The sequence below is a fragment of the Streptomyces brevispora genome (genome assembly GCF_007829885.1).
Taxonomy (GTDB): Bacteria; Actinomycetota; Actinomycetes; order Streptomycetales; family Streptomycetaceae; genus Streptomyces; species Streptomyces brevispora.
The window spans coordinates 574268-688332 of record NZ_VIWW01000002.1; the positions used below are offsets into that span (position 1 = coordinate 574268).

A 114065-nucleotide genomic window follows, 5' to 3' on the forward strand; every position below is an offset into this window, starting at 1 on the left:
CGACCAGACCGGAGAGCGAACTCACCCCGTAGATGATGAGACTGAACAGAAGCGTGACACCGAGGCTGTAGAGCGTGACGCCCGCCCCCGCGAGCGTGACGACGATCGGCACGATGGCACCCGTGACGAGCGCGAAGAGCGGCCAGCGGAGCCGGCCGGGTACGACGAGGAGAACCGATCCGCCGAGCAGCCCGGTCATCGCACCCCAGGGCATGCCCAGCCAGGCCAGCGGCACGTAGGTGACCACGGCCTGCGCACAGAGCGTGAGGACCCGGACGCGTACGGGCCAGGTGTGCGGGCGCCGGGTCGAGCAGGCGAACTGCAGCGGTAGCAGAGCCGCCAGACTGACCGCCAGCAGCGCGAGCCGCGCGGCTCCGGGCTCCTCCCCGAGGACGTTCAGGACGGTCACGAGCGTGTGACCGCCGAGCACGCCCAGGGTGACGAGCAGGGCCATACGCGGGGCCTGGGGACCGGGCTCGTTGCCCCGTCTGTCGTCCGGGGGTGCCTCAAGCATCGGGGCGTGCCTCCTAGTCATAACCTGCGGTGACCGAGAAACACAGGCGAGCGCCCGGGCGTCCCCCCTGAGTACCGCGGGCGATTTTACAGACGAGGTATCCCGTTGTCATGGGTGTAATTCCCAATTTTTTCGGACGCGTTGGCCGGGAAGGATCGTCAATTCAGCTGATTTGCGCGGAAGTCAGAGAAAGAGCGGTATCGGGTTCAGATCCTCGTGACGCGTCGGCGCGGAAAGCCTCCCGAGCCGCACCGGCACCTCGAACAGCCGCCCGGGCGCGAACCTCGCCCAGAAGTGCCGCAGCCCCGGCACCACCACCTTCACCACCGGCAACCCCAGATCAGGCCGCGTCTGGTCCAGGACCAGCACCTCCAGACCATTGCTCCGGGCCACACCGACCAGATGCTCCAGATCCTCCCCGAGATCGGCACGCGGCACATACCCATACGATTCCGGCGTCCGCGCCGGCAGCCCCGGATCGGGCAGCAGATACGACTGGTCCGCGACCGTCGCCCCACGCAGCCAGGCGAGCAGATGAGGCGGAAGCCCCGGCGCGTACCCCCGCGTCCCCGACGGCAGCGAGGGCAGCATCTGCCCCAGCTCCGTGACCGCCCGGCTCAGCGCGACCGCCGGATCCAGGTGCGCCCCGAACCCCAGCATGATGTCCTCCGCCGGCCCCCCGGTCCGGCGCGACACCGCCGCCATCACCGGGATCCCCAGATCGGGCGTGAGGTCCAGGACCCAGATCGAACGGCCCAGCTCACGAAAGCGCTCGGGCAGCGCCGCCACCCACGGATCACCGAACGCCGTCAGATCCACCGCCGCGTGTCGGGTGCGGTTGTACCACCACAACGCCACCGCGTCCCGCTCCACCAGCTCCAGGAACCCCTGGACAATCGCGTCCTCCACGGAGCCGCCCGCAGCGTTGCCGTTCGAGTCGGCCACGATCGAGGCCACCGGGCGACCACCGAAGTACACCTGCGCCGCGGGCAACAGCCGCTGCTCCTTACCGGTGAGCGACCACATCGGCGTCCACTCGATCTCCGCCTCCTCGTCGAACCGCTCCGGCACGTACTCGAAGGGGATGCCCGAGGCGTTCCACCGCTCGCGATCCGCGTACTGCCGCTCGTCGAACAGCATGCAGTCACCCGGGTGCACGGCCCGGCCCGCCAGTTCGCGGTAACTTCCGCGCACGGTTTCCTCGTCGCCGAAGCGCGTCGCGCTGTACCGCTCGACCGCCTCGCACAGCGCACTGACCCGCGCCTCCACATCCGTCCGCCCCTTGCCGCCGCTGCGCATCCGCAGCCCCGCGCGGAGCGCGGACAGGTCACCCTCCGGCAGCGCCAGATTCGGCCCCGACCGGTAGCAGTGCAGGAACGAAGGGCTCTGCGGGTCGCGCACGACCCGCTCGGTGATCCCGGTGACCGGATCGGCCAGCCGCCCGAACCGCTCCCACATCCGCTCCGCCGAGAGCGCCCGGTGACCGTTCCCTCCCATCACACCCTTCGGCCGGGACACCGGCACCACCGGCCGTCGCGTCCGCTCCGCGACCATCCCCGCGTCCCCGCAGTCCGGGCACTGCGGCCGCGCCGCCACCGGATGATGACCGGCCGTGAGCGTCAGCGTGTCCAGCGTCCACAGCGCGCCCTGGCGCTCCTCGCGCAGCCCCGCCAGCCACTTGGCCGCCTCCAGGGCCGCCGTCTGCAGCCCCAGCTCCCGGGTCGCCGCCAGTGACGCCTCCGGCACCCGCACCGGGACCGCGAGCCCCAGTGCACGCCGCACATGCGACTCACCGCGCCGGTGGGAGCGCAGCCGCACCGCCAGACAGGACCAGCAGGCGCCCGCCGTACCCGGCCGGAACACCGGACCCACCCACAGCTGCGACCCGCACGGCTTCGCCGGCAGCCAGGGCCGGCCGTCCGCGAGCCGCACCGCGTTGAACTCGGCCAGCGCCGGGTCCAGATAGTCGTCGCACACGACCAGAGTGAAAGGCGCGTCCGGGCCGCAGGTCAGCCCTGCCGCACGGCAGGCACGCTCGGCCGCCGCCGCGTCGGCACCGCCGAGCGCCACGACGGACACCTCGCCGCCCGTCGGACCGCCGACCCCCGCCAGATCCCAGTACGCGCCGGCCGCGGCGTCCTGGGGACCCGTATGAAATCCGACCAGACCCGCAGCGGTGAGCCGGTCGAGCATGCCGTCCAGTTGCTCCGCGGGGAACTCCGAGGCCTTGCGCAGCTCGGGCAGGGTCAGCGACCCGTCGAGCAGCGGGGCCACCTTCTGGATGGCGTTGCCGCAAAGAGCGGTCGTTCCCCGGGGCGAGACGAGGTAGACGGCCTCGCCCGGGACGATCTCGGCCCGCAGATGACGCCGGAACCCGATCGGCCGTGTGTCCACACGCATGGCGCGGGGTCCGGGCTCTACTGAGCCGCGACCGCGGCCGGAGTGAGGATGGCGCACCATCCAGTGGGATCGTCGACAGCTCCGGTGGTGCCGTCCAGGTTCTCGATGGTCAGGTCGTCGGCTCTCGGGGTGATCTGCATGGCTACATCGCCTCTCTCGTCCGGTGCCGCGGCTCTCGGTGCCGCGGTGTGGCCCAACTCTCCAACTTGGGCCGTCCGGGCCGCCATGCACCGATTCACCTTCGCCGCGTGAATTCTTCACATCGGAGAGATGTGCAGCTCAGTGGGCAAGTTCCGCCTCTCTCGGCATGCTGGACACCGAGATCGATAGGTGCGATGCCTGGAGGAACGGAAATGTCCGAAGGCCCCAAGAGATACGACCCCGTCAACGTCGGGCAGCAGCCCGGACAGCTGAGCGTCAGACTGCTCGGCTCACTGTCCCTGCATCTCGACGAAACTCCGGTGACGGCAAGCGCCCCCAAACAGCGCCAGGTACTCGCCCTGCTCGCGCTCAACGCGGGCCGGATCGTCACCGTGCCCGCGCTGATCGAGGAGCTGTGGGCAGACCGCCCCCCGCGCAGCCACGCCACCACCTTGCAGACCTACGTCCTCCAGCTGCGCAACGCGCTGGCGGCCGCCGATGCCGACCGCCCCGGCGTGCGGCAGATCCTGCGCACCCGCCACGGCGGCTACCTCCTGGAAGGGGACGCCTGTACAACGGACGTCTCCGTCTTCGAGAACCGGGTACGGGCCGGGCGCGCCGCCTCCGAGGCCGGCGACCACCGCCGCGCCTCCGAGGAACTGCGCCAGGCCCTCCAGCTCTGGCGCGGCCCCGCACTCGTGGACGTCCGCAAGGGCAGCGTCCTGGAGATCGAGGCCGTCTCCCTGGAGGAGAGCCGGCTCGGCGCCCTGGAGCGGCGCATCGAGTCCGACCTCGCCCTCGGCCGCCACGCCGGCCTGCTCGGCGAACTGACCCGGGTGGTCGCCCGGAACACGATGAACGAGAACCTCTGCGCGTTCCTGATGATCGCCCTCTACCGGGCGGGCCGCGTCGGCCGCTCCCTGGAGGCCTTCCACCGGCTCAGGTCCGTCCTCAACCACGAGCTGGGCGTCGAGCCCTGCCCCCGCCTTCAGAACCTCCAGTCGGCGATCCTCTCCGGCGACCCGGACCTGGACGTCTGGACCGTTTCCTGGTCCCCGGAGGAGTTCGCGGCGCACCGTCTCGCACGGGTCTCCTGAGGCCGCACCAGCAGCCCTGCGAGCAGAGACGAGCGCTCCGCCCAGGACAGCGTGCCGAGGCCGAACCCCATGACGCCCGGGGGGACTTGGAGCGAGCAACAGCGGCCGTGCGAGGACGCCGGCAGCATCCCGGCGGTCGCCGCCCGGAAGAACAGCACGAAGGCCTGGAGGGCGGCCGCGGTACCCGGGAACCCACCGCCGCGCCGCCCGGCCGTGGCCGTCCGGCCCGGTCATGGCCGGGCCCGTCCTTCGGCACCGGGCCCGGAACTCGCGCCCGGCACACGGCAAGGAACCTCCCGGCGGCGACCGGGTCAGCTTCCGGAGCAGCGTACGCAGCAGAGGCCCGTGACGAGACCGTCCTCGACACGCAGGGCCATGACGCCTTCGAGCTCGCCCTCCGGGCCGGCGGCCGGCGCCGGCCCGCCGTTGACCACGGCGGGCTCGCAGCCCATCGTCGCCCGCACCGTGCCGGAGCCACCGAGGCAGCACCGGACACCTCCTCCGCACCGCCGGCCGGCCACCGCCCCGAACCCGGCACGAACTGGGTCCCGCTCCAGCCACGACGGCGGCACCCGGGCCGCGGCCGGGGCGCCGCAGACCTCACACACCGGCACAGCTTCCCGGCACAGCTTCCCGGAGGAGGGCGACGGATGACTTCCCCGACGGCGGTCGACGAGGTGGTGGAGCAGCGGACACGGCTCCACTGCCTCGCCCACGCAGGCGCGGGCACCTCCAGCTACCGCCGCTGGCCGGCGGCGGCCGGCCCCGCGGTCGACGTGGCGGCCCTGCCGCTGCCCGGCCGGGACAGCCGACGGCGCGAACCACGCGTCACCGACCGCACCGGACTCCTCGGCGACCTGCTCGGACCACTCCTCGAGACAGCGCGCTCCGGCCCGTACGCGCTGTACGGGCACAGCCTGGGCGCGCTCGTCGCCTACACCCTGACCCGGGCACTCGCCGACGAGGGCGCGCCGCCACCCCTGTTCCTCGCGGTCGGCGCCTGCCTGCCGCCGCACGCCACGGCCGCCCTGATGAGCGCGGCAGAGGCCCCCGACGAGCAACTGCTCCCGCTCCTGGGCGACCTCGGCTCGCTGCCGAAGGGGGCCGCAGACCCCGGGGGACTGTGGCACCGCTCCGTCCTGCCCGTGCTGCGCGACGACCTGCGGCTGGCCAAAGCCCTGCGGCGGGCGGCCCTGGACCCTGCCACCGGAGGACCCGTGAACATCCCCCTGCTCGTCTTCGCCGGCAGCGACGACCCGCTGGCCGCCCCGACCGCGCTCCAGGAATGGCGGCAGTGGACCACCGGGCCCACCACCGTGCGCACCCTGACCGGAAACCACTTCTTCGCGGGGGACGACACGCTGCCCGCCCTGATCGGCGAGGCATGCCGAGCACACATGTCCCGCACGCCGGCCGCCGGGCCGGCCGGGACCCGTACCGCCGACGGCGCGCGGTGAGACAGGACACCGTCACCGCCCCCGGGCACGGTGACCCCGCTGCCCTCGGCGCCAGCGACTTCCGGGCGCTGCCCACCTCCGGGCGCACGGCGGCACGCGCCGGCACCGTCCTGGACACCTCCGGCCACCACCCGCAGCCGGCCGCCGACGCCGGCCCCACGGCCCACGGGTTCAGCCTCACCGACACCGAAGGCCGCGACAGGACCGCACCGTTCACCCTGGTCAGCGCACACGGGACGACGGCCGACAACAGTCCGGCCGACGCCCCTTCACGACCGGCGACCCGCTGCACACCGGCGTGAGCCCGCGCTGCACCACCGGCTGCGCCGCAGGCCTGGCCACCCAGCACGCACTGCTCAGCGACCTCGGGACGACCGGAGCCGTGGACCACGCCGAGGCGGCCGACCACCTGTACGACCACTCCGCGCCGGGCTCGCCCGCGGCCGTAGTGGCCCGCGACCGCTCGACGCCTGGAGCGTGTACATGTCTCCCCGACGAATTCTTCCGGGCCTGCCTCGGGGCGACCCGCCATCCCGGATCACCGAGCGGAACCCCGCCGCGGCCCGCAGGCCGGCCGCCGGCTGCCTCCTTCGATCGGCGGACGATCTGCCGTCGAGCCGGGCCCGAGCGGATCTTGACACCGTGGGGCGACACACCGCGAAGGAGTCGCCCATGTCCGACCAGGAGTTCCGCGAGACCGAGATACCCGTTGCCGGGACGGTGCCGGTCGGGACGGCCCCGCCGCTGCGGCTGGCCGGTGCGGACCACGAGGACGATGCGGAGTTCTTCACCATCGTCCGCGGCATCGACTGACCGATGTCCTCCGGGCCCCGCCGGCCAAGACGTTCGCCGGCCACCTCGCCTTCCTGCCGGATCCGGCCTCCTCCACGGCCGTCCGGGACCCGGGACACGGCCATCAGCCCGCCCCCCACCACATGCGCCACCGACTCCATGTCCCCACGCACGGCGAGGGCTTCCCCGCCCTCCGGAACCGCGCGTACCCCGCCACCGACACCAGCAGCGAGGACGAATCGGAGCCGGACGGACTGCCCGGCGGACACACCCCGTCCGGCGTCGGCGACCACGCCTGCTACGCGACCACCGGCCACTCATCCGACCTGCTCAACGGCGGGAACACCGTCCACTTCCCGCTTGACGACCAAGCCGCCCCCGCCCCGCGGCCGCGCCCGACGGGAGACCGGCTCCGTCACCCATGACCGTCTCCGGACCCACACCACCGCCGCGCTGCGCTGAACCTCCGCCCCCCCGCACCACCCCACAGACCAAGGCCCGCGAAGCCACGGGCCGGGTGCGGCAGCCGACAGCGCCGCGATCGGCGAGTTCGCGGGAGGCGAGAAGCGGAGCCCGGCCGGCTCCGCCCGGACCGGCCCCAGAGCACCCGGACCAGGACCGCTCTTCCACTCAGAACCGAGCCCTGGTTGAGCGCCGGGACCGACCGTTGCGACACACCACCATGACCCTCGGGGAGCAGACCGGTCCGGCACACCGGCGACGCCGACGCGGCGCCGCGGCCCGGTCGCCCCCGTCTCCTGAGCGGAGTGTCCTTGTGAGCAGCGGACGTGTGACTCCACCCACCGCTGAAGCGGCGGGTTCCCCACCCGAGGAGAAAGCCGCCGGGAGACTGATGGAAGTGTGCCTGGTGGGCGCCGGACCGCGCGGGCTCTCCGTACTGGAACGGCTCTGCGCGCAGGAGCGCAAGTCCCCCCGCTGGGACCGCCTCACCGTGCACGTCGTGGAGCCGGACCCGCCGGGCGCCGGCCGCGTCTGGCGGCCCTCACAGTCCCGGCACCTGCTGATGAACACCGTCGCCTCACAGGTCACCGTCTACACGGACGCCAGCGTCAGCATCGAAGGACCGCTGGAAGAGGGCCCGAGCCTCTACGAATGGGCCAGGACGCTGGGCGCCGGCGCCCTCCCGCCCGGCGCCGGCGCACCGTACGACGACGAAACCCTCGCCGAGGCCCGCGACCTGGGCCCGGACTCATACCCCACCCGCGCCCTGTACGGCCATTACCTGACCTGGGTGTTCGGACAGATCACCTCGAACGCCGCCGCGCACACCGACATCCGCGTACACGCCTCGCGCGCCGTCACCCTCGAGGACGCCGACCCCGGCGCCGGCCCCGACGGGGCGCAGACCGTGCTCCTGGAGGACGGCACCCGGCTGACCGGCCTCGGCGCCGTGGTGCTCGCACAGGGCCACGTCCAGGTGCGCCCGACCGGCACGGAGCGGGAGTACGCCGAGTACGCGGCCCGGCACGGGCTGACCTACATCGCGCCGAGCAACCCGGCGGACGTGGACCTGTCGGCCGTGGCCCCGGGCGAGACCGTGCTGCTGCGCGGGCTCGGCCTGAACTTCTTCGACTACATGGCGCTGTTCACGCACGCCCGCGGCGGAGTGTTCGAACGCGCCGACGGCCGCCTGAAGTACCGGCCCTCCGGCCGCGAGCCCCGGCTGTACGCGGGCTCCCGGCGCGGCGTGCCGTACCAGGCGCGCGGCGACAACGAGAAGGGCGCGCACGGCCGTTACCACCCGCGGCTGCTGACCACCGGGTTCGTGGCGGAGCTGCGCGCACGGGCGAACGGCGGCGAGCCCATCCGCTTCGGCACCGAGCTGTGGCCGCTCATCTCCAAGGAGGTGCGCACCGTCTACTACGAGACCCTGCTCGCGCGGCGCGCGCAGCCGGAGGAGGCGGCCGCGTTCTCGGCCGCGTTCCTGCGGGCCGAGGAGGGCGTGGCCGAGGAACACCTGCTGGCCGCGGCCGGCATCGCCGAGGACGAGCGGTGGGACTGGGGCAGCATCGTCCGTCCGTTCGGCGAGCGTGTCTTTCCCGACCTGGCCTCCTTCCGCGCCTGGCTGCGCAGCTATCTGGACGAGGACGTGCGCAGGTCCCGCGAGGGCAACGTCAGCGGGCCGTTCAAGGCCGCTCTGGACCTGCTGCGGGATCTGCGCAACGAGCTGCGTCTGGCCATCGACCACGGCGGTCTGGACGCCGATTCCCACCGCGACGAGTTGGACGGGTGGTACACGCCGCTCAACGCATACCTGTCCATCGGCCCGCCGGCCTCCCGCATCGAGGAGATGGCCGCGCTGATCGATGCCGGGGTCCTCGACGTGACCGGTCCGGGACTGCGGGTGGCTGCCGATGAGCACGACCCCGAGGGCCCGGCCTTCGTCGGTACCTCCGCGGGTGTCACCGGCCTGCGGGTGCGGGCCACGGTACTGGTCGAGGCCCGGCTGCCGGAGATCGATGTCCGGCGTACCGCCGATCCGCTGATGAAGGAACTCCTGCGCACCGGACAGGGGCAGCCCTACCGCATCGCGGGCACGGACGGTTCGTCCTACGAGACCGGAGGCCTGGCCGTGTCCGAACGGCCCTACCATCTGCTCGATGCCCGAGGAGTGCCGCATCCGAGACGGTTCGCGTACGGGGTGCCCACCGAGTCCGTGCACTGGGTGACCGTGGCCGGCATCCGGCCGGGCGTGGGCTCGGTGACACTGGAGGACTCCGATGCGGTCGCGGTGGCGGTGCTGGCCCTGGCGGAGCTGCCGGCCGGGGCAGCCCGGCTGCTACACGTTCCGCCGGCCCCGGCCGGGCCGGCTCCTGCCCGGCCGGGCAGAAGGACAGCCGCGTGAGCCCCGCCGCCGAGCACCACCCCGCCGGAGCGGACACCGGGCTGCTGTCCCCGGTCCGGGCCGGCACCCCCGTCGAGGCCGCCGTCGCCGATACCGCCTGGGTCCAGGCGATGCTCGACGCGGAGGCCGCACTGACCCGCGCCCAGGCACGGTGCGGCACCGTCCCGCCCGCCGCGGCCGCCGCGGTCACCGCCGCGGCCCGGGCCGCCGACTTCGACGTACGGGAACTGGCGCTCGCCTCACGGGAGACCGCGAACCCGGTGGTGGGCCTGGTCAAGGCACTCACCGCGCACGTCGCGGCCCGCTCGCCGGAGGCGGCCGAGTACGTGCACCGCGGCTCCACGAGCCAGGACGTCTTCGACACCGGCGCGATGCTGGTGGCCACCCGCGCCCTGCGCCTGATCATCGCGGACCTCAGGGCCGTGGCCGCCACCCTGGAGAGCCTGGCCGCCGACCACCGGGACACCGTGATGGCGGGCCGCACCCTCGCCCTGCACGCCGTGCCCACCACCTTCGGGCTGAAGGCGGCGGGCTGGCGCCAGCTGGTCCTGGAGTCCGCCGAGCGCCTGGAACGGCTGGAACAGGGCGGACTGCCGGTGTCCCTGGGCGGCGCGGCCGGCACCCTGGCGGGCTACCTCCAGTACGCGGGTGACGAGACCGACCCGGCGACCGTCCTGACCGAACTGGTGGCCGCCTTCGCGGACGAGACAGGGCTGGCCGCACCGGTCCTGCCGTGGCACGCGCTGCGCACACCCGTCGCCGACCTCGGCGCGGCTCTCGCACACACCGCAGGGGCACTGGGGAAGATCGCCGTCGACGTGCTCGTGCTCACCCGCACCGAGACCGGGGAGGTATCCGAACCGGCGGCGGCCGGGCGGGGCGCCTCCTCGGCGATGCCGCACAAACGCAACCCCGTACTGTCGACGCTGATCCGTTCGGCCGCCCTCCAGGTCCCGGCCCTGGCCACCGTCCTCATGCAGTGCCTGCCGCACGAGGACGAGCGGTCCGCCGGAGTCTGGCACGCCGAGTGGCAGCCGCTGCGCGAGGCGCTGCGGCTGACCGGCGGGGCCGCGCACCTCGCGGTGTCGCTGGTCGGCGGGCTCACAATCCACCCCGAGCGGATGACGGCCAACGTGCAGGCCACCGGCGGGCAGATCGCCTCCGAGCGGGTCTGCGCCGTGCTCGCCCCGACGCTGGGCAGGACGGCCGCGAAGGAACTGCTGACCCGCGCGTCGCTGGAGGCGACCAGGACCGGCCGGCCACTGGCCGCGGTGCTGGCCGTACTCGACGAGGTACGGGAAGTGCTGCCCCCCGAGGAACTCGCCGCGCTGCTCGACCCGGCCCACTACACGGGCATGGCCGGCCTCCTGGTCGACCGGGCACTGACACCTCCCGGCCTCCGGACGTGACAACGTGACCGGAGGGAACCGGACCCGGCGGCCCCCACGCCATCCGGGAGCCTGAGCGGGGTCAGACCGGGTGAACGAGGCCGGTGAGCGGGTGCGAAACGGTGTCCTGGGCGGGGCGGGACAGCCGGACAGCGGTGTGGAAATGGCCGTCCGTCTCTTTCCCGCGAGGGTCCTCACCGGCCGCGGTCACCGATTCGATGGCGAACCGCTGCTCCTCGGGAACTGGTGAAGCGGCGCTGGACGAAAGTAAGGGGGGCGGCCTTCTCCGTGACCAGCCCGAAGGAGTCCAGACACTCCGCGATGGGCTGACAGGAGCCCGTACGCAGCACCAACGCCGCTACCCACACCGGTGATTCGGCCGATTCGAGAAGTGGCCGGAAGGTGCGCGACGACAAGAAGCTGGCCCCACCGGTGACAGTGATCAGACGGACGCGCCGCGCCGCGCGCAGGAGGGCGGCGGACGGCGGCGCGACCTCCAGATTCTCTACGTCGTGGGAGATCGACGACGAGCTCTCCGTCACCGTCGCCGACCTGTTCTATACCGGTCTGGGACAGGGCTCCGGGACACTGGACCCGGACCGCGCGGCACACGCGCTGCACCATGCGGTCCGTAGCATCCGTGATAGAAGCAGCCCACAAGCTGCGCAGGACCTGTGAATCGCCCCGGGTTTGATGGAGACATCGAAGACCCGGAAGGATGCCGATCATGGCTGCTCCCCGTAAAGACCCCGAAGAACTGCGTGAGCGCGCGACGCGTCTGGCGGTCGAGGCCCGCAAGGACCCGGTCGGCCGAGCCGGCGCGATCAAGCGGATCGCCGACCAGCTCGACGTGCATCCCGAGGCCCTGCGGGGGTGGGTCAAGCGGGCCGAGACCGACGAAGGCATCGTGCCCGGGACCACCAGCGCCGAGGCAGCCCGCCTCGCAGAGCTGGAACGAGAGGTGAAGGAACTGCGGCGGCCGAACGCGATCCTGAAGTCCGCCTCGGCTTTCTTCGCCGCGGAGCTGGACCGTCCACTGCGATGAAGGTCGCTTACATCGACCAGTACAAGAACCTGTTCGGCGTCCAGCCGATCTGCGACGTCCTCGCCGAGACGGACGCGCCGATCGCGCCGAGCACGTACTACGCCGCCCACAACGGGTATGCAGGCGCTTCAAAGTCAAGATCGCCCCAGAGGCCGCTCTGCGCCTCGCGCACCTCCTCGCTCCAGAGACTCGAGAGCGGCGGAACTAGGCCGAGTCCCCTTGAGGCGGAGCATGTGACATGGTCAGGCAAGAGCGTTGCACTCGTGCCATGTTGGGCTGAAGGAAATCTGTTACTCCGGCGTCGACTGGTGGCCTCTGAGGCGTCGCTTCTTATGGCGTAATCGCTCGTTGAGCTGTGCATGAAGGATCTGTTGAGCGGTTGGTGCCGGGTGGCTTGTGGGTGTTGTTCCGGCGGGTGGTGCCGCCCCCGGAGGTGAGGCGGCCGCAGGGCGGGGGCCGACGTTGGGCTGGTGACCGTGAAGTTCTGGCCGCGGTCATCTTCGTGGCCACCTCGGGCTGCACGTGGACCTTTTGCGCTCCCGGGTCGGACGGAGCACCTGGAGCGAAACAAGGACGTATGACCGGTCACCTCACCCCTTGCGCTCCCGGCCGGACGCGGGCAGCGCCGAGACCGCGAGCGTGCCGTGCTTGCGCAACTTCTCTGCGCGGCCGCGGTCCAGAAGTGCCCGTTCGACCCGGTACCGGCGGTGGCTGGTGCGCGGTGGGTGCTGCCGCACTGGCCGGCGAGGTCCGGTCAAGGATGCTCGTCCGCCCCTTCGAGGGCGAGTACCGGTTTGCCGGGACGGTGCTCGGGGTGGCTGTCCTCCGGGCGCGGCTGCCTCGGGACGGGAGTGGACGGCGCGTCAGCGGTCGGTGCGGCTACCGGATCGGCCCGCCGGAACGTGCGGCTCAGCCCCCGTCCGAGGAACCCGTAGAACCGGTCGGGAAGGAACACGGCGTCGGCGACGACCATGGCGCCGGAGAAGAGCGGCAGGCCCATGAGCACGGCGATGCCCACATGCATGCCAATGAGCAGGGGTAGCACGACGTACTTGACCCGGCTGAACAGCACGAACGGGAAGGCCACCTGAAGCAGGACGGTCAGGTAGCTGGCGACGGCGATCAGCATCGGAAGCCGGTCCACCAGGACGGAGAGCGTCGGCCACGGCCGGAACAGGTCGAGGTTGAGTACGTAGTGGATCGCGGTTCCGTTGCCCCAGAGGCTGCCCTGGACCTTGTACAGCCCGGCGGATCCGTACAGCAGGCAGACCTGGGCCGCGATGACGAACAGGGCGCAGTTGTGCAGCACCGTCGCCAACTGCCGCCGCGCGAGGTCGAGATCGCGCAGCCAGCCCGGTACGGGGCGCCGTGCCGGGACGGCAACCGCCTTCAGCGTTCCCCGCTTCCCGGCCCGGCGGGCGTCGAGGGACCAGCGGCGTCCACAGGCGGTGAAACAGAGATAGAAGGCCATGAGGAGGATGAGGTTGTCCCCGCCGTCCGTCATGAAGATCGAACGCGCATGGAAGGACGCCACCACGACCGCGAAGACCACAGACACGACCCGTGTACGCCATCCCAGCAGGAAGAGTGCGGACGTCACCACGGCGAGGAGGTAGCAGACCTCGAAGTACGGCCGGCTGTCGGACAGCGTGAGGATGCTGGACCAGCCGGTCTGGTTGAAGAGTTCACCGGCCAGCGCGGGTGTCCAGGGGGAGCCGGGCCCCCAGATCTCGTCCCGGTGCGGGAACTCCCGCAGCAGGAAGGCGAGGTAGAGGAACCCGTACCCGATGCGCAGTGCCGCGGTCGCGTGGAGCGAGTGGGGCTGCTCGGTCATGGCGGTACGCAGGGCGTTCATTGTGCGCTGGACACTCGCCTGCCCACGTACCCGCCGACCGGCGTCGACCGGTGGCGGAGAAGAAGGGTACGGATGCGGTGTACCCGGAGCCTGTAGTCCCTGTTCAGCCGGCATACGGGGCCACCTTCCACGTCACTTTCCACCACGGCAGGTACCGGGTGTTGTCCGGCGCGGAGGCGGCAGCGGGCCGGACACCCGCTCCCCCTGCGGACGCCGGTACGGGGCGCACGGTGACCCGTAGCTGGATGTCATCGAACGAGCCGTGCCGGTGCGCGGCGACGCGCTGGGCCGAGATGTTGCTCAGGTACTGCTGCATCATCCAGGCACGGCGCGAGTGGGGCTGGTCGTCCCCGCCGTGCAGTTCGAGGTACGAGGACCACGCCCGGCGCAGCATGTTCTGCTCCGTATGGCTCGGAAAGACACTGTGCCGGACGGCGGAGTCGTCCACGGCGGACAGGTCGAACCAGTCGCTGACCTGCTGCGTGCCGTCTGCGGACGTCCGCATGGTCCGTGCCGAGATCCGGTAGTTGACCGATTCGGGGTTGGGTGCGAAAAGACGCCAGTTCTGCTCGAACAAGGGGTAGACCCAGGCATTGATCTGCTTGTTGTAGCGCTGCGAGACGCTGTTGGCCGGGGCAACGTGCAGAAATACGAGAAGGACGTGGGTCAGCGAGACCGCCAGAAGAAACAGCGTGGCGACGGCGGTAATCGCCTTCAAGATTCTGGTGCGCCTTGGAGTCTCCGTGATCATCTCCGGTGTGCCGGTTTCTTCTCTCGTGATCTGCGGATCCTCTCCGCCCTTGTCACCTTTCGCACCCGGCGCTTTTCCGTAGCAGGTATCTTTGATGCTCATGTGGTTCCGTATTTCATGGTCTTAGGGACTCATGGTTTTCGGTCTTCGGGGCTGGTGAGCACGGTCGCCCGGCGCGCAGAAGGATGTACTGCGCGCCGGGCGGCTCGCGATTCAACTAGACCTTGGCGGCCTTGCAGTCATTGTCCCAGGAGCACTTCTTGTCGTGCTTCTTCGTGTGTTCTTCGGTGTGCTTCTTGTCGTGCGCCTTTTCGTGTTTGGCGGGGTGGTGCTTGACCGGCTTGGGGTGCTTCTCGCACATGCAGGGCTTGGCGTGGTGGTGCGGCTTGGGGTGCCCGGTGGGCTTGGCGTGGTGGTGCGGCTTCGGGTGCCCGGTGGGCTTCCCCGGGTGGCCGCCGTTACCGCCGCCGGTCGTGTTCCCCGCCGTGTTCCCGGAGGTGATCCCTCCCGTGTTCCCGGCGATGTTCCCCGAGGTGTTGCCCACCGTGGTGCTGCCCGTGCCGCCGGTGGTCCCGGCGATCAGGCCGCCTCCAGTGGTACCGCCGGTCAGGACTCCTCCGAGGACGCCACCCAAGGCCCCGGTCGTGGTGCCCGACGTGGTGCCGCCGGTGAGGACGCCGCCGAGGACGCCACCCAAGGCCCCGGTCGTGGTGCCCGTGGTGGTGCCGGTCGTCGTGCCGGTCGTGGTACCCGTGGTGGTGCCGGTCGTCGTGCCGGTCGTCGTGCCGGTCGTCGTGCCGGTCGTGGTGCCGCCCGTGGTGCCGTTGGCGCACGTCGAGCGGGTGATCCGGTTGGTATCCAGGGTCACCGAGCCGTTGCGGGCCAGCGCCCGGCCGTCGATCGACGCCCCGGTGTTGGCTCCGATCGATGTCAACGCCAGGATGTTGCCGACGAAGGTGGTGTCGGTCCCGAGCGTCGCGGAACTGCCGATCTGCCAGAACACGTTGCACGGCGCCGCGCCGTTGACCAGCAGCACACGGCTGGCCGAGGCCGTCGTCAGCGTCGAGCCGACCTGGAAGATCCACACCGCGTTGGGATCGCCCTGCGCGTCCAGCGTGAGCGTACCGGTGAGGCCGATCGAGCTGGAGGCCTTGTAGACACCTGGAGTCAGCGTCAGACCACCGAGGTCACCGGCGATGCTGGAGTCGGGGGCCTGTCCCGCGGCATTGTTGTACGCCGTGGTCAGGTCCGTCTGGGCCTGGAGCGCGGGTGCGTCCGCCGAGTGGATGGCTCCGTTCACGATCCCGGGCGGGAAGCCGCTGACGGCGGTTCCCGGGCTCACACCGAGGTCTCCGGTGATCACGGACGGACCGGTGTTGGTGACCGACTGGCCGGCCAGCACCGCGTAGCTGTCCGCCGTTCCCAGAGGGACGGGGCTCGCGACCGCAAGGGCCTGTGCTGGGGTGAGGGCCACGGCCGCAGCTGCCGCAACACCGGCCGCCGTGAGCCAGGTAGTGATGGCACGCCATGGAAACGCGCCACTGATGTTCGGTTTCATCGAGGGGGCCTACTCCTGTAGGGAATGATGCAGTCTCTTTTCTCGACCCTCAACTGTTCGATGAGCGCTGGACATTTGAGGGTGCATTTCTGCGTCACCGGAAGAGGGGTGCGTGAGGGCGTGGAAATGCCCGAGGCGTACGGTCGTCACATCTACGGACATCAGCGGAATTCGCGCACGCCCTCAAGAGGAGCCGCTACCTCAGGCGCCGCAGGAACGGACCCTACCGGTTCGTGTTTTGCGACACGGGTGCGGAGCGGGAATACCAGAGTGCCCTCACGCCGGGAGCCGGTACCGCCTCCCGGCGTGAGACTGTGAGAAGAAAGGGAAGAATCCTTTCGCCTTGATCATCCGGCCACCGCCGAACGGGTGCTTCGAAGCGTCGGCGAAAGGCAGAATTCCGGGCGTGGCGAAGATGGTGCGACCCGTATCGTCAGGGCTTCGGTGGAGTCGGATAACCCTCTGTTCATGGCGGCCCGTCAGGTAACAGCGGCGAGGCCCGGAACGTGACAGGCGGCGTCCAAGATCATGGAGCTCTCTGGCCTCGCCGTTCCACTTGGGTACGGCCGGCTGGGGGCGGAACACGGAAGTGCCTTCCTGACCTGGGACGATGAACCTGGCCGAGGGGTTCTGTCGGTCCAGGGGGAGGGCACCTTCCAAGGAGGCCTGACCGCTCGGCGGGCCACCGGAGCGCCTGGCCGAACTGAGCCCTGGCCTCATTCTGATGGAGGGCACCTCAATAGGGGCCCTCCATCGCTTCTGCGATCAGCGTCAAATCGGGTTCTGCTCGATATCGATCCGCCCGTAATCGGAATACCTGCTCTTCCTCACAGCCTCTTTAATCGTCACCGCGGCGAACAAGAACCGCATCACAGCATTCATGTGCTGATATTTTTTCCTGGGTTTGACCTGGTCAGCGGGCCCCGGGATCGCAGCAGGTTCAGCTGTGCCGGGGTGTCTACGACGGTTGAAAGCCGGCGGACACCCGTACAGGGCACGGTCTTTCGGGGTGGGCAGTACAGGGCCGGGCCGACGTCTACAGCCCGGTCGTGGACCTCGGGACCATGGTCAGCAAGGCCCTGGGCAGCCTGGACAAGAACAAGAAGGGCTTCTTCCTCGTGGTCGAGGAAGGAGGGCACCGACGAGTTCGCGCACTCCAACGACGGCACGCGCGTCCTCCAGTCCATGCAGCAGCTGGAGAAGGCCGTCGCGGTCGCCCGCGCCTACGTGGCGACGCACCCCGACACCCTGCTCGTTGTGACGGGCGACCACGAGACCGGCGGTCTCGCGGTCGAGGAGAACGACGCCACCGACGAGTCCGGGGACGCGATCTCGGCCGAGGACGGCCCGTTCAGCATCCGCGGCAGCGACCGTACGTTCACCATCGACTGGACCACGTCGGGCCACACCAGCGTGGACGTCCCGGTGACGGTGAGCGGCCCTCTCCCGGACCGCTTCTCGGGCAAGCACCCGAACCACGTACGTGCACGACGTGCTGCGGCAGGTGCTGGCGCCGCGCCGCCGACCAGGCGGAAGCGAAGCCACTGACCAGGCCGAAGCGAAGCAGTACGAACCGCGGGTCCCGGGAACGATTCCCGGGGCCCGCGGCCGTTCCTGGCGCCAGGCCACCGCGAATCCAGGTCGTCGGGAGAAACCGTTGATCGGTCAATTGCCTTGCCTTAAAGTCGCGTTCATCGAACGACCGCCCCCGGTCGGGAGTGCACCACCAGGAGCCCAGCCGTCCCCGGGCGGCGCGAAACAAGGGAGATCCATCATGGTCAAGCACTACGTCAAGTACGCGTTCAGCACGCTCACCGCGGCCATGTTCGCCAGCATGGTCTGACGCTCGGCCCCGGCCTGGACCGGGAAGAAGACCCGGTCCAGGCATCAGGAGGCCCCTTGTTCGGCACCGCCCTCAGTCAGCTCCGGTACGGCATGGCGATCCTCCGCAACCGCCGCATCCGCCCGCAGGACCTGGAACGCATAGCCCGCGACCTGATCGCGACCCTGGCCGAGTTCGGCGAGCCGGGGGCGGACTCGGCTCTGCTCCCCGGCCAGGCAGGGGCTGTCGACCCCGCCGTACGACGGACCGTCACGGAGCGCAGCCTGCGGGCCACCGCGGTGGCCGCCGCCCGGCACACCGCCCACTACCGGCGGACCTTCGACGTCCTTGGACTCGACCCGGGCACCCTCACCCCGGAGACATGGAACCGCGTACCGGTCACGCCCAAAGAAGCCCTGCGCGGTCTGCCGGCCGCCTTCGTGTCCGCCGCCTCCACTCCCGCGCTGATGGCGCTCACCACCGGGACCAGCGGCACCCCCACCGCCGTCTGGTTCTCCCGGGACGAGGTGGAGATCTCGGTTGCCATGAGTACCGTCTCGGCCGTGCTCGGCATGGGCCTGCGGCCCCGCCACACCATGGCGTACGCGGGCTGCTCCCGGGCGACCCTGCCGCTGCTCAACGTGGAGGAGTCGGTGACCCGCATCGGCGCCTCCTTCATCCAGATCGGCACCGTGGACCCGGCCGTGGCGCTCGACCGGCTGGCCACCCCGCTCGGCCTGCGGGGCAAGGCCCCCCAGATCACGCATCTGACGGTTTCCGCGTCCTATCTCTCCGCCCTCGTCCAGGAAGCGGAGAGGAACGGCTGGCACGCGTCGGACTTCGGCCTGGAATCCATCGGCGTCGGCGGTGAGGTGCTCTCCGACCCGCTGCGGGAGCGGGCCGCGGCCGCCCTGGGCGCCCGGATCGCCACGGCGTACATGATGACCGAGAGCGTCCCCTCGGGCGGTACGCCGTGCGCCGAGGGACATCTTCACCACACCACCGAGTTCGGGCACCTGGAGATACTCGACCCCGTGACACACGAGCCGACGCCGCCGGGCTCCGTCGGCATCATCGTGCAGACGCCGTACGTCCCCTACCGGGACTGCACCCTGCTGCTGCGCTACGCGACCGGCGACCTGGTCGGGCGCCCCAAGGTCGAGCCCACCTGCGAGCTGGCCCACCTGCCCGCGACCTCGCCCGTACTCGGCCGCTGGTCGGGTCCGCGAAGCATCGCCGTACCCACCCGGTCGGTGCTGAACCTGCTGGAGTCCGAGCCGGACGTCCCGCTGCCCGCGCGCTACGCCCTGGCCGACCGCCCGGGGGGCTCCGTCCTCCATGTCCTGGTCCGCCAACTGCCCGCCGCCGCCCTCCTCGGCAGACTGGAGGAGCGGGCCACAGCGGCGGGCCTCGCGCTGGAGGGCATCGTGCTCCACGACGATCCGGCCACGCTGCCGCCGACCGGCCCGGTCCGCGCCGACCTGCGCGAGCACACCTTCGAGTCGGCCCGCCCCGCCGCCGTACGCGTCGCGAGCCCCGCGTGAGCACCGCCGTCGCCCTCGTGGGCCTCAACGGCGCGGTCGCCGCGATCACGGCGGCGGGTGCCGTCTACTTCGCGCGCGTCCGGATGCCCCGGCCCCCGGTCGGCAAGTACGAACTGCCCGACGTCGCCGTGATGACCGCCGTCGTGGTGGCGGCTCCCCTGGCGTATCTGGCCATGCCCCGGACCCTGGTGGCCGTCGTCTTCGGCCTGACCTTCTGCGCGGCGCTCCAGTTCACCCTCGCGCCGCTGATCGGCGGCGGGCGGGCCTGGCTCGCCTCGACGGTCTCCGTGGCCGCCACCGCCGCGTGCGCGCTCGCGGACCTGCCGGTCGCCGTGACGGCCCTGACCGACGTCCTGCTCGCCGTCGCCGTGGTGGGAGTGGCCAACATGTGGGCGCAGAGCGGGATGCGCTCTGTCCACGCGACGTGGTTTGCGGGGGTGCTCTGCTGCTACGACATGGTGGCGACCGGACTCACCTCCGTCATGGACCGGTTCGCGGCCCAGGTCATGGGACTGCCGTTCGCCCCGCTGCTGGCGGTCACCCAGGGCAGACCACCGGTGGCGCTCGGACTGGGCGACCTGCTGCTCCTGGTGCTCTTCCCGCTGGTGGCGCTCAAGGCCTTCGGGCGGGCCGCGGGTCTTCTCGCGGCCGGAGTCGGAGTGGCGGTGTCGGCGAGCGTCAGCCTGCTGTTCGGCCTGGGAGTGCTGACGGGGGCGTTCCCGCTCCTCACGGCACTGGGACCACTGATCGTGCTCCAGCACGTGCTGTGGTCACGCGCCAGGTCGGGCGAGCGGACCACCGCCGAGTGGCGAGCGGGAACACCGCGCCCGGCGGCGGCAGACACCCCCACGGCCCCCGACCCGGTTCTGCTCCAGGCCCTCGAACCGACCGGTCTGGACGCGCTGCGGGCGGACCTGTCCCAGGACGACTGGCTCGCGGTCGTCGACGGCCGGGCGGTGGGCAGCGGGAAGTCGCCGGGTCAGGCACGCAAGGACGCCCGGCTGCGCGGCTGTGAATCGGTGCCTGTGGTACGCCAGAACTGAGTCGTGCTGCGGTGCGGTTCTGAGCCAAGGAGATCCGAACTTCACACACGCCCTAGCCGCCTTCCAGCAGTGAGCTCATGTCCGATCTGCCGCTCGGGCGGTCCGCGAAACCCCGTGAGATCGCCGACATGCTGGCCTTTCTCGCCTCGGACCGCTCCGCCTACACCACCGGAGTCATCGTCACCATCGATGGCGGCATGTCCGCCACAGCCGCCTGAACCCCTGACCGAGCAGTGATCCAATCGGTTTTCGCCTCTCAATCGAGAATTCTCATGTCAAGGTCTGATTCGTCACCGGAAGCTCCTGCGGGGCGGAGCACCTCCTCGACAACCGCCTCCACGCACTCACCGCCGACGTGCGGGGCATCGCCATCGCGGTGTGGGTGAACGCCCTGCCCCGGCTCCAGCGCGGCGAGCCCTGGTACGAGATCGGCGTCGACGACCCGGACCGGCGCCGTCGGCGCTACCCCGAGCCCGCCGGCCGCTGACGTCCGGGCCGGGCAAGCCCTTCCGCGCGAGGGGGCTTGCCCGGGGCCCGGCGACCCGGCTACGCCGTGGCGGCGGCCACGGTCTCCAGCACGGCACGCTGCTGCGAGCCGACCGGGGACCGCCGACGGGCGGAAGTGGGAGCGGTAGGTGTCCAGCGCGAGCAGCAGCTGGTCGGGCGCGAAGTGCGAGGCGAACACCTCTCCGTCGTCGACCTCATGCCGTTCCGCAAGGGTGACGAGTGTCGCTCATGGTCCGGGAGGCGTTCGCGGACGAGGCGAGCGCGTTCGCGTTGCGGTGTTCGGCGATCCAGTAGCGGTGGTAGCCGGCGGCGTCGGCGGCCCGCGCCACGGCGAGGGCTCCGTCGAGCGCGTCGAGCAGATCCGCGCCCTGCTCAAGGCGGGCCTGGGCACCGAGGTGATCCGGGAGATCGTGCCCTGCTTCCAGGGGGCGGGCAGTGAGGTGCGCCCCATCGTCGACGCCGAGCTCGTCACCAAGCTCACCCGGGAACTCGCCGACATCGAGGAGCGCATTGACACCCTGGCCCGCAACCGCGACGCCATCCGCTGCTACCTCGCCGAGGCGGCCGGCGGTGAAGGCCGTCACTCCTGCCACCCCGAGGACGAGCAGGCCCGGATGCTGTCCGCGCCCCGACGGCTCGCCGGAACCATGACGGCATGACGCGGCCACCGGACTCCCGGCCCATGCGGGCCGAAGCGCACGCGAACACGCCGAAGTGACCCACCTCAATCCCGCTCGGCTTGACCTTCACATCGATGTCAATTCCTAGCGTGAGTGCCATGAACCAGACAGCAGCCATCGACGTCCAGGGCGACCACCAGCCGCCCTTCTCGAACCACCCCGGTCTGCGCCAGGCCTTCAGCCAGGGGCGCATGACCCTCGGCGTGATCACCCCGCTGGAGGGGTTCAGCGGCCCGGTCCCGGCCCTCGACGACCACGTCGGCCTGATCCAGCAGGCGGAGCGAGCGGGCTTCGCCTCCGTGTGGGTCCGGGACGTTCCCCTGCTCGACCCGACCTTCGGCGACACCGGCCAGGTCTTCGACACCTGGGCGTACCTCGGCTACCTCGCCGCCACGACCGAGCGCATCAGCCTGGGCACCTCCAGCGTCGTGCTGCCGCTGCGCCACCCACTGGACACCGCCAAGGCCGCGTCCAGCATCGACCACCTCTCGGGGGGCCGCTTCCTGCTGGGCGTGGCCACCGGGGACCGTCCGGCCGAGTTCCCCGCATATGGCAGCTGGAGTGCCTGCTCGATCTCCTCATCACCCACCTCAACGGCTCTGGGCGCCAGCTCCTGCGGGTTGCGGACCTCGTCGGGCCACTTCATGGAATGCAGCATGATCGCGCCCTCCCGGATCCGGAGCAGGCCAAGTCGCTCGCGGCCGTGCCAGGCGAACTTCGCGACGGCCACCTTCGAGGACCGCTCCAGGGCTTTACGCAGGAGGGTGTAGGGCTTGGCAGCGACCTGTCCGTCGGCCGCGAGGTAGTAGCTGTCGCTGATGCGGACCGGATCGATGATGCCGGCGTCAACGAACGCGACAATCTCGATCGCCTTCGCCGTCGGCAGCGGCATCTGCTCCAGTTCCTCGTCCGTCACCGTGACGGTTTCGCCCGTGGAGACCTCGTAGCCCTTGCCGATCTCGTCCTGGGAGACGACCTGGTCGTCGAGCTCGCACACCTTCCGCGTCCGCACCCGGCCCATGTCCGCGAGATGGACCCGGTGGAAGTGGACGTCGTGGTCCTCGGCACGGACACGATCTTCACCGGGAATCGTGACCAGCCCGAAGCTGATCGCACCGGCCCACAACGGCCTCGGCATCACGTACCTCCATGCCCAGCGGTTTCGAACCAAGCGGGCCGGACCGCTCGGCGGGGGTGGACCCGGAGCTGCCGTCCGCACTCTCGATCCTCGCCCCCGCTTCGACAGCCCGCACCTCCGCCCGGCTATGCCGGTCCCGGAGGCCGCCTCTGGTCACCGGGGGACCGCCGTGGGCCCTACTGCGGAAGGGTGGAGTGGGTCAGTGGGTGATGGGGTGGAGGAGGTCGTGGTCGCGTTCGTAGTTCGCCAGGGCCAGGCCGAGGGCGAAGAAGGTGGGTGCCCATTCGCCGACGAAGATGCCCCACCGGTCGGCCCGCGCGGTGCCGGCCGGCTCGACCTTCATCGATCCGCACCAGGACACGACGGACAGGCCGATCGAGGCGAACGCCGCCGTGTAGGCGTGCTCGGCCTTCAGACCCTTCTCATGCAACATCTTGACGATCATGACGCTCCAAGGAGACGTAGGGATTGGTCTCCCCCCACCGTCGCCTCCGGACACCGGCCCCGCATCTCGGCCGGGTGCGCAGTTGATCGCGTCCACAACCTCGACGTCCCATCGCCCAAACGTCCGTAGCCCTTCCGCCCACCACGGGACCGCTCCGCAACATAGGTGGGGAAACTCTGCCCGGCGGGGCGTGCCGGGCCGGACTGAATCCGTCGGTGTCCCAGTGTGCTGCTGCAGCCCCCGACCGATCGGTTGTCCAGTCCCTCCCGCCCGATATCCCGTCAACGCCTTGTCGGGGGGTGCTCAGCTCGACCTTCGACATTTGCGGCATGACCAGGGCCTTTCACCAGGAGCATCCCGATGCTGTAAGGACGCCAACACGGCCCGGTCATCGCCATTACGACGCGTTGCTACGTCCCGTCGACGTTGGGGGCTCCACACCCAGACCCCCGCCAGGAGCGTCACGGTCAGTAGTGATTTTCCGGAGCCAGATTGATCAACTGGCGACAGTTGAATATGCGAGCCCACCAGTCAAGCGCCGCGTGACCAGCGGTCTGGCTTCGGCCGGTCACGGACCCGCGGCGATCACGCGCTGGACCGGGCCGCTGCGCATCACCCAGTCCGGCTTCGGCGGGCAGAGTGATAAAGACGCGAGAACTGCTGAGTCCAGTCGGGCAGTTGACGGGTTGAGATGGATGCCTGGACATAACTCGCAGGTGCGCGGCAACGGCAAGGACCTATTCTGCCCGCCATGACCGACTGGAAGAGCGTCGAGGCCGCCGACTGTGCCGTGCCCGCTGACCGGCCCATGGATGACCTCGTCCGCGAGCTGTCCCGTGCCCTGGCAGATCCCGATCCACTGGTCCGGGACGGCGCGCCCTACGCCGTCCTCGCGACCTGGATCGCCCGCGGGGCGATCGGGACGTCCCGGCGGCTGGAGCTGGGGAACGAGATGGCCACCCGGTTCACCGACCCCCGGGTCGAGGCCCGCACCTTCGCGCCCCTCGTGCTCGACATGCTGGTGGCCGCGGGGGACTTCAAGGCCAGCTGGGTGGACGCGTTCGAGCACTGGTACCCGGCGGAGCAGGATCTGCGCGGCCACGACGAGACGCTCGGCTGGCTTCACGCGGTGGCGCACGGCGCGGACCTGCTTGCCACCTTCGGTCGCCACCCCGAGGTGGCGCCGGTGCGGATGCTGGACCTTGCCGCCGCTCGGCTGACGGCGCCCACCGACCACGTCTACGACCAGATGGAGGACGACCGCCTGGCCCGGGCGATCGCCCGGGTCCTCACCCGCACCGACCTGAGCGAACGCGACGCCGTCGGCTGGCTGGATCCGATCGCCGACGGCTTCGGAGCCGACCGCATCAGCACCCCCGTGCCCGCTCACATCAGCAACTGCCTGCGCACCCTGCGCCTGCTCTACATCCTCGCCGACCGGGGCGTGCGCCCCACCAGCGAACTGCCCGCGGAACCCCTCCACCACCGCGACGCGGTCAAGTCCGGCATCGCCACCGTCCTCGACCGGATCGTCAGACGCTGACCGACGGCACCCGGTTCGACCGGGCAGACCGGTGGGCATGCCCTCCAGGGACGACGGGGATGGAGCTGATCGCGGACACCGGCCTCGTCCTCCTCTCCGCTCAACCCTCGCCCGCATCGTCCAGTTGACGCTCGACGACGTGTTCAGCGACGGAGAAGCAACGCTTCTACGGCTCGGGGAACCCGCCTCACCCGCCCCCGCACCAGTCGTCCCTGCTGCTGGAGTACATCGCAAGTCGCGACAACATGGACGCCGCCACCAATCAGGCACCCCGCTGGATCTTCCCCAGCCGGCCCGCCCCGACCACCTCCCCGCGCTCATGGGCGGGATCGGCGTCCCGGTCGCAGCCGCCCGCGGTGCCGCCATCCGACAGCAGCTCCTCGAACTGCCCGCCCCGTCGGCGCGGACGCTCTCGGCTACCACGACAGGGGCACCAGCCGCCTTCTCAAGGAGACCGGCGGGACACGGAGCCGTATGCCGCTGGCGATCACACAAGGTCACCAGTCGGTTGGACTCCTCGGAGAACTGGCGACAGTAACTCTCAACAACCCGAGTTACACCGCTCGTTTGACAGACCCTCACATGATGAGTACGGCCGTGACGGCGAAACCAACGAGGAGGAGCAGGACGGGCCCCAGCGGCAGGCCGCGGTCGCGCCGGGGGCTCGCTTCAGTAGGCCGCAGTTCCGGGTGGGCGTGCAGAGCTGAGACCTCCTCGGTCATGTGGACATATGACGGGCGCAGTCGCAGTCGTCGTTCGAGGCGCGGCTCTCCAAGCCCGGCCAGGTGCCAGGTGCTGCCGTCCGTCCGGTGTATCTCGATGCTGCCCTGGTCGGTGTACTCGGCCCTCCGCAGCCGTTCCCACGGGATGTGCCGTACGGTCCAGGCTCCGGTCAGCCACAGACCGGTGCTGTCCGCGGTGGCGCGCCAGTTGAAGAGGAGGGCCGCGAAGTGGATCCATACCGGCAGCGTGAGCAGGGGCAGGAGCAGGTGCCAGTCGAAGCCGTCCGTGGCGAGCAGATGCACGGTGAAGAAGGCCCCGGTCATCACGGCCGCGGTGAAGGCCACCCCGGCGGTGCGGGCCGCAGGGCCCGGTCCCCAGCGCATCGGGCGGCCGGCGGGTGTCAGGGTGGCGGCGATGCGGTCGATTCGATCCCGCCGTTGCGGGTCTGAGGTATCGGGGTCGGTGTCCGAGGGGGACTTCAGGAGGGGTTTCTTGCCGGTTCGGGGGAGTCGGACCGGGCTGGCGGTGCGTATCACGACCGGGTCCCCTGCCCGGTCCGTCGTGACGAGGACCAGTTCGCCGCCTTCGTAGGGGGCACCGAGTATGACGGCTTCGTGCAACCGCGTGTCGACGCGCGATCCCTCCTCGTCCCCGTCCCCGTCCTCGTTCTCGGCTTCGATGCGACCCATCAGCTTGTCGTCATCAGGGAGCGTCGCCGTCCACAGGCAGCTGAAGAGCGGGGTCCGGCCGGTTGTGTCGTCTGCCGCGTAGACCCAGGTGCGTCCTTCGTAGTCCATGCGGTCCAGGACGCGCAGGGTCGGTACCGGTGCGCGGCGCAGCGCCGCGGCACGGCGGCGGGCGAGGACGCCCACTGTGAGGAAGGAGAGTCCAGGCAGCGCGGCCGCCAGGGCCAGCAGCTGCCAGCCGAAGGCGTCGTACGGTTCCGCCGCCAGGCGCCGCCACGAGCCGTCCTCCAGTACGGTCACCGTGCTGCCGACGCGGTACTCCTCGGGGTAGGACGCGTCGATAGTGAGGCGCCGTTGGTCGGCGGTGCGGACGCGCACCGTCTCCTCGCCGCGGTGGGTCACGGTCGCCGTGATGTGCATGGCCCAGTCCGCGTGCCGTTCGTCTGCGCGGATGCCGTTCAGACCCAGGAGGACCGCACCGGCGGCAACAGCGCACAGGACCAGCCCGGCGGCGAGCGGGAACGTGCCTCGTACGAGTGGGCCGGCGGGCTGCGGCACCCGGTGCCGCACTCCGGCGGCGCGTTCCACGAGCCGCCGCTGCCTGGACCGGGCCGCCAGCCGCTCGATGGCCGCAGCCCAGCTGAAGCCCAGTGCCCCGAGCACGGCGAAGTTCGCGACCTGGGACATCCGGTCGGCGCCCGGAACCTCTCCCCACTCCACCATGGCCGCCACCGCGGGCACCGTGACCAGCGTGAGTTCCGGAAGCCGAGCGAACCAGTACAACAGACCGGCGGCCAGACCCACTTGCGCCATGCTGCCCCAGTCCGGTCCGCAGGGGGCGGCATCGCTGCACGATGGCACCGGTTCCACTGCCCCCGCCCAGATGACGGTGATCACCAGCGCCAGCATGGACCACACGGGCCTGGCCCACGATGCGGGGCGGGCGCTGGCCCATAGGGCGGCATCAGTGGAAGACCAGACGGGCGTTCCATCCGGAACGGAACCGGACGGTATCGGTACGGGGTATTCGGACACGCGAGGATTATGCGGCAAGAGACTGCCCCCACCGGACCGGCTCCGCACCCTACCGCCGTCCGGTGACGCAGTGGTAAGCACCGGCTCAGGAAGAACCACCACTCCACAACAGAGAGTCAACGTCACCCTCTATAAGCCTTCGTGTCCCGTCGCATTCCAGTTGGCAGCCAGCAGGTCTCCAACCTGTCGGGCTGCCAGGTGGTTTGGGAACGGAGTCGCAAGTCATTCTCAAACGAGTTGGGGTGTGACCCAGATACGCGTCAAAGGGGCAATGAGTTGATCTTGAAGCCCTGAAGGGCCGGGCCCGTCACCCGTTCGGCTCAGTGTCGTTGGTGGTGATGTTGAGCTGTCGTCTGGCCCGAGGCGGGATTGTGACCTCGATCGAGCGGACCGCGTATCCGCGGTTCAAGCGGCTGATCACCGCGCACGAGCTGCATCTGTTCTTCTCGCCGACTCGCGATGAGCTGGAGTAGGCGGCCGGGGCGACGGACAGCGACGAGCATCTGTTAGCCCTGCTTCTGAAGCTGAAGTCCTACCAGCGCATGGGGTGTTTCCCGGCGCTGGAGGATGTGCCGGAGCAGGTGGTGGAGTTCGTCCGGCGGCAGGTGGAGCTGCCGGAGGGCATGCTGCCGGTGTACCGGGCGGAGCGGACCGTGAAGCACCACCGGGGCCTGGTGCGCAAGCGGGTCGGCGTGGCGTACGACCAGGCGGAGGCCCGGCGGATCGCCGAGCAGGCGATCCGCAAGGAGGCCGTGGCGAAGAACCGGCCGGCGGACCTGATCAACATCGCGCTGGAGAAGGTGGTGGAGGCCGGGCTGGAGCTGCCGGGGTTCTCCACCTTCGACAAGATGGCCTCGAAGATCCGCGCCGAGGTGAACGCCTCGATCTGCGCGGGCATCCACGACCGCATGAGCCCCCTGCAGCACACCGAGCTGCTGCGGCTGCTGGAGGAGCGCGACAACGACGGCACGACGCTGTTCAACCGGCTGAAGAAGCCCGCCAAGGGGCCGAGCTGGTCACACTTCAAGAACCTGACCCGGCGCATGGAGTGGCTGGACGGCCTCGGTGATAGCGCGGTGTGGATGGACGGCGTTGCCGCACGGAAGATCACCGACTTCGCCGGGGAGGCGGATGCCGGGGACGCGCCGGCGCTTCGGGACTACACGCCCGTCAAGCGCCTCGCGCTGATCGCGTGCCTGGTCCACAAGGCCAGGATGCGCGTCCGTGACGACCTGGCGACGATGTTCTGCAAGCGCGTCGCCACGAAGATCAAGAAGGCCAGGACGGAGCTGGAGGAGATCCGGTCTCGCCGAGCGGGAGATCACCGAGGCCCTGATCGGGAACTACCGCGTCGTGCTCAAGGACATCGACGCCGACGGCCCGGCCCAGCTGGCGCTCGCAAAGGCCGTGGAGATGACCGCCGAGACCAGGGCGGCCCTTGAGGGGCTGGACGAGGAGGCGTCGGCCGACGAGGTGGTCCGGCGGCTGGGCGGGAAGGTCTCCCCGGCCCTGCTCGCCTTCATCAAGGCCCTGGTCGTGCAGGCCGGGGGCCTGGCCACGGTGACGAAAACGGTGGAGGGTTTCGGCGGGTTCGCCCAGCAGTACGAGCAGATCGAGAAGGTCTCCGCCCACCACGGCAACCTGTGGGAGACCTCCGAGGTCAAGCCCACCACCGTGCACGCCGACACCCAGGGCCATTTAGTTACATGGACACCTTGCCCCTCGTTGAGGGTCGGGGGCGGCCGTCCGGGCTGTCGGGTGCGACGGCTCAGGGAGTGTCTGTGCGGGTACAACAGCGGCTGCAGGAGGACGGCTCGACCCTGGTCGAGCTGCTTGACGAGGACGGGACGCCGGTCGAGGTCGTTGCCGGATTCCTGCGTTTTCTCGGCGCGCGGGACTGCTCGCCGAACACGCTCATCGCGTACGCCTACGACCTTCGGCATCTGTGGCGCTTCTTCGCAAGCAGGGGTCTGAGCTGGGAGCGGTTCGGGCCACCGGACGCGATCGCGTTGCTGGAGTACTTGCGCTCGGTGCCGTCCCGCCGCCCGCGTCGGCGGATGACGCTGTCGGTGGTGACGATGGCCGCTGACGGTCCGGCGACCAAGCTCGCGGGCAGCACGGTGAACCGGATTCTGGCCGCAGTGTCCTCGTTCTACGAGTACGCGATCTTGTCCGGGCTACTGGAGCGGGCCAACCCCATCGAGAAGCGTCCGGACCCTGCACTTCTGTACGTCTCCGAGCGGCATCGCCCGTTTATGGGACGGGCCAGCCGTCAGCGCCCGGTCCGCCGGGCCGTGCGCGTCAAGACCGTCCAGCGGGTGCCACGTCCGCTGGACGACGGCCAGGTTGAGTTGCTGCTCGGTCAGCTTCGCGGGCTGCGGGACCGGGCGATCGTGTTGCTGATGCTCCACGGCGGGCTGCGGCCCGGCGAAGTGCTCGGCCTGCACCTGGATGACCTGGCCTACGGACGGCGGCGCGTCGTGGTCCGGCATCGCGACGACCACCCCAAGGGCGTCCGGTCGAAGTCCCGGGTCGAGCGGGTCGTCGACCTGCACGAGACCGCGACCCTGGCGGCGGTCAGCGCCTACGTGATGAACGAACGTCCCGACGACGCCGACACCCGGCTGGTGTTCCTGATCGGCGGCCGCGGAACCAGACGCCTGGAGGCGCTGGGCTACGACGGCCTGGTGCGGATGTTCTCCCGGGCCTGCACCCGGGCCGGCATCCGCGAGCCCTGGGTAACGCCCCACGCGCTGCGTCATACGCACGCAACCGCGATGTGGGAGGGCGGCATGCGCGAACTGACCTTGCAAAAGCGCCTCGGTCACGCCTCGCCCGAGTCCACTCGTCTTTACACCCAGGTCTCCGATCCGGCAGTCGTCGCCGACTACCACCGGGCCCTGGACGCGCTGGGCAAGCCGGTGGAGGGACGTTCATGAGGGGCGTCATGGCTTCGACCGCCGCGCTGGTCGCCGCCCCGGATCCGGTCCGCCGTCAGCGCCCCAGGCACTGCCCCGAGGGGCAGTACGTAGCGGCCGTCCGCGGCCAGGACAGCTTCAATCGCCAGTACCTCAACGCGAAACTGCGCTACTACCGCGACTTCCGGACCCGCTGGCCGGACCTGGAAGCCTGGTTCGCCGAACCCTTGGCGGAGCGGGCGGGCCGGCTGCCTGGGGAGTCTTTCCACCGCCCGTCGTTCCCCACCTCCCATCGGGCCCGGACCTACCTGACCTATCTGGGCCTGCACGGGTACGCGACATTCGACTACCGGTGGATGTTCGCCGTCGGCCAGCTGCGCGTTCACGACCAGGCCGCCCTGCTGGGGATCGATCCGGGCACCATGGTGCTGGTCGAGGAAGCTGTCGCGCTCGGCTACAACCGGATGTCGGCGAAGCAGGCGATGCACTGGTCGGTGGCCCGGATCGTGTTGCGCAACGGCCTGACCGACGTCGCCGACATCACTGGCGACCACGTCGCCGAGGTCCTGGAAGCCATCCGTCTGTTCCCCGAGGACCCGGAGTTCGCGTCCTTTTACCCGTCGGCGCAACAGTTCTACGAGGGCCCGGCGAAGAGCTGGATCACGCACCTGCACCAGCTTGAGGTGGTGCTCTTCCATCGCGGCCAGGTCGCCAAGCAGCCACGCAAGCTCATGCCGTCGTGGAAGCCGCCGCTGACGCTGCCTCCCCGGATGCTGGCCGTCGCAAAGAAGTGGCTGGCGGCCCGCAAACTGACCGACGCTCCCTCGACAGTGGACAAGCTGGAGCTCGCGGTGCGCACGTTCTGCCGGTGGCTGGAGGCCAACCACCCCGGTATCACGACCTTCGCCGACGTCACACGCGACCACTGTCTGGGCTGGATCGGGCACATCGCCGAAGCGCCGACCGAGAAGACCGGCAAGCCGCTCGGTGTCATGTCACGGATTCAGCGGATCTCCGGGCTGTCGCAGTTCTTCCGGGACACCGCGCTCTGGCAGTACCCCGACGTGCCCGGCCACACTCTCATCGGCGCCGGTGACGCGCCCAAGTTCCCCCTGAAAGTGCCCCGCTTCATCCCCGACGACGAACTCGACCAGTTGATGCCGGCCATCGACGCGATCGCCTGCCCGTTCCAACGCGCCGCACTGCTCGTGGCCCACTGGTCCGGCGCCCGACGCACCGAGATCCAACGGCTGCCCATGGACTGTCTGGACCGCTACCCCGATGGCACCGCACGACTGCGTCTCTCCGGTCGCAAGACCTACAAAGAACGCGTCGTTCCCCTGCACGAGGACGCCGCGACGGCCCTGCAGCAGGCGATCGACCTGCGCCGGAACGCACCCGAGAGACCGTTCACCGACGAACGCACCGGGGAGGAGATCCGCTACCTGTTCATGAGCCACGGCAAGCTCCTGTCAACCTTCTACCTGTTCGAGACGCCGATCCAGGGCGCCTGCAAGGCGGCCGGACTGGTCCGCCCGGGCGGTCGCGCTGGCACCGGACGCGGCACCGTCTCGGCCCACCGGTTCCGGCACACCGTCGGCACCCAGCTCGCTGAGCGCGGCGCGAAGCTCCACACCATCATGAAGGTGCTCGGCCACACCTCCGTCAGCATGGCCCTGGTCTATGCGCAGATCAGCGACCAGGAAGTACTACGCGACTACAAGGCCGTGCTCGGCCCCGGCGCCACGATCGCCGGGCCGGCCGCCGACGAACTACGCAACGGCTCACTGCCGGACACCGCGGTCGACTGGCTCACGACGAACTTCTTCAAGACCGAACTCGAACTCGGCCGCTGCCTCCGTCTCCCCGCCGAAGGCACCTGCGAGTGCGACCTCTACCTGACCTGCGCGAAGTTCGTCACCACGCCCGAGTACGCACCACGTCTGCGGGCCCGACGTGAAGTCGAGCAGACTCTCGCTCTCGACGCCGCCCAACGCGGCTGGGACCGCGAGGTCGAACGACACCGCTGCACCAGCGACCGCATCGACAAACTTCTCGCGGACCTCGGGCAACCCGCCCACCACGAAGAGAAAGTCGAAAACACCAGTCCGTGACCGCTACCCGGTGGGTTACCGGACCGGTCCTCGCTCATCGACGAGCACCGTGGGCGGAGACAAGAACACGTCAGCTTCCACCGGGCCGTAAGCGATGTTGAAGGTGTCGAGCCAGTACGACCAGCCCCGCACCCCCGCCACGCTGCTGAAACGGTAGTTGAGCTGCCAGCGGACCCACTGTCCGGGAACAAGCCGTACGGCCGGGGGCCGTCGTGGCCGAGGAGGTATGGCAAAGAGGGGCTGGACCCGGGGCAGGACTCGCAACCGACCCTTGTCTTCGCGGAGCTGGACGTCGACCTTGCGCAGGTCCTCCTGGCCGTCGAAGGGGTCGAAGTCATCGCTCTCATGCATGCGGACCACGTGCGCGACCGCGGGCGACATAGGCGGGACACGAAAGCCGACCGGGACGGCGTTCCTGCGAGCCGCGGCCTCCCCTCCACGAGACTGCTTCGTCCAGGACGTCCGTATCCATTGAGCGGTGACCTCCACAACGCTTCCCCCTGCCACCTCGTCGAAAGCCTCACCCTATGTCCGCACGGCCTGACAACACCTCAGAGGAAGATCAACTTGAACTGTCCACATAAAGTCCCAGCCGGTGTTCGCGCTCGCGCACCTGCTGGGCTTCGACCTGATGCCCAGGATCAGGAACTGGAAGGGCCTGACCTTCTACCGGCCGTCGAAGCAGACCGAGTACGTGCACATCGACGCCCTGTTCGGCGAGCCGGGCAAGACTCAATTGACTGGGACCTGATCGAGTCCCAGTTCCGGCACCTGATGCGGGTGGCCATCTCAGTACGCGAGGGGGCGATCTCCTCCTCCACGCTGCTCAAGCGGCTGCGCTCCGGGTCGCGGAAGAACGCCACCTACACCGCGTTCCGCGAGGTCGGCCGCGTCATCCGCACCGCGGCTCTGCTGCGCTACCTCTCCGACGCCCCGCTGCGGCGGCGGGTGACCGCGGCGACGAACAAGGTGGAGGCGTTCAACGGCTTCTGCCAGTGGCTCGGGTTCGGCGACGGTGGCGTCATCGCCGACAACGACCCGGTCGAGCAGGAGAAGGCGATGAAATTCAACGCGCTCCTCACGAACGCGGTGGTCTTCCACAACGCCCTGGACATCGCGGAGATCGTCCGGCAACTGCTGGAAGAGGGCTGGGAGATCGACCCGGAGGAGCTGGCCCACATCTCGCCGTACCTGACCGAGCACATCAACCGCTTCGGCGAGCACCCCACGCACGAGCTCGGCATCCAGCCCGAGGCGTACGACCCGAAGCTGGACGTCGACTTCACCCCGCTGCGCGACCAGGACCTGACCGCCGCCGGCTTCGGCCAGACCGCCTGAAATCAGTTGGGCGCTGTGTCGGCGAGTGCAGGCCCTGCGGCAAGCCCCTCGAAGTTGCGGGGTGTCTGGGTGCGGTAGGAGTGGCCGAGTTCCGGGCCGAGTCCGAAGTAGTGGCGGAAGTTGTAAATGAGGGGGCTCCAGGCGGCGGGGTCGATGTGGTCGGTGCCCGGAACGACGATGCGAGAGTCGGCGTGCACCTTGCACACGACGGCCTCGACGATGACGAAGTCCCCGGAGACATCCGGCTGCACCCGCTCGGCGCGGGCCTCCAGTTGGATCGGGCATCCGGCCACGCGAGGCGGCCGGACCAGATGGGAGGGCTCGCTGGTCATGCCGGCTGCGGCGAACTTGTCCGGCTCGAAGCGGCAGCCCTTGGGCTTGGTCGTGGGCACTGGATTCCGGCCGGTCAGCGGCGCCAGCCGCTCCACCGCCGGCCACTGGGCGGGGGCCGGCAGGCTGATGGCCAGGTCGGGGCGGCTGCCGAGGTTGTACGCGGTCTGCCCCTCACGGCCCAGTCCGATCACAACCGTCCGCCCGAGGGCCCATGCGGAGGATATCGGGGCGAGGTTGAACGAGCCGTCCTGATTCTCTGTCGACAGGAGCACCACTGGCGTCCCGAAGTACAGGATGCTCGGCTCGATCTCCAGGTGGGTGGCGACTGTCTGTGCGGGCAGGGTGCTGGGAGGTGCCGTGTTCATGGCGAGCAGCCTAGGGTCCGGTTATTTCGGCCGGGGCCGAAGTGTCCCAGGTGACAATGGACCGCATGGACATGCAGCGCGCACATGTAGCCGGTCCCGACCTGGCTACCGTGGCGAAGCTTCTGGCCGACGGTACGCGGGCAGGCTTCTGCCTGGCCCTGCTCGACGGCCGGGCTTGGACAGCGACGGAATTGGCACGTCATGTGGGGGTGGCGCCCTCGACCGCGACTGAGCACTTGCACGCGCTCGTCCGCGGAAACCTGCTGGCCGAGGAACGGCAGGGCCGCCACCGCTACGTGCGTCTGGCCGGTCCGCACGTCGCCGAGCTGGTCGAGAGCCTCGCCGCGATGGCGCCCGAGCGCACCCCAGCACCCCGTTCCCTGTCGGCGGCTGGCCGCCGACAGGCCCTCGCCCACGCCCGCACCTGCTACGACCACCTTGCCGGGACCGTCGGGGTCGCCATCACCGATGCGATGCTCGAGCGGAGGCTGCTGGACCTGGAGCATGGACTCGGGCTCACCAGCGCCGGAGCGACCTGGCTCGAAGATCTCGGCATCACCGTCCCGACCGGCACGCGCCGACCGTCGGTACGGTCATGCCTGGACTGGACCGAACGCCGCCCCCACCTGGCCGGCGCCGTCGGTGCCGCCCTGTGCCGTCACGCGTTCGACACAGGCTGGATCACTCCCGTCGGTACCACGCGCGCCGTCGCAGTCACAACCCTCGGCCGACAGACACTCCGCCGCCATCTCGGCTTGTCCGATGAACTCCTTTCGCAGAAATGAGTAGTTCTGAGAGACCGCGGACCCCCGCCGGACCGTGCCCGGTTTGCCCCTGATCTTCGTTCTCACAACCTCTCGCAAAACAGCTTTCGCACAATGCCCCTCGCGATAGGTTCTGCGACATGTCCCAGCTCGCCGAACCGGCCGCCGCCGTCGAACAGTTCGACTGCCCCACCTGTGAGGTGCCCCGCCGGAAGTACCTGTCGCACCCGCGGCGGCAAGGTCGCCCCGAAGTACCACACCCCCCGCTTCATGCTCGTCCCTCAGCTCCGCGCCGAGCTCGAAGTCCGCACCCCGGCCGACCGCGGTCCGGGCCGCGCGTGGGAGAGAGGCCCTGCGATCGACGCCGCCGTGCCCGAGGCAGCGACGAAGCCCACGAGGGTGGGATACGCGAGGTGCAGTACCGCCCAGCAAGAGCTCCAGAGCCAGCTCGACGCGCTCCAGGAAGCCGGATGCGATCCGGTCTTCTCGGAGAAGATCAGCACCCGCATCAAGGTGCGGCCGGAGTTCGTCAAGGCGATGGACTTCGCTCGCGCCATCAAGAAGGCCGTCCCGCACCAACGGGTGATCTTCACCGTGCACGAGATGAAGCGCCTGGGCCGCGGTGCCGCCGAGCTACTGGCCATCGCCGAGGACCTGCGGCACCACGACATCCAGCTCGAACTCCTCACCGGCCCCCTCCAGGGGGTGTACGACCCGTCCGGGCACGGCGCCGCCCTGTTCGCCTTCTTCGCCGGCATGGCCGAGTCCGAGCGCGAATACATCCGGGAGAAGTCCCTCGAAGGCCAGGCGTCCGCCCGCGAACGCGGCCGGCACGGCGGGCGCCCCAAGGTCATCGACGACGACATGGCCGCCTACGCCCGGTCCTTGCGGGCCAACGGGGTGCCCGTACCGCAGATCGCGCAGAAGCTTGTCATCACCTCGGGCAAGAACAAGGGCGAACACCCCTCGGTCGCCACCGTCTACCGCATCCTCGCCGAGGAAGCCGACAGCACCGCGTGAGACCGGACGCCCGCCAGGTCTTCAAGATCAGCTCGTTGCCCCTTTGACGCGTATCTGGGTCACACCCTGAGTTGGCTCCTGCGGAACCGGAGTTCGTGCTGAGACCCCATCCGGGACTGGTTCACTGCTCGTCGGCAGCCTCCAGGATCGCGCGGAGGCGCGACAGGCATTCGCTGACGAAGGCGGGATAAGTGCCCCAGTAGTACGACACCCCGCTGACTCCGACGGCGATGGCCCACGCCCGGGCACGCAGCCACGTCACGTCGCCGAGGCTCATGGCGTCCCAGTACGCCTGTCGAGCCCCGGGCGGAAGGTCCCACAGAGGCGAGTGCTCGGCGTCGGGAAAGCCGACTGAGAGGCCTCCGAAGTCGATGACCGCCTGCAACTTTCCCTGCTGAACCAGAAGGTTGGTGGGTTTGAGATCTCCGTGGAGCCACACCTGCCGGCCGGATGGCTCGGGCAAAGCGAGCGCACTGCGCCACAGGTGTCGCAGGTGCGCGATGTCGAGGTCGAGGCCCTGGATCGTTCGACAGTCGTCGAAGCACCCACTGATCCACCGGTCACATGCTTGCAAGCCACCTCCGCGGTACCAGCTGAGCTCGCCCTGACGATCGGCTCCCATCAGGGGAATGGAATGCAGCCCCTGCACAATCGCTGCCAGGTCGGCCCCGAAGGCGGGCCAATCGGCGACCGATCCCAGGCCGGCTTCATCTCCATCGATCCAGCGGTACACCGACCAGACGAGCGGGAAGGCGGAACTCGGGGTACCCGCGTGCACCGGCTCCGGGATGCGACAGGGAAGATATGGCGCCAACCGCGGCAGCCACGTCTGCTCCTTCCGTACGGCCTTCGCGTTGTCCGGGGTGCGCGGCAGCCGCATGAGCAGCTGGTCGCCGAGCCGGTACATCCTGTTGTCGGTACCCTCACCGGCCGGCGAGATGGGGAGGGCGGCCCAATCCGGTCGCTGCTCCCGCAACAGCGACCGGACGACCGCCTCATCCACACGGACCTCGTTCTCATGAAGTGTCACGGTGAGAGCCTTCGGCCTGGACCTCGCCGCCGCCAGTGATTTTCCCAAGGCGGTCGCCGCTCAGAACACGATCCGCTGAGAAGCTGCCAGGTCAGGTGAGACCGAGTGAGAATCTGCCGGCTTCAGTGCGACAGGACACTTCGGAGTCACAACGGCAACGGCAGGCGACCGCAGCGGTGACAACAAACCTGCCGATGTGACAACTACCGTGTTTCGGCTCAGGCGCACCCGCACACCGCCCCCGGCAGCCCTCTCGCCTACAGCCTGAACTGGAGGTCGAGGACGTCGGTGAGTTCGACTTCGAGGCCGTGGGCGCGGCGCCCGTTGTCGCGGAAGTAGGTCTCGCCGAGGGCTTCGGCGGTGAGCTGGAGCAGCTGGTCCTCGTCCAGGCCGGAGGCCTGGGCGTCGGGGAGGCGGGTGGCGTGGTGGGGTGGGAGGGCGAGGGTGAGGTGGCGGATGCGGGACTGGTCGGTGGAGCCCGCGGTGGCGGTGTAGCCGAACCGGGCCTGGACGTCGATCATGATGCCGTCGGTCGTGGCCGCTTTCTGCCGGGCCCGGGCCCGGGCCCTGCCCTGCGGCTGCCACCGTGTGCGGACCTCATTCTCCAGCCGGGTGGCCAGCTGCGGGCGGGGCTGTTTGACTCCCATAGCTTGATCAGCAGGGCGATGAGGGAGCGTCCGGACAGGACGGTCTGGACGCGTCCTTCCTTGATGTCCTCGACCGAGGGCGGGGTACGGAAGTGGCTGTGGTCGACGGCCAGGGCGGTGAGCCACTCCCAGGTGTCACGGTGCGCGACCAGGTCCACGGAGGCCACCCCGGCGCGCCTTCAGCAGCAGGACACCGTGGGCGATCCGCGGGTCCTGCGCGTCGGCGACAGCCTGCGGGGTGGTGGCGAGAGGCTGTGCGGTGGGGGTGCTGGTGCCCTGGTAGGCAGCCTCAATTGCGTGCTTGAGAGTGAGTTCCTGATCCCGGCTTTCGGGCTCCGGCTGCGGCTGGTGCTCGCTGTCCTCCATGGTTCCCCCCTGGGAGTCGGTGTCGGATGAGGTGGTCGGCTTTGCCGCTACGGAGGCGGTGGGGCCATAGTCGGGTTGGGTTTCGGGGTCCGGCGGCGCTGTCTCGGTACACGTCTGCGTACCGTCACCGGGCTCCTCGCCCGGCCTCTGAAGCGTCGCAAGGGGGCGGAGGATGTCGAGGAGGTCCAGCAGCTGCGGAGTTCACCCCGGGTTTCGCTCAGGTCGCTGATCATCCGGTCCTGGCGGTCGGCGTACCTCCCGGTTCTCCTCGCGCAGTCCGGTGACGACTCCCTGGACGACCTCCAGGATCTTCAGGCGGCTCTGTGCGAGCTCTCCGTGCAGGGCGGTCAGCCCGACCGTCGGGTCATCAAGACGCGCAAGTTGGCTCCGTATCGCCTCCAGTTCTTTCATCGCGTCATCGAACGCGTCTTTCCACTTCACGTGACCCCCTGGTTACTCAGAGCGTGGAGCCGGCCGTATCTCCCCATAAACACTCCGCTTGACGCGACGGTTTCCAGCCCTTCCCTGGCCAGGGCTGCATCCTTCACCACCGAACGCATGTCGTACGCGATTCGTACGCCAAACGTACGCATATTGTACGTTTCGTGGGGTAAGATGTTGGTCAGGAGGTAACCCATGTCCGAGTTGTTCGACGCGGTCGACGCCCTGCTCGCGTCCCGCGCCACGCTCCCGCCGCCTGCGGAGCGCAAGCGGCTGCGCGCCGCCCACGGCCTGACGATCGACGAAGTGGCCACCGCGCTGAAGGTGCGCCGGGCCACGGTGTCCGGCTGGGAGTCCGGCAAGACCGAGCCCCGCCCGCCGGAGCGCGACGCCTACGCCCGGCTGCTGGACAAGCTCGCGGAGCTCTACCCCGCCCCGGCCGCCGTAGCCGACGCGGTCGTGCCTGTCCCCGACGCTGCGGTGCCGGCCACGTTCGCCGCCGTTCCCGCCCCGGCGGAAGCGCCACCTCTGTCCACAGGACCGGCGCCCGAGGCTGCGGTCATGACCCCAACCGAGAACACCCAGACCCCCGCCCCTGCTCCCGTCGCCGCGCGCCGCCCGGCGAGCACCACCAGGCCGACGTCGTCGACGTCGCGTCGTCCGGGTGCGAAGAAGGCGGCCCCGGCCGGAACCCCGGCGGGCGAGAGCGATCCGCGGTTCGAGAACGGCCCGTTGGCCGTCGTCGATGTCGAGGACGGGAAGGTGCTGGCGTACTGCGTCGGCGGCCTGGTCCTGGACGTGCCCGCCAAGTCCCACCCGTCCCTGGTGGACTGGACGCTCAAGGAGGCGAAGCTCGGTCAGCCGAAGCTGTCCGGCCCGGGACGGCCGGCCGACCCGCTGATCGTGCTCACCGAGGCCGCGTGCGAGCGCTACGGCCTGCCTGTCTCGCTCACGGAGGAGGAGAAGCACGCCGGGCGGATCCCGGAGGGCCACAAGGTCATCAAGCAGCTGACCCGCGCGGAGTGGAAGCTGACCAAGCGCGGGTTCGGGCCGTGGGCGCGGATCTACCGCCCGGCCCAGGGTTCGGACCGGCAGTGCGTGCAGCTGTGCATCCCGTCGTGGAACGCGCTGGACGCCCGGTTCTGGGGCGACGCCGCGCAGCTGCCGCCGGCGGAGCTCGCCCGCGTCCTGGGCGTGTACGCGTCCCGGGTGATGACGCCGCGCGGCTCCACCGCCGTCACCGGCCTGGAGCTGATGACTGCGCTGCACCCGCCGACCCACGCCGTGCGGGATGAGGAGACCGGCGTCCTGCGGCAGGCCGAGACCAAAACACCCGGGTCGCTGGGCACGGACCCGGTGGACTGCGCGCCGTGCGAGGCCCCGGACGGACACCCGCTGCTTAAGGATCTGCCACGCTTCCATGTGCGCGGCCCGGCGGAGAAGCTGTTCGAGGAGGCGTACGACTGGGCGCGGCCGATGACCGATGCCGAGTGCACCCTGCGCTACCTGGTCGGCCTGGACGTGAACATGGCCTTCGCCGCCGGTGCGAACGGGCTGAACGTCGGCCTTGGTGAGCCGACGCACGTCAAGAACCCGGTGTTCGACCCGAAGCTGCCCGGCTCGTGGCTGGTCGACCTGTCCCACGTCGACCTGTCCCGCGTGAAGGTCGGCAAGGAGTGGGTGGAGCTGGACGGAAGCCTGCTGCCTTCCCCGTTCACGCCGAAGGGCGACCGCCCCACGGGCCCGGCCTGGTACGCGACGCCCACCGTCGCCTATGCCCAGGAGCTCGGCTACGACGTCGCGCCGGTCGAGGCGTGGGTCCGGTACGAGAACGGCCGCTATCTGGACGGCTGGTACGGGCGGCTGCGTGACGCCTATCTCGCCACGATGGCCGACCTCGGCGTCGACGCCGACCTGTCGCCGGAGGACTTCCTCGCCGCGATGGACGGCTACAAGGAGCGCGACCCGGAGCTGACGATCGTCGTCTCGGCGATCAAAGCGACGGTCAAGGGCGGCCTGGGCAAGCTGCGCGAACGGCCCCGCGGCGAGGGCTGGCGGCCGGGCGAACGGTGGCGGGCCCTGGAGCGCCCGACGTGGCGGCCGGACATCCGGGCGGCGGTCATCTCCCGCACCCGGATCAACCTCCACCGCAAGATCGTCAAGCACGCGGCGTTCACCGGGCAGTACCCGATCGCGATCCTGTCCGACTGCGTCGTCTACGCCGCGAACGGGCCCTCGCCGCTGGACTTCCTGCCCTACCGGGAGGGCAAGCCGCTGCCCGGCGGCTTCAAGCTCGGCATCAACCCCGGCCTGGTCAAGCACGAGGGCACCCAGCCCGTCCTGTGGGGCGAGGAAGTCCGCGAGCGGTTCAACGCCCCGGAGCTCAACCTCGCCCGGTCCATCAAGGACGGCACCGTCACCGACACCGACAACGGCGAGTAGGGGAGAGAGCAGGCGATGAGCATGTTCGGGGACGGCCTGGACAAGGCGGTGCAGAAGGCGTTCACCCGCCCGGCACCCAAGTCCGCGGGCCCGCAGATGCGGTACATGGTCAAGCAGCTCGGCGGCACGAAGGCCGTCGCCGAACTGCTCGGCATGTCCCAGCGGCAGGTGGAGCGGTACGTGGCGGGCAAGGCCAAGAAGCCGCGCGCCGACCTCGCCGCCCGCCTGGAGCGCGAGGTGAGCAAGCGGTGGCAGCCGCAGATCCGGGCCAAGGCCCGTAAGAAGGCGGCGACGACCGGCGGCATCGTCATCGACACCCGCGCCCGCATGGGCTACACCGCACCCATCGGATCGACGGACCAGGACCGCATCCGGCACCTGACCGTCGCCCTGCCACCCCTCTTCGCCGCCCGCCTCTTCGAGGCCCAGGAAGCCGGCGCCAGTGACGACCGCCTGCGGGAGATCGCGGCCGAAGCGCTCAAGGAGGTGTACTTCCAGGACGGCGGCCGCCGCGCCGGGAGCCTGGACGAGGTCCGCATGCTCGATGTCGAGCACCTGGAGTTCGACCTGTAGCAGCCGGCCCCGAACAGCCCGCGAGCCCGGACCAGTTGGTCCGGGCTCGCTCGCGTATCCAACGTTAAAGGGGAGGAGGATTATGGCGTCTGACCGTGTTCGAAGCGGGCAGCGCGGGCAGCGCGGTAGGCCGCGTGAACGGTTTCATCGCAATCCTCGCTGAGGAAGGAGCCCCCGCCGACCCAGTTGCCGGCGTAGCTTCCGCAGATGCCCGGTGAGACGCCAGCGACCGTCACGTCGCTGCACGGGTGGCGCCTCGCGCACCTTCCCCCGGACACCCGGCCGTTGCCGTCGGTGACCCCGACGACCAACTGCTACGACGTCGTCGCACCAGCGGCGCCGGCGATCATGAGGGAGAAGCTCAGTGACCCTGCCCCGCCAGCGAGGCTTGACCGAGCAGGCCGCCGACGCGGCGATCGACACAGCCTGCCGTCTGCTGCGGCTTCCGTCGATCCGCAACGAGTTCAACGAGATCGCCGACCGGGCGATCAAGGACCAGATGACCTACCGCGGCTTCCTCGCCGAGCTGCTGATGACCGAGTGCGACGACCGGGCCAGGCGCCGTTCGGAACGACGGATCAAGGCCGCGGGCTTCCCACGGGAGAAGTCCCTGCGGGCCTTCGACTTCGACGCCAACCCAAACATCGACGCCGGCACCGTTCATACCCTCGCAAGCTGCGAGTGGATCAAGAAGAGTCAGCCGCTCTGCCTGATCGGCGACTCCGGCACCGGCAAGTCCCACATGCTCATCGCCTTGGGCACCGAGGCCGCCATGAAGGGCTACCGAGTCCGCTACACCCTCGCTACGAAGCTGGTGAACGAGCTGGTCGAGGCCGCCGACGAGAAGCAGCTCAACAAGACCATCGCCCGCTACGGCCGCGTCGACCTGCTCTGCATCGACGAACTCGGCTACATGGAGCTCGACCGACGCGGCGAGCCGAACTGCTCTTCCAGGTGCTGACCGAACGCGAGGAGAAGAACAGCGTCGCCATCGCCTCCAACGAGTCCTTCGGCGGCTGGACCAAGACCTTCACCGACCCACGCCTCTGCGCGGCCATCGTCGACCGCCTCACTTTCAACGGCACCATTATCGAGACCGGCACCGACTCCTACCGCCTCGCCACCACCCGAGCACGAGCCGAAGAGCAAGCCAAAGCCAGCTGACACCCAATGCCCCTGCCTCAACGTTCGCCGCCCTCACGTGGGCGGCGAACTGACACGCTGGTGCATCCGCAGACATCCCGGTAATTACCTGCTGCCGGAGGAAAGGGATAGAAGTACAGCGGCAAGTGCCTGCAGTCATCAACAATGTTCGTATGACGATCACTTCGCAGGCACTCTCATTCGACACGGCTGCCGCCAGCTACGCTGCGAACCGTCCCTCATACCCGTCCGAGCTGCTTGACGCGGTCGAGGAACTCGCCGGCTGCTCGTTGGAGGGCGCTCGCGTCGCCGACATCGGGGCTGGCACCGGACTGGCGACGGCGCTTCTCCGGGCCCGCGGCGCAAACGTCATCGCGGTCGAGCCCGGCCCCGGGATGGCCTCTCAGTTCCGTCTCAGCCTGCCCGAAGTCCCCCTTGTGATCGGGGACGGCAACAACCTGCCTCTGGCTTCCGCCTCCGTCGACGTCCTCACCTATGCCCAAGCCTGGCACTGGACTGATCAGCGAAAATCCGTCCCAGAAGCTCTCCGAGTCCTGCGAACCGGTGGTGCTCTCGTCCTCTGGTGGAACGACTCAGACAGCACCATTCCGTGGATTGCCGACCAGGACGCGCGCCTGCGCCGACTCTTCGGTGCCGACGACAGTCCTCACGACCCCATGGCCCGGTTCCGCAGACTGCCGACCGAACTCGGCTTCGTCCACCGCCACGTGCCGTGGACCCGGAGCGTTCCTCTCGACATGCACCTCGCCAACGTCGCCAGCTACTCCGACTTCCTTGTCCTCGGCAAGGAGGCGACGAACGCCTTTATCGCCAAGGAACGCGACCTCCTGACCAAGGTCTTCCCGAACCGGATGGTCGAGGAGCACTACATGGTCAGCTTGGCTGTCGCCACCTGTTGACACAGCGCTGCGACACGATCGCGAACAGAGGCGCTGCCAATTCGCATGAACAAACATGGCGAGGCCGGGCGCTCCTCGCTGCTCAAACAGATCGACAAACGCTGTCGCTGGAAGTGAACGAAGCCAGTCCTGCAGGTCCGGTACGTTCAGCAGCAGCTCGGCGAGCTCTCTGATCTTGCCGGCGTTGCTGACCGCCCAAGCCCGCTCGGCGCGCCGGTCGCGTTGGTCGCGGGCGTACTCGATGCGCTCCTGCTGGGTCAGCGCAGAGCCTTTAAGTTCGTCAATATCTGTGCGTAGTTGGAGATAACGGCGCTCGGCGGCCTGCCGGCTCCCCAGTTCCAGAGCGTCCGCCAGACGCGCCCAAGTGACCTTCTTGCGCCGCGCTGCGGCGATGAAGCGGTCCTCGTCCTCGAGCAGTCATTCGCGCAGTGCTCGGATCACGAGGGTGCCCGCGAGCAGGTCGGTCTCGGCGAGGTCATCGGTCGCGTCGAGCCACGCCCGTTGCAAGCGTGAACCGGCCCGGCGCGGGCTCGGCCATCCAGCCGCGGGCGACCAGGCGTTTGACCTTCGACCGCAATCGCCAAAGAGCGGCTACCGACCGCCAGTGGCACATGCCGATCGCTTGACCGACCCTTGATGTGCAGGCAGAGCCTCCTACCGGAAACGGTAGGAGGCTCGCATGAGGCGGCGGCCTCAATCGTTGCAGGGGCAACGCTGAAAAATCTCATTACGGAACAAGATTTATCCGCAGTTGGTGCCGTACACGATCACATCGTTAGCCAGGTTGTTGTTAATGACCCCACCTCGCCAAGTCACGCACTTACCGCCAGCAGACAGATAAACGGGACCGGCGTAGGTAGTGTAGTCACCAAAGTCAACGATGTAGCTCAAAGGTTCGCCGGTTCGCTCTATCCCTGCCCACATCGTCTTGACGGTTCCCGGGGTGTCCCTAATGGTCACCACACAGTTCTTTTTCGTCGAAGCGCTATAGGTCAAGAAAACTGTGGCAGCATAACCATTGACTCTCGCGGAATTAACGACGCTATAGCCAGAACCGCAAGCGCCATTATACGCTGCGGCGGCCGAAGCGGGCGAGGCCACCAGAAGGCTCGCGCCCAACGCTGCAGAAGCGAGGCAGGCCATTACAGAAAAGCGTCGCCTAAGGGTGCTCATGAATTCCTCCGGAGTGGAATGGGGCTGCGGTCTGTCCGGAAAGCAGCATAGCGATCAACATCACGATGATCAATGGATTTTTTTATTCGCCGAATTGTCTAGGATGGGCGATTTCGCCATTGATATCTGCGGTGCGGAGAAGTGAGGTGTTGCTAGCGTTCCATGGCCCGTTCGTGCGGTTTGCGTATCCCAGGTGACGCTAACCCTTCAGCTGTAGATCGGTATCGCCGCTGTAGTTTGCCTGGTCCTGTTCGGTGGAGGTCGTGGGGTGCCGGGTGCGGCTGAGCGGCTGTGGTTACGTCGTCGGTGACAGACACGGGCGAGGGCCTGGTGGCGGCGGCGCCAGCGCGACCAGTGCAGTCCGTGCCTGATCCGCTCCTTCGGCGCGGGCTGAGGGGCCATCACTTCAAGGAGTCGGCGGACCTCGTAGGCGGTGTAGGCGGTCGGAGCGGTGTCATCGAGGCTGGTGAGGCCACGGAAGTCCCCCTCTCTGCCCCAGCGGCCCGTCGGGCCGGGGAGTGGCCTGGCATCGGCCGGCTTGCCGCTCCCCTCCCCGTCGCCTTTCTTCTCGCCCTCCTCGAGTGTGAACAGGCACGCCCATGGCGGCCGGCCATCTTCGGGATTGGCGCCTGACGGCAGCAGCTCGGTCACCCGTGACAGCCATGATCACTATTGCTGCACGCCGTGAGCGGGGACAGCCGTCCCGTCCTGGCTGACGCCCATCCAGTGCCAACACCCCACCCATTCACACTGGCATCTGTTCATTCCTTCGTGTGATGTCGGATCGTAGGGTCTCACTGTGTCTCTAGGTGAAGCGCAGCTTGCAGTGCGTTGGTGCAATAGGCGCGCCACTTGGTGGCTGTTCATGCACTGAGATGGTCGAGATGGCGACGCCACCACCAGGCCGTCGCCCGCCACTGCCATTACCGGAGCAGAACCCAGGCACCACACCGATCCACCGATCCCGCACCCGGCGGAACACCACCCCGCTACACTCACAATCAGGCGCCCAGCAGAAATAGCGAAGTGCTGCTGGAGTATTAGAACCCAAAAAATAGAATTCTTAGATTCATCAAAGCAACAATGAATCCAAATATCGCAAAGAATCCCGCCGGGAACCTCAAGAAGAGCTCATTGCGATGATAGGCCGAGAATGCTCTATTTCCCAAAAAATCTGCAGCCACCTCGGCGCACCCTCGCACATTCAGTGCCAACACAGACCCGCAAATCGCAACCAATGCCCCGATAGCGAGTTCTCCATAATTCACGGAATGCGAGGTTCGCGCCGCAAGTATCATTTCATGCATTCTTACCTCCGGTACGGTGTGGCGTCTTCGTAGCAGCGAGCCAGAGTGAGCAGCCGCCCCAATGACAGCTGACCAGTCACTTCTTCCCTGCGACTACGAGCAGATCGCCCTCCAGCTCACCGGCCACGCCCGCGTCGTCGCCGCCGACGTCCGCCGCCACGCCGCCGCCCTGCCCAAGCACGACGGCCGCGGCGCCCTCGCCGAAGTCGTCCTCCGCGAAGCCGGCAACCTCCTGGCCGCCCCGCTGGAGGGCACCGTCAGCTGCGCCCAGAACCGCGCCCGGCTCGTACGGTCCCTCTACCGCGGCTGAACCGCCTCACCGACCCCCTCCCAGCCGCCACGTAGCCCGACAGCCTCGATGTGCCGGTCACGCCATTAGCCGGCGGTGTAGTTGAGGAAGTCGGCGACGATGGGTACGCCGCGGCGACGACCGAGTTTTTGCCGGAGGTCGTTCAGGGTGCTGGTGCTGCGTGCGGAGGTGACGCGCCCATGCGGGCCACGGCGGTGTGGGCGGTGTCGACGGCGGCATTGATGTCGCCCAGGTCGAGATGGACTTCGGCGAGGCGTGCGAGGTAGGTGGCGTGCCCGCAGGGGAAGGCGTCGCCGTCATACGCCTCGCCCTCGCTGTGATGTGCGGTGGAGGCGTCCTGGAAATGACGGAGGGGTTGCCGAGGTTGAGGGCGGAGCTGCCCAGAAGCTGGTGGGTTTCGCTGAGGTTGAACCAGTAGACGCAGGCCGGGTCCGCGACCCGCGCGTAGGTATCCATGGCGGCGTTGGCGGATCGGTCGGCGGCACGGGTGTCACCGGCGTGTGCGTGAGCCCGGCAGGCACGGGCGTGGAGCATGGCGGTCATGCGCGCTGAGCCGATGCGCGGGGCCTGGCTGAGTGCTGCTTCGGGGCTGGCGCACAACAGTAATTCGAGCTCCTTGATGAACAGTGCGATATCCGGCACGAGTGTCGACGCTCCGATTGGAGATGACCGAAATGGCATCAACTACCTCTACTGAACGGTCAGATTCCCGCCGCGTCGGTCTTGCCTTCCTGTCGGCCGGCCTCCTGCTGCCACTCGCCCTGTCGGCATGCTCCAGCGGGGCCGGGGCCCATACAGTGAAGGACTCCGCGCGCGCACCGCAGTCGGCACTGAGCCAGGGGACAGCGACCGGGTCAAGTGACGCCGCTGACCACAAGGTCCTCCTCGACGGCGCTCTCAACCGTACCTACGCCGCCCCGGACCTCGCTGCCTTTGCCGAGCAGTCCGGGGCCGTTAACGTGATCAGCGGCACGGTCACTGCCACCCGTCCGCTGGTAACCGAGCCGGCTACCACCGTCGAGACGATCCTGACGGTCTCGGTGGAGGAGCAACGGGAAGCCGGCGCTCCCACCACCGTCGAGGTGCGGGAGCAGGGGGGCATCGTCACGGTCGCGCAGGTGCGTACCGACTTCGAGGACAAGCTCAAGCGTAAGTTGACCGCCAAGGAGCTGGCCGAGACGGTTGACTACCAGTTCAACGGGGTCGAGCACGCGCGCGTGGGCGACCGAGTCCTCGTCGTGGTGGGCGACGACACTTCCGTACAGAAGGAAGGCGCTTACGTCAGTCTGGCCCGGCTGGTGCAGAAGGACGTTGCGGGCCCCACGTCCCGGTCGGCCGCCACGAAGTTCACCTGGCCCGGGGAGGCCCCGAACCCGGCCTGGGAGAAATCGGTCGACGCGAACTCGCTGATGGAGTGAGAAGGGCCGGCAGGCCGTCCAGGAGCGTACTGGGCGGCCTGCCGGCAGGTGGCGTCGCGTCGCCAGGGTCCTGTTGTATGCCTCGCTGTCGGCACGCTGTCCCATAGCCCCCTCTCCGGAGGGAACCGCCAGCCCGGCCCGGCCGTCGAAGGGCCATGACTGACAAACTCAGGTACGTCGTCGCCTTGTTGGCTGCCGGAGCACTCACCGGCTGCGCCGCGGCGGGCGAAGTCGGCCCGGCCGCGCAGGCGACCCGGTCCGCGCAGGGGGCCCCGGCCGCCCGGACGATTCCCTTCGACCTCCTGACCCATTGCGGAATTGACGAGGCCCGTATCGGCAAAACGTACTTTGAGGCGAGCATCCCGCTCTCCGACGGTTCGGGAAATCCGCCCAGGGGATGGGGCAACCCCACTCAGCACGGCACGATGACAATGACGTCCGGGACGGAAGCCGTATTCACCGATGACGCCGGACACGAGGTCCACTTCCGGGCCCGGCCGGCTGCGAACACCTTCAAACGCCTGTGCGCCTGAGTCTAAGTGGTTGACGCTGTCGGGGATCTTGGTGACCATCACCGGCCAACACTTCAAGAACGGCCAGAGCGCACCCGAGATGTTCTCCCCGGCCGTGGACAAGGCATGGAACGAGCAGCTCGGCACCCCCGCCTACGAGGCCCTGTGCCTGGAGACCGTTGGCCAGCCCATCCGGCACGTCGCGAACAACGGCCACGGCCCGATCGCCTGGGTCACCGCCTCCGGGGCGGTTCACCCAACCGAGGTCGCACAGGTACTTCAGAAACCATTGGGCTGGCTCATCGACGGCTCCGGGCTTGCACGGAACGTCGCACCAGACCCATATCAGCCGGCTGTTGGCCGCGTAGTCGGCAAGCCACAGGGTCAGCATCCGTCCGACCTGGCTTGACTTTGTTGTCACAGGGTCAAGGGAGACGAGAAGTCCCGGATCGCGGCCGTCGGCGCCCCAGTGCCGCATATCCGGATCTCTGTGCAGGACGAATGCGCCGACGAGGATGCCGCCCTCGTAGAACCCAAGGACGCCGGCTTCCCGGAGAAGGGCCGTGGCGCGCTCGGCGGAGATGGTTATGCCCTGTCCAGCAAGCAGCGTACGCATCGAGGTCCACGCCCGACACCGCTGCCAGCGCCCGCTCGACAGCCCGCGGCCCGTGTCCGACCGGAGCGGGCCTGCGGCCGCGGTTCGGCGGAACGCGAGTCATGTGGAACGCGGCGACGGCGATGGCAATGACCGGCCGGACGGCGACATGTACAAGACGGGCTCCGTCTACGGCTTCGACCGGGTGGGGCTCGGCGGCGCCGGGGTCACCCCCAAGGGCACCTGGAACGGCTACGAGATCCGGGTGGTGGGCCAGCACTACTCCGTCTACCGCAACGGTGTCCTGCTCAACGAGTTCGACAACAACCGGGGCCAGGTCTTCGAGCCGCCGCGGGGCGACGACCCGGGCACCGACGGCCGGCGGTTCGCCACCGGTCACATCGGGCTCCAGGTCCACAGCGCCACCGATGTGATCTCCTTCCGCGACATCCGGATCAAGGAGCTCTGAACCCCGGCGACCCGCTGACCGGGAGGCCGCGACCGTGTGTTCCCTCGCACGGTCGCGGCCTTCCGCGCGCGTGCCCGGGGGGGATCGGCGAGGTCTTCGCGCAGCCGGCCGGGGACGAACGCGTGTGAGCCGGCACACAAATTTGACATTAGCCAGACTTATGGCTCATATAGACGATGCTTTGGGCATTGATTCACGTTCCGTGAGATTCGGCGTGATGCCTCCGATCCCTACGTGAATGAGTCAGACCGTGCCTCACCCCGCTGTGCCCGCCCCGCCCGCCTCCGCCTCCGGCTCCGCGACGGAGTGGGATTCCTGGCGTGCCGAACGCCGTCGCGCGCTCACCTCACCGACCGGGAACCTCGCCCTCGTCGAGACCCGCTGGCTGCCGGCCGGCGAGCGCCCCGACGCCGAGGCGGCCCGTGCGGGGCAGCCGGACACGGTGACGGTGACCACCCTGACGCGGACCGACCTCGTCACCGGCGAGCCCGAGTACGGACTCCGGTTCTGGGACTCCGCGTCACCGGCCCTCCTCCGCTTCGAGGGGACCGAAGCCTTCCCGTACGACCCCGCGTGGGTCCTGGAAGCCTCCTACACTCCCGTGCCGGGTGCCCGGCAGACCCCCTTCGAGCACATCCGCGACAACGGGGGCACCCGTGACCTGGTGGTCCCCGGGGACATCGTCCTCACGCTGGACGGACACACCTACACGCTCAGCGCCTTCGACGACGACGGCACCCTGCTGCTCGTCTTCGGCGACCCGACCAACGGCTCCACCACCTATGGAGCCGGACGTTTCCTGTTCGTACGGCGGACGGCGGACGACGACCGCCGGGTCGTGCTCGACTTCAACCGCGCCTTCGTCCCGCCGTGCGGGTTCTCCGATCAGTACAACTGCCCGATGCCGCCACGGCAGAACCGCTTCCACCTGCCCGTCGAGGCCGGCGAGAAGCTCCCCCTCTTCGGCGGCCTCCCCGCGCAGCACTGACCACCTCCGCTTCCCCTCCCCTCCCTCCCCGCAGCACAAAGGCGCACATCCCCTCATGAACATCAAGAAGACCTCCCTGTACGGCACCGCCACTGCGGTCACCCTCGCCCTGGCCCTCTCCGCGTGCGGCGGGTCGGGGGGCGGCGGCGCCGCAGGCGGTACGTACGACAAGAACGCCACCGTCAACATCGGCTCCCTCTACGAGCCGCAGAACCTGGACAACACCGCGGGCGGCGGCCAGGGCGTCACCGAGGCTCTCAACGGCAACGTCTACGAAGGGCTCTTCAAGCTCACCGACGACGGCGAGGTCGAGCCGCTGCTCGCCCGGGACCACGAGGTCAGCAAGGACGGGCTCACCTACACCTTCACCCTGCGCGACGGTGTGGCGTTCCACAGCGGCAAGCAGCTCAGCAGCCAGGACGTCAAGTACAGCCTGGAGAGGGTGCTCGCCAAGGACTCGCAGTCCGCCCGCAAGGGCAACCTCGAAGTGATCAAGGACATCGCCACGCCCGATGCGCGGACCGTGAAGGTGACGCTCTCGAAGAGGTCGATCTCCTTCGTCTACAACCTCTCCTACGTCTGGATCGTCAACTCCGAGGCGACGGGCCTGAAGACGAGCGAGGACGGCACGGGGCCGTTCCGGCTGAAGAAGTGGACGCGCGGCTCGGCCCTGAGCCTCGACCGGTTCGCCGACTACTGGGGGAAGGCGGCGGCCAGCCGGCAGGCCGTCTTCCACTACTACAAGGACGCGACCGCGCTGAACAACGCGCTCCTGACCAACGCCGTCGACATCGTCACGAGCGAGCAGTCGCCCGACGCCCTCGGCCAGTTCAAGTCGAACCCGGACTACAAGGTCAACGACGGCGACTCCACCACCAAGCTGCTGCTCGCCTTCAACGACAAGGCCAAGCCCTTCACCGACGTCAAGGTGCGGCAGGCCGTCTCCGCCGCGATCGACGACAAGAAGTTGCTGGAGTCCGTCTGGGGCGGCTACGGCAAGCTCATCGGTTCGATGGTGCCGCCCACCGACCCGTGGTACGAGGACCTCACCGAGGTCGACACCCACGACCCCGCACGGGCCAAGGAGCTGCTGAAGGAGGCCGGTTACGCCAACGGCTTCAGCTTCACCCTCGACACCCCCAACTACGATCCGCACCCCACCGCCGCGACCTTCATCAAGTCGGAGCTGGCCAAGATCGGCGTCACCGTCACGATCAACACGATCACGCCGGACGAGTGGTACACGAAGATCTACCAGAACCACGACTTCACGGCCACCCTCCAGGAGCACGTCAACGACCGCGACCTGGTCTGGTACGGCAACCCCGACTTCTACTGGGGCTACGACGACCGGCAGGTCACGCGCTGGGTCGAGCAGGCCGAGGCGGCCACCACGGAGGCCGAGCAGACCGCGCTCCTGAAGAAGGTCAACCGCAAGACCGCCGAGGACGCGGCCAGCGACTGGCTCTACCTCTACCCGCAGATCGTGGTGGCGAACACCAAGCTGTCCGGCTACCCGCTCAACGGTCTCAACTCCCAGTTCTTCGCCTATGACATCAAGAAGAAGAGCTGATGACGCGGTACCTCCTGCGCCGCTCGCTCTTCCTCGCGGTGTCGCTGGTGCTTGCGAGCATCGTGCTGTTCGCGCTGCTGCGCCTGCTGCCCGGCGACCCCGCCAACGCCCTCACCGCGGTGGGCGCGAGTCCCGAGCAGATCGCGGCGGCGCGGAGTTCCATCGGCTCCGACAAGCCGCTGCCCGAGCAGTTCACGCACTGGCTCGGGCAGCTGGCGAGCGGGGACCTGGGGAGTTCGTTCATCAGCGCGCTGCCGGTGGGGCCCGAGGTGGTCTCCCGGCTCGACCTGACAATCCCCCTGACCCTGGCCGCGTTCGTCCTCGCGGTCCTGATCGCGCTGCCGGCCGGATTCGTGGCCGCGTACAAGCGGCACACCTGGTACGGCGGTCTACTCAGCGGGGTCTCGCAGCTGGGCATCGCCATACCGGTGTTCTGGCTCGGGATGATCCTCATCGCCGTCTTCGCGCTGAACGCGGGGTGGCTGCCGGCCGGCGGCTTCCCGCTGGACGGCTGGTCGCTGCCCGGCGAGGCGATCCGGTCGCTGGTGCTGCCCGTGGTGACCATCGCGCTGGTGATGAGCGCGTCGCTGATCCGGTACGTCCGCTCGGCGACCCTGGACGTCCTGGGCAGCGACTACCTGCGCACGGCGCGCTCGCTGGGCTCCTCGTTCGGGCAGGCCATGTGGCGGCACGGACTCCGCAACGCCTCCGTGCCGGTGGTCTCCGTCCTCGGCATCGAGCTGGCCTCCACCCTGCTCGGCGCGGTGGTCGTGGAGTCGGTGTTCGCGCTGCCCGGCCTCGGCTCGATGCTGGTCACCGGCATCGCCCAGCACGACTACCCGGTCGTGCAGGGCGTGCTGTTCGTCTCCACCCTGGCCGTGCTGCTCATCGGCTTCCTCGCCGACCTCGTGCAGCGGATCGTCGACCCGCGGCTGCGCGGCAGCCTCTCGGGAGGCCTGCGATGACCGAAGCCCTCGTCGCGCGACGCCGCGCGGTGCGCTCGTACACCCTGCTCACCGGGTGCGTGCTCGCCGGCTCCATCGCGCTGCTCGCGCTCCTCTCGCTGGTGTGGACCCCGTACGACGTCGACGACACCTCCGGCGGACGGCTCACCGGCCCCGGGGCCGGCCATCTGCTGGGCACCGACAAACTCGGACGCGATCTGTTCACCCAGGTGATGATCGGATCGCGGATCGCCGTCGAAGCGGGGCTGGGCTCCGTCCTGATCGCCGCGACCCTCGGAGGGCTGCTGGGAATGCTCGCGGCCTTCGCCCAGGGCTGGCTCGACGACACCGTCTCCGCGTTCCTCGACATCCTGATCGCCTTCCCGACACTGCTGCTGGCGATGCTCATCGTCGCGGCCCACTCGGCCACCCTCGGCGCCGCCGTGCTGGCCATCGGACTCGCCCAGAGCGCGGTTGTGGCCCGGCTGACCCGCATCCTGGTCAAACGGGTCCTCACGCAGGACTACATCACCGCGGCCCGCACCTCCGGCACGTCCTGGCCACGCACGGTGGCCCAGCACGTGCTGCCCAACATCTGGCCCACCCTCGTGGTCAACCTGGCCCTGCAGTTCGGGCTGGCCGTGCTGGCCGAGGCCGGCCTCTCCTACCTGGGCCTGGGAGCACCACCGCCGCACGCCTCATGGGGCCGCATGCTCCAGGAGGCGCAGGCCACCTTCACCACCGCACCGGCCGGCGCGCTCGCCCCCGGCGTCCTGCTCGTTCTGCTGGTCGTGGGCGTCAACCTCGTCGCGGACGGCCTGCGCGACACCCTCGACCCGACGACCCGGCGAAGGCGCGCATGACCCTCCTCGACATACGCGGCCTCACCCTCCGCACCACGGACGGCACCACGCTGGTGGACGACCTCTCGCTGAGCCTCGCGCGCGGCGAACGGCTCGGCCTCATCGGCGAATCGGGCTCCGGGAAATCGCTGACCGCGCTGGCGATCCTCGGCCTCCTGCCGGAGGGCATCACGGCCACCGGCAGTATCGAACTCGCCGGGACGCAGATCGTCGGCGCGCGTGAGAAGCACCTCACGCGCGTGCGCGGACGAGACGCCGCCGTCGTCTTCCAGGAGCCGCTCACCGCCCTGGACCCGCTGATGCGAGCCGGCCGCCAGGTCGCCGAACCCCTGCGCAGACGGCGCGGGCTCAAGGGTGCCGCACTGCGTCGGGCCGTCGTCGACGCCCTGGAGCAGGTGCGGCTGACGGAACCCGACCGCATCGCCCGGTCCTTCCCGCACGAGATGTCCGGTGGCCAGCGCCAGCGGGTCGCGCTCGCCATGGCTCTGGCCTGCGACCCGAAGCTGCTCATCGCGGACGAGCCGACCACGGCGCTCGACGTGTCCGTGCAGGCCGAGATGCTCGGCCTGCTCGACACGCTCGTCCGGGAGCGCGACATGGCCGTCCTCTTCGTCAGCCACGATCTCGCCGTCGTCGCCAGAATCACCGACCGCGCTCTGGTCATGCGCAGCGGCCGCGCCGTGGAGGAGGGCGCCCTTCTCGACCTCGTCCGCTCACCGGGCCACGCCTACACCAAGGCGCTGGTGGGCAGTGCCCGGCGGCTGGAGTCCGCCCTGAACCTGGGAGAGGCCCGATGACACCTCCGTCGGTACTGGAACTGAAGGATGTCCGGCTGCACCACCGGGGAAGTGCCACCCCCGCCGTGCAGGACGTCTCCCTCACCGTCGAGGCCGGCCACAGCCTCGCCCTCGTCGGCGAGTCCGGCGCGGGCAAGACGACTCTGCTGCGGCTGCTCCTGGGCCTGGACCGGCCGACCCGGGGAACCGTCGGCTTCGACGGAGCCGAGCTCGACGTGCGCGACCGCGGGCAGATGCGGCGCTTCCGGCGCAGCGTGCAGTGTGTCTTCCAGGACCCGTACTCCTCGCTCGACCCCCGCAGACGCGTCGGCGGCATCGTCGCCGAGCCGTTGCGCTCCCTGGGCCTCGACTCGAAGGCCACGGCGGCCCCGAAGGTGGCCGAGGCGCTGGAGCGGGTGGGCCTCCCGGCGGACGCGGCGCGGCGCTATCCGCACGAGTTCTCCGGCGGTCAGCGGCAACGCATCGCGATCGCCCGTGCGACGGTGTGCCATCCACGTGTGCTCCTGGCCGACGAGCCCGTCAGCGCGCTGGACGTCACGACGCGCGTCGCCGTGGTCGATCTGCTCGCCGAGCTGAAGCAGGAACGGGGGCTGACCGTCGTCATGGTCTCCCACGACCTGTCGGTCGTGGCGTCCCTGTGCGAACGCACCGCCGTCCTGGAACACGGCCGCGTGGTCGAGCAGGGAGAGACGGCGCAGGTGCTCAGCGCCCCCGCGCACCCGTACACCCGCCGTCTCCTCGACAGCGTGCCGCGGCTTCCCGTGTGAGCACCGAACGCCCTGGGCAGCCCGCCGGTGCTCATGAGGCGTCGTCGGCCCCCCGGCTGTCCGCGCCGTCCTCGCGCCGGGCCCTGCTGGGCTGCACCCGCTTCGGCTCGCCCGGCATCTTCGGATACTCCGGCGGGTACGGCAGGTCCCCCAGCTCGTGTTCCCGCTCGTCGCGGGCCGCCAGCTCCAGCAGGCCGTCCAGCCGGAAGGCGTGCTCGTCCATGTCGGCGTGGAGGTCGCCCACCTCCGCGTACCGGGCGGGCATCGTCCTGATGTCGAAGTCGCACGGCTCGGCGTCGTCGATCTCCTCCCAGCGCAGCGGCGCGGAGACCGGGGCGTGCGGGCGGGGGCGCACCCAGTAGGCGGAGGCGATGGTGCGGTCGCGGGCCGTCTGGTTGTAGTCGACGAAGATGCGCTCGCCGCGTTCCTCCTTCCACCAGGCGGTGGTCACCCGCTCCGGTATCCGGCGCTCCAGCTCCCGTCCCACCGCGATGGCGGTGCGGACGCGGTCGATGCCGGCGCCGTGGGCTTTCGTGGCGTGCTCCACCGGGCGGTCCAGGGCGGTGGCGGCGTTGCGCAGGAAGGTTCCGACATCGGCGCGGCTGCCGGTACGGACGGTCTTCACGGACCGATAGACGGTGCCCTTGATGCTGCTGTCGCGGCACTCGGGCTTGTCGCAGCGGTCGCCGTGCGCGGGAGAACCAGCCCCGTACGGACCTGGAGGAGGAGATCCGCCGTACCTGGCCTCCGGTGGGCCCGGACAGTGAGGACAGGCAGCACCAGCTCGAGGAGGAGGGCCGGCTCCTGGCGGAGCGTCGCAACGAACTCGTTCACCGCCGCGGCGAGCTGACTGCCGAGCTGGACGACTGCCGTACGCGTCTGGCCGTACTCGAGGAAGCCGGCGGGTCGGGCGTCCTGGTCCCGGTGTCATCCGGGAGTGGTGCCGCTCTGCACCACGTGACACCGCCCCCCATGCCGTCCGGCCCACCCGGACTTCCCCCGGGGGCGAGGCCGGGCCGCCGGCGTGCTGTTGTGCTGCTGGCTGGCGGGGGCGCTGCGATCGGGGTCTGGGCGACCAACGGGCGCGACACGGCCGGCGGGGCCGCGTCACCCTCCGGGACACCCGCTTCTTTGCCGTCGTCCGCTGCCTCCTCTCCGACGCCGACGCCGACGGACACGGTGCAGACGCCCTCGGCCTCCGTTGACCCCGAGCCGTCGTTCTCACCGCCCTCGGGGCGGACCGGGTCTCTCGCTCGTGACCTCGCGCCGCTGGACGACGGCTATCCCTGGAAGTACAAAACCGGCAAGGTGCGGGTCAACGCCCGGGGCTATCCCACGACCCTGCAGGGATACAAGGCGAACAGCACCTGGCAACTCGACTACAAGTACACCTCGCTCGTCACCCGCCTTGGGGTGTCCGACGAGACCGTCTCCGGGGACTCCGTCGTTTTCACCATCATGGTCGATATGCCGCGGATGAACTCGACCGTAGAGCGCTGGATACAGACCTGCCGCCGCGAACTGCTGGACCGCACCCTCATATGGGACCAGCGCCATCTACTCCACGCGCTGCGCGAGTTCGAGTCCTTCTACAACGAGCATCGCCCGTACCGGACACTGGGGCAAGCGGCTCCGCTCCGTCCGCTACCCGAACCGATCACCGAACCAGGACAGATCGCGCACCTGAAGGTTCACCGACGAGATCGACTCGGCGGAATCCTTCACGAGTACCAACATGCCGCTTGATCAGGGCGGATGATTAATCGGCACCCACAGTGTCCTCCATTCCGAGGTGGAGTGGGTCTGACGCGCGGCAAGGGGTCTGTCGCCCGGCGGTGATGTCAGCTGGTTTCGGGCGACAGGGCTGGGTCGACGGAGTAGCCGATGGCCATGGCCTCCTGGACGACGTCCTTGACGGAGGCCGTGGGGTTGAGGCTGGTGATCAAGGCCCGGTCGAGGGGGCGCAGGCTGTAGACGTGACGTACGGCCTCGAGGTCGGCCGCGGTCTCGTAGTAGTCCTCGGCGAATGCCTGAAAGGCTTCGTGAGCCGGGTCTGTCAGGAGCTCGAACAGCCAGGCCGCGCCGTCGGGATCGGGATGCCCTTCGGGGAAGTCGCCCGTCGCCGGCTGGTCGGTCCGGCTTTGGTCGGTGTGACACCAAGAGCGTCAGCCGTCACGGCGGCCCGGCGCAACGCCGGACGTCCGTCCGGCGAGGGTGGAACCAACCCAGCCCATCTGACGTGCAGTTACATGGACCGCCTGGGATAGGGGGACATGTGGGAGGACGGGGGACGGTGTCGACCGGGGATGACGTCGAGCAGTTCGCGGCGCTGCTGCGCCGACTGAAGGACCGCACGGACCGGAGCTACGGCTCCCTGGCCCGGCGCCTCAACATGAACACCTCCACGCTGCACCGCTACTGCGCGGGCGAGGCGGTCCCGCAGGTCTACGCCCCGGTGGAGCGTCTGGCCGCCTTCTGCGGGGCGACACCGGAGGAACGCCTCGAACTGCACCGCCTGTGGCTGCTCGCGGTGGCGGTACGACAGCGGTCTCGGGCGGGTGAGGGGGCGACGGAGCCGACACGGGTCGAGGAGACAGCGGAGCCGACAAAGGCCGAGGGGGCGCTGGAGCAGGCAGGGGGCGAGCGGGCTTCGGGTCCGGACATCCGGACGGTGCAGGGCGTGGGTGACGGCGCGGACGGCATCGGTGGTGACGGGGGCAGCACGAGCGGTGCACCGCCACCACTCGACACGGGCGCACCCGATGCCTGGCCGCCCATTCCCGGCGCTCCCGGACCGGGAAGTCCCGAGCCGACGGCCCAGTGGGATGCGGCCCGCTCGACCGGACGGCCCTGGTACCGCCGTCGCCGCACCGCCGTCGGTGCCGCCGCGGTGACCGTGTTGCTGGTGACGCTGGGCAGTCTGCCGGCGCTGTCGGCCGGTCGGTCTCACGACAACTCCGCCAAGGCCCCCGGTCGGTCCCGTACAACAGGAACCGGTACGTCACACCGCCCCTCTGCCACTGCAACCAGCCCCTCCTCCAGTCGTTCATCGGCCTCGCCCTCCGCAGGAGTACGGGCTTCGGGGAGCCCCGAGTCGAAGGGCGGACCGTCGGCGGACACGAAGAGCGACGCCCCGGTGTCGACCGGTGTGCCGCTCGCCTGGACCGCCGACTCGCAGATCTGGCAGGGCGGTTGCGGGCACGACTACGTCATCGCGAAGAAGCCGGCCCAGGTGCCCCCGCCGCCGGTGCAGCAGGACGCCGGGGTGTGGGCGGCGACGCAGGGGGCGGTGCCCGGGCGGCAAACGAGGGTGCAGATCTCGGTGCAGGGGAAGTCGTCCACGGCCGTGGTCCTGGAGGCTCTCGAGGTCCGTATCGTCAGCCGCGGCACCCCGGTCACCGGCAATGTGTACGCCATGGGCCAGGGTTGCGGCAGCGACCTGGCGCCCCGTGAGTTCTCCGTTGACCTGGACGTCAACCGCCCGATCGCCCACGCGGGCCCCGGCAATGACAGCGGAAAGCCCGTCCCTGCGGTGCAGTTCCCCTACCGCGTCTCCGCCGAGGATCCGGAGGTGCTGCTGGTCACCGCGACGACCGAGGCTTACGACTGCGACTGGTACCTGGAACTCGACTGGTCCTCCCAGGGCCGCACCGGCACGGTCCGCATCGACGACCACGGCCGCCCGTTCCGCACCAACAGCATCAAGGGCCTGCCCCACTACTGGTACGGCACGAACGGCGACGGTGTGCGTCAATGGGTGCCCGTCGACTCTTAGAAGCCCTGACAGAGCCGTTTCACGTGGCGGTGAGTGATCAGGTAGACGGCAAGGCCGAGGAATGCTTCGTGGTTGTCGTCGCGTCTCTCCCAGCGGATGCGCAGGCATCGGAAGCCGTGGAACCAGGTTTGGTGCGTTCGACGGCCCCGCGGAAGGCGCCCGGGCCAGAGCCGTGCGGCCGGCCCGGTCATGACACAACGCGTCCGGGCAGGCGGCGGGTCCTGCGTGAGCAACGGTCGGCTGCCCAGACTTCCGGCAGAGGGCACCGCTCCGCCGTCAGCGGGCGCTCGTGGTGGCGATGTCGCTGATGTGGTTGTACCGCTCCACCAGCACGAAAAGCTTGGTCTTCTGCGTCGTCTCCCCACTGCCGAAGGCCAGGGTGACGATGACCTCATGGCCGTTACCCACGGCGCCGTTGTCGCTCACCGTCCACTGCGCCGGGACATTCTGGGCACGCAGGACGCCGTCCGCCCCATTCTTCTTCTCCCACGCCGCCAGCCGCTTGGCGAAGTCGGGCGTCAGGTAGTGCTTGCGGAGCGCCGTGGCCAGCGTGACGTCCGGGTCCGCGTAGTCGCCCTTCGCGTCGATGTACGCGCCGTAGAAGTCGGCGACCCGGGTCACCGCCTGGCCGAACGTGCCGCTGACCGACTGCGATGCGGCGGCGGACGCCTTTGCGGGGGCATGGACGGACGCCTGTGCCGACACCTGTGTCGACACACCGAGTCCGACAGCCAAGACGAGGCCGGCGGCGACGGCCGCGCGGCGGCCCGGACGACGGTGTGCGGAGGACTTCCTGTTCATGTGCGTCTTCCTTCTCTGGTCCGTATGTGGTTACTCTCGGCCGATTCCGGCTTTCGTGCCGAAGGCGCCTGCCGACTTGTCGCCATCTCGTCCGCGTCCGATTCGAGAGACAGGACGGCCCGACTGCCCCATCGGACAGGAGTCGGCCCGGTGTCTTCGCCCCGGGGCCGGCGTGTGGCGGCGGGCGCCGTGGGGAGCCGAACGCCGCGCCTTGAGTACTCGGGCACACAGGTGTCCTGGTACGCAGGCGCAGGGTAGGTGTCGTTGCCGTGCTGCTGCCGGGGCGGTCGTTCTGCCTCGGCCGGTGCGACACCCACAGCTTCGAGGACGGCGGGGATCCACACAACGCCTGCCGCCACACCTGCGACGATGGAACGATCCCACCCCTGTTGAACTGCGGAAACAGAGGTCCCTGGGATGCCCTGAGATGCCGTCCTGGGACGCGGAGACGACTCATGGCGGTCGGCCGACCACCGGGTGCGGCCGACACGGCACAGGGCCGCGGTCTATCGGCCGCGGCTTGCAGCCGTTCGTGCCGCGGTTACTGACTTCGGCGTCTTGAGGTCTCTTCGTCGAACCCGGTGACGGAGTCCACCGTGACTGGTACGCCGGAGACATGCGGTATCCAGACGGGGGCGGGCTGACCGCCGGGCAGCGCAAGCGCCACGAAGAGGTACGAATATGTCTCGTTTGACGCAGTAGTGCGCATCGGTGTCATAGGGGGAGTCGAACCGCAGCGAGGCGGGCGGCAGGGCGTGGCCGTCCCGCCAGCGCAGGGATCCGTCCACGTCCCAGAAGTAGTGGTGGAACCAGGCCTGGCGAAGGATCTCCACTTGAGGAAGAAGCCGCAGGTGGGGTGGGGCGCTGGCGGCCCAGGCGGCGGCGAGGATCTTCTGTCCGTCCCGGCCGAACTCCTCGGCCCGGGCGGTCACGGCCGCTTTCCCGCCCGGTAGTTTGCCGATCTCCACCCGGCGTCCGTACCGCTTGGCCCACTCGGGCTCGATCAGCGGAGTCAGCCGGGCGGGGGCGGCCTCGGCCAGTTCCTCCAAAGCGGCCCGCAGCGTCTCCCCGACCAGCTCCAGGCGGCTGAGGCTGCGAACCGCGGCCAGCACATGGGTGGCGTCGGTACGCTGCCGGCCCCCGGCCTTGAGCAGGCCGGCCTCCACCAGGCGGTCCAGCATCAGCCCGAGCAACTGGCCGGCGGCGCCCTGCTCACCGAGGTCCTCTATCTGTCGCTGCCGCTGCTGCTCCTCTGGGCGGCGGCGACCGCGACCGTCGTCAGCCGCAGGGCACGATGACGGCATGCCGGCGTACGACAAGGACCCCCGGATTTTGCCTTGATCTGGGGGCTGTTGTCGTACGCCGGCGGTCCGGTTCACAGGCGCGTGGCCACCGTGCGGGCCAGGTCCGTCAGCGGCTGATCGTTCTCCGCCGCCGGGTTGCCGCGTACGAGTCGGATCGATACCCACTCCTCGGCCACCCGTAGGAAGACCGAACCGTCCTCCAGATACGCCTCGTCACCGATGCCGTCGAGCGGCTTCAGTTCGTGACCGAGCTGGCGTTCGGCGTCGTAGTAGTTCTGCCCCGACTCTCCGGCGAAGATCTCCACCTGGGCGGTCGGCCCGGACTCGGGTGCGACGTAGGTGCAGGTCTCGTCGACTACGTTGCCGGGCTTCACCGGTGTGCCGGCGAGCCGTTCGGCCTCCTGCTGGGTCACCAGCGCGCACGGGTCCCCCACCGAGGTGGGACTGGTGGGACTGGGCGCTTGCGACGGCTCCTCCGCGTTCGGCTCGGCCGGTGCCGACGTGGCCGAGGCGGTCGGGCTCGGCTTGTTCGTGGCGTCGGAGTCTGCGTCCTGGCACCCCTGAAGGGTCAGCATCAGCAGCGCCCCCAGGGCCACCCCCGCCAGGGACAACGGGCGGTTGCGGCCACGGTCTCGGCTACGGGATCTGGTGCGGGTACGGGTGTGCGTCATCGGTTCGGTCCCCCCTCGTAACTGGCTCCGGAACTCCCCACAGGGGCAGGATGCCCGGCGCAGGTGAACCAACAGACGTTCCGGAGTCAGGACTTGGTTTCAGCATGAAGACCTCGAGTCCCTCAATGAAGCCAGGGCACTCGAACGTCTCGTCCAGGTCCATGGGGCACAAAGAGCCGTGGCCCGAGCGCTAGCTAGGGCCTGTTCTGAGTTCAGATCATGGGAGGGTCGGCAGGCTGCGTAGCCAGAGGACGGCTCCCCGCAGGTGGAGTCCTGCGGCGTAGCTCTCGGGTGTCTTGTCGTAGCGGGTGGCCAGCCCCCGCCATTCCTTGAACCTGTTGATGGCACGCTCGACGGTGTTGCGGTCTTGGTAGAGCGTGGTGTCGTGGCTGACCGGGCGGCCGCCGGAGCGTCCCTTCTTCCTGCGGTTCGCCACCTGGTCCTTCTTCTCCGGGATCACCGCCTTGATCCCTCGTTTGCGCAGGTGGGCGCGGTTGGCGCGGGAGGAGTACGCCTTATCCCCGGCGACCGCGTCCGGCCGGGTCCTCGGGCGGCCGACCGGGACTGAACCGCCCCGAGTTCCCAGGAGGCCGGTCCTGGCCGGGCCGGCGGCTGCGGGGCTGTCCCCACGTCCGTCAGAAGTCGCGTCACACTCGGCGGATCATCTGCGAAAACAAGGACCGACGATACCTCGGTCCCGACACCATGCCCCGGCCGATCCATCGGCAGAGGCATGGTGCCGGAGACGACGACTCAAGGAACTTCCATGCTCAGGCCGTTCTGTCGGCGTCGGCTTCCGGGCTGATCAGGTCCGCGACCAGATCCGTGACGTCGTCGAGTTCCTCCAGGGCCTTCAAGGACTCCATGAGCTTCTCGATCCGACTGTCCGGGAGCGGGTATGCCGTGGCCGCCAGGCAGTCTCGCAACCTGCGGTCGTGATAGCCCTGGGAGAGGGCGTTCCCCGGGAAGCCCGGCGCAATGTCGAGCCCGAAACGCTGCTCGGAACCCTGGCTGACGACGATGAGGTCAGCCGCGCTGTGGCCTCGGGTGTCAAGCGCAGGGTCTGCGGTGACGTGCACCCGAGCGGCCAGGTCACCGACCTCCTTCCCGGTCACGGCCGTCGGAGTGAAGTGCTCCAACCTGGAGGAGCCGCGGAGGAACGCATTGGCGACGCAGAACCGAGCACTGAACTGGCCGTCGACCCTCGGGTTGGTGCCGGGTGCGAACGGATGCCCCACCAGCCGGTAGGCGTACGGCGGGAGCACTACTTCGACCCGGTCGATCCGATCGGCGAGGATTCCCGACCGGCGAGCCTGCAGGGCCAGCTCGGTCACCCCTTGTGTGAGGCCGCAACTGGGGTATTTCTTGAACATCGTCCCCGTCAGCGCATAGTGATCGCCCAGCTCCTCGACGAAGGTGGTTGCGTCGACCTGGCCCCGCCCGTACAGGTGGGTGTACCCGTAGACGCCGTCCAGGAAGTTGTGGGGGCCGGTGAGCCCTCGCAGGGCCCAGAGCGCGCAGGTCACGCCTGCCTCGGCGGCCCAGCCCTGGATGAGTCGCACGGCGAGGGAGCCGTCCACGTTGCTCTGGAAGCTCCCGCCGGCGCGATTGAAGGCCAGGCCGAGGGCCGCCAGTAGCTGGTCTCCCGACAGTCCGAGGATGCGGCCGACCGTTGCGGTGGCGGCGAGCGGGGCGACGACGCCGGTCGGGTCCAAACCGTCGTACAGGGCCTCGGTCAGGTTGAGCCGCGATCCCAGTTCGGCGCCGACCGCGACGGCTGTGACGAACTCCTCGCCGCTGACCCCGCCGCGGAACTCGGCGGCGGCCAAGGCGGCGGGGACCAGCGAGGAGCCGAGGTGGAGGCCGGGTTCCATGGCGTCGCAGTAGTCGAGCGCACGAGCCATGACTCCGTTGAGCAGCGCAGCCGAGGCGGCCGGCAGGCGGTCTCCGTGGACGAGTGAGGTGGCCTGTGGGGCACCACCGTTCTCGAGCAGGAGTCCTCTCAGCTCTCGGCACCCGTCTTCACCGGCTCCGGCCACCGTGGTGCCGAGCACAGTGGTGATCATGGTGCGGACGATGCGTCGGGCTTCGAGGTCGATCTCGTCAAGTCGCGTCGACCGCACGAAGTCGATCAGCTGTTCCGTAGGGGACACCAGGGCTCCTCGCTGTGGAGAGTTTGTCGGGCGGTCAGGCCACCGTCGCGACGGACGGCGAACTCGGCCTGTGTTCCTCGGTGATCTCCTCCAGGGACTTGCCTGTGGTCTTGGGGCCGAAGATCCAGACCAGGACGGCCGTGACGACGTAGAGGGTGACGGACAGCAGGACGACGGCTGTGCCTCCGAAGTTGTCCAGGATCGCGATGCCGAGGAAGGGGATCGCGACGGCGCAGAGGCGTCCGGTGCCGTAGCAGAGCCCGATCGCGGTGGTGCGCAGTCTGGTGGGGAAGACCTCCGAGCCGTACATGTTGATGGAACTGGTCTGCACGTTGGAGAGGAACCCGATCGCGAAGCCCGCGGCCATGATCATCAGGCTGCCGATCCCGAAGCCGAAGAAGAGGCCGGCTGCGGCTGTGCCCAGACCGGTGGCGATGCAGACGGTCCGCCTTTCGTACCGTTCGGCGATGAGTGCGGCGGTGAACGCTCCGAGCGGGTATCCGATCGCCATGACAGCCGTGTAGAGCAGGGAGCTCTTCAGGTCGTAGCCCTTGTCGGCCAGCAGGAGCGGGGTGAGCGAGCTGAAGCCGTAGTAGGCGAGAACGTTGAGCGTCCACAGTGCGCCGACGGCGATCATGGCTCTGCGAGCACCGCGTTTGAAGAGGTCGGAGACCCGTGCTCGGTCCTCGCCGTGGTGCGCGGCTGCCTGGGACACGGTGACCGGCACGGGCGGAAGCGGCTTTCCGGTACTGGCGGCGATCTCCTTCTCGATCTTGGTCACCAAGGCGTCGGCCTCGTCGAGGCGACCGACCGAGGCGAGCCAGCGCGGCGACTCGGGCAGACCACGACGGAACCAGAGCAGGGCGATGATGCCGCTGGCACCGATGACCAACAGCCAGCGCCACCCCTCGATGAGGAAGTGGCTCTCCGCGAGGGGCGCTCCGATCAGGGCGATCACCGGGTAGGCGATGAAGGCCATGGTGAACGCGTAGCCGATGTGACGGCCTCGGCGCTGCGGCGGGATGAACTCCGCGAGGTACGCCGGGATGAGGGCTGCCTCCGCGCCGGCGCCGATGCCGGCGATGAAGCGGCAGGCGACCAGCACCCAGAGGTTGGGGGAGATAGCGGCGACCAGGCTGAAGATCAGGTAGATGGTCAGGTTGATGAGGAACATGCGCCGTCGGCCGATTCGGTCGGCGAGGCGCCCCAGGGTCAGGGCGCCGAAGAACATGCCCAGGAACACCGAAGCGATGAGGCTGGCGGTTTCGAAGCTGTTGAGCTGCCACATCGGGCCGAGGACCGCGGCGAGCACTCCGCCGAGGAAGACCTCGTAGTACTCGTAGAAGGCGCCGATCCCGACCAGCACGGTGAGTTTCCAGTGCCACCGGCCGACCGGCAGTCGGTCGAGCCGCGCGGCCGGCGACGGTGCATCGGGAGCACCCGTGGCATGTGGGGTAGCAGTCACTGTGCGGCCTTTCAGGAGGAGGGGGACGCCGGTCTGCTTGACCGAGGGGTGGTGGGTGACGCAATGCCCCACCACCCTTCGACGTGATCGTCGTCACCGATGGGCATCACTGTGACCCGGAATGCATTTCAGTGACATGTCGATTGCAGGTGACGTTCAACAGCTCGGTGTCAGGCCCGGAATGAGGTCGGCCGGGGCGGCTGCGCAAGCGCGGTGACAGCGGCTCTGAGGCCCCGGGTGAGGGCGGCGTTCACCTCGACCGCGGTGGGACCGGTGAGTGTGGCGGCCAGGTGGGCGTCGGGGCGGATCACCCACACCTCGTCGGGCTTGATGCCCAGCCTCGCGGCGCCGCCCTCGGCCAGGTCCGCGCTGCGGTGCACGGGCACGGCACGGCCCAGGTCGAGCAGCTCCCGGTGCAGCGTGTCACGACAAGCCGCTGGCCGGCGATCCGCTCGTCGAGCACCTGCTCGGTGCGGGTCTGGGAGAGGTTGACGAACGGCGGAAAGACGCTGCCGTCGTCGGTGTACTTGGTGCAGAAGAGCCGTGCTCGCGGTAGAACGTGCGAGCACGGCTCCAGGTCAGCCCCTCCTGCGCGATCTGCCGTCCGGCTCCGTCGAGGGTGTCCCAGATGTCGAGGATGTCGCGCTGCTGGGTGATCGCCTTGGAGCCGACCGGATTGCGCTCGGGACGCAGGTCCAACCCGATGGTGGACAGATCCGTTTGCTGTGCAGACCCCTTTGCCGCTGCCGACACCGAGCAGAAGGGCGCGATCGTCACGGCAGCGGTCTCGGCCGGGCTGATGTGGCGCTGCCCGAAGTGTCGGCGGACGAACCCCCGTGCCGCGACGAGCTGAGAGGGCCCCTGACGGCTGCCGCACCGCCGGTCGGCCAGCCAGCCGGAAAGCATGCAGGTGGCCGCTTTGCTCCCAGGGCAGTTCCCCGCGTTGGAGGGACCGCGATGATCAGCACGTACCCTCCCGCACCCCAGCACCTTCGGGCTGCGTGCCTGCATCCCGACGGCCATCTCATAGGAAACGTCAGCGCCGCGACGCTCCAGGTCTACCTGGACGACGACCTGGTCTACCGCAACGACGGCGACCGCTACCGGCTGCCTCCGGGGACCGCCCAGAAGAAGTGGCGTCGGACCGTACTTCATCACCGGCGCGGGATCCTGAGCGACGCCCAGCGGGCCGCCGTCGGCTGGCCGACCAGCGCCTCCCTGGCCCGGCTCAGCCTCGTCGAGTACCGGGATGCCGCCGGCAATCCCCGTACCATCAACGGCGACGACGGCCGCACCGGCCCCAGCATCGCCCCCACCTCACCACCGCTGGCAGCTCATAGGCACCCTCATGACTTCGCTCATCCTGTTTGACCACCACCTCGACGAGACCCCGCACCCACCTCGCCGACGCCCTCCCGCACCCCGGCGGACGTGGTAGCCGCGGACACGTTGGCAGCCTTCCGCGCAGCTTCGCACAAGTCGCTCTCCTACGGCCTCGGCCTCGACTCGACAGCCCTACTTCTGGCAATCCTCGACGATCCCGCCAGCTTCGGCATCGCCGAGGACTTCTCCAGCTGTCCGCGGTGACCGGTTTGACCGCTTCGAGATTCCCGACATGATCGCCGATGTCCAGGACCACGTGCTGCCCCGGCTCCGGCAGAGGGGTCGTCCGGTACGCGCAGGTCGTCCGCGCCGGGCGTCGGGAGGGAATCGGCGTCGAGGTCGTGTCCGACACCACGAATCCCGGGAAGGTGTTCAGCCGCGGCCAATGGACGCTCATGGGCGAGCTGGAGGCCAACGGCACGGTCCCCCAATACGCCGACGGTCACCGGTGCAGCTTAAAATTCAAGGCCTCCCATATTGATCGCTTCCAGCTCGACCAGGCCGGCGGCCAGACGGCCGGCAAGCTCTTCGGCTGCAATGCCGACGAGTACAAGCGGACGGCCGAAGCCGATAAGCACCAGACCCGCCGCGCCAAGAAGGCCGGCACCCGGACCTCGGCGGTCGTTCGCAAGGTGACCGTCCCGCCAGGTGCAGCACGGCGTTCGCCGCAGTGGAGACAACGGGGCCCGCGACCGAGACGGGGCTCGTGATGGCTCGTCCTACGAGCACACGGGCGGAAACAACGCCGCACCACCTTCACTGACCAACAGCAACGGGAGTCCCTGAGCGGTGCGGCCGCGGGCGTTGGCCAGTCGTCCCATCTCACTGTGGTGAAACACGAGGGGCAGCCGTGCACGGTCCGCCCGCAGCGCCTCGATTTTGAGCAAGACAATCACGTGGTCGCCGGCGTCGATCTCCTGGTAGACCGAGCAGTCGAACACGGCTGCGGCACCGTCGATGAATATCGCACCTTCGACGGTCCTCTTCCACCCAACATCGCGGAACCTGTCGCCCCGTCCCGCGAGGGCTCGGCAGGCCGCCGCCTGGTCCTCGGCGAAAATACTGATGCCCAACCGGGGCAGGTCCCGCAGGAAGGGCCACGTCGACGACGTCTTCTGCACGCAGACCGACACCAGGGCGGGGTCGAGGGAGACCGAGGTGAAGGAGCTCACGGCCATGCCAGCAGGCTCGTCCTCGATGCAGCCGCACACAGCCACGACACCGCTGGGGAAGCAGGCGAAGGCATGTCGCAGTTCGGTCGGGTCGGCCGACAACGGGCGCAAGTTCATAGGGATGTGTCCTTCATGGATTCACGGTCCGGCGTGACGGCGTCACGCCGGACGGGACGGTCGACGCGTGGTCGAGGAAGGCCTAGGGCGTGAGAACGACGTGCTCGCTGACCCACGCGATGACGGCGTCAAGCACCTGGTCGTTGTTGCGTTCAAGCATCATGAGATGGCCGTTGCCGTGGATCCCGAGGTCACCAAGTTGAAGGTGGTCGACGTTCTCGCACCCGGCTTGGCGCAGGAAGGCGACAGTGCCGGCGTCCATGGGCCCGGCCAAGGACTGCTCGCCGGTGACGATCGCGATCGGCGTGTCGGTGAGGCCCGGCAGGCGACGGGGTGGGGCGGCTTGCAGTCGCATCGGAGGCTCCGAGTCGGTGGCCTGGACGTTGATCAGGTCGATTGCGGCGGCCAACGGTGCCGGGTCGTAGTTCATCCGGCAGGCGGCGAGCCCCCACGGGAGCGGGAACGGCCCGCTCGGACCCAGCGGCTCCAGTGCCACAATGGCCCGCACAAGGTCGGGCCGTTCGTCGGCCATCAGCCATCCAGCCGGGCCGCCGGCGGAGTTGGTGATGATGATGGCCGGACCGATCCGATCCAGGAGCTCCGCTCCTCGCCTCCGCATCAGCTCGTGGTCGTGCGCAAGGTCGGGCATTGGTCCTTGGGAGGCCAGGAGCTGGGCGAGTGCGGGGTCGTCCGCAAGGCCGGTGCCTGGCCATTGGGTGTGCTCGGGGTTGTTCGCTCCGGCGAACATGACGCCGAGCGTCTCCACCGAGGAGGGCATCGGCGAGGGGCCGGTGATAGCGGGACGGACCGGGGAACGGCCCTGTCCCGGGCGGTCGAGGGTGTAGACGGAGAAGCCGCGCTGGAGCAGGAGCGTCCGCCAGCCGGGTCGGCCATCGGGAGTCGACATCCAGTCCAGGCCCTGGCCCCCACCACCGTGGATCAGGACGACCGGGTAAGCCTGCGTCTGCTCCTCCGGCACCTGGAAGTCGACAAAGAGTTGTGTGCCGTCGACAAGCGTCTGACCCTCGCTCTCCTGGTACGTGACGCCGACCCAGAAATACCCCTGCTGGGCGAGGCGCACAGCGCTCGTCACGGGCTTGGACTCAGCCTGCATTGCGCGCTCGCAGGACAGGCATGACCTCCCGCGCGAACAGGCGGGTCTGGTCGGGGGTGAAGGTCTCGACGAGCAGGCGGCGCGCGCCGGTTGCGTCGAGTGCCTCCTGGAGCTGGTCGATGATCTGGTCCGGCGTGCCGACTACCGTGAGTGCAGGGCGGTCCTTCTTCTTGTCAATCGCGAACTCGCCGTCGCTCTTGGGGACCGAGCGGCCGTTGGAGGCGTAGTGCGCCATGAACTGATTGAACGTGTTGGCGAAGACGTCACAGTTGGCTTCAGCCTCGGCCTCGGTCTCGCCGATCGCGATGAAGCGCTCCACCATCATGTTGGCCGCTGACCGATCGTGACCGTGCTCGTTGGAGACCTGGAGGTAGTAGTCAAGCGCCTCCTTGTGGGACTGGTCGGTGCCGAAGTTGCGCATCACGCTCCAGCCGTACCCGCCGGCGACCGCCATGCTTTCGAGGCTGCCGGATGCCAGCCAGATCGGGAACTCCTCCTGGAGCGGGCGGGTGGCGATCGAGGTCGGCCTCGTGACCTTGAAGTACTTGCCATCGAAGGTGACGTCGTGCTCGCTGAGCAGGAGTCGGACGAGCTCGAGGGACTCCAGCCATGCCTCCTTGAGATCCGCTTCGCTGAGGTCGCGCCCCAGCGCGATGCGTGCCTCGCCCGGCGCGCCTCGTCCTATGCCCAGCTCGAACCGACCGCCGCTGAGCAGGTCGAGGGTGCCGGCCTCCTCGGCCACCCGAATGGGGTTGTACAGCGGCAGGATCGTGACTGCCGTGCCGAGGCGGATCGTGCTGGTCTTCACGGCCGCCGCCGCGATCAGCAGGTGCGGCGAGGGACAGGTCATCAGTGGCGCGTGGTGCTCGGTGACGGTCAGACCATCGAATCCGAGCTCTTCGGCGAGCTGGGCGAACTCGACGAAGTCGTCGATCTGCCGCTTCTGCCAGGTGGGGTTGTGCACATCCGGCACCCGGTCGGTGGTGTGCAGACCTAGACCGTACTGGTGTACGAACTTGATGCCGTTCGTGTCGTCGCTGATGGCGCCCATCGAGTGTGCTCCATTATTTCTGGGATGTGTTGGGTGTCTCACGCTAGGAGGGTCTGGATGAACCTCCGATCCGCGTTGCGACGTGCCGATCCGTAATGCGACCCCAGTTGTGTGTGGGGGGGCGATGACACTGCCCGTGGGCCGGAACGCAGTGGACTTGCCAGGGACAAGACCGCAGGACCTGCCCTGGTCAGGGCAGGTCCTGCGGTCTTGTCCCTACGACTTGCTGCCTGCTGATCAGCAGAGCGGCTCCGCGGTCCCCCATGCGACTCACCCGCTCAGTACGCACTGCCGCGCATGCGCGGGGGCTGTCCTACCGGGTCGCAGACTCACGCAGAGTCACCAACGGCGGGACGCCATAGCGCTCCCGGTATGCGCCGGCGAAGCGAGGCACGTGGGTGAAACCCGAGCGGTAAGCGATCTCGGCGACCGTCTTCCCCGCCCCCGCAGCCAGGTCGTTGTGCGCATGCTCCAACCGAACCCGTTGCACGTATTCTCGCGGTGACAGGCCGACGTACTCGCGGAAATGTCGCTGCAGAGCCCGCGCGCTAACCCCCGCCACCGAGCAGAGCCGACTCAACGACAGATCGCCGGCAGGCTCTTGCTCGATGAGTTCGACCGCGCGCTTCAGTGACTGGGGGCGAAATCCATTGACCTGTCCTTGGTTGAGCCACTCCGAGTAGTTGTTCGGCTGGGCCAACAGCAGCCCCGTCATGAGGAAGTCTGGCCACGGGTTGGCCTCTGCTCCTACGGCGCTGAGGCCTGAGGCTTCATCCAAATCCTCCAGCAGCACCTTGACCCCCCTGACCCAGGATGCGAGGGCGGGTCGGGTCAGGTCCATGTCTATCTGGAACCGGATCGGCTTGGTGACCGGCCTGTCGAGCATCCGCTCGAGGTTCCGGTCCAGGGCGAAACGCTCGATGCCGACGTGCACTTGCGCGTACCCGTCGCTGAGGTGCATGCCGGCGACCATCTGCGGCGACAGAATCACCGCTCGCGTGGCCGAGCAGAGCGCCTGCTCATTGGCTACAGTCACCTGGTTGGTGCCTGCAAGCGCGAAGCTCACGACGTAGTTGGACTCTTGTCGAGTGAAATCGACGGCCAACTCGCTGCCGACGGTGTGGGCGTAGACGAGCTTCACTGGTCCGAGCGTGGTCGCCGAAAGCGACGCTCGCGTGATGGCGGCAAGTTGACGGCGAGGCGTCTTGAACTTGCATTCGGTGAGCCAAGCCGGGGCGCTCGCCTCGAGGGCCTCCAACTCGGCGTCTTCCATCACGCTGAATCGGCGTAGCGGTGTCCTTGTCAGCAATCCTGCCCTGGTCGCCATTGGCAATGCTCACCTCTTCCGCCAACGCTCGGAACCCGATCGTCAACGCTTGTATGACATGCATCGTAGAATAGCAAGGGCTTGTGGTCGTGTCGCGGGATCAAGGGTGCCTCGTGTGCCGAGGGCCTGGAGGCGCGAGGCGCTCAAACAACGGCCTACATCCTTCATCCACGCTGTGACGCACGCGTTGTAGATCGGACGCTGGCCGACCAGTGCAGAGACACGGGCGTTGACGTGGACCCACAGGAATACCACGTCGCCAACCGAACTGGCACCGACCTCCGTCGAGGACATGTCGAGGTATTCCATCGCTCAGTTTGACAAGGCATTCGGTTTTGGTGTCCCACAAGCCTCTGGTGAGTCTGTAGCGCAGGCTGGTGTGAAGGAAGTAGGTCTGTCAGCGCATAGATGTCGCCCGCAGCCATTGCGGCACAAAGAGCGGCTTCGGCGATTTGGACCTCGGTGAGGGAAGGAGCGTTCACGACCCAGTGGGGGCAAGGACGATGTCGAACCGGGTGCGGGTCCAGGTGCCCTCGACAACCCGTCCGTCAGGTGTGGGCGTGCCGGCCGACTGCTCGACGAAGTCCTTGATGAGGGACTCCTTGACCCCGAAGACGCTGTCCTTGTCGAGCAGATCGTCACCGGCGACGAAGATGTGGGTGACCAGACGGCGGCACCCAGGTGCGGTGACCATGAAGTGGAGGTGGCTCGCCCGGTACGGCGAGCGACCGACGGCCTGCAACATCTTGCCCACCGGGCCGTCATACGGGATCGGGTACGGCGTCGGCGTGCCGCCCCAGAAGCGATAGGCGCCGTTCTCGTCGGCGAACAGGTGGGCGCGGGCGGCGACCCGGCCGTCCGCATACTGGACGTCATACAGGCCGTCCGCGTCGGCCTCCCACACTTCGATCCGAGCGCCGGGGAGGCGGTTGCCCTCGGTGTCGGTGACGGTGCCCTCAACCCAGCACGGCTGGCCGGCGGCTCCGAAGGACATGTCCTCGCCGTTCTGAATTTCCGGGGAACCCTCGACGAAGAACGGGCCCCACACGGTTGACTCGGTGGCGTCCTTGTACGCCTCGTTGTTGATCGCGATGGTCTGCATCGAGGCGCCCAAGGTGTCGGAGAGCAGAATGAACTCCTGGCGCTTGTCGTCAGTGATGTGCCCGACCGCGGTGAGGAACTTGATCGCTTCGCCCCACTCCTCCTCGGTCAACCGCACGTCGCGCAGGAACGCATGCAGGTGCTCTACCAGCGAAACCATGACTCGCTTCAGGCGCGGATCGGCACAGCCGTCGAAGGAGCGGATCACACGCTGAAGTACGTCCTCCTCAATCTCCGCCTGGCGCGCTTTGACTGGCCGGCACGGGGTCTGTTGTTCGGCCTCGGCGTATTCGATCCGCTGGACAGCAAGGTTTTGGGCGTCGGTCGGGCTCATGCGGGTTCGCTTCCTTCCCAAGCCGCCCGCAGAAGGGCGGTGACGTTCTCGTGAGTGACTGGGGTCGGGTTGTTGACCGGGATCGCTCTGAGGAGCGGCGCAACCGCCTTCTCGATCCCGCTCTCCGGCATGCCGAAGTCCTTGAGCGCCCTTGGTGCGTCGAGGGTCTTGCGCAACGCGGCGAGGCCCGCAGTGGCGGTCGGCGACCCAAATGCGGTCGCGATCCGGACATCAGCGTCAGCTGCGTTGGGTGAGTTGAAGGCCAGGACATACGGGAGTACGACAGCGTGCGTCTGTGCGTGCGGCAGGTTGAACATCCCACCCAGCACATGACAGATCTTGTGATGCATCCCCGACCCCGCGGAGGCGAAGGCGACCGCGGCCAGGTAGGCGCCGTAGAGCGTCTGCTCGATCCCCGCCATGTTCGCCGGGTCAGCTGCCACCACCGGCAGCCCCTCCGCCAGGCCGCGAATGCCCTCCTGCGCCAACGCCCGATCGATCGGGTCCGACCGCGGCCCCCACATCGAGTCCACACAATGCGCCATCGCGTTGAGCCCACTGGCCACAGTCATCTTTCCCGGCAGGCTGGTCAACAGCGAGGCGTCGTAGACGATCGAGGCCGGCAAAACCTTGTTGTCCACACCGGTGGTCTTCGTCTCACCCTCGGTCAGGCCCCACACGCTGGTCGCCTCACTCCCGGCGTACGTCGTGGGAACGGCAATGATCGGCAGACCGGTTGTCATGGCCACCGCTTTCGCCAAGCCCGTTGTCGATCCGCCGCCAACCGACACCAGGACATCAGCTCCCGAGGTCTCTGCGGCCTCGCGCGCCCGGACAGCTACCTCGACAGGCACATGCATCACGACGTCCTCGTGCCGGAGCACGACCGGGAGCTTCTTCGCGATCGGGTCGACCAAGCTGGCTTCCCGCCCGGAGGCGATGAGCATGACCCTGCTGCATTTCAGTGCCGCCACCTCCGCCGCTACGGCCTCTGCGGCCGAGCTGGCGGCGAAGACGACACGCTGCGGCAGCGTCTCGTGAGTGAAGTTCATCAGTTTCTTTGGCTTCCTTCTTGTTTTGCGTCGTCCTTATGGCGTTCAACAGCTCGGTGTCAGGCCCGGGAGGATGTCGGCCGGGGCGGCTGCGCAAGCGCGGTGACAGCGGCTCCGAGGCCCCGGGTGAGGGCGGCGTTCACCTCGACCGCGGTGGGACTGGTGAGTGTGGCGGCCAGGTGGGCGTCGGGGCGGATCACCCACACCTCGTCGGGCTTGATGCCCAGCCTCGCGGCGCCGCCCTCGGCCAGGTCCGTGCTGCGGTGCACGGGTACGGCACGGCCCAGGTCGAGCAGCTCCCGGTGCAGCGCGGCGGCGTTCACCCCGTCGCCGGTGACCACCGTGAAACGCCTGCGCGCCAGCAGTCGCAGGCGCGTAGCCCTGGCCGTGGCGGGATCGGTGACCGGGATGTCAGGTACCAGTACGCCAGGTCCGGGTGCCGGCACGGATCCCTTCGGCGGGCGACCGGCGAAGGGGTGCGCCGGGTCGGTGGTGGTCAGTGGCGAGTCGACGTACCAGAACGGCTCTGCCAGTCGCCCCGAGTCCACCTGCGCCCGGGCGGCCGGTTCGGCCACGGCACGCTCCAGCACGTCGAGCCGCCGGGCCTGTTCCGTGGGGGTCTGGGGCACCAGGAACTCCATCGTGGCTCCCGTGATCGCGAGGTTCTCCAGGGCCGCGGCGTGCCGCTCGTGGTGATAGCTGTCCAGCAGGCCCTCCCCAGCCATGCCGTGCAGGACCGCGGCGACCTTCCACGCGGCGTTCTCGGCGTCCTGCACCCCTGAGTTCAGGCCCCGGCCGCCGAACGGGGAGACCAGATGGGCGGCGTCGCCCACCAGGAGCACCCGACCCACCCGGAACCGGTCGGCGACCCGGGAGTGGAACCGGTAGACCGACTTCCAGACGATCCGATACGCATGGTCGCCGATCACAGCCCGGATCCGGCGGTCGAGCCGGCCGTCGCTCTCCTCGGCCGCCATGTCGAACTCTTCGGGCACCTGCCAGTCGATCCGGTACGTCGAATCGGGGCAGGGGTGGATCAGCACCTGGCGCCCGGGGTTCCACTCCGGGTCGAAGTAGAAGCGCCGCTCCCGTTCCCAGCCGGGCAGATCGGCTTGGATGTCGCAGATGAGGAACTGGTCGCCGAACGTACGGCCGCCGAACTCCACTCCGAGGCGCTCGCGCAGGCCATGCCCTCTAGCGCCCACGCAGGCCAGCACGTAGGCCGCGCGGACCGTGACGTTCCCGTCGGCGGTCTCACAGAGCAGCTCGACGTGATCCTGATGCTGGATCAGGTCGGTGACCCGATGCCCCCAACGCGCCTCGACGAGCGGCTGGCCGGCGATCCGCTCGTCGAGCACCTGCTCGGTGCGGGTCTGGGAGAGGTTGACGAACGGCGGAAAGACGCTGCCGTCGTCGGTGTACTCGGTGCAGAAGAGTTCGTGCTCGCGGTAGAACGTGCGAGCACGGCTCCAGGTCAGCCCCTCCTGCGCGATCTGCCGTCCGGCTCCGTCGAGGGTGTCCCAGATGTCGAGGATGTCGCGCTGCTGGGCGATCGCCTTGGAGCCGACCGGATCGCGCTCGGGACGTTGGTCCAACACGATGGTGGACAGACCCCAGTGGGCCAGGAGCAGGGCGGCGGTCTGGCCGACCGGGCCGTTGCCGATGACGACGACGGGGGCGTCGATCCGGTTTCTGTCGGTGGTGGTCATGGTGTCGTCCCGTCCTCAGTGCTGCAGCTGGGCCCAGACCTGACGGTCGCGCTCCGCTGTCCAGACGCTCGGGTGCTCGCCACCGGAGAGCTCCTCCCAGAGCCGGGCGACGTCGAAGGGCAGGCAGTGCTCGAAGATCGGCCAGCTGCCGTACTGCGGCTCGAGTGCGCCGTGGGCGGCTTCGAAGGCCTCCCTGAGGTCGCCTCCCCGGGCGTGCACGCTCTGAACGGTGTTGATCAACGTGGTGAGGAAGCCTCGCGTCTGGGCGATCGCCGCGGAGACCTCGTCCCGGCCTCGGGCGATGACGCCCCGGCCGCCCACCAGCACCTCGGCGCCCAGGGCCGCGACCCGGTCGAGGGTCTCGGTGGCCCATTCCCGGTGGTAGGCGTCACCGGTGTACAGCGCGGCCTGGGTCTCGACCAGGTCGCCCGCGAACAGCACCTTGTGGCGCGGGAGCCAGGCGACGATGTCACCGGACGTGTGCCCCCGGCCGAGGAAGAGGAGTTGCAGCTCGCCCCGGTCGCCGCCGAGGTCGATGGACAGCCCGTCGGTGAAGGTGACATCCGGCCGGGTGAGTCCGGGGACGGAGTCGGGGTCCTCGAAGAGCACCGGGAAACGCCCCTGCTCGGAGTCCCAGTCCTGCTTGCCGCGCTCCTCGATCAACGCCTTGGTCTGGGCGTGGGCGATGATCACGTCGGGCTCGAAGGCGCTCGCTCCGAGGACGCGGGCCGCGTGGTAGTGCGACAGGACCAGGTGGCGCACAGGCTTGTCGGTGTGCTCACGCACCATCGCCAGGGTCCTGCGGGCGACGGTCGGTGTGGCGAGTGCCTCGAAGCAGACGAGGAAGTCCTCTCCCTCGACCGCGCCGAAGTTGGGATCGCCCTCGGCGGTGACGGCGTAGACGCCGTCGGCCAGTACCTCCAGGGTCTGCTGCTTGACCCTGGTCTCACCGGTGGAAGCGAACGGCTTGGACATGGCGGCTCCATCACGTAGAGGTCATGAGGTCCGGAAGGTCATAAAACCTTTGATGACCTTGGATGGGAAGACCGTAGGGGGAAGCGTCACGTCCGGCAAGGGGATCCGGAGAGCTTTTCGCCGGCGCCCGTCACCGGGACGGGTCGCGGCAGGGCGGTCAGTCGGCGCGGCGACGTACTTCGAGGTCGTCGGCGGCTGCGAGCAGCTTGCCGAGAGCGCTCACGACCGCGGCACGCTCATCGGAGGTCAGGAGCCGCGCCCACAGCCGTTCGCGGTCGTTGTGGGCGCGGTAGACCTCCCGGACCCGCTGTTCGCCCTCGGCGGTGAGCGCATAGGTGATCAACCGGCCGTCGTCGGGCCGGGGGGCACGGGTGAGCAGTCCATGGCGTTCGAGGGTCTTGGACAGCGTCGAGGTGCTCTGCCGGCTCATGCCGGAGAGGCGGGCCGCGTGCCGGGCTTCGAGCGGCCCCGAGACCCAGAGCACGTACAGCAGGCGGAAGCCCGACCAGCTCCACCCGGCGGGCCGATGGACGGTCGACTCCAGGTCGTAGACGACTGTGCCCGCCGCGCGGTGGAGAGTGAGCACCAGCGATGCGGCCTCGAGATCGGCGTCGTCGACGAGCTCGCTGGTGCGCCCGTGGGCGTACTCGGCGAAGGACTGGAAGTCCAGGTCGGTGACGTCGGGCTCCGGCTTCTGGGGCATCATGTGCCCAGCATCGCAGAGCCCACGACCGCGCCCGGGTGCGGCCAGGTGGGATCTCGGCCTCGCCGGCTCTCCGGCAAGGGCGGATCGGGAAGGGTGAGCCGGTATCAGGTGGAAGTGGTACGCCAGCGTGCGCTCAGGCACACACCGCACAGAGCCGCCACCGCCTTGAGGTAGGTGATGCTCAACGGGCCGAAGGGCTCGGAGGAGTGACGGTGCAGGCCCATCGCCCCGACCACCGAGGAACCGCTGCGCAGCGGGACGAAGAGGTAGGTGCCGGGCAACTCCACGTGAGCCAGCGCCGCCGTGCGGGCATACCCCGCCTTGGTCGAGAAGCGGCGCAACTGCACCGGTTCCTCCGCCGTGAGCGTGCGGACGGCGGCGAATCCGGAGTCGGCAAGACGCAGTTCCTGGGCAGCCTCCTGCCAGGCGGCGCTGAACCCGTGATGGGCGACCAACTGCAGTCGATCACCGTCCAACAGGTGCAGGCCGATCGCATCGACCGTCCCTTCCTGGACGAGGGAACGGGCGACCAGGCTCGCCGCGGACCTGGCGTCGGGTGCGCTGGCGAGCTCCTCGCAACGCCGGGCCAGTCGCTCGGCCAGGAGCAGGTCGCTGCCCGTCTCGGACGTGCGCCGCTCCTCCTCCCGGGCCCCCACCTCGGTGACCTGACCACCGAACCGATAGCCGGAGCCTCGCACCGAGAGGACGAAGCGCGGCTCATGGACGGTGTCGCCCAGCTTGCGCCGCAGACGCCCGACTCCGATACGGAGTGTGTTGAGTCCGTCGTCACCGCCGGCCCACCCCCACACACGGGAGGTGAGACGACTGGCCGGGACCACCTGTCCTCCGGCCTCCATCAGACAGACGAGCAGCTTGAACTCCGTGTTGGTCAGCCGTACCGGCTCGGTGTCGAGGGTGGCTTCTCGCTGCCACAGGTCGACGCGCAGCGGCCCGGACAGAAGGTAGCGGGCACCCGCGTCGGAGCCTTCGGCCGCCCGACGCACCAACGCCAGTACCCGAGCGCCCATCTCCTCCTCCCGGGTGCTGGTGGACAGCACGGTGTCCGCTCCGGCAGAGATCAGCGCGACGCTCTGGGGCCCGGTGACGTCGGCGAGTACGGCGATGGGTGCACGCGTGGCCCGGCGCACCCGTGCGACGGTCGTGGGGTCGGGCGGCAGGTCCGCGGGGATGATGACGAGCACGGCAGCCGGGCGGTTGACCGTGAGCGCCCAGCCCAGTTCCTCGGCCTCGTGCAGGTGCAGCACGCTCCAGTTCAGTCTCTCGGACATCGCCCCGACGTGGGGCCTGGTGTGCAGCTCGTTCCCCAGGTCGACCACTGCCAGCCGCTGGGCCGGCACCGGGAAGACCGAGGCGGCGCCGGTCCGTGCACGGCGCGTCCGGGGATCGTCGCCGATGTCACGTGTCCTCACGGAATCGGCCTCCTCTCCTGGCATTGCGGCAGCGATGAGCGCTGCGGCCCTGGTCACGAGGGCCCAACGTCGACTCTGGCACGCCGAACATTTCATTTCCATGTCAACGTGGAAGCATCTTGCCCGGCCGGATCGGGATTCTCGCCGACGCGGCATCCCGCGCCTCACCCGCTCGGAGAGCGGGAAACCGGCTCGAAGAGTGCGTCGCGACCAAGGCGTCCAAGGGGCCCGGGCAGGCTTTGCGTCTCGAGGAGACCCCTTCACAAGATCGGGGCACATCACAGCTCGACGATCACCAAGGAGCGCCTGATGGCGTACTACCGCTCACTGGGCGAGGTGCCGCCGGTCCGGCACACCGTGTTCCGGTCGGACACCGGGGACCTGTACTACGAGGAACTCATGGGTGAGGAAGGCTTCTCTTCCGACTCCTCCCTCCTGTACCACCGTCATATCCCGTCAGCGGTCGTGGGCGCCCGACGCTGGGAGCTTCCCGACCAGACGCTCACCCCCAACGCTCCCTTGCTGCCCCGGCACCTGAGGCTGCACGACCTCGCGGATGCCACGACCCTCGCCGAGACCGACGCCGTCAGGGGGCGTCGTCTCGTTCTGGGTAACGAGGACGTGCGCATCTCCTACGTCGTCGCGGGCGGCACCTCACCGCTTTACCGCAACGCGCTCGGCGACGAGTGCGTCTACGTGGAGGCCGGCGAGGCCGTCGTCGAGACCGTCTTCGGTGCCCTGCCGGCACGCCAGGGCGACTACGTCGTCATCCCCCGCGCCACCACGCACCGATGGGTCGTGGAGGAAGGCCGGGAGGTCCGGCTCTACGCCATCGAGGCGAACAGCCACATCGCGCCGCCCAAGCGCTACCTGTCGCAGTACGGGCAGCTGCTCGAGCACGCTCCGTACTGCGAGCGCGACCTGGTGGGCCCGTCCGAGCCGCTGCACGTCGAAGAGACGGACGTCGACGTCTACATCAAGCACCGGAGCCCGGCGGGGGTCACCGGCACCATCCACACGCTGCCCCACCATCCGTTCGACGTCGTGGGCTGGGACGGCTGCCTCTACCCCTACACGTTCAACATCGCCGACTTCATGCCGATCACCGGAAAGGTGCACCAGCCGCCGCCGGTCCACCAGGTCTTCGAGGGTGACAACTTCGTGATCTGCAACTTCGTGCCGCGCAAGGTGGACTACCACGAGAAGTCGGTGCCGGTGCCTTACTACCACTCCAACGTCGACTCCGACGAGGTCATGTTCTACGTCGGAGGCGACTACGAGGCCCGCAAGGGCTCCGCCATCGGACTCGGCTCGATCTCCTTCCACCCGGGCGGCCACCCCCACGGGCCACAGCCCGGCGCGATCGAGGCCAGCCTCGGCAAGGACTACTTCGACGAAACCGGCGTCATGGTCGACACCTTCCGGCCGCTGCAGCTGGGCGAGGCCGGCCTCGCGACCGAGGACAAGGCCTACGCGTCCTCCTGGAGCGGCGGGCGGTGGCTCGCGTGACGACGACCGCCCCGGCATTCTCCGGCTTCTTCGACGACGCCGCGATCTTCCCGCCGGGATCCGCCACCCTGCCGGACGCCGTACGCGCGCACCTGGCCCGCCGTTCCACGCCCCTCCTTCCGCTGGTCGGACCGCTCCTGCTGACGGTCGACCGGGTCCCCGAGGCCGCACGAATCGCCCGGGCCACGAGCACCGAGCTCGGCCACGACCTCGGAAGTGAACCGCTTCGGACCGGACTGGTCGTGGCCCCCGGCGCACTGGACACGGCGCGCCGCATCGCCGACGACCCCGCGGAAGGGCTCGTGGTCTGCGGCCTGGAGGTGAAGACCGACGAGCGATGGCCTGAGCAACTGCGTGCGGCGGTGGACCTGGCGGCGACGTCCCCCTACACCGTGCATGTCGAGCTCTCCGGTGACGCTGTCGGAGAGGGAGGGGTCGCGTCCCTCGGCGGAACACCGGCCCGGCTGAAGTTCCGGACCGGTGGCCTCGACGCCGCGCTGTTTCCCACTGCCGAGCAGCTCGCCGCGGTCATCGACGCGGCCGTCGCGGCTCGGGTGCCGTACAAGCTGACGGCCGGACTGCACAGGGCCATCCGGTACGTCGGGCTGGAAACGGGCTATCCGCATCACGGCTTCCTCAACATCGCCCTCGCTACCGCCGCAGCGCAGCAGGGCGCGCCCCTGGCAGAGGTCGTACGGATGCTGTCCCTCAAGGACCGTGGCGAGGTCCGCCGCGCCTACCTGGAGGCCGGCGCCGGATGGCGCGGCACGTTCGAGTCCTTCGGCACCTGCAGCATTCTCGAGCCGGTCGAATCCCTCATCGATCTCGGCCTTCTGGACCCAGCCCTTCTCCCCGCCCCTGATGGAGGCACCGCATGAGCACCCCGTCCCCCACCAGCGCCGCCGCGGCACTGGGCACCGTCGGCAACGGCGTCGAGCACCTTCCCTACGGATCGTTCACGGCCGGGGACGCGGCACCTCGGCTCGGCGTACGGCTCGGAGATCACGTCCTCGATGTGGCGGCCGTGCTCGACCTCGCCGGAGGGAACGTCAGCGCCGCTGCCCGGGAAGCCGCCGACTCCCCCTCCCTGGACGGGCTGCTGGCCTGCTCCAAGGCGGTGTGGGACGAGGTGCGCGGCGCGCTGCAGGCAGCGTTCCTGGACCCCGCCCGTACCGACGCGATCCTCGCGACGGCGGTGCCCCTGAGCGACGTGACGCTCGGCCTGCCGTTCACCGTCGCCGACTACGTGGATTTCTACGGCAACGAGTTCCACGCCCGCAACGTCGGCAAGATCTTCCGCCCGCACATGGAGCCGCTCACCGCGAACTGGAAGCACCTGCCGATCGGCTATCACGGCCGCGCCGGCACCATCGTCCCCAGCGGGACGGACTTCCCCCGTCCGCAAGGGATGCGGCCCGAGCCCGAGGGGCCGCCCAGCTTCGGCCCCAGCCGGCGCCTTGACATCGAGGCCGAGGTCGGCTTCGTGCTCGGCTCCCCGGTGCCGCAGGGCCGAGTACCGCTCCACGAGGCCGAACAGCACGTCTTCGGCCTCACCCTCGCCAACGACTGGTCGGCGCGGGACATCCAGAGCTTCGAGTACGTTCCTCTCGGCCCCAACCTCGGCAAGTCCTTCTGCACCACCATCTCGCCGTGGGTCACCCCGCTCGCCGCCCTGGCGGGATCCCGTGTCGCGCCGCCGCCCCGGGACACCCCGCTCGCCTCGTACCTCGACGACAGCGATGCCGACCCGTGGTGCTTCGATCTGCAGATCGAGATCTCGCTCAACGGTGAGGTGATCTCGGTGGCGCCCTTCGCCGAGACGTACTGGACCGCCGCCCAGATGCTGGCCCACATGACCGTCAACGGGGCGGGCCTGCGCGCGGGCGACTTCTTCGCCGGCGGCACCGTCTCCGGGCCGGAGCGCAACCAGCGCGGATCGTTCCTGGAGATCTGCTGGGGAGGCTCGGAGCCGCTCACCCTCAAGGACGGCAGCGAGTTCACCTTCCTCCGGGACGGCGACGAGGTCAGCATGCGGGCCACCGCCCCCGGCCCCGACGGCAGCATCATCGCGCTCGGGGAGTGCACGGGCCGAGTCCTCCCTCCCGCCAACAACTGACGCCAACGGCGTCGGGCCTGTCGGCCCCCGCCGCGGCCGTAGTTGCTGCATGCCAAGACCAGATGCTTCATGCGCGGCCCCGCCGCGCCCCTCGAAGGATGGGAAACATCATGTCAAAACTCTGGACGAGCGCCGCGGAAGCGCTCCAGGACGTGCTGCACGACGGAATGACGTTGGCAGTGGGCGGGTTCGGGCTCAGCGGAGTTCCCGTCGATCTGGTCGACGCCGTCCGGGACTCCGGAGTCAAGAACCTGACGATCGTCTCGAACAACATGGGTGTCGACGGCAAGGGCCTGGGCGTTCTGATCGAAGCCGGGCAGGTCGCCAAGGTCGTGGCCTCGTACGTGGGCGAGAACAAACTCTTCGCCGCTCAGTTCCTCTCCGGGAAGCTGGAGGTCGAGTTCAATCCGCAAGGGACGCTCGCCGAGCGTCTGCGCGCCGGGGGCGCCGGCATTCCCGCCTTTTACACCAAGACCGGTGTAGGGACACCCGTGGCTGAAGGGAAACCGCACGCCGAGTTCGACGGCGAAACCTACGTCCAGGAGCGCTCCATCGTCGCCGACGTCTCTCTGGTCAGGGCGCACCTGTCCGACACGGACGGCAACCTCGTCTACCGCTGGACCGCCCGGAACTTCAACCCCGTCGTGGCCACCGCCGGAAGGACGACCATCGCCGAGGTGGAGCAGGTCGTCGACACCGGTGCGATCGACCCGAACCACATCGTGACCCCCGGGGTCTACGTCCAGCGTGTCGTGCGGGCGGACGACCGGCTCAAGGATATCGAGCAGCGCACCGTCAGGCCCCGGCCGATGGCGGCGGCCGCAGCCAAGTAAAGAAGGACGAAGGAGCAGCACACCATGCCATGGACCCGCGCCGAGATGGCCGCGATCGCGGCCAGTGAGCTCAACGACGGCGACTACGTCAACCTGGGCATCGGTATCCCCACTCTGGTGGCCAACAACCTGCCCGAGGGGGTGCGAGTGACCCTGCACAGCGAGAACGGCCTGCTGGGCATGGGACCTTTCCCCTACGACGGCGACGAGGACGCCGACCTGATCAACGCCGGCAAGCAGACCGTCACCATCCTGCCCGGCGGAAGCATCTTCGATTCCTCGGAGTCGTTCGCCATGATCCGGGGCGGCCACGTGAAGATCGCCGTCCTCGGCGCCCTGCAGGTCTCCGGTTTCGGTGACCTCGCCAACTGGAGCATCCCGGGGAAGCTGGTCAAGGGGATGGGAGGAGCCATGGACCTGGTCGCCGGAACCCCCCGCGTGGTGGTGCTCACCGACCACGTCGCCAAGGACGGCACTCCCAAGATCGTCAAGGAGTGCACCCTTCCCTTGACGGGCCGCAAGGTGGTGGACCGGATCATCAGCGACCGTGCCGTTTTCGACGTGACCGAACGCGGCCTGTTGCTGCGGCGCATTGCCCCCGGCGTCACGATGCGCGAGCTTCGGGACCACACCGACGCCGAATTCGATGTGAGTGACGAGGTCGAGGAGACGTTGGCGGCATGAGCCTGACAGAACAGTTCGGCAAGGACGTACTGATCACCGGATGGGGGCACTCCAGGTTCGGCAAGCACTCCGACGAGACCCTTGAATCCCTGATCGTCCAGGTGGCCGCGGAGGCCATCCGCAACGCCGGTGTGGAACCCGGCCAGATCGACGAGGTCTTTCTGGGCCAGTTCAACTCCGGTATGGTCCCGCTCGGTTTCGCCTCGTCCCTGGCGCTCCAGGCCTCCGACGAGCTGGCGGGCGTCCCGGCCACCCGGGTGGAGAACGCCTGCGCCTCAGGCTCCGCCGCGTTCCACCAGGGCGTCAAGTCCCTGCTGGCCGGGACCGCGCGCACCGTACTGGTCATCGGCGCCGAAAAGATGACCCACGCGACAGCCGACGTGGTCGGCGCGGCCCTCCTGGGGGCCGACTACGAAATGGCCGGGCAGCACTCCACGACAGGGTTCGCCGGACTCTTCGCCGACGTGGCCAACCACTACGAGAAGCGATACGGCGCGGTCGGTGACGTCCTCGGATCCATAGCGGCCAAGAACCACCGCAACGGCATGCTCAACCCATACGCCCAACTCCGCAAGGACCTCGGCGAGGACTTCTGCCAGACCGTCTCCGACCGTAACCCCGTGGTGGCCGCACCGCTACGCCGCACCGACTGCTCGCCCATATCCGACGGAGCCGCGGCCCTGGTCCTCACCACCGCCTCGTCGCTGTCCGCCGCAACAATTCCGGTCCGACTTGTCGGCTTCGGCCAGGCCAACGACTTCCTGCCCGCCGGCAAACGCGATCCGGTGGCCTTCGCCGGAAGCGTCACCGCCTGGCAGCGGGCCACGGCGATGGCCGGCGTATCCCTGGACGATCTCGACTTCGCCGAGGTGCACGACTGCTTCACCATCGCCGAGCTCGTGCTCTACGAGGTCATCGGCCTGACCGAGCGGGGTGCGGGCCGCCGAGCGGTCGAGGAGGGGTGGGTGTACCGGGGAGGCAAGCTGCCGGTCAACCTCTCCGGAGGTCTCAAGGCCAAGGGCCATCCCGTCGGGGCCACCGGGGTCTCCCAGATCGCCCTCGCAGCCATGCAACTGTCCGGCGCTGCGGGCGGCATGCAGCTGCCCGGTGCCCGGCGCGCCGCTGTACACAACATGGGCGGTCTGGCAGTGGCCAACTACGTCAGCGTCCTGGAAGCCGTCTGAGTGGACGTTAAGTCCGTTTCTGGTAGCGGCCTCGTCCGGGTTGGGTGAGGAAGCCTTGGCGGAGGAGGCGTGCGAGGCGGCTTCGGGTGATGTTGACGGATGCCTCGTCGGTGGGCATGTCGAGGAGTTCGTGCAGTTCACGGGCGCGGAATGCCTGGACGGGGTGTTGGTTGAAGGCGTTCACGATGGCTTGGTAGGCGGTGCTCATCTCGGTCTGGGGTGGGTCGGGTTCGGTTACTGCCGGTGCGGTTTGCTCGATGACCTTCCGGGCGATGTCCAGCTCCGCGAGTCGGGCCGCGGTCTCGGCCAGGGCGGCGGTGAGGTGTTCGATCTGCCCCTGGAGTTCACCGGCGCGGGCGGTGGCCGCCTCGTGCTGGGCCTGGAGGCCGGCGAGGAGTTCGGTGACGTTCACGCGGCGAGCCCGAGGTCGTCGCGCCAGGCAGGGCTCGGTGTGGTCAGGCGGCGGGCCATGTTCGAGGTGGAGGCCCAGTAGACGCGTGAGGCGGAGGTGTCGGGGCGGTGGTCGTACTCGCGGGTCAGGCGCCGGTGCAGCAGCAGGGTCCCGTTGACCTGCTCCACGATCCAGCGCTTGGGCTGCGGGACGAAGCCCTTGCCCTTGTCGTCCGGGTTGCGGCGGACGATCTCGACGTCGATGTCCTGCATCCCCGGTCGCCGACCGCGCCACCCGGTCCTGCTTCCAGCCCGTGATCACCGGCTCGATCAACGACCACTGCTCGTCCGATAAGTCACTCGGGTACGGCTCTCTGTCCATGCCCTGTATCCCAGCATGTCCATGCCCAACGCCCATCCCGCGTGGCGATCAGTCATACGATCGAGCGATCACGAACCGAGAAAGATCGGACTTAACGTCCACTGAGAGTGACCGCGGGTCGGCCTGTGCGCGCTGACGATCGATGCGCAGTGGCGATGGTGGTTGTCACATTCGCGGGCCCGGTGGTGTCTTCATGCCAAACAGGCAAACGTCCAAGGAGAACACCATGGCGCTACGCGTCCCGAAGGCCGAGCTCCCCGCCGAGCTCCGCGAAAACCTGATCAAGCAGCTCGGTTCCGTGCCCGAGCCCAACGAGGTGCTGTGGAACAACCCCAAGCTCGCCGAGGCCAACCAGGAGTTCTCAGCCAAGGTGGGCACCTGGGACGCGGCCGACGCGAGCCTCAAGACGTTCGCGCACATGGCCGTCGCGGCACAGGTCGGCTGCAGCTGGTGCCTCGACATCAACTACTTCGCGGCACTGAACCAGAACCTGGACCTGGCCAAGGCGAGCCAAGTGCCGCGCTGGCGGGAGTCGGAGGTGTTCACGTCGTTGGAGCGGGAGGCGATGGAGTACGCCGAGGCCATGACGAACACGCCGACGACCGTCACCGATGAGCTGTCGGCGAGTCTGCTCGGCCGGCTCGGCCCGGCGGCGCTGGTCGAGCTCACCGTGTTCATCGGCTTCGCCAACCTGGCGGCCAGGTGCAACACGGCGCATGGGATCACCTCGCAGGGCTACTCCGATGCCTGCGAGATCCCGCTGGCCGCGCGTCCTGAGACGTCCGGCGTAGCGTCGACGGCATGACCGAGGACCCGTTCGTCGCCCATCGCAGCCTGCTGTTCACGGTCGCCTACGAGATGCTCGGCTCCGCGGCAGACGCGGAGGACGTGCTGCAGGAGTCCTGGCTGCGGTGGGCCGAGGTCGACCAGTCGCGGGTGAGCGACGCGCGGGCGTACCTCGTCAGGACCGTCACGCGGCAGGCGCTCAACCGGCTGCGGACGTTGGCACGCAGCCGCGAGGACTATGTCGGCGAGTGGCTACCAGAACCGTTGCTGACCAGCCCTGATGTCGCCGAGGACGTAGAGCTTGCGGAGAGCGTCTCGATCGCGATGCTGACCGTCCTTGAAACGCTCGGGCCGACGGAGCGGGCGGTGTTCGTGCTCCGCGAGGTCTTCGAGCTGCCGTACGGTGAGATCGCCGAGGCCATCGGGAAGTCCGCGGCCGCGGTGCGGCAGATCGCGCGGCGAGCCCGCGAGCATGTGGCGGCCCGGCGTCCGCGGGTGCAGGTGAGCCGGTCGGAGCAGCAGGCCGTGGTGGAGCGGTTCCTGCTCGCGTTGCGCACCGGGCAGTTGCAGGAGCTGGTGGAGGTCATGGCGCCGGACGTGGTCTTGATCGCCGATGGTGGCGGGCTGGCGGCCGCCGCTCTGGCTCCGATCCACGGGGTCGAGCTCGTGGCGAAGGTGCTCGCGCGCACGAACCGGGTGGAAGTGGCCGCGCTCGTGACGACGGCCGTGTGGCTCAACGGCGCACCTGCCGGCCGGATCGAGATCGACGGCGAGCTGGCCACAGCGGTGAGCCTTGTGGTGGAGAACGGGCAGGTCACCCGGGTCTACTTGGTGAGAAACCCGCGGAAGCTGACCAGACTGGACGAACCGGCTGAACTCGCCAGGTAAGCCGGCTGCTGCTCTGGTGTCGTGAGTGTTCCGGGCGAAACTGCCCGGAACACTCACCACCGTAAGCCGGGCCAGAACCCGACGGCGCCAGGACCAAGGATCCAGGACGGACGCGGATTGGCGCCCGATCCGACATGGATGTTCCCTGACCCCCCAAAAGCCCGACTACCACCTGAGAAGCCGTTGCCATACCGATCATGGAGTCTGTCGATCGAACGGGAGTCTCGATCGGGTGATCGCGGGCACTGTCCGGCATGAGAGCAGGGCCTGGCGGTATACGGGGAAAATCCAGGGGAGCGGACGGCCGCGCGCTGCTACGGTCGGGCGCTATGAGCTGGCTCCCCGATGACTTCGTCCATCCCGTCCTGGTACCGCTGCCGGGCAGTGGTCATCACCTGCGGCCGATCCGGGAGGCGGACACCCGGCTCGACTATCCGGCTGTGATGGGTTCGCGCGAGCGGCTGTGGACCATCTTCGGCCCAGCCTGGGGCTGGCCCGCGGCCACCATGACCTACGAGGCCGACCAGGCCGACCTGTTGCGGCACGAGAAGGAGATCGCCGCACACCAGTCTTTCAACTACGCGCTGTTCGACGCGGCGGAGACAGCTCTGCTCGGCTGCGTCTACATCGACCCACCGGAGAGGGCCGGCGCGGACGGCGAGATCTCCTGGTGGGTGGTGGACGAGCTGGTGGGCAGCAAGGTCGAGCAGGCCCTCGACGAGCTGGTGCCGCAGTGGATCGCCACCGACTGGCCGTTCGAGCAGCCGCGCTTCCTCGGTCGCGAGATCTTCTGGTCGGACTGGCTCGCCCTGCCGGAGCACCCCGACGCGTAAGTAGCTTTTGTCGTAATGCTCTGGGGACTTGGTGCTCGACCGGCCGTCCCGATTGGGTGGTCGTCGGGTGCTCGGCGCATGCGAGGAGGGCCTCCTGAACAGCTTTTGCTGGTGTCGAATCACCGAGCATCAGGAGGCCCTGGTGTCGCAGTCTTGCGTGCCGATGCCCGTGCAGTCCACCGCGGGTACTCGGGAGTGCGACTGTCTGGCTCACCGGTTCGGAAACGCTGCCGACAATCGCCTGCGAGAGCGTCGGTATCCGAGCGACATGACGGACGCGGAGTGGGTGGTGGTGCGGCCGCTGCTGCCGGTGCCGGGTTGGATGCAGGGCCAGGGCGGGCAGCCGGAAGCGTACTGCCACCGGGCGATGCTGGACGCGATCGGCTATCTCGTGGATAACGGCATCAAGTGGCGGGCGATGCCGGCCGACTTCCCGCCGTGGGACCGGGTCTATGCGTTCTTCCGCCGCTGGCGCGACCACGACCTGGTCCGGGAGTTCCATGACCGGCTGCGCGGGCAGGTCCGCGAGAGGGCAAGGCGCGATGCCCGGCCGACGGCTGGGGTGATTGATTCGCAGTCGGTCAAGGCGGACGCCGTGGTCGGCGCCGGCAGCCGTGGCTTCGACGGCGGCAAGCTGGTCAACGGACGCAAGCGGCACGTCGTGGTCGACACCCTCGGCCTGCTGCTGGGCGTGATGGTCACCGCTGCGGATGTGGGCGATCGCGCCGCCGCCTACGTCCTGCTGGAACAGGTGGCCACCGCCCACCACCGTCTGGCCCTGGTCTGGGCCGACGGCGGCTACACCGGCAGTCTGATCGAGCACTGCCTGGCCGCGTTCGCCCTGGTCCTGGCGATCGTCAAGCGCAGCGACAACGTGAAGGGGTTCGTGGTGCTGCCCAAGCGGTGGATCGTCGAGCGCCTTTTCGCGCACCTGATGCGAAGCCGCCGCCTGGTCCGCGACTTCGAGCGTCGTATCGCCAGTGCCGAGGCGATGATCTACTGGTCGATGGTCGCTCTCATGACCCGTCGCCTGGCCCGGCCACACCGGGGGCGAGGGTGAACCGGCCGGGTGTGGGCTCGGCCAGCCAGCCTCGGGCGACCAGGCGTTTCGCCTTCGACCGCAATGACTCCACCCGCGCCGGCACCAGGTCCATGCCGAACACCGCGGCCATTTCCTGGCAGGTCAGCGGCCCCTGCCCGAGACGGACACGGTCCGCGACTGCGCGAAGGATGCGCTGGTAGTCGACCGACAGCACCGACGAGGCCATCCCCTCACGCCACACCGGCACCTGCGATTTCGGTCTGGCCGCGTCACGGGACACCGGCTGCCTGTCCGCATCCCGCGGACCGGCGGCGGCCCGAGGCCCGGCGTCAGCGGCGCTGTCCGGAGCCAGAACCGTGTCGACCCGCCGCCGGGCGATCACCCACTCCTGCCATTCCTCCTCGGCTGCGGCCAACTCGGCCTGGATACGGTCGGCCTCCTCACGCAGGCCGTCGACCCGACGCCGAGCAGCGAGCTCGTGCTGTTCCAGTAGTCCAACGACTGACGGCATTCGAGACCTCCCGGGGAGTGACGACCTGACAGGCCACTACTCCCACGGGTCTACCGCACCTATCCGTGACCAGCGGAATCCTGTCGATCACACCCGGAAAGACAACAGCTTCTCAGAACCGAGGAGTTGTTGGGTCGCCGGGGTTAAGCGGTGGTGAGCCAGTCCCGGTAGGCACTGGCGAGGTCGTCGTCGCGGCGTGTGCCGCGTTCGATGCAGGAGATCACTGCCGGCCAGACGCCGAAGTGCTCGGCTACGGTGGTGAGGGTGATGTTCTTGGCCTGGCGTGCGGGCCGGAGGTCGGAGACGTCCGGGACTGTGACGGGTGTGGTGAGGTAGCGGAAGATCTCCCGGGCGATCGCCCGCTTGAGCAGGCGGATGATCTCCTTCTTCGTGCGTCCGGCGGCGGTCTGTCGGGCGACATACTCCCGGGTGCGGGCGTCGCTGGACATGCGGACGAGAGCGATCCGGTAGAGAGCGGCGTTGGCCCTGCGGTCTCCGCCTCGGGAGAGGCGGTGGCGGTTGGTCCTGCCGCTGGAGGCGGGGACGGGCGCGACGCCGCAGAGCGCCGCGAAGGATGCCTCGGTGCGCAGGCGGTCGGGGTTTCCTCCGGCGGTCACCAGGAGCTGGGCCGCGGTGTCGGGGCCGACACCGAACGCGGCGCGAAGACCGGGGTTGTGCTCGGTGGCGGCGGTGTCCAGGGCGGCGGTGAGGGCATCGTGTTCCGTGGTCAGGGCCTGGACCCGGCGGGCGAGGGTCTTCAGAGCGGTCAGAAGGGCGACGCGCGGTCCGTCGCCGGTGGGACGAAGCCGGGAGATGGCGTCGACCTGTGTCTTGCCGCGCAGGGCGGTGTACTTGACGCGGATGTCGTCCGGGGCAGTGATGAGGATGTGCACGATCTGGTTCAGGGTGGCGGTGCGGGCCTTGACGGCGGACCGGGCGGCGTTGTGGAGGGTGCGTATGCCGCTGACGGTGTCGTCCTTGGGGATGACCGATGCCCGGCCGGACAGCGCGGCGCGGGCTGCTGAGTAGGCGTCGATGGGATCGGACTGCCGATCCGGCGCCGTTCGGCCTTGTCCGGCCGGTTGACCTCGATCACGGTGAGGCCCGCGTGGCGGGCGGCACGGGTGAACCCGAGGCCGTAGGAGGAGGTTCCCTCGACCCCGACGGCGGTCACTGTGCCGTGGGCGTTCAGGAACGCGATTGCCGCAGCGTAACCGGCCGCCGTGGTCGGGAACTCGGCGTCGGCGACGTGGCCGCCCCGGTCGGTGATGACAGCGACGTGAATCGTGTCCGCATGGGAGTCCACTCCGCCGAACACCGCATCCTGTCCTGTGGCGGACGTGGTCGTCGTTGTCATCCTGTGAGCTGCCTTCCTGGCCGGCGGTGACACCGGCCAGGTGAGTCAGACAGGACATTGAGGGGGCCTCTGGCCAAGCTCCTATCAGGTCATGCTCCACCTGGCCGAAGCCATGAGAACGGGTCCCGGCAGCCGGACAGAACAACTGCAGGACAGCCCAGCAGGGCGTCAGTCAGACCCTGAGCCACGACCACCGGAACCCGCTACGAGTATCAATGTCAGACCCCGCTCGTACCGTCGTAAGCAGGTACCCGATGAGGACGGGACCGCAGGACGAAGGAGCGGATCATGGGCGAGATCGAAATGAAGGGCCAGCACCTGGACCGGCTGCTGGCAGACAGCACCAGCCCTCATGGCGCCTCCTACCAGAACGCCTTCGAGCAACTCGCCGAAAGCCACCGCGGCAAACCCGCCACCGACATTCTGCCGCTGCTGCGCCGGGCAGCCGAAGAGTCGCTGCTGGAGTTCACCGGCGCGGATCTGCGTGAGCAGGCCGAGGCCCCGGCCTGTGCGGCGTCCTGGTCGATGCTCAGCCCCGTGTACGCGCCCAGCGCGGTGAACACCAGGGTGGGCAGGCGCGCGCCGTGCTGTTCGTAGTAGGCGGTCACCTCGTTGGCGGTGGCGTCGGGGATGGAGGGGAAGACGGCACCGGCGGCGGTGAGCGCCGCGTCCAACGCCGACTCGTGGCCGGTGGTGGTGCCGAACTCTGCGCGCCGTGGCGTGGTCGTTCTCCAGCACGTACGTCCACTCACCCTCGCTGCCGTACATCGCGTAGGCGTAGCGGGTGGGGTCGTGGCCGGGATCAGCGAGTCCACGGCCCATGCCTACACCAGCGCGGTCGTGGACCTGCTCGCCGAAAGAGCACCGGGCCTGCTGAAGACGGACGGCCGGACCGGCGAGGAGTGATCGCCGGTCCGGCCGCGTGAATGATCGCAGGCATTGAGCCTCTTCGAGTTGGCCACCGATCGGGTGATGGGGCGTGAAGCGCAACGAGCGGGACCGCCGCCCGAACCCACCGGATCATCCGGATCTGCGAGCGCCAGGGCGTCCCGATCGTGGCCGATCTCGCCTACCAGGGTGCCAGCCCCTGGCTGACCACCGGCATCAAACGTCGCCCCCTGCAGGAACTCACCACCACCGAGAAGACCCGCAACCGAGCCCTGGCCACAGCGCGGGCACCCGTCGAACGCGGCGTCGCCCGCCTGAAGTCCTGGCGGATCTTCCGCAGATCCCGCTGCAGCCCCAACCGCATGATGTTAATCGCCAAGGCCATCCTCACCCTGGAGCGGCAACGCTGAAGAAGCTCAGTGGACCACCCACGATGCGGACGGCCCGCGCTGGGAGCAAGCGTTCTCCTACGACGGCGGAGCCACCTGGCGAACCAACTGGATCATGGATCTCACCCGTACCGCATAGACAACCCCGCACGCTGCGCGATCGTCGCCGGCCAGATAGCTCCCCTATCTGGCCGCCGGTGGGGAATTCCAACTGGCCGCTGTCACTCATGATCGTGTTACGAGCTCTATGCCTTCACTTCGATGTCCTCGACGTCGCCGTGTGGCGGCGCTTCCGGGCCCCGACTGGCTGGGGCCACCCTGAGGAATGCAATGAGCACGCATGGGGCCACGGCCAGGGCTGATACCAGGAAGATTCCTCGCGGACTCCACCACAGGACGGCCAACGAGGCAGCGATGAAGCCGAGTACATTGGCAAAGTTGTCGACCATCGTGTCGATGCCTTCAACCCGCCCAAGGTATGCGGTCGGGATTCTGCTCATGTAGAGCGAGCTGACTGCGACGTTGTATGGCGCGTTGGACAGGGCGCTGATCGCAACGCCAACACCCAGCACGTAGACGTTCGGCGCGATGCCGATGACCACCTGGGCGACACATAGCCCCAGCATGGACAGGGCCATGATCCTGCCGAGGTAGGTGGATTTTGCCAGGGCGGTCACCGCTACGGCTGCCATCACGGCGAAAGCGCCGTTGAGGGAGTAGATGTAGCCGAGCGAGGATGGGCCCAACGCCAACGTCCGGGCAATGAGGAAGATGAGCCCGTAGTTGGTGCAAGCAGTCAGGAAGGCCACCCCGTACGAGGCGAGCAGTAGTGAGCGGATTGGCTGGCTTTGCAGGATGATCCGGATGCCGTCGACGAAGTCCGCCCAGGGCTTCGCGTCCTTGGCGCCTTCTGAGTCGGCTGCCTCGGGTACGTCGTCCCTATCGGTGCCCATATTGACCGTGGCCGGGGCTGCGGTCAGTTCTCGTCGCAGGACCCACAGGATGACTGCCGAGACGGCGAAGGTGGCACTGTCGAAGAGGAAGGCGCGGCCGGCGCCGCCGAAGGCGAGTGTCACCGCGGCCAGCGATGGCCCGACGATCTGCATTACCCATTGGCCGGTTTCCATCATGCCGTTGGCACGCGGCAGCCGGTCTGCGGGCACGAGTCTGGGCAGGAGGGCGAACGAGGACGAGGAGAAGAATACCGCGATGCCGTTTCCTACTGCGACCAGTACGAGCGCCCCTGCTGCGTTCTCCGTGACGGCGCACCAGGCAAGGCCGAGGCCAACGGCGAAGCGGACGAGATCCGCCACCACGAGCACGGTGTACTTGTCGTAGCGGTCGGCGATGACACCGGAGATCCCGCCGAGCAGCATGCCCGGCAGTGTGGCGAGCAGTACGACGAGCAGCCGGGCACCGATCGAACCGGAGGTGGTTTCGAACAACCAGACGTTGACAGCCAGAAGACGGAATGAATCGCCGATCATCGAGATGGCGAAGGACGCGTAGAACAGCCCGAAGACGCGCGGCATCCGTATCGCGCCGGGGACTTTCATCTTCATGTTCTCTCTCGCCGTCTTTGGCCGTTCATCTTCTCCGCCAATGCCCGCCGAGTGCTGCGAATCCGGCGAGCAAGGGCTCGGGGTCGGTTGTCTCGGCGGTCTTCTTGCCATCGGTCGGCTGGACCATCGGCGGGATCGTAACTCGGTTCGCAACGACAGAGATCACGGCACGGTACATCCGTTGATCACCATGTTGCGAGCACTCGGTTACCAAGTTCTGCACCATGTCTGCCAGTTCCGTTTTCTCGCGGTCACAGGCGACGGCGTGGAACAGTGTGAAGTTCCCCCCGCGAGCTGGACAGCGGATGCTTACGCTGCCGGGGCGAGGTCCTGCCTGAGCAGGGATCTCGTTTCGAGCGGGGTGACGTACCCATAGTCAGGGTGCCGACGGAGCCGGCTGCGGTTGTACTCGACCTCGACGTAGCGGAAAACGTCGGCCCGGGCAGCCTCGCGGGTCTCCCACACGGTCGTCCCGATCTCCGCTTTCAGGATGGCGAACCAGCTTTCCGCGGCGGCATTATCGTAACAAGAGCCGACATGCCCCATCGACTGCCGCATGCGCAACTTGCGTATTTCGGTGCGGATGCCATCGGTCGGTATGTAGTTGGTGTGGTGAGGGCTGCTTGAGCTGGGGAGTTGGTGGTTCCCTGAGAACGATTCCGGTGTTTACGGGAAGCTGGCGGCAGTGGTGATGGGGCGTCTGGCCTGCGGTCGTTGGGAGTTCGTTGATAACGGTGGTGGGGTGTTGGTGATGGGCTCCGGTATCTAAAGGATAGGAGCGGGTTTGTGCTGGTCAGCGGCTTGCTGCATGGTCGGGGTCTGCTGGTGGGCTATGCCGTTGCTGTCAGGTGGGGGTTGGCGCCGGTCCAGTACAGGGCGGTGTCGATGTCGCGTGCTGTCCAGCCGGCAGCGTGCGCTGCGCCGTGCTCGATGAGGTCGTCGAGGAGTTGGAGGTAGCGGCCGTAGCGTCCCGGTGTGGGGGTGAGGGTGAGGCCGAGGGTGTCGAGGGCGTGTTGGACGCGGCGGTCGTAGACGGCCATCCGGTGCGGTGCTGCTGCGGTGAGGATGGCTGAGGCGAGGGCGTCGCCGGTGCGGAAGCCGGGCAGTTCCCAGATGATGCCGCGCCCCGTGCGGGCGGCCTCGCTGCGCGGGACTGTGTGGTCGCGGACGGCGGTGACGGCCCGTTCGGTGACAGCTCGGACCTGGGTGTCGGGCAGGGACATCAGTTCTGTCACCCAGCGGGTTTGTGCGGAGAGCCGTTTCCAGACGACCAGGGCTGCGATGTCCGTCTTGCCGAGGCTGCCGATGTGCTCGGTTCGCTGCGCGACGTCGTGGAAGACCTCGTCGTAGTGGGGTGAGACGCCTGCCAGGTAGCCGGCGCGGGCGGGGACCAGGATGTTCCCATGTTCGGCCGCAGAGAGCAGCGAAGGCCTCGTCAGCGGGCGTGTCAGCACTCTTCTTCACCTCCGCATCATGCCGTTCTGGCTGGTTGGCGGGTGCGGGGGCGGCTGGCTTCTTCGGCGAGGTGGTCGAGTTGCATGGCGTCGAGGGTTTTCTTGGTGATGCGTTCGGTGCCGTCGCAGATGGCGGTGATGGCGGCTTGGCGGATGAGGCGGGAGAGGCTGCCGATGCGGCCGGCGGTGCGCTGGTGGAGGTAGGCGGCGTGGCGGGGGAGTGCGCCGGGTGTGTGCTGGGTGAGGTCGAGGGCGTTCTCCATGTCGGTGATGAGGTCGGTGAAGGGGCGGGTGTTTCCGTGGCGGGCAGGGAGGGGGCCGCAGGTGATGAGGCTGGCGCGGCCAGCGAGTTGGGCGCCGCGTACTCCGGCGAACAGCGTGGTTGAGGCGACGTCGATGCCGGTGTAGACGAAGGTCGCTCGGATGCGTTCGGTCAGGTCTTTGAGCAGGTCGGCGGCTTCCGCGCCGGTGGTCGTGCGCGGGTTGAGGCGGTGGATCTCGTCGATGAGGACCAGGCGGACGCCGGCGGCGGTGTAGGTGTGGCAGACGGCCTCGGTGATCTGGGTCTGGGTCATGCGGGTGGTGACGGGGATGCCGAGATAGCGGGCGAATTCGGTGGCCAGGGTTTTCGCGGTGGCGCCGGGCGGCACCAGCAGGTACGCGACCGGTATCTGCTGGTGGGTGCGTCCGGGCGGGGCGGGGTGTTTGCGGGTGTGGGCGAGGTGGCAGGTGCGTCCGACTTCGAGGAGGGCGGTCGTTTTCCCGGCCGCGGCGGGGCCGGTGACGATCAGTGAGGGCCGGGCGGTGGTCTGCTGGTGGCGGCCGAGGAGCATGAGGGTGCGGACCTGGGTGGCGAGGGTGTTGATGGCGGGGGTGCGGACGGTGACGAACGCGGAGTGGTAGGCGAGGCGTTCTTCCGTGCTGCGTGGGGTGTCGCCTTGCTGTGGCGGGGTGAGGGGTGGGGTGGTGGCGAAGTGCTGCCAGCCCTGCCAGGTGGTGATCGGCCACTCCGGCTCGACTGTGTGCGTGCCGGGCAGCGGTGCCTCGGTGTCGGCGGGGGCGTGGTGGTTGCGTGCGGGGCTGGTCACCAGTTGAGGGCTTCCTGGGCGGGGTCGTAGAGGCCGAGTCCGGTGTACGGGACGGGCACGTCGCTGGTGTCGCCGGGTCCGAGTTCGTCTTCGCTGTCGGCCTGTTCTGGTTCGTCGGGCTGGTCGTCGAGGTCGTCGATGCTGTCGTCGTCCCAGGCGTCGGCCTGCGGGGCCGGATCGTGGGGAGGGCGGGTGCCGGCTGCGGGCGGGGGTGTTTTCAGTGGTGCGGCGCGGGTGATCAGGCGCTGTTCGCCGGGGGTGGCGGTGCCGGTGTGGGCGCGGCGCATGAGCTGGTCGAGGGCGTCGGCGAGGTCGGCTTCGTGGGTGTCGCGGTCGCTGTGGCGGGTGGTGATCGTTTTGATGTGCTGCCAGGTGGCGCTGTTGAACGGCTGGTGGATGTGGTCGCGGTGGATCCACGGGATCTCTGTCAGGTGTCCGTCGGGCAGGCGGATCCAGACCTGGCGGGCGTCGTGGGGGTTGGTGTGGACTTCCCATTTGCCGCCGCGCGCGGTGACGGGGGAGGGCTGGCCGCGGTAGGGGGCGAGGACATCGTGGTCGTAGGTGCGGTGGTCGATGCGGATGCCGCGTTCGGTGATGGCCTGCCAGCGCACCGGCAGCAGTTCGAGGTAGTCGCTGCCGCTCAAGGGGAGGGGCACGTAGCCGGTCACGGCGATGAGCGCGGCCCACATCTGGTTCGGGGTGAGAGCCTTCTTCGGCAGGGTGGGGTGGCGCAGGCCTTCGTGGGGGCGGTGGTGGTAGTGGATCAGCCATTCGTCCAGCAGGTCCTGCAGTTGGGCGACGCTGAAGCAGGCCTCGTGTTCGGCGTCCGGTCCGCGGCGGGTGACGTTGGAGCCGGTGTAGCCGGGCAGGTGCTGGCACAGCAGGGCGTTGATGGTGCCGAAGGTGCGTTCGACGATGCCTTTGGCGGCGGGGGCGTGGGGCGGGGTGGGCTGGACGCTGATGCCGAGGGTTTCGCAGGCGGCGCTGAACGCCGTGGACAGGTAGATCTTGCCCCGGTCCACGACGATCGTCTCGGGCACCACGACCGGCCGGGCGGCTGCGCCCTGAAGGCGTTCGTCCAGGTCCATTAGCCGCTGTAGCTGGGGGAGTTGGGTGTGGGCGAGGCGCAGGGCGTCGGGCCAGGTGGGGCGGGCCGGGTGCGGGACGGCCATCTCGGCGAGCAGCAGGGCCGCGTCGACGGCCTTGGTGCCGGCCGGGCGCAGGACCGCGGCGAGGATGGCGCGGGTGGCGACATCTATGGCGATCGTGAGTTCGGGTCGGCCGGTGGTGCCGTCGTCGAAGACGGCCAGGACGTCCAGCCGTGTGGTGTCGACCTGCACCTGCTCGCCCGGCCGCAGCGCCACGGTCGGAGTGAACGCCCGTCTGCCGGCCGGGGAGGGCAGAGTACGGGCGGGGCGGTGGGGGTGTTCGGAGGGGTCGGCGAGCTGGTGGACGAGCCGGTAGAAGGTGGCCTGGGAGGGGGCGGGCACTGTGCCGCGGCCGTGCCGGTCGGTAAGGATCTGTGTGACCAGGGGCATCAGGCCCTTGACGGTGCCCTTGGAACGGCCGCGCTGGCGGCGCAGCGCTTCCTCGATGGCGGCGATGACGCGTTCGTCGGTGCGCCCGGTAGGCACGGGCCGACGGGTGGTGCGGTGGTCGACCAGCCCCCACAGTCCCTGCTTGCGGTAGGCCAGGCGCATGCGCTGCACCGTGGTCCGGGAGACAGGGCCGAAGCCGATCGCGGTCAGCTCCGCGGCCTTGGCCTCCTCGCGCTGTGCGAGGGTGAACCGGTCGGGGTCGTACTCGGCCCGGGGCATCTCGTCGCTGTCCGTCCCGCCAGGCAGGCCGGTCTCCACTTCGCGGATGTGCCGCTGCCAGGCCAGTGCCTTGCGCCGCGCGTCCTCGGGCGCGGTTTCGAACAGACCCCACTGCGTTACGGCCTGGGGCATCTCGGCGCCCACGATGGTGAAGGACGGGTCGGCGAACAGGTGTCCGGCCACGACCGTCTCGTCTTCGCCTGTTTCACCGGCGAGGTGGACCTGCTGCCCCGCCACCGCGATGACCTGCCAGGTGCGGTCACGGAAGCGGACGTGCGCTCCGACCTGCAGCACCGTCCGGCCGCCACGCCGCACGCTCACTGCCCCTCCCCGCTGCCCGGGCCGCCGTGGCCGTTCGCACCGCCGGCGCCGGTGCTGACGAGGACCCGCTCGTTAAGCGGTACGTCCAGGGGCGCGGTGAGGTGTCCGTGCCACAGGGCGTGGAAGACGGCGGGCAGGACTTCGATCGGGTCGCCCACCGCTTCGACGCCCTCGATCAGCGGCTGCGGCTGTGCGAACACCTCACGCAGGGCGGCCGCGAGACGGGGATGGCCGGCGTTGCGGGGGTGGCGGTACCCGGCCAGCCATTTCAGGTTCGCCGAAAGCGTCTTCTCCAGCGGCTCAAGGCGCCGGTAGCTCCAGCCGGCCTGCGCGCACGCCGCCTCAAGGACCGTCGCAGCACGCTGCGCCCGCTCGCCGCCGGCCTCCAGGTGGTTGGGGCAGTCGGCCAGCAGGGCGGTGCCGTCGCGGTGGCGGGCGAAGAGCTGCGGCACCCACGAGCGGACCTGGCCGCGCGCGTCCCGCCACAGCAGACGCACCGGCCGCCCGGCCAGGCCGACCACCTCGGGGTCGCGGTCCAGCACCGTCAGCTGCGCCCGCATCGCGGCCGACCCGCAGGCCACATGCCGGCCGGTCGTGGCCGACCACCACTGCCCAGGACCCCACCGCCGCCCCGGCACCACCGGGAACGCCGACACCGGCTCCAACTCCTCGAAGGCCACCGCGAGAACCGCGTCCGCCCACCGCTGCTGCACCACCTGCCCGAGAGGATCGACGAAGACCGCCTCCCACTCGGATCCGGTATCCGTCTGCATGCGCTGTGAGCGGCCACCTGCTGCGACCGCTGCGTCCTTGCTGCCCACGCGCCCCAGTCAAGCCCGTCCTGCCGGTGCGGCGGGCGGCTTCACGGATTTTGATCACGAGTGCCGGGCCATGAGGTAGTGCCCTGCGGATCGCGGCCCGTGCAGAGCCTGCCTGCCTCCTGACACTTGCTCACCGCTCCTTTCCTGGCCGCTCGTTGCGGCTGGTCCGCGAGTGCCTCGGCCAGGACATCGGCCGGCAGACGGGCCCAGCGCGCCAGATCCTCCAGCGCCATCCCCGCCGCGAGGGCTGCTGCTGCGCTCTCCCGTACGGCCTGCTCGATCAGTGTGGCGGCATGGCCGAGGTTGCCCAGCAACTGCTGCGCGGCGTCGGCGGTCTTGCCGTACTGGGCGCCGCGCAGCTGGGTCAGCTGTTCTTCGGCGTCGTTGACCAGGCTGCTGATCAGCGCCCGCTGCTCGGCCGGCACCGCGGAGCGCCACGTGGTGCCCGAGCCGGGCACGCTGCGTTCCTTGGACAGGACGCGCAACTGTCCGGCCATGGTCGCGGGCTGGTGTTCCTGGCGCAGCCACCACGGATCGTTGTCGTAGCCGGGCGGGCCGCCGGCGCCACGACGGATGCGGATGACGGCGCCCATCCACGAGGTCAGCGGGCCGCCGTAGTCGGTCGCCGCCAGCGGCCCCAGCCACCCCCGCCCGACGCGCTCACCGAGTCGGCGGCAGAACGCCCCGTTGGAGGGCAGCGCCCGCGGCCGCCCGGCACCGCTGTCCCTCCACACCAGCTCGGCCATCGCCGGGTCAAGGAGCGCGTCGGCCACGGCCACCACCTCGGGGAAGACGGCCGCGTCCCGGCCCACGATCCGCCACCGCTCCAGCTCCGTCCCGGCGTTGCCGCCCGCGACCTGGTGCAGCCGCTGAGGCCAGACCGCCTCGCGCTCCCAGTGCAGGGCCTGCTCCCACCACCGGGCCACCACCGCATAAGCCAGAGCGAACACCCTCTCCGGCTCCGCTCCAGCCCGTACCGCCCGCCGCGCCACACCAGTCCACCGCCGCTGCGCCGCGGCCACTTCCGGCACACCCTGTACGTCCAGATACTCAAGAGGCTGGTCGGCGTCGGCGTCCAGGAGCCACCGCCCGTGCCGGACACACACCCGCTCCCATCGCGGCGCGTACCGCACCACCCGCACGGCCGTCCCCGTGCGCCGGGCCGCGCACAGACGGCAGCCGAAGGCGACCGGCCCGGCGACCGCGCCCCCGGTCCGCCACGCGGCCGCCGGCACGCCGTTCTTTCCGGCCGACAGCTTGGCGTCCTGCTGTCCCCAGGACGGCAACGCCCGCGCCAGCACGTCTTCCTCGACGCCGCACATGCCTGCCAGGAGCTGCCGTCCGGGCGTGTTCAGCAGCACCTCGGCGTCGGCCCGCGTGCCCCCGCCGTCGTGCCCCGGCGGGTAGTTGCGCCAATGCCAGCACGACCGCAACACCTTCGCTTCCATCCCGTAACGGCCCGCGATGCGGCAGATCAGCGACGAGGTCGTCTCCCCCTGAAGGGGAACTGTCCGCAGCAGGCCGGGATGATGGGTCACTTCACCACGGTCTCGTGTCCGCCGTCCCGGCGGGCGCTTTTGCAGCGGATGCCCAGGCGCCCCGTCCTCCCGGGGCCGTCACTTCCACTCGACGGGGCCACCTTCAGCCCGTTTTTCCTGTCACCTCCTGCTACCCCTGTGACCTGCGAAGACGATGCGACAGGTCGGGGGGCAGGGGGAGTTGGGAAAAGATCTTGGCCATCGGCATCCGGATCTGGCCTCCGGCGGCGTGTAAGGGAGTGAAGGCCCTTGGGCCTTCATCAACGAGTTCGTTTCTACTGGGAGGCCTGGTCGATGACTTGGTCGTACTGGGCAGGAGCGGGCGGGGTTCCCCTGCTGCTCCTGCTGTTCTTCGCGATGCGCCGCGCCAAGGGCGTCGTGGAGATGCTTGTGAAGGCGTACATCGAGACCCGGACGGAGCGCGAGCAGCGCGCCACCATGGTCGCGATGGCGCAGTCCCTGCCCGACGGCGGCGCCGCGGCCCGCTTCGAGGAGGGGCGGCCGGCTTGGCTGTTCCGCAAGGACGCAGCTGACCCGGCAGGCCATCGGGCCATCGCCACGCGGGAGGCTGCGTGAGCGAGGCCGCTCCGGGAGCGGACTTCGAGTCCTTCGTCCTCGAGACCATTGAGGCGTTCTCCCGACTGGCCCGGGTCGAGGCGGGCGACCTGCACAGCGCAGAAGACGCTGTGCAGGACGTCTACCTGAACATGTACCGGCGGTGGGCGACGATCTCTGCGCAAGAGGGGTCGCTCACCGCCTACGGCCGCACCGCGGTGAAACGGGCGGTCATCGACCAGTTTCGTCGGAACAAGCGGATGGTCGCGGTACCGGTTCATGAACTGCCCGAAACGGAATCAGGCATCGGCATCCCCGAGGCCGCCTACGAAATGATTAAGGAAGGCATCGACGAACTCGTCGCCAGCCTTCCTGAACGGCAGCGCGAGGTCATCACCCTGTGTGTTCTGCAGGACCTCAGCCCTGCCGTGGTTGCACAGCGCCTCCAGATAAAGGAGGAGTCGGTGAAGCGCTACATCAAAGCCGCCGCCAACAACCTGAAGAAGTCCATCAACGAACACAGCGAGGAGGCCACCGCATGACATACCTGTCCGCTTGGACGCACCAGCCCGAGGAGCGGGGAGCCATCCGGCTCCTCGCCCTGTGGCTCCTGCTTGAAGGCTCCGAGCAGGCGGTTTCCAGGAGTTCTCGGATCGGTGAGGACTCTGTCCAGGCGGAGGGGGGCCGGCCTTCGGGCTGGCCCCCGGCCTCCGCCGCCGACCTGGAAAACGGAGGCGGAAACCATCGAATTGGCGTGGTCCGTGAACTGCGTACTCTCCTGAAAAAGGAAATCGATGATTCCGCGACACCACAGGAAACACGACGCGTAGCAGAAATCCTTGAGTTCCTGGACAGGGATGATGTGGCGCGAATCTGGTGGGAAAGGGCAGCACTCAAGGGTGACGAGGATGCGCGGGACTATCTTCATATCCTTGACGCCGAGAGGCAAGAAAGCCTATCGGCATGCTGCGGACACGGGAAAGAACAGGCTGAGGAGTCTTTCAGATCATTCGTGAGTGGCTTTGCGTGCCGGTCGGCCGGTACTCGCGTTGCTGCAGACAGGGTCGGCTGGGCATTGGGGGAAGCCGGATCCGGCCTGTCTGAAGCAACACAAGCTCTCGTGCGTGAGATTGAGGACTTCCTGGCGCACCTGGACCACACCACCGGCGGCCCATGGTGCTGACACGACAGCGCGTCACGCGCCCACAGACGGGAGAGTCTTTGTAGACCAGCCTCCATGAGGCCTTCACGCGAGAAGGCCGGACGACTCGTTGAAGTGGCGGCCCATCCCCGCGCCCACGGGGATGGGCCGCCACTGCATTACCCATGGCTCCGTAAGTCGACTCACGGAGCCCTCCGTCAGTCGCGGCTGGATCGAGTACTTGTCACTGAATATGGGACCGCTGACTCAGTCCCCGGTTGGTGCGACGTCAGCTGGGAGGCGCTGCTGCGGGCGCGGTACGACTTACACCCACCAGCATCGAAGCGTCCTGGCCAACTGTGCGAGCCTCGCCCAACTCTGGTTTCTACGCTGTTGCCAAGCCAGGGGCTCACCAAACAACAACCACCGCCGGGTTCTTGGCGAGCTCTTGCTAGTCCTAGCCGCTGCCCCGCTACACGGGATCAAGATGTGAACGCTATCCGTACGCGTTTCGTACGCGCTATGTGCGCTTCACGCTAGGGTCGGGGGCAGGAGGTTCTGTATGTCCGAGCTGTTCGACGCGGTTGACGCGCTCATTGCGTCCCGTTCCCCACTCCCGCCCCCGGCAGAGCGCAGGCGGCTGCGCCAGGCACATGGCCTGACGCTGGACGAGGTGGCCACTGCACTGCAGGTGCGGCGGGCGACGGCCAGCGGCTGGGAATCCGGCAAGACCGAGCCGCGGCCGCCGGAGCGTGACGCCTACGCCCGCATGCTCAAGCAACTTGCCCAGCTCTACCCCGCCGACCCCAACGTCGCGACGGACACGGCGGTACCCGAGTCGCTTGCCGTCCCAGCCGTTCCAGCGTCAACGCGAGCGGAACCGGCCAAAGCCCGCACCGAACCCACAGGCCCGATCCTGGAGCCTGCTTCCGAGAACATCGCACTGCGCCCTGCCGCGGTACCGCGTTCGGCGGCCACGACCAGGCCGACATCGCGCCGCCCGCCCGCGCGGACGGCTGCCCCCGCCGGTAGCACCGACCCGCGGTTCGAGAACGGACCGCTCGCCGTCATTGACGTTGACGCCGACGGCCAGGCACACGCGTACTGCGTCGGCGGGCTGGTCCTGGACGTGCCCGCCAAGTCGGTCCCGGCCCTGGTGGACTGGACGCTGCGCGAGGCGAAGCTGGGGCAGCCGAAGCTGTCTGGGCCGGGCAAGGATGCCGACCCGTTGCTCGTGCTCACCGAATCGGCGCTGGAGCGCTACGGCCTGCCCGTCGCCCTTACCGACGAAGAGCGGCTCGCCGGACGGATTTCGGAGGGCCACAAGGTAATAAGGCAACTGGTGCGAGCGGAATGGAAGCTCACAAAGCGGGGGTTCGGGCCGTGGGCGAGGATCTACCGTCCCGCGACCGGTTCGGAGCGGGCCTGCGTCCAGCTGTGCATCCCGTCGTGGAACGCGCTGGACATCCGGCACTGGGGCGAGGCAGCTCAGCTCCCTCCTGCGGAACTTGCCAGTGTGCTGGGTGTGTACGCGTCCCGCGTGATGACGCCGCGCGGGTCGACCGCAGTGACCGGTCTGGAGCTGATGACCGCGCTGCATCCGCCCACCCGCGCCTCCGAGCCGGACATTGAGGGCAAGCGGCACTCTGAGCACAACCCCGGCTCGCTGGGTAAGGATCCGGTGGACTGTGCGCCGTGCGAGGCCCCAGACGGGCACCCGCTGCTGAAGGACCTGCCGCGCTTCCACGTCCGCGGCCCGGTGGAGAAGCTGTTCGAGGAGGCGTACGACTGGGCGCGGCCGATGACGGATGCCGAGTGCACCCTGCGGCACTTGGTCGGCATCGACGTGAACATGGCCTTCGCCGCCGGCGCCAACGGTCTGATCGTCGGCCTGGGCGAGTCGACGCACGTGAAGGCGCCGGTGTTCGACCCGAAGCTGCCTGGCTCCTGGCTGGTTGACCTGTCCCATGTGGACCTGTCGCGGGTGAAGGTCGGCAAGGACAAGTGGGTGGAGTTGGACGCGAGTCTGCTGCCCAGCCCGTTCACGCCGAAGGGTGAGCGCCCCGAGGGTCCGGCCTGGTATGCGACGCCGACCGTGGCGTACGCGGTGGAGCTCGGCTACGACGTTGCGCCGGTCGAGGCGTACGTCCGGTACGAGAACGGACGCTACCTGGACGGCTGGTACCAGCGGCTGCGCGACGCGTACCTCGCCACGATGGCCGACCTCGGTGTCGACGCCGACCTGGCGCCGGCCGACTTCATTGCCGCGATGGACGGCTACCGCGGCCGTGACCCGGAGCTGGCGATCGTCGTCTCGGCGGTCAAGGCGACGGTGAAGGGCGGCCTGGGCAAGCTGCGCGAGCGCCCGCGCGGTGAGGGCTGGCGGTCGGGCGAGCCGTGGCGGGCGCTGTCCCGCCCGACGTGGCGCCCCGACATCCGCGCGGCGGTCATCTCCCGCACCCGGATCAACCTGCACCGCAAGATCGTCAAGCACGCCGCCTTCACGGGCCAATACCCGATCGCGGTCCTGTCCGACTGCGTCGTCTACGCGGCGGACGGCACCAGCCCGCTGGACTTCCTGCCCTACCGCGACGGCAAGCCGCTACCCGGCGGCTTCAAGCTCGGCATCAACCCCGGCCTGGTCAAGCACGAGGGAACCCAGAGCGTCCTTTGGGGCGAAGAGGTCCGCGAGCGGTTCAACGCCCCGGACCTCAACCTCGCCCGGTACATCAAGGACGGCACTGTCACCGACGTCGACAACGGAGAGTAGGAGAAGGCGACGATGAGCCTGTTCGGGGACGGCCTGGACGCCGCGGTGCAGAAGGCGTTCACCCGCCCGGCGCCCAAGAACGCGGGCCCGCAGATGCGGTACCTGGTCAAGCAGCTGGGCGGCACGAAGGCGGTCGCCCAGATGCTGCGGATCTCGCAGCGCACCGTCGAACGCTACGTGAAGGACCAGATCAAGAAGCCCCGACCGGACCTCGCCGCGCGCCTGGAGCGCGAGGTGAAGGCCCGGTGGCAGCCGCAGATCCGGGCCAAGGCCCGGCAGAAGGCGGCGACGACCGGCGGCATCGTTGTCGACACCCGCGCCCGCCTCGGCTACACCGCGCCGATCGGGTCGACGGACCAGGACCGTATCCGGCACCTGACCGTCGCCCTGCCGCCCCGCTACGCCGCGCGCCTCTTCGACGCCCAGGAGGCCGGCGCCACCGACCAGGAGCTCCAGGAGATCGCAGCCGAAGCGCTCAAGGAGGTGTACTTCCAGGACGGCGGCCGCCGCGCCGGAAGCCTGGAAGAGGTCCGGTTCACGGACATCGAGCACCTCGAGTTCGACCTGTAGACCCCGAACAGCGAGTCCCGTCAGTCACGAGGTGTGACTGAGCACTTCATCTGGCGAGTAGCGCTCCAGTTGGCGGCCGGAGCGGCCGGTGTTCACGACTGGGCCGTATCGGTCCCCTGCTCAACTCGCCAGACGAAGTGCTTACGCGGAAGGTAAAACCCTGGGGTCAGTTCCGGTCTGGCGCGTACTGAGCTGCGTACCAACTGGAGTCGATGGCGGGGTTGCTCAAAGCTCCCCAGAATCGGTCGTCAGGTATCGGTGGCAGTGGCGGATTGCCCAGGTCCGCATGGAGATCCGCACGCCAGTCGAGGGTGAAGTGGTTCCGGATCTCCGCGCTCTCGTACACGGACCTGTAGGGGGACCCCCAGATTCCAAGAGCTATCTTCTCCGCGGCCCACCTGAGAGTGCGGTCTCGGCTGGTGTCAGCCTGCGCGAGTACCGCGCGCAGGCGCAGGGCGAGCGGATCGGTCTGGTCTGGCCGTGGCGGGGCCTCACCGCGCTCCCATGCGTTCAGGGCAGCCTCGACCTCCGGGTAGTGGTTCAGGCCCGTTTCGACCGCCAGTCTGCGCAGTTGCTTTTGCGCGGCCTCAACCACCCGCTCATAGGGCAGGGTCGCGATCAGCGCACCGAGTTCCTCATGCCCGTCCAGGTAGCTCATGTGGAGGAGGTCGGAGGGGCTGTACGACAGGTCCAGCTCTGGCAGCGGCTCATCCGGGGCGGGAAGGAGCTCGTCGGCACTGTACTTCGGCCTGGCAGGCAGAGGGGCTTCCCGGAACAGCCGACCGTTGAACGTGACGATACCGGCGTCTTGGCCTCGCTCAAGTTGGTCGGCCTCTTCGGCCAGATACTCGCCCAACGAATCGGCCTCCCCGAAACGGGTGCCGGTCTCGTCGAAGAACCGCCCGACCGCGCCGAAGGAGTCCCGCCCGGTACAGCAGTCCACCAGAAGGCCGTCCGACGTCACGTCGTATGAACCGAACTTCACGTAGTCGTGAAGCCAGTAGCCCTCGGTCTCCCCGTCGGCGCCTTGGTCGATGCCGCGCATGAACCTGGTGTCCCCGAGGATTCCGCTCAATCCGAGCGGCCGGTCGCCCGAGTCGAACTGGAAAGCCTCAGGTCCCTCCAGCGCCCCGTTGTGCCGGAGAAGGGAAGCGACCAGGTCCGGAGGAAAGGTGACGCCGAGTTGCTCTTGCGCTGCCGCGATCTCGGCGTCCCCTGCGGGCGGCCGTAGCGTGGCGAAAGTGCGGGGCGCGTGCTCGCGCAGCCACGCGTCGATGCGAGTCCATGAGGCCTGGACCAGGTCTGCTGTCATAGGGCTGACCCTAAAGTCCGCCACTGACAGCTTGATCGTCGCTCACCGGTCCTGTCCGCCGTGCTGGCGTCCAGGCCAGTAAATTCGAGCGGTCCCTTGTCCCGGCTCACCAAGCCATGGGCACCGGATGTTCGGTCACCGACTCACGCGCTCACTCGCCAAGTGAAACGCTCAGTCACAGAGGCTCCGCCGGGACTGGGTAACGGCGGTTTACCTCTTGCCCGCCGTTTTGAAGCGGAATCCGAAGAGACCGCCGTCTCCGTGTTCGTCGGTGAGACGGGGGCTGCGGATGTAAGGCTCGGGATCGAAGCCGCGCTGCGCGGCCATACCGAGGCTGTCGGTGTTGATCGTGACGATGTACTGCAGGTTCTCCTCCACGGTGACTTCGGCGGCGAGCTTCAGGGCAGCGGCGACTTGCCGGTCGTCGACGCCGTCGTAGAGGTGGCTGTCGTGGATGAGGAAGTCGGGGCCACGGCCGTGGCGGTGTGCCAGGACTGCGAGGGTCAGGTCGAAACAGAAGATGACCATGTTGCTGATTCCGCGGCTGCCGTCGCTGTCGATGCGCGGGGTGATGGTCAGGCTGTTGCGGCCGGCTTCGATGGCGAGGTATGCCTCGCGCCCTTCCCCATAGAGGCGCTGGGCGTAGTGGGAGAACAGCAGGATGGCTTCGTCGGTCTGCCGACGGCGCTCCTGGAGATCGGTGTCGACCGCCTGCTGCAGTTCCACGCTCTTCGCGGTGATCTGCCGGGCGCTCGCTTCGAGGGTCTGAGCCGCTTCGAAGCGGTGATGCAGAGCCTGGAGTGCGGCCTCTTCACGCCCGAGGGCGGTCTGCAGGGTCGTCAGGGCCTCCAGCGCTCCTCCCTCGGCAAGGTCTCGAAGGAGGCGGGCCTGGTCCTCGCCCAAGCGTGCCCGCTCCGAGCGGCGTGACTGAAGCCGCTCGGTGAGTTCGGCGATTTCTTCTTCCAGGAAGCGTCGGCGGTTGCGGACCACTGAGTGGTGGAACGTCTTCACGTCTTCGAACCGCCGGCGGACCTGATCGTTGAGGATTACGCCGAGTTCTCGGTAGACGGGCTCGAGGTAGTCGACTTCGACGTCGGTGGTCTCGGTGACGGCTGCCTGGAGCTCTTCGAGGTTGTGCTGGTCGATCACATCGTCCTGTGCCAGTTGCTTGATACGTCGGCTGACCTGGTCCGCTCTGTCCTTGAGGCGTTCGTATTCGGGGACGACCTGAAAGGCCGCAACTTGTGCACGGAGCCGGTCCACCTGCGCCTTGGCCAGCGTGATCTGGCCTCTGAGGTCTGCGGTGGAACCCACGATGCGCCCCCACACGGGGTCATCGACCGCCTTCTTCAGCTGGGCACGTGTTGCCTTGCGGGCGGCCAGCTGTCTGTACTCGTCGACGAGCTGCCAGTCCAGGCCCAGCAGGTAGGCGAGGTTGGAGGCGGCTTCCGGGGCGGACTGCCGGGAGAACGTACGGGTCGGCTCGTTGAAGCCGTGCGACGAAATGCGCCGGGCGAGGAAGGAGAGCAGCACCCTTCCGCTGACGCCCGGATGGTCACCGCGCAGACCGAAGAGGTCCCGCTCGATCAGCTGTGTCCACCGCTCCACGGGCAGCTCTACGGCGCCAGTGCGGGGAAACATGGCACCGTCGTCCGTCCCGGTCACGTCCTCGTCGAGCGTCACGAAGCCGGCACGCTGGCCGCTGCGGCGGACCTTGAGCGGACCGCTCGGGCCCGGCCAGTCCAATTCAAGGGTGAACGTGATGTGCCGCAGCGCCTTGTTCATGGCGAGTGTGGTGTTTGTGGCCCGGGCCCCGAGCAGGAAGTGGATCAGCTCGATCAGGCTGGACTTGCCAGCGCTGTTGCGGCTGTCAGTGTCTGCGGAGGAGGCTGTGGTGGAGGCGACGATCAGGTTCAGGCCCTCGACGAAGGACACCTCTTTGAAGCGCTCGTCGTCAGCGCTCAAGCGGCGCAGCATGCATGCTCCTTGCAACGAGGATGTCCTGGTCCAGCTCTATGGCTCCCATGCTGTAGAGCACGTCCAGTGCCAGGACGAACCAGCCGAACGATACGGGCGAGGCATGGCCGTGACTGGCCCGCCAGGTCTTCAGCCGGGCCCATGTCTGACTGACAGACCGCGGTTCGTCCAGCTGCAACAGGACCTGGGCACCGACGGCGAGTAGGCACCGGTCAGGCGCAATGCCCTTCGTAGGAGTGATCACGCCGATATGCCGATCCCGGGCTGCCAGCCAGATGGAGGCGCTTCGAAAATGTCGCACCGCCCGAAGAAGTGCGCGAGTACAACGAGGGCGGCACGTAGCACCTTCGGCTGCGGCTGCGCGTTGCCCAGTACGTACATCTGGAGCTGCCACAGCACGTCTTCTGGATCGGCCCAGTGTCTGCGAACCTGCTCGTAGTACACGCGGAAGCCCCGCGCGACCTCATCGTGTTCCAGCTCCCGCATACTGCCCGCGTAGAAGGCGTCCACGAGGTGGGCCTGCCGCATCCCGCGGAGCAGGTCCTCGCGTGCTTCGCCTTCGAGCCGGTTGAAGTCCAGTTTCTCGATGCGCACGTCTGGCAGAGGCATGAGCGGGTCAGAGGAAGTCCGGAGTTCCTGAAGCTGTTTCAGGAGAGGCTCAAGATCATCCATCCCGATTCCGAACGTCATCTCCTTGATCGGGATCTCGCACCGGAGGACGTCTTCCGCTATCACTTGGTCCAGTTGCATGCACTCGTGCCATAAGCGCCGGCTACCCATTTGCTCAAACAGCAGGGCCGGCGTGCTGGTCGTCGCCTCGGACAGCATCGCCGTCACTTCAGGGTGAACACCGCGTCGATCGTTGTGCACGAACACGAACGTGTCGAACTGCCCGCTGCGCTTGGCGAGCGCACCGGCCAGGTCGCCGTTGAACTTCTTGCGGATTTTGCTCGGCTTCACCGTCTGCGGGGCGTAGCAGGCATACAACTTGCGGGAATGCAGCGTGAGACCGTCTGCCGACATATCGCCCAGGCTGCCGGCGGTGCGCACATCCAGGAAGTCTGGGTATCTCGAGCACATGAGCCGGTGGAAGAAGTCTTCGAACTCGTTCTCGTACAACTCCGCCATGAGCTCAAGGAACTTCACCCGCGCATAGGCACGCTGCTCGTACCGCATATACCCCCCTCACCTACAAGGAGGAAAGAGTAGCCCTACGTGATCACTCTCGGAAGTCTTACCGTCACGCTCCAGACAAGGTGCCGTGCCGACTCGGAGCCTCAGGGCGGATATCGATGGTGCTCAGCAGCGCCTGTTGGTGGGGGTGGAGTTGGTGCCAGAGGACGGTTTGTTTGCGGGCCCAGCGCTGAAGTTCGGGAGGGAGGGGCTGGCCTGTGGTGTGGAGGGTGCGGTGCTGGTGGTACTTGCGTTGCCAGGCGAAGGGCCAGGGCGGGTTCCACCACGGGTCGAGGATGGTGAGTTCTTGCAGGGTGAGGGCGGACAGGAGGCCGGCGCGGGCTTTGCGCCGCTGCTGGATGAGCCAGTGCCCGAGGGCGAAGCCGTGGTGCTGGGTGTGTTTGAACACGGCGAGGTGGCCGTGGGCGGCGGCGTAGGCACGGGCGTGGGGGAGGCCTTCGCCCGGTGGGCACCGGCGTGTCGTCGTGGGAGTCGGCACGGGTTCGGTGGCGGGCGCGGCGCCGAGGTCGGCCAGGAGCTCTTGCTGGGTGGGATGGAGGCTGTCCCACAGCCTTGTCTGGGCGGTGATCCAGCGACGGTGGTCCGCGGTCAGGTTGCTGCTGGCCGGGGCGGCGTGTGCCCGGTGGTAGGCGCGCTGCCACGTCAGGGGCCAGGGCGGATTCCAGTGCGGGTCGAGGGCGTTCAGCGCACCGATCCGGGTCGGATCGGTGCGCCCGTCAGCCATGCGGTGTCGCTGGCGTAGGAGCCAGCTACCGAGGGGATAGCCGTTGTGGCGGGTCCGTTCGGCCACGGCCAGATGCCCGTGTTCGGCGGCATAGCTACGTGCGTGGGCGAGCCCTGTGTCTACGCGGGCGGGGCTTCGATCGGCTTCGGTCAATGCGCGGGCGACGGCAGAGGTGATGCCGATGTCCGCGAGGAGACTCTGCTGATCGAGTTGCAGAACGTCGTGCCGGACGCACTGACGGTGCAGCCACACTGTGACCTCGTCCTCGTCCCTGCCGCGATGCGGGCCGGGCACTTTCAGCTGGCCTTTCCGCCATCGCTTACGGGCCCGCTGGTAACTCCGCTGCCAGGGATAGGGCCAGGGCGGGTTCCACCAGGGATCCAGTTCGGCCAGCAGTCGGCCACGTAGCCACATGCCTTCGGTGGCCTGAGCGTGCCGACGGTCCTGGCGGCGCTGCTCCACCAGCCAGCGGCCCAGGGCAAACCCGTCGTGCACGTACTCGGAGGCAACCGCAAGGTGCCCGTGTACCGCGGCGAAGGAACGAGCACTGGTCATGCCGTCCAAAGCCCACAGACCGGCAGCAGCAACCTGCTCGTTCCCAGCCTGGGATGCCCCGGACCCGCCCTGCACTTTCGCGGCTTCCTCGGCTGTGATGCCGATGTCTGCCAGCAGGCGCTGCTGATCGGGGTCCAGACGCCGATACGCGGCGCACTGCCGCGACAACCACAGGGCGAGATCTGCTTCGACTCCAGGAAAGCCGCTCCCCACATCGAGCCCGCCCCGGCTCTCCGCCAGCCGCCGGGCCTGTGCGTAGGAGCGCTGCCATGTCAGCACCCAGGGCGGATTCCACCAGGGATCGACGGCGTCGAGTGCGCGGGAGTGCTCCGTGGCTTCCCGGTTCCCGCGGGCCCTGCGGCGCTGGTGCACGAGCCACGACCTCAGCGGATACCCCTGGTACATCGCGTCCTTGCCCGAGACAGCCAGATGACCGTGCTCGGCGACGTAGGACCTGGCGTGCGTCAGCCCCGTTTCGAAGCCGGCTTGGATGGGCATCCGCCGCGGCAGAGCGGTGCGGGCCGCCTCGGCCGTGATCCCGATGTCCGCCAGCAGACGCTGCTGCTCAGGATGGAGAGTGCTGTAGTGGGTGCACTGTAGATACAGCCACTCGCCGTTGAGGATCTGCGTGCCGGGGAATCCCGCGGCCGCATTGGGCGGGCCGGCGACTGCGGCGTGATCGCGCGCCCGGTAGTACGAGCGCTGCCACTGCACCGACCAGGGGATGTTCCACCACGGGTCCAAAACCGCGAGAGCCTGTGCACGGTCCGGCGCTATCGCCCACGCTCTGGTCTGGACGTTGCTCAGCCATTCCCCAAGCCGATAGGAATCGATCACGGTGTCCTGCGGGACTGCGAGATTGCCATGTTCGCGCACGTAGCGGCTGGCATGCACCAGGCCGGCCGCGAAGGCTTCATCAGCCTGCCGGCTGTGTCCGCGCCGCCGCTTACCCTCCGCACTACGGCCGCCGGACCCCACACGCGCCCGTGCCGCGAGCTCGTCCACCAGAGGGAGCTGACGGTGCGCCGGAGCCACCGCCCACATCGCCTGCTCCGCAGCCCTTGTCCCGCCCTGCGCCCGCACGCACTGATACGCCCACGCAAAGAGAGGACCTGACGTCTCCCGCGCCAGCTGCTCCACGTACCAGGGCCTCCGCACACAGCCCGCAACGGCAGTCAAAAGCGACGGCAGATCAGCCAGGCGAAAAGGAAGATGGCCCTGCGCATCGGCCACCACACGGTGCCGGAAGCCGTCACTGGCAAGCAGAGTGGCCAGAGCAACGGTCTCCGGATAGATCACCAGTTCCCGAGCCACAACCCGCCACGCATCCTGGTCCAAGCCGGCACTGTCCTGGCTCCGCAGCCGCGCCGACCACATATGCTCCTGCGGCCACGTCTGCCACCACCATGACGACGTCACCGCTCGCGCCACCTCAAAAGCATCCGACGCCAGCGCGGAACGACGCAGCAGCCTCACGTGACGGCGCTGGGCGTCCAGTACCTGCCCGCACTCGGCCAGGTCCATCACTCGGCCCGCCGTGCCCGGTATATGCATCAGCCACCGGCGATGAGACAGGCATACCCGCTGCTGCGGCTCCAGATACAGGCGAGCGGTCTCCCTCCTTCCGGTACGCCGCGCCGTGCATTCAGGGCAAGCCGGCCCCCAGCACCGCACTTTCTCCGCGGTGTGGTGAAACTGCGCTGCAGGCCCTGTCGCGAACCGTCGACGGGGCTCCTCCTGCGCCCAGGCAGGCAGCGCCCGCAGCAGACGATCCTGCGGGACGCGACACAGCTGCGCTACCCGGTCCCGGGCCTCCTGGTTCAGGTAGATCTCGCTGTCCAGCTGCGCCCTGCCCATCGCGTTCGGCAGCCCGTCCACATCGACGACCGCCGCCAGCAGGTCCCTGAACGCCATGCCGTAGCGCGCCGCCAGCCGCGTCAGGAACGACTGCGTCATCTCGCCCTGCAGCGGTCCCACGCGCAGCACACCGCTCGGCAGCGCGAGCCCCCCAACTGCCGCCGGTGTCTGACTCTCGCCGCTCATGCCACCCCAGTTCGTCGGCCCCGCTTCTCGT

The 114065-nt window shown here is 68.8% G+C and carries 103 protein-coding genes, 12 pseudogenes and 1 other annotated feature (1 of these 116 cut by a window edge); of the genes and pseudogenes, 62 read left to right on the forward strand and 53 right to left on the reverse strand.

From position 1 onward, the window contains the following. The 3 genes from FHX80_RS32055 to FHX80_RS36470 all read right to left on the reverse strand — a co-directional run. Nucleotides 1–514, reverse strand: the beginning of a protein-coding gene (locus FHX80_RS32055; protein ID WP_167523785.1) for a sensor histidine kinase. The gene continues 1553 nt to the left of window position 1, outside the view; 514 of the gene's 2067 nt are visible here — the first part of the coding sequence; the start codon lies at nucleotides 512–514; its stop codon lies off the left edge, out of view. Between the two features lie 183 nt (nucleotides 515–697). Beyond that, the gene (locus FHX80_RS32060) at nucleotides 698–2914 is read right to left on the reverse strand and encodes a TOMM precursor leader peptide-binding protein (protein ID WP_145767985.1); all 2217 of its coding nucleotides are present in this window, start codon (nucleotides 2912–2914) and stop codon (nucleotides 698–700) included. Between the two features lie 17 nt (nucleotides 2915–2931). After that, a complete protein-coding gene (locus FHX80_RS36470) occupies nucleotides 2932–3054 on the reverse strand; it encodes a hypothetical protein (RefSeq protein ID WP_280118788.1) in 123 nt (40 codons plus the stop codon). Between the two features lie 213 nt (nucleotides 3055–3267). Here FHX80_RS36470 and FHX80_RS32065 point away from each other — a divergent pair, with 213 nt between their 5' ends. Beyond that, nucleotides 3268–4152: an AfsR/SARP family transcriptional regulator gene (locus FHX80_RS32065; protein ID WP_145767986.1), complete on the forward strand. Its 885-nt coding sequence runs from the start codon at nucleotides 3268–3270 to the stop codon at nucleotides 4150–4152. Between the two features lie 311 nt (nucleotides 4153–4463). Here the strand turns inward: FHX80_RS32065 and FHX80_RS34960 are convergent, their stop codons facing one another. After that, nucleotides 4464–4604: a hypothetical protein gene (locus tag FHX80_RS34960; RefSeq protein WP_167523786.1), complete on the reverse strand. Its 141-nt coding sequence runs from the start codon at nucleotides 4602–4604 to the stop codon at nucleotides 4464–4466. A 198-nt stretch (nucleotides 4605–4802) separates the two neighbouring features. On the opposite strand from FHX80_RS34960, the gene FHX80_RS32070 reads away from it, so the two are divergent. From FHX80_RS32070 to FHX80_RS32105, 9 genes and pseudogenes are all read left to right on the forward strand, one after another. Then, nucleotides 4803–5609, forward strand: coding sequence for a thioesterase II family protein (locus FHX80_RS32070; RefSeq protein WP_145767987.1), 807 nt, complete (start codon nucleotides 4803–4805; stop codon nucleotides 5607–5609). Beyond that, entirely contained in the window at nucleotides 5606–5911 is a 306-nt protein-coding gene (locus tag FHX80_RS32075; RefSeq protein WP_145767988.1) for a hypothetical protein, read from the forward strand. Before FHX80_RS32070 ends, FHX80_RS32075 begins: the two co-directional genes overlap by 4 nt. A 370-nt stretch (nucleotides 5912–6281) precedes the next feature. Continuing rightward, nucleotides 6282–6422, forward strand: a complete 141-nt coding sequence (locus FHX80_RS34965; protein WP_167523787.1) for a hypothetical protein — start codon at nucleotides 6282–6284, stop codon at nucleotides 6420–6422. A 122-nt stretch (nucleotides 6423–6544) separates the two neighbouring features. Beyond that, nucleotides 6545–6826, forward strand: coding sequence for a hypothetical protein (locus FHX80_RS32080; RefSeq protein ID WP_145767989.1), 282 nt, complete (start codon nucleotides 6545–6547; stop codon nucleotides 6824–6826). Between the two features lie 428 nt (nucleotides 6827–7254). After that, nucleotides 7255–9267, forward strand: a complete 2013-nt coding sequence (locus FHX80_RS32085) for an FAD/NAD(P)-binding protein (protein WP_145768158.1) — start codon at nucleotides 7255–7257, stop codon at nucleotides 9265–9267. After that, a complete protein-coding gene (locus FHX80_RS32090; RefSeq protein ID WP_145767990.1) occupies nucleotides 9264–10676 on the forward strand; it encodes a nitrosuccinate lyase in 1413 nt (470 codons plus the stop codon). Before FHX80_RS32085 ends, FHX80_RS32090 begins: the two co-directional genes overlap by 4 nt. Nucleotides 10677–11057: 381 nt before the next feature. Next, nucleotides 11058–11333: a hypothetical protein gene (locus FHX80_RS34970; RefSeq protein ID WP_167523788.1), complete on the forward strand. Its 276-nt coding sequence runs from the start codon at nucleotides 11058–11060 to the stop codon at nucleotides 11331–11333. 49 nt (nucleotides 11334–11382) lie between these two features. Further along, on the forward strand, nucleotides 11383–11700 hold the full coding sequence (locus tag FHX80_RS32100; protein WP_167523789.1) for a transposase: 318 nt from the start codon (nucleotides 11383–11385) through the stop codon (nucleotides 11698–11700). Further along, nucleotides 11661–11789, forward strand: a sequence feature (AL1L pseudoknot). (Overlaps the previous gene by 40 nt.) A gap of 266 nt (nucleotides 11790–12055) precedes the next feature. Continuing rightward, nucleotides 12056–12244, forward strand: a pseudogene (locus tag FHX80_RS32105) (IS5/IS1182 family transposase); the annotation flags it as partial. 46 nt (nucleotides 12245–12290) lie between these two features. Here FHX80_RS32105 and FHX80_RS36905 read toward each other — a convergent pair. The 4 genes from FHX80_RS36905 to FHX80_RS32125 form a co-directional block, all read right to left on the reverse strand. Beyond that, complete coding sequence (locus FHX80_RS36905) at nucleotides 12291–12437, reverse strand: hypothetical protein (protein ID WP_167523790.1); 147 nt, start codon at nucleotides 12435–12437, stop codon at nucleotides 12291–12293. Between the two features lie 17 nt (nucleotides 12438–12454). Then, nucleotides 12455–13534 carry an HTTM domain-containing protein gene (locus FHX80_RS32115; protein ID WP_425281709.1) on the reverse strand — a complete coding sequence of 360 codons (1080 nt, stop codon included), beginning with the start codon at nucleotides 13532–13534 and terminating at the stop codon, nucleotides 12455–12457. 124 nt (nucleotides 13535–13658) lie between these two features. Further along, nucleotides 13659–14273, reverse strand: a complete 615-nt coding sequence (locus FHX80_RS32120; protein WP_326589376.1) for a DUF5819 family protein — start codon at nucleotides 14271–14273, stop codon at nucleotides 13659–13661. Nucleotides 14274–14523: 250 nt separating this feature from the next. Continuing rightward, the gene (locus tag FHX80_RS32125) at nucleotides 14524–15780 is read right to left on the reverse strand and encodes an ice-binding family protein (RefSeq protein WP_425281710.1); all 1257 of its coding nucleotides are present in this window, start codon (nucleotides 15778–15780) and stop codon (nucleotides 14524–14526) included. A gap of 1269 nt (nucleotides 15781–17049) precedes the next feature. On the opposite strand from FHX80_RS32125, the gene FHX80_RS32135 reads away from it, so the two are divergent. The 7 genes and pseudogenes from FHX80_RS32135 to FHX80_RS32165 form a co-directional block, all read left to right on the forward strand. Further along, on the forward strand, nucleotides 17050–17412 hold the full coding sequence (locus tag FHX80_RS32135) for a hypothetical protein (RefSeq protein ID WP_244318716.1): 363 nt from the start codon (nucleotides 17050–17052) through the stop codon (nucleotides 17410–17412). Nucleotides 17413–17763: 351 nt separating this feature from the next. Continuing rightward, the gene (locus FHX80_RS32140; RefSeq protein WP_145767994.1) at nucleotides 17764–19230 is read left to right on the forward strand and encodes a phenylacetate--CoA ligase family protein; all 1467 of its coding nucleotides are present in this window, start codon (nucleotides 17764–17766) and stop codon (nucleotides 19228–19230) included. Beyond that, nucleotides 19227–20273, forward strand: a complete 1047-nt coding sequence (locus FHX80_RS32145; RefSeq protein WP_145767995.1) for a hypothetical protein — start codon at nucleotides 19227–19229, stop codon at nucleotides 20271–20273. The genes FHX80_RS32140 and FHX80_RS32145 overlap by 4 nt, the downstream gene beginning before the upstream one ends. 77 nt (nucleotides 20274–20350) lie before the next feature. Next, a complete protein-coding gene (locus FHX80_RS32150) occupies nucleotides 20351–20491 on the forward strand; it encodes an SDR family oxidoreductase (RefSeq protein ID WP_145767996.1) in 141 nt (46 codons plus the stop codon). A gap of 137 nt (nucleotides 20492–20628) precedes the next feature. Next, the gene (locus FHX80_RS36475; RefSeq protein WP_280118789.1) at nucleotides 20629–20760 is read left to right on the forward strand and encodes a hypothetical protein; all 132 of its coding nucleotides are present in this window, start codon (nucleotides 20629–20631) and stop codon (nucleotides 20758–20760) included. 316 nt (nucleotides 20761–21076) lie between these two features. Next, nucleotides 21077–21439 (forward strand): MerR family transcriptional regulator, encoded by a 363-nt coding sequence (locus FHX80_RS32160; protein ID WP_244318717.1) that lies wholly within the window; start codon nucleotides 21077–21079, stop codon nucleotides 21437–21439. Between the two features lie 212 nt (nucleotides 21440–21651). Further along, nucleotides 21652–21954: pseudogene (locus FHX80_RS32165) on the forward strand (LLM class flavin-dependent oxidoreductase); the annotation flags it as partial. Nucleotides 21955–22013: 59 nt separating this feature from the next. On the opposite strand, the pseudogene ku reads toward FHX80_RS32165, so the two are convergent. Beyond that, nucleotides 22014–22598: pseudogene (gene ku / locus FHX80_RS32170) on the reverse strand (non-homologous end joining protein Ku); the annotation flags it as partial. Nucleotides 22599–22797: 199 nt separating this feature from the next. Further along, nucleotides 22798–23043 carry a hypothetical protein gene (locus tag FHX80_RS32175; protein ID WP_030815810.1) on the reverse strand — a complete coding sequence of 82 codons (246 nt, stop codon included), beginning with the start codon at nucleotides 23041–23043 and terminating at the stop codon, nucleotides 22798–22800. 751 nt (nucleotides 23044–23794) lie between these two features. Here FHX80_RS32175 and FHX80_RS32180 point away from each other — a divergent pair. Beyond that, the gene (locus FHX80_RS32180; protein ID WP_145767999.1) at nucleotides 23795–24586 is read left to right on the forward strand and encodes a DUF2785 domain-containing protein; all 792 of its coding nucleotides are present in this window, start codon (nucleotides 23795–23797) and stop codon (nucleotides 24584–24586) included. A 578-nt stretch (nucleotides 24587–25164) separates the two neighbouring features. On the opposite strand, the gene FHX80_RS35285 is transcribed toward FHX80_RS32180, so the two are convergent. Beyond that, the gene (locus FHX80_RS35285) at nucleotides 25165–26808 is read right to left on the reverse strand and encodes a hypothetical protein (protein ID WP_208764843.1); all 1644 of its coding nucleotides are present in this window, start codon (nucleotides 26806–26808) and stop codon (nucleotides 25165–25167) included. A 722-nt stretch (nucleotides 26809–27530) separates the two neighbouring features. Between FHX80_RS35285 and FHX80_RS32195 the strand changes: the two are divergent. The 3 genes and pseudogenes from FHX80_RS32195 to FHX80_RS32205 all read left to right on the forward strand — a co-directional run. After that, nucleotides 27531–28472: pseudogene (locus FHX80_RS32195) on the forward strand (DUF4158 domain-containing protein); the annotation flags it as partial. 339 nt (nucleotides 28473–28811) lie between these two features. Continuing rightward, entirely contained in the window at nucleotides 28812–29969 is a 1158-nt protein-coding gene (locus FHX80_RS32200; RefSeq protein WP_244318719.1) for a tyrosine-type recombinase/integrase, read from the forward strand. 8 nt (nucleotides 29970–29977) lie between these two features. After that, nucleotides 29978–32062 carry a tyrosine-type recombinase/integrase gene (locus FHX80_RS32205; RefSeq protein ID WP_145768001.1) on the forward strand — a complete coding sequence of 695 codons (2085 nt, stop codon included), beginning with the start codon at nucleotides 29978–29980 and terminating at the stop codon, nucleotides 32060–32062. 15 nt (nucleotides 32063–32077) lie between these two features. Here FHX80_RS32205 and FHX80_RS32210 read toward each other — a convergent pair whose 3' ends face one another. Beyond that, on the reverse strand, nucleotides 32078–32551 hold the full coding sequence (locus tag FHX80_RS32210; protein ID WP_145768002.1) for a hypothetical protein: 474 nt from the start codon (nucleotides 32549–32551) through the stop codon (nucleotides 32078–32080). 106 nt (nucleotides 32552–32657) lie between these two features. On the opposite strand from FHX80_RS32210, the gene FHX80_RS36480 reads away from it, so the two are divergent. After that, a complete protein-coding gene (locus FHX80_RS36480) occupies nucleotides 32658–32813 on the forward strand; it encodes a Tn3 family transposase (protein WP_167523791.1) in 156 nt (51 codons plus the stop codon). Between the two features lie 23 nt (nucleotides 32814–32836). Continuing rightward, the gene (locus FHX80_RS32215) at nucleotides 32837–33400 is read left to right on the forward strand and encodes a Tn3 family transposase (RefSeq protein WP_167523792.1); all 564 of its coding nucleotides are present in this window, start codon (nucleotides 32837–32839) and stop codon (nucleotides 33398–33400) included. 2 nt (nucleotides 33401–33402) lie between these two features. Here FHX80_RS32215 and FHX80_RS32220 read toward each other — a convergent pair whose 3' ends face one another. Further along, a complete protein-coding gene (locus FHX80_RS32220) occupies nucleotides 33403–34098 on the reverse strand; it encodes a flavin reductase family protein (protein WP_145768004.1) in 696 nt (231 codons plus the stop codon). Between the two features lie 56 nt (nucleotides 34099–34154). On the opposite strand from FHX80_RS32220, the gene FHX80_RS32225 reads away from it, so the two are divergent. After that, nucleotides 34155–34883 (forward strand): ArsR/SmtB family transcription factor, encoded by a 729-nt coding sequence (locus FHX80_RS32225; RefSeq protein ID WP_145768005.1) that lies wholly within the window; start codon nucleotides 34155–34157, stop codon nucleotides 34881–34883. Between the two features lie 249 nt (nucleotides 34884–35132). Continuing rightward, nucleotides 35133–35882 carry a recombinase family protein gene (locus FHX80_RS32230; RefSeq protein ID WP_244318720.1) on the forward strand — a complete coding sequence of 250 codons (750 nt, stop codon included), beginning with the start codon at nucleotides 35133–35135 and terminating at the stop codon, nucleotides 35880–35882. Nucleotides 35883–36003: 121 nt separating this feature from the next. On the opposite strand, the gene FHX80_RS32235 is transcribed toward FHX80_RS32230, so the two are convergent. The 4 genes from FHX80_RS32235 to FHX80_RS36175 form a co-directional block, all read right to left on the reverse strand. Beyond that, complete coding sequence (locus tag FHX80_RS32235) at nucleotides 36004–36912, reverse strand: aminoglycoside phosphotransferase family protein (protein ID WP_145768006.1); 909 nt, start codon at nucleotides 36910–36912, stop codon at nucleotides 36004–36006. Nucleotides 36913–37169: 257 nt separating this feature from the next. Beyond that, complete coding sequence (gene tpg / locus FHX80_RS32240) at nucleotides 37170–37691, reverse strand: telomere-protecting terminal protein Tpg (RefSeq protein ID WP_425281712.1); 522 nt, start codon at nucleotides 37689–37691, stop codon at nucleotides 37170–37172. A 3-nt stretch (nucleotides 37692–37694) separates the two neighbouring features. Beyond that, nucleotides 37695–37925: a hypothetical protein gene (locus FHX80_RS36170; protein ID WP_244318721.1), complete on the reverse strand. Its 231-nt coding sequence runs from the start codon at nucleotides 37923–37925 to the stop codon at nucleotides 37695–37697. Between the two features lie 201 nt (nucleotides 37926–38126). Then, the gene (locus tag FHX80_RS36175; protein WP_244318722.1) at nucleotides 38127–38366 is read right to left on the reverse strand and encodes a hypothetical protein; all 240 of its coding nucleotides are present in this window, start codon (nucleotides 38364–38366) and stop codon (nucleotides 38127–38129) included. Between the two features lie 195 nt (nucleotides 38367–38561). Here FHX80_RS36175 and tap (FHX80_RS32250) point away from each other — a divergent pair, with 195 nt between their 5' ends. From tap (FHX80_RS32250) to FHX80_RS32340, 15 genes and pseudogenes are all read left to right on the forward strand, one after another. Continuing rightward, nucleotides 38562–40808, forward strand: coding sequence for a telomere-associated protein Tap (gene tap / locus FHX80_RS32250; protein WP_145768008.1), 2247 nt, complete (start codon nucleotides 38562–38564; stop codon nucleotides 40806–40808). Between the two features lie 15 nt (nucleotides 40809–40823). Next, nucleotides 40824–41381, forward strand: coding sequence for a telomere-protecting terminal protein Tpg (gene tpg / locus FHX80_RS32255; protein WP_145768009.1), 558 nt, complete (start codon nucleotides 40824–40826; stop codon nucleotides 41379–41381). A 364-nt stretch (nucleotides 41382–41745) separates the two neighbouring features. Continuing rightward, a pseudogene (gene istB / locus FHX80_RS32260) lies at nucleotides 41746–42545 on the forward strand (IS21-like element helper ATPase IstB). A 152-nt stretch (nucleotides 42546–42697) separates the two neighbouring features. After that, nucleotides 42698–43444: a class I SAM-dependent methyltransferase gene (locus FHX80_RS32265; RefSeq protein WP_145768010.1), complete on the forward strand. Its 747-nt coding sequence runs from the start codon at nucleotides 42698–42700 to the stop codon at nucleotides 43442–43444. A gap of 2559 nt (nucleotides 43445–46003) precedes the next feature. Continuing rightward, nucleotides 46004–46269 (forward strand): annotated as a pseudogene (locus tag FHX80_RS32280) (restriction endonuclease); the annotation flags it as partial. Between the two features lie 762 nt (nucleotides 46270–47031). Beyond that, entirely contained in the window at nucleotides 47032–47652 is a 621-nt protein-coding gene (locus FHX80_RS32285) for a hypothetical protein (RefSeq protein WP_145768012.1), read from the forward strand. 155 nt (nucleotides 47653–47807) lie between these two features. Beyond that, nucleotides 47808–48185: a hypothetical protein gene (locus FHX80_RS32290; RefSeq protein ID WP_145768013.1), complete on the forward strand. Its 378-nt coding sequence runs from the start codon at nucleotides 47808–47810 to the stop codon at nucleotides 48183–48185. A gap of 31 nt (nucleotides 48186–48216) precedes the next feature. Continuing rightward, nucleotides 48217–48573, forward strand: a complete 357-nt coding sequence (locus FHX80_RS36180; RefSeq protein WP_244318723.1) for a hypothetical protein — start codon at nucleotides 48217–48219, stop codon at nucleotides 48571–48573. A 334-nt stretch (nucleotides 48574–48907) separates the two neighbouring features. After that, nucleotides 48908–49228 (forward strand): annotated as a pseudogene (locus tag FHX80_RS32310) (3-keto-disaccharide hydrolase); the annotation flags it as partial. Between the two features lie 238 nt (nucleotides 49229–49466). Next, entirely contained in the window at nucleotides 49467–50216 is a 750-nt protein-coding gene (locus FHX80_RS32315; protein WP_145768014.1) for a DUF1684 domain-containing protein, read from the forward strand. 55 nt (nucleotides 50217–50271) lie between these two features. Further along, complete coding sequence (locus FHX80_RS32320; RefSeq protein ID WP_145768015.1) at nucleotides 50272–51789, forward strand: ABC transporter substrate-binding protein; 1518 nt, start codon at nucleotides 50272–50274, stop codon at nucleotides 51787–51789. Next, nucleotides 51789–52754, forward strand: coding sequence for an ABC transporter permease (locus FHX80_RS32325; protein WP_145768016.1), 966 nt, complete (start codon nucleotides 51789–51791; stop codon nucleotides 52752–52754). The genes FHX80_RS32320 and FHX80_RS32325 overlap by 1 nt, the downstream gene beginning before the upstream one ends. Next, nucleotides 52751–53596: an ABC transporter permease gene (locus FHX80_RS32330; RefSeq protein ID WP_145768017.1), complete on the forward strand. Its 846-nt coding sequence runs from the start codon at nucleotides 52751–52753 to the stop codon at nucleotides 53594–53596. The genes FHX80_RS32325 and FHX80_RS32330 overlap by 4 nt, the downstream gene beginning before the upstream one ends. Then, nucleotides 53593–54393 (forward strand): ABC transporter ATP-binding protein, encoded by an 801-nt coding sequence (locus tag FHX80_RS32335; RefSeq protein ID WP_145768018.1) that lies wholly within the window; start codon nucleotides 53593–53595, stop codon nucleotides 54391–54393. Before FHX80_RS32330 ends, FHX80_RS32335 begins: the two co-directional genes overlap by 4 nt. Beyond that, nucleotides 54390–55160: an ABC transporter ATP-binding protein gene (locus tag FHX80_RS32340; RefSeq protein WP_145768019.1), complete on the forward strand. Its 771-nt coding sequence runs from the start codon at nucleotides 54390–54392 to the stop codon at nucleotides 55158–55160. Before FHX80_RS32335 ends, FHX80_RS32340 begins: the two co-directional genes overlap by 4 nt. Before the next feature lie 31 nt (nucleotides 55161–55191). Here FHX80_RS32340 and ligD read toward each other — a convergent pair. Further along, nucleotides 55192–55662, reverse strand: a pseudogene (ligD, locus tag FHX80_RS32345) (non-homologous end-joining DNA ligase LigD); the annotation flags it as partial. 965 nt (nucleotides 55663–56627) lie between these two features. On the opposite strand from ligD, the pseudogene FHX80_RS32350 reads away from it, so the two are divergent. Beyond that, nucleotides 56628–56906: pseudogene (locus FHX80_RS32350) on the forward strand (integrase core domain-containing protein); the annotation flags it as partial. 547 nt (nucleotides 56907–57453) lie between these two features. After that, entirely contained in the window at nucleotides 57454–58935 is a 1482-nt protein-coding gene (locus tag FHX80_RS32355) for a helix-turn-helix domain-containing protein (protein WP_244318724.1), read from the forward strand. Between the two features lie 276 nt (nucleotides 58936–59211). Here the strand turns inward: FHX80_RS32355 and FHX80_RS32360 are convergent, their stop codons facing one another. Next, nucleotides 59212–59736 (reverse strand): hypothetical protein, encoded by a 525-nt coding sequence (locus FHX80_RS32360; protein WP_145768021.1) that lies wholly within the window; start codon nucleotides 59734–59736, stop codon nucleotides 59212–59214. A gap of 506 nt (nucleotides 59737–60242) precedes the next feature. Further along, entirely contained in the window at nucleotides 60243–60848 is a 606-nt protein-coding gene (locus tag FHX80_RS32365) for a hypothetical protein (RefSeq protein WP_145768022.1), read from the reverse strand. Here FHX80_RS32365 and FHX80_RS32370 point away from each other — a divergent pair, their 5' ends adjacent. After that, nucleotides 60849–61034: a hypothetical protein gene (locus FHX80_RS32370; protein ID WP_145768023.1), complete on the forward strand. Its 186-nt coding sequence runs from the start codon at nucleotides 60849–60851 to the stop codon at nucleotides 61032–61034. Nucleotides 61035–61111: 77 nt separating this feature from the next. Here FHX80_RS32370 and FHX80_RS32375 read toward each other — a convergent pair whose 3' ends face one another. The 6 genes and pseudogenes from FHX80_RS32375 to FHX80_RS35290 form a co-directional block, all read right to left on the reverse strand. Next, on the reverse strand, nucleotides 61112–61711 hold the full coding sequence (locus FHX80_RS32375) for a DUF3558 family protein (RefSeq protein WP_208764845.1): 600 nt from the start codon (nucleotides 61709–61711) through the stop codon (nucleotides 61112–61114). A 217-nt stretch (nucleotides 61712–61928) separates the two neighbouring features. Beyond that, nucleotides 61929–62276: pseudogene (locus FHX80_RS32380) on the reverse strand (transposase); the annotation flags it as partial. 205 nt (nucleotides 62277–62481) lie between these two features. Beyond that, nucleotides 62482–63864 (reverse strand): MmgE/PrpD family protein, encoded by a 1383-nt coding sequence (locus tag FHX80_RS32385; protein WP_167523793.1) that lies wholly within the window; start codon nucleotides 63862–63864, stop codon nucleotides 62482–62484. A gap of 34 nt (nucleotides 63865–63898) precedes the next feature. Further along, the gene (locus FHX80_RS32390) at nucleotides 63899–65329 is read right to left on the reverse strand and encodes an MFS transporter (protein WP_145768025.1); all 1431 of its coding nucleotides are present in this window, start codon (nucleotides 65327–65329) and stop codon (nucleotides 63899–63901) included. Between the two features lie 170 nt (nucleotides 65330–65499). Then, nucleotides 65500–65709: a hypothetical protein gene (locus tag FHX80_RS32395; RefSeq protein WP_145768026.1), complete on the reverse strand. Its 210-nt coding sequence runs from the start codon at nucleotides 65707–65709 to the stop codon at nucleotides 65500–65502. Nucleotides 65710–65752: 43 nt separating this feature from the next. Next, nucleotides 65753–66235 (reverse strand): hypothetical protein, encoded by a 483-nt coding sequence (locus FHX80_RS35290; RefSeq protein ID WP_208764846.1) that lies wholly within the window; start codon nucleotides 66233–66235, stop codon nucleotides 65753–65755. A 51-nt stretch (nucleotides 66236–66286) separates the two neighbouring features. On the opposite strand from FHX80_RS35290, the gene FHX80_RS32405 reads away from it, so the two are divergent. Both FHX80_RS32405 and FHX80_RS32410 read left to right on the forward strand, forming a co-directional pair. Beyond that, nucleotides 66287–66700, forward strand: a complete 414-nt coding sequence (locus tag FHX80_RS32405) for a hypothetical protein (protein ID WP_244318725.1) — start codon at nucleotides 66287–66289, stop codon at nucleotides 66698–66700. Nucleotides 66701–67053: 353 nt separating this feature from the next. Next, entirely contained in the window at nucleotides 67054–67422 is a 369-nt protein-coding gene (locus FHX80_RS32410) for a hypothetical protein (protein ID WP_145768027.1), read from the forward strand. A gap of 9 nt (nucleotides 67423–67431) precedes the next feature. Here FHX80_RS32410 and FHX80_RS32415 read toward each other — a convergent pair whose 3' ends face one another. From FHX80_RS32415 to FHX80_RS32460, 10 genes are all read right to left on the reverse strand, one after another. Next, nucleotides 67432–68001, reverse strand: coding sequence for a flavin reductase family protein (locus FHX80_RS32415; protein WP_145768028.1), 570 nt, complete (start codon nucleotides 67999–68001; stop codon nucleotides 67432–67434). 82 nt (nucleotides 68002–68083) lie between these two features. Then, nucleotides 68084–69094, reverse strand: coding sequence for an alpha/beta fold hydrolase (locus FHX80_RS32420; RefSeq protein ID WP_167523794.1), 1011 nt, complete (start codon nucleotides 69092–69094; stop codon nucleotides 68084–68086). Between the two features lie 10 nt (nucleotides 69095–69104). Next, entirely contained in the window at nucleotides 69105–70166 is a 1062-nt protein-coding gene (locus tag FHX80_RS32425) for an LLM class flavin-dependent oxidoreductase (RefSeq protein WP_145768030.1), read from the reverse strand. A gap of 313 nt (nucleotides 70167–70479) precedes the next feature. Beyond that, a complete protein-coding gene (locus FHX80_RS32430) occupies nucleotides 70480–71439 on the reverse strand; it encodes an AraC family transcriptional regulator (RefSeq protein WP_244318753.1) in 960 nt (319 codons plus the stop codon). Nucleotides 71440–71971: 532 nt separating this feature from the next. Further along, nucleotides 71972–72928 (reverse strand): intradiol ring-cleavage dioxygenase, encoded by a 957-nt coding sequence (locus FHX80_RS32435; protein WP_145768032.1) that lies wholly within the window; start codon nucleotides 72926–72928, stop codon nucleotides 71972–71974. Beyond that, the gene (locus tag FHX80_RS32440) at nucleotides 72925–73980 is read right to left on the reverse strand and encodes a maleylacetate reductase (protein ID WP_145768033.1); all 1056 of its coding nucleotides are present in this window, start codon (nucleotides 73978–73980) and stop codon (nucleotides 72925–72927) included. Before FHX80_RS32440 ends, FHX80_RS32435 begins: the two co-directional genes overlap by 4 nt. A gap of 59 nt (nucleotides 73981–74039) precedes the next feature. Then, a complete protein-coding gene (locus tag FHX80_RS32445; protein WP_145768034.1) occupies nucleotides 74040–75689 on the reverse strand; it encodes an FAD-dependent monooxygenase in 1650 nt (549 codons plus the stop codon). Nucleotides 75690–75704: 15 nt separating this feature from the next. Then, on the reverse strand, nucleotides 75705–76664 hold the full coding sequence (locus FHX80_RS32450) for an MBL fold metallo-hydrolase (protein ID WP_055592288.1): 960 nt from the start codon (nucleotides 76662–76664) through the stop codon (nucleotides 75705–75707). Between the two features lie 157 nt (nucleotides 76665–76821). Beyond that, the gene (locus FHX80_RS32455) at nucleotides 76822–77370 is read right to left on the reverse strand and encodes a MarR family winged helix-turn-helix transcriptional regulator (RefSeq protein ID WP_208764847.1); all 549 of its coding nucleotides are present in this window, start codon (nucleotides 77368–77370) and stop codon (nucleotides 76822–76824) included. A 104-nt stretch (nucleotides 77371–77474) separates the two neighbouring features. Next, nucleotides 77475–78800, reverse strand: a complete 1326-nt coding sequence (locus FHX80_RS32460; protein ID WP_167523796.1) for a winged helix-turn-helix domain-containing protein — start codon at nucleotides 78798–78800, stop codon at nucleotides 77475–77477. 309 nt (nucleotides 78801–79109) lie between these two features. Here FHX80_RS32460 and FHX80_RS32465 point away from each other — a divergent pair, with 309 nt between their 5' ends. From FHX80_RS32465 to FHX80_RS32490, 6 genes are all read left to right on the forward strand, one after another. Further along, nucleotides 79110–80309: a homogentisate 1,2-dioxygenase gene (locus FHX80_RS32465; protein ID WP_145768036.1), complete on the forward strand. Its 1200-nt coding sequence runs from the start codon at nucleotides 79110–79112 to the stop codon at nucleotides 80307–80309. After that, nucleotides 80306–81187, forward strand: a complete 882-nt coding sequence (locus tag FHX80_RS32470) for a hypothetical protein (protein WP_145768037.1) — start codon at nucleotides 80306–80308, stop codon at nucleotides 81185–81187. The genes FHX80_RS32465 and FHX80_RS32470 overlap by 4 nt, the downstream gene beginning before the upstream one ends. Next, nucleotides 81184–82425 (forward strand): fumarylacetoacetate hydrolase family protein, encoded by a 1242-nt coding sequence (locus tag FHX80_RS32475; RefSeq protein ID WP_145768038.1) that lies wholly within the window; start codon nucleotides 81184–81186, stop codon nucleotides 82423–82425. The genes FHX80_RS32470 and FHX80_RS32475 overlap by 4 nt, the downstream gene beginning before the upstream one ends. Nucleotides 82426–82535: 110 nt before the next feature. Next, nucleotides 82536–83258: a CoA transferase subunit A gene (locus tag FHX80_RS32480; protein ID WP_145768039.1), complete on the forward strand. Its 723-nt coding sequence runs from the start codon at nucleotides 82536–82538 to the stop codon at nucleotides 83256–83258. 24 nt (nucleotides 83259–83282) lie between these two features. After that, nucleotides 83283–83942, forward strand: a complete 660-nt coding sequence (locus FHX80_RS32485; protein WP_145768040.1) for a CoA transferase subunit B — start codon at nucleotides 83283–83285, stop codon at nucleotides 83940–83942. After that, nucleotides 83939–85126, forward strand: a complete 1188-nt coding sequence (locus FHX80_RS32490) for an acetyl-CoA acetyltransferase (RefSeq protein WP_145768041.1) — start codon at nucleotides 83939–83941, stop codon at nucleotides 85124–85126. Before FHX80_RS32485 ends, FHX80_RS32490 begins: the two co-directional genes overlap by 4 nt. A gap of 7 nt (nucleotides 85127–85133) precedes the next feature. On the opposite strand, the gene FHX80_RS32495 is transcribed toward FHX80_RS32490, so the two are convergent. Together FHX80_RS32495 and FHX80_RS32500 are read right to left on the reverse strand one after the other, a co-directional pair. After that, nucleotides 85134–85538, reverse strand: a complete 405-nt coding sequence (locus FHX80_RS32495; RefSeq protein WP_208764848.1) for a hypothetical protein — start codon at nucleotides 85536–85538, stop codon at nucleotides 85134–85136. Continuing rightward, a pseudogene (locus FHX80_RS32500) lies at nucleotides 85535–85780 on the reverse strand (IS5/IS1182 family transposase); the annotation flags it as partial. The pseudogene FHX80_RS32500 and the gene FHX80_RS32495, both read right to left, overlap by 4 nt. 344 nt (nucleotides 85781–86124) lie before the next feature. On the opposite strand from FHX80_RS32500, the gene FHX80_RS32505 reads away from it, so the two are divergent. The 4 genes from FHX80_RS32505 to FHX80_RS32520 all read left to right on the forward strand — a co-directional run bounded on the left by FHX80_RS32505 (nucleotide 86125) and on the right by FHX80_RS32520 (nucleotide 89465). Continuing rightward, nucleotides 86125–86703, forward strand: coding sequence for a carboxymuconolactone decarboxylase family protein (locus FHX80_RS32505; protein ID WP_145768042.1), 579 nt, complete (start codon nucleotides 86125–86127; stop codon nucleotides 86701–86703). After that, nucleotides 86700–87572: an RNA polymerase sigma-70 factor gene (locus tag FHX80_RS32510; protein ID WP_145768043.1), complete on the forward strand. Its 873-nt coding sequence runs from the start codon at nucleotides 86700–86702 to the stop codon at nucleotides 87570–87572. Before FHX80_RS32505 ends, FHX80_RS32510 begins: the two co-directional genes overlap by 4 nt. A gap of 329 nt (nucleotides 87573–87901) precedes the next feature. Beyond that, nucleotides 87902–88405 carry a GNAT family N-acetyltransferase gene (locus FHX80_RS32515; protein ID WP_145768044.1) on the forward strand — a complete coding sequence of 168 codons (504 nt, stop codon included), beginning with the start codon at nucleotides 87902–87904 and terminating at the stop codon, nucleotides 88403–88405. 31 nt (nucleotides 88406–88436) lie between these two features. Continuing rightward, complete coding sequence (locus tag FHX80_RS32520; RefSeq protein WP_244318754.1) at nucleotides 88437–89465, forward strand: IS5 family transposase; 1029 nt, start codon at nucleotides 88437–88439, stop codon at nucleotides 89463–89465. Here the strand turns inward: FHX80_RS32520 and FHX80_RS32525 are convergent. From FHX80_RS32525 to FHX80_RS36195, 3 genes are all read right to left on the reverse strand, one after another. Then, a complete protein-coding gene (locus FHX80_RS32525; protein ID WP_145768045.1) occupies nucleotides 89422–89958 on the reverse strand; it encodes a hypothetical protein in 537 nt (178 codons plus the stop codon). The genes FHX80_RS32520 and FHX80_RS32525 overlap by 44 nt on opposite strands. Before the next feature lie 143 nt (nucleotides 89959–90101). Beyond that, the gene (locus tag FHX80_RS36190; protein WP_244318727.1) at nucleotides 90102–90851 is read right to left on the reverse strand and encodes an IS110 family transposase; all 750 of its coding nucleotides are present in this window, start codon (nucleotides 90849–90851) and stop codon (nucleotides 90102–90104) included. 8 nt (nucleotides 90852–90859) lie between these two features. Then, complete coding sequence (locus tag FHX80_RS36195) at nucleotides 90860–91315, reverse strand: IS110 family transposase (protein ID WP_244318728.1); 456 nt, start codon at nucleotides 91313–91315, stop codon at nucleotides 90860–90862. Between the two features lie 288 nt (nucleotides 91316–91603). Here FHX80_RS36195 and FHX80_RS32535 point away from each other — a divergent pair, with 288 nt between their 5' ends. Beyond that, on the forward strand, nucleotides 91604–91912 hold the full coding sequence (locus tag FHX80_RS32535; RefSeq protein ID WP_208764849.1) for a hypothetical protein: 309 nt from the start codon (nucleotides 91604–91606) through the stop codon (nucleotides 91910–91912). Between the two features lie 201 nt (nucleotides 91913–92113). After that, a pseudogene (locus FHX80_RS36910) lies at nucleotides 92114–92613 on the forward strand (transposase family protein); the annotation flags it as partial. Between the two features lie 224 nt (nucleotides 92614–92837). Here FHX80_RS36910 and FHX80_RS32555 read toward each other — a convergent pair. The 7 genes from FHX80_RS32555 to FHX80_RS32585 all read right to left on the reverse strand — a co-directional run bounded on the left by FHX80_RS32555 (nucleotide 92838) and on the right by FHX80_RS32585 (nucleotide 101193). Then, nucleotides 92838–94154, reverse strand: coding sequence for an MFS transporter (locus FHX80_RS32555; protein ID WP_244318729.1), 1317 nt, complete (start codon nucleotides 94152–94154; stop codon nucleotides 92838–92840). Between the two features lie 309 nt (nucleotides 94155–94463). Continuing rightward, nucleotides 94464–94712, reverse strand: a complete 249-nt coding sequence (locus tag FHX80_RS32560; protein WP_145768046.1) for an IS3 family transposase — start codon at nucleotides 94710–94712, stop codon at nucleotides 94464–94466. Nucleotides 94713–94984: 272 nt separating this feature from the next. Next, a complete protein-coding gene (locus FHX80_RS32565) occupies nucleotides 94985–95608 on the reverse strand; it encodes a hypothetical protein (protein WP_244318730.1) in 624 nt (207 codons plus the stop codon). Between the two features lie 17 nt (nucleotides 95609–95625). Next, nucleotides 95626–96609, reverse strand: a complete 984-nt coding sequence (locus FHX80_RS32570; RefSeq protein ID WP_145768167.1) for a TniB family NTP-binding protein — start codon at nucleotides 96607–96609, stop codon at nucleotides 95626–95628. An 83-nt stretch (nucleotides 96610–96692) separates the two neighbouring features. Then, nucleotides 96693–98834 (reverse strand): Mu transposase C-terminal domain-containing protein, encoded by a 2142-nt coding sequence (locus tag FHX80_RS32575; protein ID WP_145768047.1) that lies wholly within the window; start codon nucleotides 98832–98834, stop codon nucleotides 96693–96695. Continuing rightward, entirely contained in the window at nucleotides 98831–99607 is a 777-nt protein-coding gene (locus FHX80_RS32580; protein ID WP_145768048.1) for a TnsA-like heteromeric transposase endonuclease subunit, read from the reverse strand. Before FHX80_RS32580 ends, FHX80_RS32575 begins: the two co-directional genes overlap by 4 nt. Nucleotides 99608–99696: 89 nt before the next feature. Further along, the gene (locus FHX80_RS32585) at nucleotides 99697–101193 is read right to left on the reverse strand and encodes a TniQ family protein (RefSeq protein ID WP_244318731.1); all 1497 of its coding nucleotides are present in this window, start codon (nucleotides 101191–101193) and stop codon (nucleotides 99697–99699) included. 294 nt (nucleotides 101194–101487) lie between these two features. Here FHX80_RS32585 and FHX80_RS32590 point away from each other — a divergent pair, with 294 nt between their 5' ends. The 5 genes from FHX80_RS32590 to tpg (FHX80_RS32610) all read left to right on the forward strand — a co-directional run bounded on the left by FHX80_RS32590 (nucleotide 101488) and on the right by tpg (FHX80_RS32610) (nucleotide 106229). Further along, entirely contained in the window at nucleotides 101488–101769 is a 282-nt protein-coding gene (locus tag FHX80_RS32590) for a hypothetical protein (RefSeq protein WP_031178603.1), read from the forward strand. After that, nucleotides 101766–102290, forward strand: coding sequence for an RNA polymerase sigma factor (locus FHX80_RS32595; RefSeq protein ID WP_145768049.1), 525 nt, complete (start codon nucleotides 101766–101768; stop codon nucleotides 102288–102290). Before FHX80_RS32590 ends, FHX80_RS32595 begins: the two co-directional genes overlap by 4 nt. Further along, the gene (locus FHX80_RS32600; protein WP_145768050.1) at nucleotides 102287–102931 is read left to right on the forward strand and encodes a hypothetical protein; all 645 of its coding nucleotides are present in this window, start codon (nucleotides 102287–102289) and stop codon (nucleotides 102929–102931) included. Before FHX80_RS32595 ends, FHX80_RS32600 begins: the two co-directional genes overlap by 4 nt. Before the next feature lie 520 nt (nucleotides 102932–103451). Further along, nucleotides 103452–105659 carry a telomere-associated protein Tap gene (gene tap, locus FHX80_RS32605; RefSeq protein ID WP_145768051.1) on the forward strand — a complete coding sequence of 736 codons (2208 nt, stop codon included), beginning with the start codon at nucleotides 103452–103454 and terminating at the stop codon, nucleotides 105657–105659. A 12-nt stretch (nucleotides 105660–105671) separates the two neighbouring features. Then, nucleotides 105672–106229 carry a telomere-protecting terminal protein Tpg gene (gene tpg, locus FHX80_RS32610; RefSeq protein WP_145768052.1) on the forward strand — a complete coding sequence of 186 codons (558 nt, stop codon included), beginning with the start codon at nucleotides 105672–105674 and terminating at the stop codon, nucleotides 106227–106229. Nucleotides 106230–106395: 166 nt separating this feature from the next. On the opposite strand, the gene FHX80_RS32615 is transcribed toward tpg (FHX80_RS32610), so the two are convergent. From FHX80_RS32615 to FHX80_RS32635, 5 genes are all read right to left on the reverse strand, one after another. Further along, nucleotides 106396–107541 (reverse strand): SMI1/KNR4 family protein, encoded by a 1146-nt coding sequence (locus tag FHX80_RS32615; protein ID WP_145768053.1) that lies wholly within the window; start codon nucleotides 107539–107541, stop codon nucleotides 106396–106398. A gap of 210 nt (nucleotides 107542–107751) precedes the next feature. Continuing rightward, a complete protein-coding gene (locus FHX80_RS32620; RefSeq protein ID WP_145768054.1) occupies nucleotides 107752–109518 on the reverse strand; it encodes an ABC-three component system protein in 1767 nt (588 codons plus the stop codon). Beyond that, the gene (locus FHX80_RS36915) at nucleotides 109496–109819 is read right to left on the reverse strand and encodes an ABC-three component system middle component 6 (protein ID WP_411977560.1); all 324 of its coding nucleotides are present in this window, start codon (nucleotides 109817–109819) and stop codon (nucleotides 109496–109498) included. Before FHX80_RS36915 ends, FHX80_RS32620 begins: the two co-directional genes overlap by 23 nt. Continuing rightward, nucleotides 109759–110694 (reverse strand): ABC-three component system protein, encoded by a 936-nt coding sequence (locus FHX80_RS32630; RefSeq protein ID WP_145768056.1) that lies wholly within the window; start codon nucleotides 110692–110694, stop codon nucleotides 109759–109761. The genes FHX80_RS36915 and FHX80_RS32630 overlap by 61 nt, the downstream gene beginning before the upstream one ends. Nucleotides 110695–110758: 64 nt before the next feature. Then, the gene (locus tag FHX80_RS32635) at nucleotides 110759–114034 is read right to left on the reverse strand and encodes a Helicase associated domain protein (RefSeq protein ID WP_145768057.1); all 3276 of its coding nucleotides are present in this window, start codon (nucleotides 114032–114034) and stop codon (nucleotides 110759–110761) included. Nucleotides 114035–114065 lie beyond the last annotated feature (31 nt).

Excerpts from the sequence above, each read along its gene's own strand:
- FHX80_RS32060 (WP_145767985.1), bottom strand. The coding sequence starts at position 2,914 with ATGCGTGTGGACACACGGCCGATCGGGTTCCGGCGTCATCTGCGGGCC.
- FHX80_RS36470 (WP_280118788.1), bottom strand. The coding sequence starts at position 3,054 with ATGCAGATCACCCCGAGAGCCGACGACCTGACCATCGAGAACCTGGAC.
- FHX80_RS32065 (WP_145767986.1), top strand. The coding sequence starts at position 3,268 with ATGTCCGAAGGCCCCAAGAGATACGACCCCGTCAACGTCGGGCAGCAG.
- FHX80_RS34960 (WP_167523786.1), bottom strand. The coding sequence starts at position 4,604 with ATGGGCTGCGAGCCCGCCGTGGTCAACGGCGGGCCGGCGCCGGCCGCC.
- FHX80_RS32070 (WP_145767987.1), top strand. The coding sequence starts at position 4,803 with ATGACTTCCCCGACGGCGGTCGACGAGGTGGTGGAGCAGCGGACACGG.
- FHX80_RS34965 (WP_167523787.1), top strand. The coding sequence starts at position 6,282 with ATGTCCGACCAGGAGTTCCGCGAGACCGAGATACCCGTTGCCGGGACG.
- FHX80_RS32080 (WP_145767989.1), top strand. The coding sequence starts at position 6,545 with ATGCGCCACCGACTCCATGTCCCCACGCACGGCGAGGGCTTCCCCGCC.
- FHX80_RS32085 (WP_145768158.1), top strand. The coding sequence starts at position 7,255 with ATGGAAGTGTGCCTGGTGGGCGCCGGACCGCGCGGGCTCTCCGTACTG.
- FHX80_RS32100 (WP_167523789.1), top strand. The coding sequence starts at position 11,383 with ATGGCTGCTCCCCGTAAAGACCCCGAAGAACTGCGTGAGCGCGCGACG.
- FHX80_RS32115 (WP_425281709.1), bottom strand. The coding sequence starts at position 13,534 with ATGACCGAGCAGCCCCACTCGCTCCACGCGACCGCGGCACTGCGCATC.
- FHX80_RS32135 (WP_244318716.1), top strand. The coding sequence starts at position 17,050 with ATGCAGCAGCTGGAGAAGGCCGTCGCGGTCGCCCGCGCCTACGTGGCG.
- FHX80_RS32150 (WP_145767996.1), top strand. The coding sequence starts at position 20,351 with ATGTCCGATCTGCCGCTCGGGCGGTCCGCGAAACCCCGTGAGATCGCC.
- FHX80_RS32175 (WP_030815810.1), bottom strand. The coding sequence starts at position 23,043 with ATGATCGTCAAGATGTTGCATGAGAAGGGTCTGAAGGCCGAGCACGCC.
- FHX80_RS32180 (WP_145767999.1), top strand. The coding sequence starts at position 23,795 with ATGACCGACTGGAAGAGCGTCGAGGCCGCCGACTGTGCCGTGCCCGCT.
- FHX80_RS35285 (WP_208764843.1), bottom strand. The coding sequence starts at position 26,808 with ATGGCGCAAGTGGGTCTGGCCGCCGGTCTGTTGTACTGGTTCGCTCGG.
- FHX80_RS32205 (WP_145768001.1), top strand. The coding sequence starts at position 29,978 with ATGGCTTCGACCGCCGCGCTGGTCGCCGCCCCGGATCCGGTCCGCCGT.
- FHX80_RS32215 (WP_167523792.1), top strand. The coding sequence starts at position 32,837 with ATGCGGGTGGCCATCTCAGTACGCGAGGGGGCGATCTCCTCCTCCACG.
- FHX80_RS32220 (WP_145768004.1), bottom strand. The coding sequence starts at position 34,098 with ATGAACACGGCACCTCCCAGCACCCTGCCCGCACAGACAGTCGCCACC.
- FHX80_RS32225 (WP_145768005.1), top strand. The coding sequence starts at position 34,155 with ATGGACCGCATGGACATGCAGCGCGCACATGTAGCCGGTCCCGACCTG.
- FHX80_RS32230 (WP_244318720.1), top strand. The coding sequence starts at position 35,133 with ATGCTCGTCCCTCAGCTCCGCGCCGAGCTCGAAGTCCGCACCCCGGCC.
- FHX80_RS36170 (WP_244318721.1), bottom strand. The coding sequence starts at position 37,925 with ATGGAGGACAGCGAGCACCAGCCGCAGCCGGAGCCCGAAAGCCGGGAT.
- tap (WP_145768008.1), top strand. The coding sequence starts at position 38,562 with ATGTCCGAGTTGTTCGACGCGGTCGACGCCCTGCTCGCGTCCCGCGCC.
- tpg (WP_145768009.1), top strand. The coding sequence starts at position 40,824 with ATGAGCATGTTCGGGGACGGCCTGGACAAGGCGGTGCAGAAGGCGTTC.
- FHX80_RS32265 (WP_145768010.1), top strand. The coding sequence starts at position 42,698 with ATGACGATCACTTCGCAGGCACTCTCATTCGACACGGCTGCCGCCAGC.
- FHX80_RS32290 (WP_145768013.1), top strand. The coding sequence starts at position 47,808 with ATGACTGACAAACTCAGGTACGTCGTCGCCTTGTTGGCTGCCGGAGCA.
- FHX80_RS32315 (WP_145768014.1), top strand. The coding sequence starts at position 49,467 with ATGAGTCAGACCGTGCCTCACCCCGCTGTGCCCGCCCCGCCCGCCTCC.
- FHX80_RS32320 (WP_145768015.1), top strand. The coding sequence starts at position 50,272 with ATGAACATCAAGAAGACCTCCCTGTACGGCACCGCCACTGCGGTCACC.
- FHX80_RS32325 (WP_145768016.1), top strand. The coding sequence starts at position 51,789 with ATGACGCGGTACCTCCTGCGCCGCTCGCTCTTCCTCGCGGTGTCGCTG.
- FHX80_RS32330 (WP_145768017.1), top strand. The coding sequence starts at position 52,751 with ATGACCGAAGCCCTCGTCGCGCGACGCCGCGCGGTGCGCTCGTACACC.
- FHX80_RS32335 (WP_145768018.1), top strand. The coding sequence starts at position 53,593 with ATGACCCTCCTCGACATACGCGGCCTCACCCTCCGCACCACGGACGGC.
- FHX80_RS32340 (WP_145768019.1), top strand. The coding sequence starts at position 54,390 with ATGACACCTCCGTCGGTACTGGAACTGAAGGATGTCCGGCTGCACCAC.
- FHX80_RS32360 (WP_145768021.1), bottom strand. The coding sequence starts at position 59,736 with ATGAACAGGAAGTCCTCCGCACACCGTCGTCCGGGCCGCCGCGCGGCC.
- FHX80_RS32370 (WP_145768023.1), top strand. The coding sequence starts at position 60,849 with ATGGGTGGCGTCGGTACGCTGCCGGCCCCCGGCCTTGAGCAGGCCGGC.
- FHX80_RS32375 (WP_208764845.1), bottom strand. The coding sequence starts at position 61,711 with ATGACGCACACCCGTACCCGCACCAGATCCCGTAGCCGAGACCGTGGC.
- FHX80_RS35290 (WP_208764846.1), bottom strand. The coding sequence starts at position 66,235 with ATGCTTTCCGGCTGGCTGGCCGACCGGCGGTGCGGCAGCCGTCAGGGG.
- FHX80_RS32405 (WP_244318725.1), top strand. The coding sequence starts at position 66,287 with ATGATCAGCACGTACCCTCCCGCACCCCAGCACCTTCGGGCTGCGTGC.
- FHX80_RS32415 (WP_145768028.1), bottom strand. The coding sequence starts at position 68,001 with ATGAACTTGCGCCCGTTGTCGGCCGACCCGACCGAACTGCGACATGCC.
- FHX80_RS32425 (WP_145768030.1), bottom strand. The coding sequence starts at position 70,166 with ATGGGCGCCATCAGCGACGACACGAACGGCATCAAGTTCGTACACCAG.
- FHX80_RS32430 (WP_244318753.1), bottom strand. The coding sequence starts at position 71,439 with ATGGAAGACGCCGAGTTGGAGGCCCTCGAGGCGAGCGCCCCGGCTTGG.
- FHX80_RS32435 (WP_145768032.1), bottom strand. The coding sequence starts at position 72,928 with ATGAGCCCGACCGACGCCCAAAACCTTGCTGTCCAGCGGATCGAATAC.
- FHX80_RS32440 (WP_145768033.1), bottom strand. The coding sequence starts at position 73,980 with ATGAACTTCACTCACGAGACGCTGCCGCAGCGTGTCGTCTTCGCCGCC.
- FHX80_RS32445 (WP_145768034.1), bottom strand. The coding sequence starts at position 75,689 with ATGACCACCACCGACAGAAACCGGATCGACGCCCCCGTCGTCGTCATC.
- FHX80_RS32450 (WP_055592288.1), bottom strand. The coding sequence starts at position 76,664 with ATGTCCAAGCCGTTCGCTTCCACCGGTGAGACCAGGGTCAAGCAGCAG.
- FHX80_RS32455 (WP_208764847.1), bottom strand. The coding sequence starts at position 77,370 with ATGATGCCCCAGAAGCCGGAGCCCGACGTCACCGACCTGGACTTCCAG.
- FHX80_RS32465 (WP_145768036.1), top strand. The coding sequence starts at position 79,110 with ATGGCGTACTACCGCTCACTGGGCGAGGTGCCGCCGGTCCGGCACACC.
- FHX80_RS32475 (WP_145768038.1), top strand. The coding sequence starts at position 81,184 with ATGAGCACCCCGTCCCCCACCAGCGCCGCCGCGGCACTGGGCACCGTC.
- FHX80_RS32480 (WP_145768039.1), top strand. The coding sequence starts at position 82,536 with ATGTCAAAACTCTGGACGAGCGCCGCGGAAGCGCTCCAGGACGTGCTG.
- FHX80_RS32485 (WP_145768040.1), top strand. The coding sequence starts at position 83,283 with ATGCCATGGACCCGCGCCGAGATGGCCGCGATCGCGGCCAGTGAGCTC.
- FHX80_RS32490 (WP_145768041.1), top strand. The coding sequence starts at position 83,939 with ATGAGCCTGACAGAACAGTTCGGCAAGGACGTACTGATCACCGGATGG.
- FHX80_RS32505 (WP_145768042.1), top strand. The coding sequence starts at position 86,125 with ATGGCGCTACGCGTCCCGAAGGCCGAGCTCCCCGCCGAGCTCCGCGAA.
- FHX80_RS32510 (WP_145768043.1), top strand. The coding sequence starts at position 86,700 with ATGACCGAGGACCCGTTCGTCGCCCATCGCAGCCTGCTGTTCACGGTC.
- FHX80_RS32515 (WP_145768044.1), top strand. The coding sequence starts at position 87,902 with ATGAGCTGGCTCCCCGATGACTTCGTCCATCCCGTCCTGGTACCGCTG.
- FHX80_RS32525 (WP_145768045.1), bottom strand. The coding sequence starts at position 89,958 with ATGCCGTCAGTCGTTGGACTACTGGAACAGCACGAGCTCGCTGCTCGG.
- FHX80_RS36195 (WP_244318728.1), bottom strand. The coding sequence starts at position 91,315 with ATGACAACGACGACCACGTCCGCCACAGGACAGGATGCGGTGTTCGGC.
- FHX80_RS32535 (WP_208764849.1), top strand. The coding sequence starts at position 91,604 with ATGGGCGAGATCGAAATGAAGGGCCAGCACCTGGACCGGCTGCTGGCA.
- FHX80_RS32555 (WP_244318729.1), bottom strand. The coding sequence starts at position 94,154 with ATGAAGATGAAAGTCCCCGGCGCGATACGGATGCCGCGCGTCTTCGGG.
- FHX80_RS32560 (WP_145768046.1), bottom strand. The coding sequence starts at position 94,712 with ATGCGGCAGTCGATGGGGCATGTCGGCTCTTGTTACGATAATGCCGCC.
- FHX80_RS32580 (WP_145768048.1), bottom strand. The coding sequence starts at position 99,607 with ATGCAGACGGATACCGGATCCGAGTGGGAGGCGGTCTTCGTCGATCCT.
- FHX80_RS32590 (WP_031178603.1), top strand. The coding sequence starts at position 101,488 with ATGACTTGGTCGTACTGGGCAGGAGCGGGCGGGGTTCCCCTGCTGCTC.
- FHX80_RS32600 (WP_145768050.1), top strand. The coding sequence starts at position 102,287 with ATGACATACCTGTCCGCTTGGACGCACCAGCCCGAGGAGCGGGGAGCC.
- tap (WP_145768051.1), top strand. The coding sequence starts at position 103,452 with ATGTCCGAGCTGTTCGACGCGGTTGACGCGCTCATTGCGTCCCGTTCC.
- tpg (WP_145768052.1), top strand. The coding sequence starts at position 105,672 with ATGAGCCTGTTCGGGGACGGCCTGGACGCCGCGGTGCAGAAGGCGTTC.
- FHX80_RS32615 (WP_145768053.1), bottom strand. The coding sequence starts at position 107,541 with ATGACAGCAGACCTGGTCCAGGCCTCATGGACTCGCATCGACGCGTGG.
- FHX80_RS32620 (WP_145768054.1), bottom strand. The coding sequence starts at position 109,518 with ATGCTGCGCCGCTTGAGCGCTGACGACGAGCGCTTCAAAGAGGTGTCC.
- FHX80_RS32630 (WP_145768056.1), bottom strand. The coding sequence starts at position 110,694 with ATGCGGTACGAGCAGCGTGCCTATGCGCGGGTGAAGTTCCTTGAGCTC.
- FHX80_RS32635 (WP_145768057.1), bottom strand. The coding sequence starts at position 114,034 with ATGAGCGGCGAGAGTCAGACACCGGCGGCAGTTGGGGGGCTCGCGCTG.